At 67.0% G+C, this 101,711-nt stretch carries 87 protein-coding genes, 1 tRNA gene and 2 pseudogenes; 31 read left to right on the top strand and 59 right to left on the bottom strand.

From position 1 onward, the window contains the following. Window positions 1-286 precede the first annotated feature (286 nt). The 16 genes from VF167_00580 to VF167_00505 form a co-directional block, all read right to left on the bottom strand. Window positions 287-1,741 carry a PAS domain S-box protein gene (locus VF167_00580; protein HEX6923893.1) on the bottom strand — a complete coding sequence of 485 codons (1,455 nt, stop codon included), beginning with the start codon at window positions 1,739-1,741 and terminating at the stop codon, window positions 287-289. Between the two features lie 30 nt (window positions 1,742-1,771). Beyond that, a complete protein-coding gene (gene queA, locus VF167_00575; protein ID HEX6923892.1) occupies window positions 1,772-2,821 on the bottom strand; it encodes a tRNA preQ1(34) S-adenosylmethionine ribosyltransferase-isomerase QueA in 1,050 nt (349 codons plus the stop codon). Between the two features lie 20 nt (window positions 2,822-2,841). Next, entirely contained in the window at window positions 2,842-3,897 is a 1,056-nt protein-coding gene (gene ruvB, locus VF167_00570; GenBank protein HEX6923891.1) for a Holliday junction branch migration DNA helicase RuvB, read from the bottom strand. A gap of 76 nt (window positions 3,898-3,973) precedes the next feature. After that, on the bottom strand, window positions 3,974-4,555 hold the full coding sequence (gene ruvA, locus VF167_00565) for a Holliday junction branch migration protein RuvA (protein HEX6923890.1): 582 nt from the start codon (window positions 4,553-4,555) through the stop codon (window positions 3,974-3,976). Next, a complete protein-coding gene (gene ruvC, locus VF167_00560) occupies window positions 4,552-5,094 on the bottom strand; it encodes a crossover junction endodeoxyribonuclease RuvC (protein HEX6923889.1) in 543 nt (180 codons plus the stop codon). Before ruvC ends, ruvA begins: the two co-directional genes overlap by 4 nt. Window positions 5,095-5,151: 57 nt before the next feature. Next, complete coding sequence (locus VF167_00555) at window positions 5,152-5,889, bottom strand: YebC/PmpR family DNA-binding transcriptional regulator (protein ID HEX6923888.1); 738 nt, start codon at window positions 5,887-5,889, stop codon at window positions 5,152-5,154. 92 nt (window positions 5,890-5,981) lie between these two features. After that, window positions 5,982-6,194, bottom strand: coding sequence for a hypothetical protein (locus tag VF167_00550; GenBank protein HEX6923887.1), 213 nt, complete (start codon window positions 6,192-6,194; stop codon window positions 5,982-5,984). Between the two features lie 26 nt (window positions 6,195-6,220). Then, a complete protein-coding gene (locus VF167_00545) occupies window positions 6,221-6,997 on the bottom strand; it encodes a 3'(2'),5'-bisphosphate nucleotidase CysQ (protein ID HEX6923886.1) in 777 nt (258 codons plus the stop codon). A 162-nt stretch (window positions 6,998-7,159) separates the two neighbouring features. Further along, entirely contained in the window at window positions 7,160-7,801 is a 642-nt protein-coding gene (locus VF167_00540) for a tetratricopeptide repeat protein (GenBank protein ID HEX6923885.1), read from the bottom strand. After that, the gene (cutA, locus tag VF167_00535; GenBank protein HEX6923884.1) at window positions 7,798-8,139 is read right to left on the bottom strand and encodes a divalent-cation tolerance protein CutA; all 342 of its coding nucleotides are present in this window, start codon (window positions 8,137-8,139) and stop codon (window positions 7,798-7,800) included. The genes VF167_00540 and cutA overlap by 4 nt, the downstream gene beginning before the upstream one ends. Further along, on the bottom strand, window positions 8,132-8,593 hold the full coding sequence (locus VF167_00530) for a tetratricopeptide repeat protein (protein ID HEX6923883.1): 462 nt from the start codon (window positions 8,591-8,593) through the stop codon (window positions 8,132-8,134). Before VF167_00530 ends, cutA begins: the two co-directional genes overlap by 8 nt. A 105-nt stretch (window positions 8,594-8,698) precedes the next feature. Then, a complete protein-coding gene (locus tag VF167_00525; protein HEX6923882.1) occupies window positions 8,699-9,385 on the bottom strand; it encodes a hypothetical protein in 687 nt (228 codons plus the stop codon). 12 nt (window positions 9,386-9,397) lie between these two features. Continuing rightward, window positions 9,398-9,781 (bottom strand): 6-carboxytetrahydropterin synthase, encoded by a 384-nt coding sequence (locus tag VF167_00520; protein HEX6923881.1) that lies wholly within the window; start codon window positions 9,779-9,781, stop codon window positions 9,398-9,400. Between the two features lie 8 nt (window positions 9,782-9,789). Next, the gene (locus VF167_00515) at window positions 9,790-10,515 is read right to left on the bottom strand and encodes an SDR family oxidoreductase (protein ID HEX6923880.1); all 726 of its coding nucleotides are present in this window, start codon (window positions 10,513-10,515) and stop codon (window positions 9,790-9,792) included. 2 nt (window positions 10,516-10,517) lie between these two features. After that, window positions 10,518-11,159, bottom strand: coding sequence for a GTP cyclohydrolase I FolE (folE, locus tag VF167_00510; protein ID HEX6923879.1), 642 nt, complete (start codon window positions 11,157-11,159; stop codon window positions 10,518-10,520). 1 nt (window position 11,160) lies between these two features. After that, complete coding sequence (locus VF167_00505) at window positions 11,161-11,574, bottom strand: 6-carboxytetrahydropterin synthase (protein ID HEX6923878.1); 414 nt, start codon at window positions 11,572-11,574, stop codon at window positions 11,161-11,163. A 334-nt stretch (window positions 11,575-11,908) separates the two neighbouring features. On the opposite strand from VF167_00505, the gene VF167_00500 reads away from it, so the two are divergent. Both VF167_00500 and VF167_00495 read left to right on the top strand, forming a co-directional pair. Then, entirely contained in the window at window positions 11,909-12,250 is a 342-nt protein-coding gene (locus VF167_00500) for a hypothetical protein (GenBank protein ID HEX6923877.1), read from the top strand. 99 nt (window positions 12,251-12,349) lie between these two features. Then, window positions 12,350-14,653 carry a TonB-dependent receptor gene (locus VF167_00495; protein HEX6923876.1) on the top strand — a complete coding sequence of 768 codons (2,304 nt, stop codon included), beginning with the start codon at window positions 12,350-12,352 and terminating at the stop codon, window positions 14,651-14,653. Window positions 14,654-14,890: 237 nt separating this feature from the next. On the opposite strand, the gene VF167_00490 is transcribed toward VF167_00495, so the two are convergent. After that, the gene (locus tag VF167_00490) at window positions 14,891-15,736 is read right to left on the bottom strand and encodes a deoxyribonuclease IV (GenBank protein ID HEX6923875.1); all 846 of its coding nucleotides are present in this window, start codon (window positions 15,734-15,736) and stop codon (window positions 14,891-14,893) included. Window positions 15,737-15,912: 176 nt separating this feature from the next. Here VF167_00490 and VF167_00485 point away from each other — a divergent pair, with 176 nt between their 5' ends. Then, entirely contained in the window at window positions 15,913-16,500 is a 588-nt protein-coding gene (locus VF167_00485) for an inorganic diphosphatase (GenBank protein ID HEX6923874.1), read from the top strand. A 185-nt stretch (window positions 16,501-16,685) separates the two neighbouring features. Here VF167_00485 and VF167_00480 read toward each other — a convergent pair whose 3' ends face one another. Then, window positions 16,686-18,182, bottom strand: coding sequence for a trypsin-like peptidase domain-containing protein (locus VF167_00480; GenBank protein ID HEX6923873.1), 1,497 nt, complete (start codon window positions 18,180-18,182; stop codon window positions 16,686-16,688). 149 nt (window positions 18,183-18,331) lie between these two features. Between VF167_00480 and VF167_00475 the strand changes: the two genes are divergently transcribed. Further along, window positions 18,332-19,006 carry a response regulator transcription factor gene (locus VF167_00475; protein HEX6923872.1) on the top strand — a complete coding sequence of 225 codons (675 nt, stop codon included), beginning with the start codon at window positions 18,332-18,334 and terminating at the stop codon, window positions 19,004-19,006. After that, the gene (locus VF167_00470; GenBank protein HEX6923871.1) at window positions 19,003-20,367 is read left to right on the top strand and encodes an ATP-binding protein; all 1,365 of its coding nucleotides are present in this window, start codon (window positions 19,003-19,005) and stop codon (window positions 20,365-20,367) included. Before VF167_00475 ends, VF167_00470 begins: the two co-directional genes overlap by 4 nt. A 13-nt stretch (window positions 20,368-20,380) precedes the next feature. On the opposite strand, the gene VF167_00465 is transcribed toward VF167_00470, so the two are convergent. After that, window positions 20,381-20,875 (bottom strand): NUDIX domain-containing protein, encoded by a 495-nt coding sequence (locus VF167_00465; GenBank protein HEX6923870.1) that lies wholly within the window; start codon window positions 20,873-20,875, stop codon window positions 20,381-20,383. Between the two features lie 130 nt (window positions 20,876-21,005). Here VF167_00465 and VF167_00460 point away from each other — a divergent pair, with 130 nt between their 5' ends. Continuing rightward, window positions 21,006-22,505, top strand: a complete 1,500-nt coding sequence (locus VF167_00460) for a YhjD/YihY/BrkB family envelope integrity protein (protein HEX6923869.1) — start codon at window positions 21,006-21,008, stop codon at window positions 22,503-22,505. Continuing rightward, complete coding sequence (locus VF167_00455; GenBank protein ID HEX6923868.1) at window positions 22,502-23,056, top strand: hypothetical protein; 555 nt, start codon at window positions 22,502-22,504, stop codon at window positions 23,054-23,056. Before VF167_00460 ends, VF167_00455 begins: the two co-directional genes overlap by 4 nt. A gap of 193 nt (window positions 23,057-23,249) precedes the next feature. On the opposite strand, the gene VF167_00450 is transcribed toward VF167_00455, so the two are convergent. Genes VF167_00450 through VF167_00440 form a run of 3 tightly spaced genes read right to left on the bottom strand, consistent with a single transcriptional unit; the run spans window position 23,250 to window position 27,941 of the window. Continuing rightward, the gene (locus tag VF167_00450) at window positions 23,250-24,308 is read right to left on the bottom strand and encodes a 2-oxoacid:ferredoxin oxidoreductase subunit beta (protein ID HEX6923867.1); all 1,059 of its coding nucleotides are present in this window, start codon (window positions 24,306-24,308) and stop codon (window positions 23,250-23,252) included. Then, window positions 24,280-26,172, bottom strand: coding sequence for a 2-oxoacid:acceptor oxidoreductase subunit alpha (locus VF167_00445; GenBank protein HEX6923866.1), 1,893 nt, complete (start codon window positions 26,170-26,172; stop codon window positions 24,280-24,282). Before VF167_00445 ends, VF167_00450 begins: the two co-directional genes overlap by 29 nt. Continuing rightward, window positions 26,133-27,941, bottom strand: a complete 1,809-nt coding sequence (locus VF167_00440) for an FAD-dependent oxidoreductase (protein ID HEX6923865.1) — start codon at window positions 27,939-27,941, stop codon at window positions 26,133-26,135. The genes VF167_00445 and VF167_00440 overlap by 40 nt, the downstream gene beginning before the upstream one ends. Window positions 27,942-28,314: 373 nt before the next feature. Between VF167_00440 and asnB the strand changes: the two genes are divergently transcribed. Beyond that, window positions 28,315-29,979: an asparagine synthase B gene (gene asnB / locus VF167_00435; GenBank protein ID HEX6923864.1), complete on the top strand. Its 1,665-nt coding sequence runs from the start codon at window positions 28,315-28,317 to the stop codon at window positions 29,977-29,979. A 157-nt stretch (window positions 29,980-30,136) separates the two neighbouring features. Here asnB and VF167_00430 read toward each other — a convergent pair whose 3' ends face one another. The 3 genes from VF167_00430 to VF167_00420 all read right to left on the bottom strand — a co-directional run bounded on the left by VF167_00430 (window position 30,137) and on the right by VF167_00420 (window position 34,396). Further along, window positions 30,137-31,504, bottom strand: a complete 1,368-nt coding sequence (locus tag VF167_00430) for a sialidase family protein (GenBank protein ID HEX6923863.1) — start codon at window positions 31,502-31,504, stop codon at window positions 30,137-30,139. After that, window positions 31,501-33,867 (bottom strand): TonB-dependent receptor, encoded by a 2,367-nt coding sequence (locus VF167_00425; GenBank protein ID HEX6923862.1) that lies wholly within the window; start codon window positions 33,865-33,867, stop codon window positions 31,501-31,503. Before VF167_00425 ends, VF167_00430 begins: the two co-directional genes overlap by 4 nt. A gap of 79 nt (window positions 33,868-33,946) precedes the next feature. Next, complete coding sequence (locus tag VF167_00420; protein ID HEX6923861.1) at window positions 33,947-34,396, bottom strand: hypothetical protein; 450 nt, start codon at window positions 34,394-34,396, stop codon at window positions 33,947-33,949. A 484-nt stretch (window positions 34,397-34,880) separates the two neighbouring features. Here VF167_00420 and VF167_00415 point away from each other — a divergent pair, with 484 nt between their 5' ends. Further along, complete coding sequence (locus VF167_00415) at window positions 34,881-35,948, top strand: beta-N-acetylglucosaminidase domain-containing protein (GenBank protein HEX6923860.1); 1,068 nt, start codon at window positions 34,881-34,883, stop codon at window positions 35,946-35,948. Here the strand turns inward: VF167_00415 and VF167_00410 are convergent. Continuing rightward, a complete protein-coding gene (locus VF167_00410; protein HEX6923859.1) occupies window positions 35,935-36,540 on the bottom strand; it encodes an NAD(P)H-dependent oxidoreductase in 606 nt (201 codons plus the stop codon). The two genes, VF167_00415 and VF167_00410, sit on opposite strands and share 14 nt — an antisense overlap. 458 nt (window positions 36,541-36,998) lie before the next feature. Between VF167_00410 and VF167_00405 the strand changes: the two genes are divergently transcribed. Beyond that, window positions 36,999-37,229 (top strand): hypothetical protein, encoded by a 231-nt coding sequence (locus VF167_00405; GenBank protein ID HEX6923858.1) that lies wholly within the window; start codon window positions 36,999-37,001, stop codon window positions 37,227-37,229. Further along, on the top strand, window positions 37,226-37,939 hold the full coding sequence (locus tag VF167_00400) for a TIGR04290 family methyltransferase (protein ID HEX6923857.1): 714 nt from the start codon (window positions 37,226-37,228) through the stop codon (window positions 37,937-37,939). Before VF167_00405 ends, VF167_00400 begins: the two co-directional genes overlap by 4 nt. Here the strand turns inward: VF167_00400 and VF167_00395 are convergent. Further along, window positions 37,912-38,814 carry a hypothetical protein gene (locus VF167_00395; GenBank protein ID HEX6923856.1) on the bottom strand — a complete coding sequence of 301 codons (903 nt, stop codon included), beginning with the start codon at window positions 38,812-38,814 and terminating at the stop codon, window positions 37,912-37,914. The genes VF167_00400 and VF167_00395 overlap by 28 nt on opposite strands. Window positions 38,815-38,835: 21 nt before the next feature. Here VF167_00395 and VF167_00390 point away from each other — a divergent pair, with 21 nt between their 5' ends. The 7 genes from VF167_00390 to VF167_00360 are packed head-to-tail and all read left to right on the top strand — an operon-like array spanning window position 38,836 to window position 46,688. Further along, window positions 38,836-39,963, top strand: coding sequence for an NAD-dependent epimerase/dehydratase family protein (locus VF167_00390; GenBank protein ID HEX6923855.1), 1,128 nt, complete (start codon window positions 38,836-38,838; stop codon window positions 39,961-39,963). 11 nt (window positions 39,964-39,974) lie between these two features. Next, window positions 39,975-41,090 (top strand): GDP-mannose 4,6-dehydratase, encoded by a 1,116-nt coding sequence (locus tag VF167_00385; GenBank protein ID HEX6923854.1) that lies wholly within the window; start codon window positions 39,975-39,977, stop codon window positions 41,088-41,090. 5 nt (window positions 41,091-41,095) lie between these two features. After that, a complete protein-coding gene (locus VF167_00380; protein ID HEX6923853.1) occupies window positions 41,096-42,097 on the top strand; it encodes a zinc-binding dehydrogenase in 1,002 nt (333 codons plus the stop codon). Then, on the top strand, window positions 42,094-43,278 hold the full coding sequence (locus tag VF167_00375; protein HEX6923852.1) for a Gfo/Idh/MocA family oxidoreductase: 1,185 nt from the start codon (window positions 42,094-42,096) through the stop codon (window positions 43,276-43,278). The genes VF167_00380 and VF167_00375 overlap by 4 nt, the downstream gene beginning before the upstream one ends. Next, window positions 43,275-44,387, top strand: a complete 1,113-nt coding sequence (locus tag VF167_00370) for a glycosyltransferase family 4 protein (protein ID HEX6923851.1) — start codon at window positions 43,275-43,277, stop codon at window positions 44,385-44,387. The genes VF167_00375 and VF167_00370 overlap by 4 nt, the downstream gene beginning before the upstream one ends. A gap of 7 nt (window positions 44,388-44,394) precedes the next feature. Further along, on the top strand, window positions 44,395-45,510 hold the full coding sequence (locus VF167_00365) for a glycosyltransferase (GenBank protein ID HEX6923850.1): 1,116 nt from the start codon (window positions 44,395-44,397) through the stop codon (window positions 45,508-45,510). Beyond that, complete coding sequence (locus VF167_00360; protein ID HEX6923849.1) at window positions 45,507-46,688, top strand: glycosyltransferase; 1,182 nt, start codon at window positions 45,507-45,509, stop codon at window positions 46,686-46,688. Before VF167_00365 ends, VF167_00360 begins: the two co-directional genes overlap by 4 nt. 80 nt (window positions 46,689-46,768) lie before the next feature. Here VF167_00360 and VF167_00355 read toward each other — a convergent pair whose 3' ends face one another. The 7 genes from VF167_00355 to VF167_00325 form a co-directional block, all read right to left on the bottom strand. Next, complete coding sequence (locus VF167_00355) at window positions 46,769-48,478, bottom strand: ATP-binding protein (GenBank protein ID HEX6923848.1); 1,710 nt, start codon at window positions 48,476-48,478, stop codon at window positions 46,769-46,771. Then, a complete protein-coding gene (locus VF167_00350) occupies window positions 48,478-52,275 on the bottom strand; it encodes a PAS domain S-box protein (GenBank protein ID HEX6923847.1) in 3,798 nt (1,265 codons plus the stop codon). The genes VF167_00355 and VF167_00350 overlap by 1 nt, the downstream gene beginning before the upstream one ends. A 201-nt stretch (window positions 52,276-52,476) precedes the next feature. Then, window positions 52,477-52,617 (bottom strand): hypothetical protein, encoded by a 141-nt coding sequence (locus VF167_00345; GenBank protein HEX6923846.1) that lies wholly within the window; start codon window positions 52,615-52,617, stop codon window positions 52,477-52,479. Beyond that, window positions 52,617-53,087 carry a hypothetical protein gene (locus VF167_00340; protein ID HEX6923845.1) on the bottom strand — a complete coding sequence of 157 codons (471 nt, stop codon included), beginning with the start codon at window positions 53,085-53,087 and terminating at the stop codon, window positions 52,617-52,619. The genes VF167_00345 and VF167_00340 overlap by 1 nt, the downstream gene beginning before the upstream one ends. A gap of 15 nt (window positions 53,088-53,102) precedes the next feature. Then, window positions 53,103-53,987 (bottom strand): sugar phosphate isomerase/epimerase family protein, encoded by an 885-nt coding sequence (locus VF167_00335; GenBank protein ID HEX6923844.1) that lies wholly within the window; start codon window positions 53,985-53,987, stop codon window positions 53,103-53,105. 10 nt (window positions 53,988-53,997) lie between these two features. Further along, window positions 53,998-55,101 carry a Gfo/Idh/MocA family oxidoreductase gene (locus VF167_00330; protein ID HEX6923843.1) on the bottom strand — a complete coding sequence of 368 codons (1,104 nt, stop codon included), beginning with the start codon at window positions 55,099-55,101 and terminating at the stop codon, window positions 53,998-54,000. A 166-nt stretch (window positions 55,102-55,267) separates the two neighbouring features. Beyond that, the gene (locus VF167_00325) at window positions 55,268-58,447 is read right to left on the bottom strand and encodes a PVC-type heme-binding CxxCH protein (GenBank protein HEX6923842.1); all 3,180 of its coding nucleotides are present in this window, start codon (window positions 58,445-58,447) and stop codon (window positions 55,268-55,270) included. Between the two features lie 492 nt (window positions 58,448-58,939). On the opposite strand from VF167_00325, the gene VF167_00320 reads away from it, so the two are divergent. Both VF167_00320 and VF167_00315 read left to right on the top strand, forming a co-directional pair. Then, window positions 58,940-59,356, top strand: coding sequence for a hypothetical protein (locus VF167_00320; GenBank protein ID HEX6923841.1), 417 nt, complete (start codon window positions 58,940-58,942; stop codon window positions 59,354-59,356). Window positions 59,357-59,477: 121 nt separating this feature from the next. Continuing rightward, complete coding sequence (locus VF167_00315; GenBank protein ID HEX6923840.1) at window positions 59,478-61,424, top strand: ATP-binding protein; 1,947 nt, start codon at window positions 59,478-59,480, stop codon at window positions 61,422-61,424. A gap of 162 nt (window positions 61,425-61,586) precedes the next feature. Here the strand turns inward: VF167_00315 and VF167_00310 are convergent, their stop codons facing one another. From VF167_00310 to VF167_00290, 5 genes are all read right to left on the bottom strand, one after another. Beyond that, on the bottom strand, window positions 61,587-62,780 hold the full coding sequence (locus VF167_00310) for a pyridoxal phosphate-dependent aminotransferase (protein ID HEX6923839.1): 1,194 nt from the start codon (window positions 62,778-62,780) through the stop codon (window positions 61,587-61,589). A gap of 76 nt (window positions 62,781-62,856) precedes the next feature. Further along, entirely contained in the window at window positions 62,857-63,435 is a 579-nt protein-coding gene (locus tag VF167_00305; protein HEX6923838.1) for a DJ-1/PfpI family protein, read from the bottom strand. Between the two features lie 104 nt (window positions 63,436-63,539). After that, on the bottom strand, window positions 63,540-64,214 hold the full coding sequence (locus VF167_00300; GenBank protein ID HEX6923837.1) for an alpha/beta hydrolase family protein: 675 nt from the start codon (window positions 64,212-64,214) through the stop codon (window positions 63,540-63,542). Between the two features lie 246 nt (window positions 64,215-64,460). Further along, window positions 64,461-65,501 carry a hypothetical protein gene (locus VF167_00295; protein HEX6923836.1) on the bottom strand — a complete coding sequence of 347 codons (1,041 nt, stop codon included), beginning with the start codon at window positions 65,499-65,501 and terminating at the stop codon, window positions 64,461-64,463. Next, the gene (locus tag VF167_00290) at window positions 65,498-67,363 is read right to left on the bottom strand and encodes a tyrosine/phenylalanine carboxypeptidase domain-containing protein (protein ID HEX6923835.1); all 1,866 of its coding nucleotides are present in this window, start codon (window positions 67,361-67,363) and stop codon (window positions 65,498-65,500) included. The genes VF167_00295 and VF167_00290 overlap by 4 nt, the downstream gene beginning before the upstream one ends. A 124-nt stretch (window positions 67,364-67,487) precedes the next feature. Between VF167_00290 and VF167_00285 the strand changes: the two genes are divergently transcribed. Then, window positions 67,488-69,356: a heparinase II/III family protein gene (locus VF167_00285; GenBank protein HEX6923834.1), complete on the top strand. Its 1,869-nt coding sequence runs from the start codon at window positions 67,488-67,490 to the stop codon at window positions 69,354-69,356. A gap of 167 nt (window positions 69,357-69,523) precedes the next feature. Here VF167_00285 and VF167_00280 read toward each other — a convergent pair whose 3' ends face one another. Beyond that, complete coding sequence (locus tag VF167_00280) at window positions 69,524-71,293, bottom strand: RagB/SusD family nutrient uptake outer membrane protein (GenBank protein ID HEX6923833.1); 1,770 nt, start codon at window positions 71,291-71,293, stop codon at window positions 69,524-69,526. 66 nt (window positions 71,294-71,359) lie between these two features. Then, on the bottom strand, window positions 71,360-74,557 hold the full coding sequence (locus VF167_00275) for a TonB-dependent receptor (protein ID HEX6923832.1): 3,198 nt from the start codon (window positions 74,555-74,557) through the stop codon (window positions 71,360-71,362). 591 nt (window positions 74,558-75,148) lie between these two features. On the opposite strand from VF167_00275, the gene VF167_00270 reads away from it, so the two are divergent. Beyond that, window positions 75,149-76,264 (top strand): multiheme c-type cytochrome, encoded by a 1,116-nt coding sequence (locus tag VF167_00270; protein HEX6923831.1) that lies wholly within the window; start codon window positions 75,149-75,151, stop codon window positions 76,262-76,264. Window positions 76,265-76,331: 67 nt separating this feature from the next. Here VF167_00270 and VF167_00265 read toward each other — a convergent pair whose 3' ends face one another. The 4 genes from VF167_00265 to VF167_00250 form a co-directional block, all read right to left on the bottom strand. After that, entirely contained in the window at window positions 76,332-77,771 is a 1,440-nt protein-coding gene (locus VF167_00265) for an arylsulfatase (GenBank protein HEX6923830.1), read from the bottom strand. A gap of 181 nt (window positions 77,772-77,952) precedes the next feature. Beyond that, window positions 77,953-78,960, bottom strand: coding sequence for a hypothetical protein (locus VF167_00260; GenBank protein ID HEX6923829.1), 1,008 nt, complete (start codon window positions 78,958-78,960; stop codon window positions 77,953-77,955). Further along, window positions 78,957-79,709, bottom strand: coding sequence for a glucosamine-6-phosphate deaminase (locus VF167_00255; GenBank protein HEX6923828.1), 753 nt, complete (start codon window positions 79,707-79,709; stop codon window positions 78,957-78,959). The genes VF167_00260 and VF167_00255 overlap by 4 nt, the downstream gene beginning before the upstream one ends. Continuing rightward, window positions 79,706-81,493 (bottom strand): sodium/solute symporter, encoded by a 1,788-nt coding sequence (locus VF167_00250; protein ID HEX6923827.1) that lies wholly within the window; start codon window positions 81,491-81,493, stop codon window positions 79,706-79,708. The genes VF167_00255 and VF167_00250 overlap by 4 nt, the downstream gene beginning before the upstream one ends. A gap of 67 nt (window positions 81,494-81,560) precedes the next feature. Here VF167_00250 and VF167_00245 point away from each other — a divergent pair. Beyond that, window positions 81,561-81,633, top strand: a tRNA-Ala gene (locus tag VF167_00245). Window positions 81,634-81,716: 83 nt separating this feature from the next. On the opposite strand, the gene VF167_00240 is transcribed toward VF167_00245, so the two are convergent. From VF167_00240 to VF167_00230, 3 genes are read right to left on the bottom strand one after another with little or no spacing between them, the layout of a single operon-like run. Continuing rightward, window positions 81,717-82,070: a histidine triad nucleotide-binding protein gene (locus tag VF167_00240; GenBank protein ID HEX6923826.1), complete on the bottom strand. Its 354-nt coding sequence runs from the start codon at window positions 82,068-82,070 to the stop codon at window positions 81,717-81,719. 12 nt (window positions 82,071-82,082) lie between these two features. Continuing rightward, window positions 82,083-82,961, bottom strand: coding sequence for a 50S ribosomal protein L11 methyltransferase (locus tag VF167_00235; GenBank protein HEX6923825.1), 879 nt, complete (start codon window positions 82,959-82,961; stop codon window positions 82,083-82,085). After that, a complete protein-coding gene (locus VF167_00230; GenBank protein HEX6923824.1) occupies window positions 82,958-84,142 on the bottom strand; it encodes a YbdK family carboxylate-amine ligase in 1,185 nt (394 codons plus the stop codon). Before VF167_00230 ends, VF167_00235 begins: the two co-directional genes overlap by 4 nt. A 404-nt stretch (window positions 84,143-84,546) precedes the next feature. Between VF167_00230 and VF167_00225 the strand changes: the two genes are divergently transcribed. Beyond that, window positions 84,547-85,005, top strand: coding sequence for a response regulator (locus tag VF167_00225; GenBank protein ID HEX6923823.1), 459 nt, complete (start codon window positions 84,547-84,549; stop codon window positions 85,003-85,005). 77 nt (window positions 85,006-85,082) lie between these two features. Here the strand turns inward: VF167_00225 and VF167_00220 are convergent, their stop codons facing one another. The 8 genes from VF167_00220 to VF167_00185 all read right to left on the bottom strand — a co-directional run bounded on the left by VF167_00220 (window position 85,083) and on the right by VF167_00185 (window position 92,055). Then, window positions 85,083-86,135: an HD domain-containing phosphohydrolase gene (locus VF167_00220; protein ID HEX6923822.1), complete on the bottom strand. Its 1,053-nt coding sequence runs from the start codon at window positions 86,133-86,135 to the stop codon at window positions 85,083-85,085. A gap of 202 nt (window positions 86,136-86,337) precedes the next feature. Beyond that, the gene (locus VF167_00215) at window positions 86,338-86,637 is read right to left on the bottom strand and encodes a hypothetical protein (GenBank protein ID HEX6923821.1); all 300 of its coding nucleotides are present in this window, start codon (window positions 86,635-86,637) and stop codon (window positions 86,338-86,340) included. 12 nt (window positions 86,638-86,649) lie between these two features. Continuing rightward, window positions 86,650-87,372, bottom strand: a complete 723-nt coding sequence (gene queC, locus VF167_00210) for a 7-cyano-7-deazaguanine synthase QueC (GenBank protein ID HEX6923820.1) — start codon at window positions 87,370-87,372, stop codon at window positions 86,650-86,652. A 217-nt stretch (window positions 87,373-87,589) separates the two neighbouring features. Then, a complete protein-coding gene (locus VF167_00205; GenBank protein HEX6923819.1) occupies window positions 87,590-88,582 on the bottom strand; it encodes a DUF4382 domain-containing protein in 993 nt (330 codons plus the stop codon). 202 nt (window positions 88,583-88,784) lie between these two features. Continuing rightward, window positions 88,785-89,597 carry a hypothetical protein gene (locus VF167_00200; GenBank protein HEX6923818.1) on the bottom strand — a complete coding sequence of 271 codons (813 nt, stop codon included), beginning with the start codon at window positions 89,595-89,597 and terminating at the stop codon, window positions 88,785-88,787. Window positions 89,598-89,694: 97 nt separating this feature from the next. Next, window positions 89,695-90,312 (bottom strand): RNA polymerase sigma factor, encoded by a 618-nt coding sequence (locus tag VF167_00195; protein HEX6923817.1) that lies wholly within the window; start codon window positions 90,310-90,312, stop codon window positions 89,695-89,697. Then, window positions 90,266-91,396: a glycogen-binding domain-containing protein gene (locus VF167_00190; protein HEX6923816.1), complete on the bottom strand. Its 1,131-nt coding sequence runs from the start codon at window positions 91,394-91,396 to the stop codon at window positions 90,266-90,268. Before VF167_00190 ends, VF167_00195 begins: the two co-directional genes overlap by 47 nt. Further along, window positions 91,393-92,055 carry a hypothetical protein gene (locus VF167_00185; protein ID HEX6923815.1) on the bottom strand — a complete coding sequence of 221 codons (663 nt, stop codon included), beginning with the start codon at window positions 92,053-92,055 and terminating at the stop codon, window positions 91,393-91,395. The genes VF167_00190 and VF167_00185 overlap by 4 nt, the downstream gene beginning before the upstream one ends. Before the next feature lie 223 nt (window positions 92,056-92,278). On the opposite strand from VF167_00185, the gene VF167_00180 reads away from it, so the two are divergent. Further along, window positions 92,279-94,504, top strand: coding sequence for an NADP-dependent isocitrate dehydrogenase (locus VF167_00180; GenBank protein ID HEX6923814.1), 2,226 nt, complete (start codon window positions 92,279-92,281; stop codon window positions 94,502-94,504). Window positions 94,505-94,720: 216 nt separating this feature from the next. Here the strand turns inward: VF167_00180 and VF167_00175 are convergent, their stop codons facing one another. Continuing rightward, on the bottom strand, window positions 94,721-95,146 hold the full coding sequence (locus VF167_00175) for a YciI family protein (protein ID HEX6923813.1): 426 nt from the start codon (window positions 95,144-95,146) through the stop codon (window positions 94,721-94,723). A gap of 184 nt (window positions 95,147-95,330) precedes the next feature. Between VF167_00175 and VF167_00170 the strand changes: the two genes are divergently transcribed. The 3 genes and pseudogenes from VF167_00170 (at window position 95,331) to VF167_00160 (ending at window position 97,104) form a co-directional block, all read left to right on the top strand. Further along, a complete protein-coding gene (locus tag VF167_00170) occupies window positions 95,331-96,542 on the top strand; it encodes an MFS transporter (protein HEX6923812.1) in 1,212 nt (403 codons plus the stop codon). Window positions 96,543-96,606: 64 nt separating this feature from the next. Next, window positions 96,607-96,762: pseudogene (locus tag VF167_00165) on the top strand (maltose acetyltransferase domain-containing protein). Between the two features lie 237 nt (window positions 96,763-96,999). Beyond that, a pseudogene (locus VF167_00160) lies at window positions 97,000-97,104 on the top strand (DapH/DapD/GlmU-related protein). Window positions 97,105-97,332: 228 nt separating this feature from the next. Here VF167_00160 and VF167_00155 read toward each other — a convergent pair. After that, the gene (locus tag VF167_00155) at window positions 97,333-97,902 is read right to left on the bottom strand and encodes a dihydrofolate reductase family protein (protein ID HEX6923811.1); all 570 of its coding nucleotides are present in this window, start codon (window positions 97,900-97,902) and stop codon (window positions 97,333-97,335) included. A gap of 370 nt (window positions 97,903-98,272) precedes the next feature. Here VF167_00155 and VF167_00150 point away from each other — a divergent pair, with 370 nt between their 5' ends. From VF167_00150 to VF167_00140, 3 genes are all read left to right on the top strand, one after another. Further along, complete coding sequence (locus VF167_00150; protein ID HEX6923810.1) at window positions 98,273-98,674, top strand: DUF1801 domain-containing protein; 402 nt, start codon at window positions 98,273-98,275, stop codon at window positions 98,672-98,674. A 327-nt stretch (window positions 98,675-99,001) separates the two neighbouring features. Then, window positions 99,002-100,219 (top strand): alpha/beta fold hydrolase, encoded by a 1,218-nt coding sequence (locus VF167_00145; protein ID HEX6923809.1) that lies wholly within the window; start codon window positions 99,002-99,004, stop codon window positions 100,217-100,219. A 188-nt stretch (window positions 100,220-100,407) separates the two neighbouring features. Then, complete coding sequence (locus VF167_00140; protein HEX6923808.1) at window positions 100,408-100,827, top strand: Dabb family protein; 420 nt, start codon at window positions 100,408-100,410, stop codon at window positions 100,825-100,827. A 41-nt stretch (window positions 100,828-100,868) separates the two neighbouring features. Here VF167_00140 and VF167_00135 read toward each other — a convergent pair whose 3' ends face one another. After that, on the bottom strand, window positions 100,869-101,072 hold the full coding sequence (locus VF167_00135; GenBank protein ID HEX6923807.1) for a hypothetical protein: 204 nt from the start codon (window positions 101,070-101,072) through the stop codon (window positions 100,869-100,871). Window positions 101,073-101,711 lie beyond the last annotated feature (639 nt).

The raw sequence follows: 101,711 nt of genomic DNA, 5'->3' as shown, positions 1-101,711 counted from the left end.
GGAACACACGAGCGAAGGCGTGTTCAATCTCTACTTTGGACCGGTCTACGTCGGGCAACTTAGCGAGCAAGAAAAGGTTATCCGCCGGCTGCACGACCGGAGAAGCGCACACCCTCACAGGTGTGGACTGTTACCTATGTGGCCGGTCTAAAGTGTTAACCATGTGGCCGGTCGTTCAGCAGGCCCGGTGGGGTGGAGTTGACCGGCGTTGAGGGCCGCCGACATCTGGAAAGGAGGAAGGAAGAATTCCCCCGTTCGAGCCGTCACCTGTCACCTTGTCACCTTGTCACTCCTCGTCTCCCTGTCCCCTTGTCTCCTTGTCTTCCGGCTTGTCCGCCGGCTCCGGCGGCGCAATCGTCAGCCGCCGCACGGCATCCCGGATGCGGCGGGCGTGGGCGCCGACGGAGGCGATCATCTCGCGCTCCTCCTCCGGCGTGTTGCCGCCCATCTCGAGGAGCTGTACGCCCGCGAGCAGCGCCGACAGCGGATTGTTGATCTCGTGCCGGAAAGCCTGCACCGTGCTGCTGACGGCGGCACCCCACTCGGTCCGGCGGATCGCCGCCTCGGTGCGGACACGGTCGGAGACGTCGCGGAAGGTCACCACGGCGCCCACCACGCGGCCATGCTGCCGGGCAGGGCTGCAGGTAAACTCCACGGCCACCGCATCACCCCCAGAGCGCCGGAACTCGGCCCACGGGACGGTGCGTGACCGACCATCGCGCAGGGTGAGGCCGATCTGGTCTTCGGGACCACTCCCCTCCTCCCCCACCGGCCCTGTCCGCCCCGCGAACAGGCGATAGCTGTTGCCGATCATGTCCTCGACGTGCCGCCCGAGGATCGAAGCCGCGGCGGGATTGGCGAAGGTCACCGTTCCCAGCGTGTCGACGCCGAAGATCCCCTCCGCCGCAGTGTCGAGGATGAGCTTCGTCTGCCGGCTCAGCCAGCGCAGGGCGTCCTCAGCCCGCTTGCGCTGGGTGACGTCCCGCAGGGCGGCGTGCACCAGCTCCCCCTCGACCGCGTGTTCGACCCGCTGCGCGGTAACCTCCAGCCAGGAATACTCCCCATTGGCGCGGCGCGCCCGGGCGATCGCCTGCACGACCGGTGGGCGCCCCTCCTGGGGCCTGAGCCGGGCGAAGAAGGCTTCCCGGTCGTCAGGATGGATCAGTTCGCACGCGGTCAGGGCCATCCACTCACGCCGCTCGTAGCCGAGCACACGCGCGGCGGCCGCACCGAGATAGACGCAGCGGCCGGTGGTGTCGTAGAGCACCACGATGTCGGACCCGTGCTCGGCCGCCAGCACCCGCAGGGAATCGGATCCCTCCTCCGGCGCCTCCCGCGGAGGGATCTCTCTACGAAAGGCGAGGATCAGGCACTGCAACTGGTTAGCGCCCGTCCGCAGCGGCCGGACGTTGACCCGGTACCCTGCGCCGAACGGCCCCTGCCCCGGCAGCTCGAGCAGGTGATCCTCTACCAGGTCGCGGGTGGGCACCACCTTCTCCAGGAGCTCTCGAACCTCGGCGGTACCCCACGCTCCGTTCGCGATCGAGTACACCGAGTTACCCGTCAGCGAATCGGAGGAGAGACCGAATTCGAGGAGAAAAGCCGGGTTGGCGACGCGCACGCGGAGCGCCGCATCCAGCACGAGCACCGGTTCGTGCAGCGTCAGGATCAGCTCGTCACCCGGGATGTCCACCGGCTGGAGCGGGTGCTCCACCGCCGAGCCTTCGGATGTGGTTGTCACACTGGGTGGATCAGAGGAGGACTTCGGAGCTTAGAGGATCGCCATCGCGTCCCCATAAGAATAGAAACGGTATCGCTGACGCACCGCTTCACTATAGGCGCGGAGCACGAGCTCGTGACCGCCGAACGCGCTCACCAGCATCAGAAGGGTGGAGCGCGGGAGGTGGAAGTTGGTCACCAGCCGATCGACCGCACGGAATCGGTACGGAGGTCGGATGAAGATGTCCGTCCACCCCTCACCTGCCCGCACTACCCCCGCTTTATCGGCCACGGTCTCGAGGGTGCGCACGGAGGTGGTACCCACGGCCCAGACGGCGCCGCCGGCGGCGCGTGCGGCGTTTATCGTACGGGCCGCCTCTTCCGTCACCCGATACCACTCGCTGTGCAGCCGGTGCTGCTCCGGCCGTTCCGCCTCCACCGGCCGGAAGGTGCCCGGTCCCACGTGCAGTACGAGCCGTGCGATCTCTACCCCGCGGGCGACGATTCGATCTAGCAGCTCGGGAGTGAAATGAAGCCCTGCCGTGGGGGCCGCCACCGACCCGCGCTCGCGGGCGTAAACCGTCTGGTACCTCTCGCGATCCTCCTCGGTTGCGCGGCGGCGAACGTAGGGAGGGAGTGGCACCTCGCCGTAACGCTGCAGCGCCTCCTCCAGCGGGAGATCGGTGAGGAAGCGCACCAGACGCTCGCCGCTCTCGAGCTGCGTCACGATCTCCACCGCCAGCTCGTCAGAGACGAACACCGTGCGGCCCGCCCGCAGCTTGGCGCCCGGACGCACCATCGCAAGCCAGAGGTCCGGATCGTCGGCGGCAGGGTGAAGCAGCAGGGCCTCCGCCTCCCCTCCCCCACTCCGCCGACCCTTCAACCGGGCCGGAAAGACGCGCGTCTCGTTGAGAACCAGGACATCACCGGGCGCGATGAGATCGACCAGGTCCGCGAAGACGCGGTGCTGAAAGGTCCCGGACTTCCGATCGACTACCAGCAGCCGGCTCTGGTCGCGCCGCTCTGCCGGCGACTGCGCGATGAGCTCTTCCGGCAGCTCATAGTCGAAATCGTCGGTCTTCCAGTCTCGCTCCTCTTCCACGTGTGCTCCGCCCCGGCCGCTTACGCTTCGAAGAACGACGCCTGCCCGCCGTCTCCCGACCGCGCGTCGACCGGCGGGGTGTAACCGAAGCGGCGATAGGCGCGCGCAGTGGCCATCCGCCCGCGGGGCGTTCGCATCAGCAGTCCGTTCTGGATGAGGAACGGCTCGTAAACCTCTTCCAGCGTACCGGCGTCCTCACCGATCGCCACGGCGAGTGTACCCAGCCCAACCGGCCCCCCGTTGAAGCTCTCGATCAAGGCTTTGAGCACGCGCGTGTCCATCTCGTCCAGCCCGTACTCGTCCACGTTCAACATCTGCAGCGCCGCATCGGCCGCCTCCCGGTCGATCACGCCGTCAGCGCGGACCTGCGCGTAGTCCCGCACGCGCCTCAGCAGCCGGTTGGCCACACGGGGCGTGCCGCGCGAGCGTCGGGCGATCTCCTCCGCTCCCTCCGCGGTCGCCTCCACCCCCAGGATCTCGCTCGAGCGCCGCACGATGAATGCGAGATGCTCCACGGGATAGTAGTCGAGCCGCTGCACGATCCCGAAGCGGGCGCGCATGGGCGGGGTGAGAAGCCCGAAGCGGGTGGTGGCGCCGATCAGGGTAAAGGGCTCGACCGGCATGGAGATCATCTGCGCATTGGGCCCATCCGACAGGCGCACGTCGATGCGGTAGTCCTCCATCGCCGGGTAGAGAAACTCCTCGATGATCGGCCGTAAGCGATGGATCTCGTCGATAAAGAGGATGTCTCCCGCGCGCAGGCTGGTGAGCTCCCGGACGAGGTCCCCCGGCTTCTCCAGCACGGGCCCGGAGGTGACCTTGATGTTCACCCCCATCTCACGCGCCAGCAGCATCGCCAGGGTCGTTTTTCCCAGACCCGGCGGACCGTACAGCAGCATGTGGTCGAGAGGCTCACGTCGCTGCAGCGCCGCTTCGATGGCAATGCGCAGCGCCTCCTTCACCTTCGGCTGGCCAATGAACTCCTGCAGCCGCTGGGGCCTCAGGCTCAGCTCGCTCCCCTGATCGTCGGAGAGTGCCTCGGGAGTGGTGATCTCTGGCCGGGTCGATTTCGACATGCGGAGCGTGCCGGAGTTACGGCATTTGTTCGGACGACCGGCTGTACACCGCGCACGGCAGCGGGTTCGTCAGCCCTCAGCGCAGGCGCAGCAGCGCCGCCCGGATGAGGTCCTGCGTGTCACCCGGTTCGCCCTCCTCGAGCGCCTCGCGCAGGGCGCGATCGGCATCTCCCGGGGCGAATCCGAGCACGGTCAGCGCCCGGAGCGCCTCCTCCACGGCCGGCCCGCGCGCGGCGGGGGCGGCCACGGCGATGTCATCCAGGCGACTCGCGAGGTCGAGCGAGAGCCGTTCCGCCGTCTTCTTCCCGACTCCCGGCACGGTGGTAAGTGCGTTGATGTCTCGCTCGCGGATCGCCCGCACGAGCCGCGGCGCGGACAGCGCCGACAGCATCGCCAACGCGAGCCGTGGGCCGACTCCCGAGGCGGTGAGCAGGCGGGTGAACACCACCCGGTCCGACTCGTCGGTGAACCCGAAGAGCAGCACCGCATCCTCCCGGACCACCTGCACCGTGCGCAGCTCGATCTCGCCGCCCACCGAGGGAAGCTTCTCGTATGCACTCCGGGGAATGGCGATCTCGTAGGCGACCCCACCAGGGGTCATCACCTCCACGCGATCGAATTCCCGGACGAGCAGGGTCCCCCGAATGCGGGCGATCATGGCGCCCGACGGCGGGCTTGGAGGCTGCCCGGCGAGAGATACAGGGGCGACCTGTCCGCCCCCGGGGCGCTACCCCGGAAATGGTGACAGAGCGCCACCGCGACGCCGTCCGCGGCGTCGTCCGGCCGGGGCGGCTCCCGCAACCGCAGGAGCCGCTGCACCATGAAGCTCACCTGATCCTTGGTGGCCCGACCCGCCCCCACCACCGCGTTCTTCACCTCCGACGGAGGATATTCCGCCACCCGTACGTCGTGCATCGATGCCGCGACCAGGACGGCGCCCCGAGCGTGCCCCAGCACCACCGCCGTCCGCACGTTCTTGCCATAGAACACCCCCTCGACCGCGACCGTATCCGGGGAATGACGGTCGAGGAGCTCGGACACCCCCTCGAAGATCTCCCGCAGGCGCTCGGGGAGAGGCGCACGGCCGGAGGTGCGGATCACTCCGCACTCCCGCAGTGACAGAAGGCCGTCGCCGGCACGGGTGACCACCCCGTATCCGGTGACGGCCGTTCCGGGATCGATGCCGAGGACGATCAAGCCTTCATGCCGTTTCGGGCGGAACGAAGCCGCGAGGTCTCGCGGCCAGCGGTCGGATCACGCCTCGACCAGCGACTCGTCGATGTCAGCGTTCGTCCACACCTTCTGGACGTCATCGAGATCCTCGAGGGCTTCGAGGAGACGGAGGAGCTTGGAGGCCTCATCCCCTTCCACCGCAACCAGCGTCTTGGGGACCATCGCGAGTTCGGCGCTCTCCCACTCGATTCCCGCGGCGCGGAGCCCCTCCTGCACCGCGTTGAAATGGCTCGGGTCGGTGTAAACGGTATACCCGTCCTCGTCCGTCTCCATGTCCTCCGCGCCGGCCTCGAGCGCCGCCTCGAGCAGCTGAGCCTCGTCGTAGCGACTGCCGATCTCGATCTGCCCCTTGAGGTCGAACATCCAGGCCACCGATCCGCTCTGCCCGAGGTTCCCGCCGTTCTTGGAGAGAACGTGGCGGATGTCGGCAACGGTGCGGTTCAGGTTGTCGGTCAGGGCCTCGATGTAGATGGCGATGCCGCCCGGACCGTAAGCCTCGTAGGAGACCTCCTGGTACTCCACCCCCTCGAGCTCGCCGGTGCCCTTCTTGATCGCCCGATCGATGTTATCGTTCGGCATGTTGGCCGATCTGGCGTTCTCGATCGCCAGCCGGAGCCGCGGATTGCCGTCGGGATCGCCCCCGCCGAGCTTGGCCGCCACTGTGATCTCGCGGATGATCTTCGTCCACTGGGACGCCCGCTTCTGATCAGTGACTGCCTTTTTCCGCTTGATCTGCTTCCATTTACTGTGCCCTGCCATCGGGCGCCTCCGGTCTCTCGGCGGTGGTTCGGATCGGCTCCGGTCGTGCGCAAATATAGCCGTGGCGAGGAAGACCGGCAACGCGGCATCGCTCAGCGCGGGCGGCGCCTTCCTTCGTCGAAGTGGCGAGGGGAAAGGCGCTCCCGCCCCGTGATCCGTCCCCGGGCGAGAGGGTTCAGCGCGCGCTTCTCGAGCCGACGCGGACGTGCCTCCGGCGGCACCGGCCAGCCCGGCGCGCCGAGGCCGATGTAGATACCGAGCCCGAAGGCCAGGACGCCTCCAGCAATGATCAGGACTCCCCACATGGTTGCTCGTCCGCGGGCGCGAGTCGTCAGGGCGGCCCCAGCTCCACCAGGGGATTCCAGACCCTGATCCCTGCGAACCGTGGGTTGGGGAGGTTATAGCGCAACGAGCTCCCGTCCCCGCGGGTCACGCATCCGCCAGCCTCCTCCACCACCAGGGCGGCGCCACACACGTCCCATTCGTGTTTGTACGCCGGGCTCACGAAGGCGTGCGCCGATCCGTCGGCCACCTTCAACATGCGGTAGGCGGTGCTTCCCATCTCCTTCAGTTGCCAGCCCTCCGCATATTCGGCCAGGCGCCCGGCCCGGACCTCCCAGCGGGAAGCGAGCAGTACGGGCTTCTCGCCATCGTCTGGCGGCGGCGCCACGTGGATGGGCACGCCCGACCGGCGCGCTCCCTCCCCCCTTCGGGCCTCGTAGAGCTCGTCCGTAACCGGGTTGTACACCGCCGCCACGATGGCGACCCCGTCCTCCACCAGGCCGACACTCACCACGAATTCGGGAATGCCCGCCACGAACGAGTTCGTCCCGTCGATCGGGTCCACCACCCACACCCGCCTGCGCTGCAGCCGATCGACCGAATCCGCGGTTTCCTCGGAGAGCCACCCGTAGTCGGGCCGCGCAGCCAGCAGGCGCGTGCGCAGCACCTCGTTCGCCACCAGGTCGGCCTCGGTGACCGGCTGGTCGGCGCTCTTGAAGCGAACCTCTCCGCGGATGCCGAACCGCGCGCGCACTTCCGCCCCCGCCGTCCGCACGGCGTCGACTGCCAGCGCGAGATCTTCCCTGGGATCGGGCAGTGCGGCCATCGCTGCAGATGTTCAAAAAAGAAGAGGAGATGTCCGACGAGCTTACCGGGCGCTACCAGCATCCAGAAGGAGATGCTACCGGCTCCGCCCCACAAATGAGCCGCCCCCGGACCTCACCGGCACGGGGGCGGGCAATGGAAGCCACGCAACGGGTGCTGTGAATCAGCGGCCTCCGACCTCGCGCGAGCGTCGGTACATCTCGGCCGCGCGCTCCGGCTGACCCTTCCGGTCGTATGCGATCCCCAGGGCGTAGAATGCCTTGCCGCTCTCAGGCTGAAGCCGGATCGCGGTCTCCAGGGCCTCGATCGCGGCCTCCCCGTCGCCGGTGTGGTTGAGCGCCTCGCCCAGGAAGATGTGTGCCGAGGCATGGTCCGGGTCGAGCTCCACCACCCGCCGGAGCTGCCCGGCGGCGGCCGCGTAGTTGCCGCGGCGGAAGAGGGTGAGGCCGAGCTGATAGTGGACGTCCACCCGGTTCGGGGCGACTCGCAGCGCACGGCGAAGCTCCCGCTCAGCGGGATCGTACTGCCCCTGTGCCAGATAAGCGGTGCCCAGCCCGAGCAGCGCCTCCACGTCCTCAGGGTTGGAGCCCAGGACCGCGTTGTATTGCTCGATGGCGCCGACATAGTCACCGCGCGCCAGCAGCTCCTCCGCCCGGGAGGTGGCACGGGGCGGCGCTGCCTCGGCGGCCGGAACGGCGGATGTGACACCTGCCGCCGGCGCGGGTGTCGTCTCCAGCCCGGCCTCCACGCTCTCCCCCTCCTTCCCGTGCTGCGGCTTCGAACCACGCTTACTGCGATCCATCATCCTTTCACCTCGATAGTCTCGTGCCGAACCCAGCGCGCATAGGCCGGGGCCACGTCGCTCGCCTCGAGGGCCACGACTTCCGGCACTTCGTACGGGTGAAGCTCGTTCACCCGGTCACGAAGCCGTTCCACCAGCTCCGCTCTCGTCTTCATGACGAGCAGCACCTCACCCGCCTGCTCGAGCCGCCCCTCCCAGCGATAGAGGGAGGTAACACCCGGGACGATGTTTCCGCAGGCGATCAGCCGCTCGGCGAGAAGTCGCAGGGAAAGGTCTCTGGCCTGCTCCTCGTTGGCCAGAGTAGTCAGGACCAGCGCTATCGGCTGCGAGCTTTCATCCATTCTCGGGTGGGACTTCGGGAACGATCTCGTCCTCCGCCTCCCCGGTCAGCTCCGCGAGCTTGGCGCGCGCGTGCGCGATGTGTCGCGCGGCTTCCGGAATTCTGGGCGGATGGGCGAGGAACGCCCGGAGGTGCGCCACCGCGTCATCGACGTTCCCTCGCTGCAGCAGCAGGAAGGCGAGCCCGTAGTGGGCTCCGGAGGCGTGCGGCTTCAACTCCAGCACCCGGCGGTAGGTCCGCATCGCCTCATCGGTCATGCCGATGTGTGTGTACGTTACGGCGATTTGCTGGAGTACGTCCGTATCGCTGGGGGCCTCGCGCAACGCGAGGCGGAAGGATGTCAGAGCTTCGTGGTACTTCTCCTGGCGGAGTAGATCCGTCCCTTCAGTGTAGTAGTCCGTTTCCTCAGAACCGCTATCCGAGTCGCCGGAGATCAGCTTTCGCCACCAGGACATAGGGCCTTCGCGGCAGTGCATGGAAGGTGCGGGGGCCCACGGCCCGAAGACGCGCCGCCCGCCTGGCCGCCTGGCCCCATCGCGTGGCGCGATGTGGGACAGAAGTTACCCGGCCCGGGGGTCCGACGCAACCGCCACCCGGTCCTGCTCGAGCAGGAGTCGAGCCCCCTCGCGGCGGATCATCTCGGCCGCCCCGCCAGGCGCCGGTTCGATCACCAGACGGGCTTCGCGAACGAGGCAGCGCAGGGCTTCCGAGACCCGCTCAGAGGTGGCCCCGGCGGTGAGGACCACGCCCGCGAGGGAGCGGCTGCGGAACGGCAGTCGGGCCCCCGCCAGGAGCCAGCCCGTCCGAACCGCCTCCACGTTGTCGGGGACCTCGCGGCTCACGCCGACCACTGCTGAGTCGGGTAGAAGCTCCTGGATCTCCTTCACCAGCGCCGGGTCATCCGAGACCACCGCGACCGGCGGCGACGGAGCCGTCAGCCCGAGAAGCGCCGCCATCCGCAGCGGTTTCTCCGGATCCCGCCCCTCCGCGAAATCCCCCCCCTCAGCAATGCCGCCCGCAACCTGCTCTTCGGCCTCTTCGACGCATGAGGAATCGGTACCCTCGGGCTCGAAGCCCCACCGCAGATCCGCGACCCCACCGCGCACGGGGTACTGCTCCCGGCAGTTCGCGCACCCGAGCCAGCCCTCGATCACCCGGCGATCCTCGATCCGATCGGCGAGAATGACCAGGCCGAACTCGGGCCCGCACCGCGGGCAGGCGAGGACGTCGGTCAGGACGATGTGCATGCGGCCGCGGCCCTAGATGAAGAGGGTCCGCTCGGAGTACAGCGCCCACTGGTTCGGCGTCTCCCACACCCGCACGTACAGCACGTTCTCGCCGGCGTCCACCAGTCGCTCGCGCAGCTGCTCGTAGATGTAGCGAGCCTGGTTCTCGGCGCTCGTCTCGCGGTCACGGAAGGGAGGTAGCTCGTTGAGATTCTGATGATCCAGCTCGCCGGTGATCTCGCGCAGCACCTGCTTCGCCGCCGAGAAATCGTAGGCCATACCGCCCGCGCCGACGTCGTCAAAGGCCAGTGCCGCCTCCACCTCGTAGCGGTGCCCGTGCAGCCGCTCGCACTTGCCGTGGTAATCGCGCAGGAAATGCGCGGAATCGTAATGCGATCTGACGTTGATTATGTACATGCGCCTCGTCAGCGAGCGCTCCGGATCGCCACCAGGGTGACCTCCACCTCCTCCGGCTGCGTCACCGCATACAGCACCGCCCTGGCGACGTCGTCGGATTCCAGCATCATCGAGCGGGAGGGAAGGTCGTCGCGACGGTCGGGATCGATCGGATCCCAGAGCGGAGTGTCCGTCGCGCCGGGCTCCACCAGCGTCGCGCGGACGCCGGTCCCGCGGACCTCCTCGGCGAGCACCTCATGCAGGCCGCGGAGGCCGAACTTGGAGGCCCCGTAGGCGCCATTGCCGGGCAGTGCTACCCGCCCCGCCACCGAGCCGATGTTCACCACGTGCCCCGATCGCCGCTCGAGAAAGCTGGGAAGCAGCGCGCGGATCAGGTAGAAGGGAGCCGCCAGGTTCACCTCCAACTGGCGTAGGAACGCCTCGGGGTCGGTCTCGGCGATGGGGGCGAGCAGGAAGCTGCCGGCGGAGTTCACCAGAATGTCGGGTACGCCGCCCAGCATCACCTCCGCGCGGCGGCGGACGTCCTGGGCACCCGCCGCGGTGGAAACGTCGCCCGGCACCGGCAACCCGCCGAGGTCGGCCGCCATCCTCGTCACCTCGCCTTCCGTTCGCGCCACCATCACCACCCGCGCCCCCGCCTCGACCAGGCGCCGGCTCACGGCCAGGCCGATTCCCCGGGTCGCCCCGGTCACCAGGGCCGAGCGCCCCTGCAGGCTTTCCCCGCCGGCGGCCATGCTCAGCCCAGCACCGCGTGGGTCATGGAGAGCCGCAGGAACTCTTCGCGGGTCTTCAGGTCCTCGAGGAAGATGCCCTTCATCGCGGAGGTGATCGTCTTCGAGTTCTGCTTCTCCACCCCGCGCATCATCATGCACAGGTGCGCCGCTTCAACGACGACTCCGACCCCCTGCGGCTGCAGCACGTCCATGAGCGCGCCGGCGATCTGCTCCGTCATACGCTCCTGCACCTGCAGCCGCCGCGCGAACACCTCCACCACCCGCGGCAGCTTGGAGAGACCCACGATGCGACCGTTGGGGATGTACCCGATGTGCACCTTGCCGAAGAACGGCAGCATGTGGTGCTCGCACAGCGAATACATCTCGATGTCTTTCACCAGGACCATGTTGTGATGGTCCTCGTCGAAGATCGCATCGCCGATCGCCTCCTCCACGGACATCCGGTGCCCGCGGGTGAGCCAGCGCAGGCTCTTCGCCACCCGCGCGGGGGTACGCAGAAGGCCCTCCCGATCGGGATCCTCCCCCAGCAACTCGAGCTGACGGCGGACGATCCGGACCAGCTCGCGCCCTTCTTCGCTCAGCAGGTCTTCCTCTGGAATGGTACCGTCGGCTTCCGCGCCTCGATCCGCCCGCACTACGACCATGTCATTCTCCCGTGTATTCCACGCGATTCCGCGGCGTTTCCCAGAGCACCAGGCGCACCAGCCGACCCTCGCGGATCTCTGGCTCGAGCTTTCGCCAGATCGCCACCACCAGGTTCTCGGTGGTGGGATTAACCCCCTGCATCCACGGCACATCCAGGTTCAGGTTGCGATGGTCGACGTCCTCCAGCACGACTCGTTCGACCAGGTCGCGCAGCCGCTTCAGGTCGATCACGTATCCGGTCTCAGGGTCGATCTCTCCCTCGACCGTGATCTCGAGCTCGTAGTTGTGGCCGTGCCAGTTGGGGTTGTTGCACAGGCCGAAGATCTCGCGGTTCCGTTCTTCGCTGAACTCGGGGTTGTGCAGCCGGTGCGCCGCCGAGAAGTGGACGCGGCGCGTCACGCGGACCCTGGGCATCGTGCGCTCTCCATGCAAGCAAGAAAGGGCCAGCCTCGCTTGCGAGGCCGGCCCGGCCGGAACGCATCGGGAAGATCACTGCGGGAGCCGTCGACTCATCACTCGTCGGTGCCCCCTCTGCGGCATCCGCCTTCCTCAACGAGAGCGAGGCATGACGTCCGCTGCAAAAGGTCGGCCCGGCTCCAACCTTGTTGGCTCGACAAGCGAGCTTCCCGGTGCGCCCGACCAGCGCCAAAGGTAGCCGCGCTCACCGGGGGCGTCAAGCACCTCGCGGTAGCTCGCCGGTGCGACGGGGAATTGCCTCTTTGCTCGCGTTCTGCCTAAGTTCCCGGCCATGAGTGTCCGCCTTCCGCTGCTGCGCAGCCTGCGTCTGCTCGTGCTTCTACTCCAGCTCGCCTTGCCGAGCGTGGGAGTGCTTTACGACGCGCACCTCGAGGTCGAGGCGGCCACCTCTGGCTGGCACGTGGAATCGCAGGATCACGACTGCCAGACACGGGCGCACCCTGACCACTGCGCGCTCTGCCAGTTCCTGCGCGCCCCGCTGCTGCTTTCGGCAGACGTTCAACCTGCCGTCGCGCCAGACCCCACGCCGCCTGTTCCTCCCGCCCCCTCCGCCAGCTCGCATTCACGCGATCTGGTCCCCACGCTTCCGCGAGGCCCACCGCTCCTCTCCTGATGCACCGGCCGCACAGGCCGGGTGAGCTAGCGATTGCTTCGCCGGTGCGCTGCCATGCGCGGCCGGCCGCGTGCTCGTACGGAAACGCACAGGAGATCGATGTACCGGTTCATGACCATCCTGGTGAGCACGGTGCTGCTTACCGGATACGCGGGCGTCGGCAACGCCGCCAGCGATCTTTCGACGGGGCCCATCCGCGGCATCGTCACGGACTCCGCGGGCGCACCACTGGCGAATGCGCGGGTGACCCTCACGCCTGGTGGTCGCGCTGCCACGACTGACGCGGACGGAACCTTCGTCATCCGCGCCGTCCCGGCCGGCCGCTATCACCTCGACGTTTCGCTTCTCGGCTACGCTCCCGGCCACGCGGAGGTAAGCGTCCCGGCCACGGGGGAGGAGATCTTGGTGGAGATCCGCCTCGTCCCCTCTCCGCTCACATTGGAGGGAGTCGTCGTGACCGCCACACCCGGCGCCTCCGATCCGTTGACGGTCACGCAGTCGACCACCCAACTCGGTGGTCGGGAGTTCGATCGTCAGGCTGCCTCGACCGTGGCGGGAATGCTCGACCGGGAGCCGGGGCTCGCCTCGCGCTACGCCGGACCGGCCACTTCCACCCCGGTGATCCGTGGCCTTACCGACGAGCGGGTGGTGATGCTGGAGAACGGCCAGAGGACGGGCGATCTCTCCGGGAGCGCCCCCGACCATGCACTCTCGATTGATCCTCTGTCCGCGTCCCGCATCGAAGTGGTGCGTGGTCCGGCCTCGCTCCTCTACGGCAGCGGTGCGATCGGAGGGGTGGTGAACGTCATCAGCAACGACATTCCCACCAATGTTCCGACGCGCGCAGAGGGCTTCCTCGCGACCCAGGCCGTCTCCGTCACCCCCGGTGGCGCCGCCAGCGGCCAGGCGGTCCTCCCGCTCTCCGACGTCCTGGCGCTTTCCGCACGCGGCGCCTACCGGCGCATGGGTGATGTGCGGGTTGGCGGCGGAGAGGTGCTCGACGGCACCTCGCTCGAGAACGCCGGGGGCGGCCTGGGTCTGGGCTACGCGAGCGGCCGAATCAGCGCCGGGGCTACACTCGACCTACACACCTTCGCCTATGGGGTCCCGTTCGGGCATGCCCATGATGAACATGCGCATGGAGACGAGGAGGAGGGCGGCGAAGAGAACGGCGAAGAGCACCTGGGCGTGGAGCTGGATGGCCAGCGCTACAGCGTGGAGCTGCGCGGGAACTGGGATCCTCCCGGCACCACCCTACGCGACCTGAGCGCGGCCGCGAGCGGACAGTGGTACGAGCATGACGAGCTGGAGCCGGATGGGTCCGTGGGCACGACCTTCCGCCTGCGCACCCAGACGGTGGATCTGCGGGCGGGCACCGACTTCGGCCGGGCGCGCGGCACGGTGGGGATCTCGGGTCTGTGGAAGCAGTACGAGCCGACCGGGGAGGAGGCGCTCACGCCGTTCGCGCGCAGCACCAGCTTCGGCCTCTTCGTCTACCAGGAGACGCCTCTCGTCCCGGGCGAGCACGACACGGAGCACGTACCGCACCTGCAGCTCGGTGGCCGCTTCGACCAGTACGACATCGCCACCGAGGCTTCCCAGGACCGGTTCGGCCCGACACGAGAGCGTCGCTTTCGCGCCCTCTCCGGGTCCATCGGCGTGAACCTCCCGCTCCCCGAAGGCCTTTCGGTGGCGGCCAGTGTGTCGCGAGCCTTCCGCGCGCCCTCCGTGGAGGAGCTCTTCTCCAATGCACTGCACGCCGCGACCGGCAGCTACGACGTCGGCAACCCGGATCTGGAGCCGGAGGTCAGCCTGGGGTTCGAGACCGTGCTGCGAGCTCAGACCGCGCGCGTGACCGCGCTCGCGTCCGTTTACTACAACCACATCGACGACTACATCGCCCCGCGGATTGTCGGGGACACCGTCCTGACCGACGCCGCTGGCAGCTTCGTCGTGCCGCTCAACCGCTTCATGCAGTCCGACGCGACACTGATCGGTGCGGAGGGCAAGGTCGAGGTGCTGCTGGGGAGGAGGTTCGTGGTGGGTGCGCGCGGCGACCGCGTGCGCGGGCGGTTCGCAGGAGGCGAGCCCCTGCCTTACATGCCGACGACCCGCCTGGGGGGCGATCTTCGCTGGGACGACGGAACCTTCAGCATCTCCACCGGCGTGCTGCACGCCTTCCCGCAGTCGTCGGTGCCCGAGCACGAGCTCGCCACCGAGGCCTACACCCTCGTCGACCTGAGCCTCGGCTACACCCGCACCTCCGGCGGCCTCATTCATAGCCTCGTCCTGCGCGCCGAAAACCTCACCGACGAGCTCTACCGCGAAGCCACCAGCCGCATCAAGGAGCTGGCGCCCAACCCGGGGAGGAATATCAGCCTCCTTTACAGGTTGCTATTCTAGTCAGGAAAGTTACGAATTACGAATTACGAGTTACGAATTCTTACGAATACGAATTACATCGGATGCCACTTGGGACATGTCCAGTCCGTCGTTCTGAGTTTGACGGAGCGCCAACGAGGAATTGCTCGGAAGCACCGTCGCTGTAGTCCTCCGCTGGCGTTTGGGATCACAAGGCAGCACGCCGTGCGCCGTCGGAATTCAAAATTCGCCCTGTAATTCGTAATTCGTAATTCGTATTCATCTAGCATACGATCGCAGCCTCTGGAGATTCCTCCGGTCCGCTGCGGTGTGGTCGTCGCCTTTGGGGGTCTCGAGCACTTTGGGGAGGTGGGCGAAGCGAGGATCGTTCATGAGGCGGCGGAAGGGCTCGTCGCCCAGGGTGCCCTCGCCGATGTCGGTGTGACGGTCGCGGCGACTGCCGAGCGGCTTCTGCGAGTCGTTCAGATGGAAGAGGCCCAGGTGGGCGAGTCCGATCACGCGGTCGAACTCCTCCATCACCGCGTCGTAGTGGAGCGCCAGGTCGTACCCGGCGGCGTAGACGTGGCAGCTGTCCATGCAAACGCCGACCCGACCGCGCACCGCCTCCGGGATCCGAGCGCGCAGCTCGGCGATCTCCTCGAACCTCGAGCCGAGCGCCTGGCCAGTGCCCGCGGTCGTCTCGATCAGTACCTGCGTCTTGCCGTCGACCTCCGCGAGAGCTCGCGCGATCAGCTCCGCGTTCTGCGCGATGCCGCGCTCGCGGTCGCCGTCGGTGGCGTTCCCCGGGTGGGTGACCACCGCGTCCAGCCCCAGCTCGCGACAGCGCTCGAGCTCCGCCCGGAAGGAGGCGTACGACCGCTCGCGCAGGACGGGATCGGGAGTCGCCAGGTTGATCAGGTAGGAATCGTGCGCACAGACGAAGCGGATCCCGACCTCATCGATCCCGGCGCGGAAGGCGCGCACCTCCTCGGGGTCGAGTACAGGATCCGCCCAGCGGTTCGCCTGTTTGGTGAAGATCTGGATGGCGGTCGCGCCGATCTCCGCCGCCCGCACCGGGGCGTTGCGAAGCCCCCCGGCAATCGAAACGTGAGCACCCAGCAGCACGGCTCTCCTCGTGTAGTGATTCACTGGCTTCGGGGAGGCGCGAAGTTAGAGACGGTGACCTAACGCTGTCAACGAGAGTCTCCGACCTTTAGATTTGCGGGGTCGGCGCGGCGCGAAGATCGCGTCGAGCGCCCCGTACGTGCTGTCGTTTAGCCGATACACAAGTCAATTCGAATATGATGATTCATCCCTGGCACGACCTGGAACCCGGCACCAACGTCCCCGACGAGATGACGGTGGTGGTGGAGATTCCCAGGGGTAGCCGCAACAAATACGAGCTCAACAAGAAGACGGGCCTGTTCCAGCTAGACCGCGTGCTGTACAGCGCCGTTCACTATCCCGGCGACTACGGCTTCTTCCCGCGGACCTATGCGCTGGACGACGACCCGCTGGACGCGCTGGTGATGGTCACCGTACCCACCTTTCCAGGGTGCCTGATCGACGTGCGTCCGATCGGGCTCTTCCGCATGCGGGACAAGGACGAGATGGACGAGAAGGTGCTGTGCGTCCCCACCAGCGACCCGCTCTACGACGGCTACGACGACATCGCCGACGTGCCGGGGCATTTCCTGCGCGAGGTGGAGCATTTCTTCTCCATCTACAAGGACCTCGAGGGGGGTCGGGTTCACCCACTGGGGTGGGAAGACGCGAAAGGCGCTCGCGCCGCCATCAACGACGCCGTTGCCCGCTACACCCTCCGGCAGCGTCGCGACGAGATCGAGCAGTACGCCTTCGAGAGCCCGAGAAAAGGGCTGGAGCTGTAATCCGAGTACCCGCCTACTCCGCGCAGCAGAGCGCGACTCGCGGGGGCACTCAGTACCAAACGTCGGGCGCCATGGGGCGCCCGACGTGCTTTTGTTTCGTGCCGGCTCCAGACCGTGTGCCGGCCTTCTTCCATGCTTGTACGGTGCCGGCTTTCGCCGGCGTTCCGGGCTGGATCGCTGCCGGCCTACCGGGTCTGGTAGTTCATGATAATCGCCTCGCCATCGGGGGACTCGGCGATCACCGAGACCGCGTCACCCGGCTCGATCTTGTTGGCCACAGCGCGCAGATCCTCGATCGTGCGGATCTCCTCGCCGTTGATCTGCTTGATGCGCATTCCGACGAGAGCGGGGGGCACCGAGCTACCCGGCTCCACACCGGTGATGATCAGGCCGCCGGGGGAATCGAAGCCCTCTCGCTGAGCCAGCCCGGGCGTGAGCTCGGTGACCGCGAATCCGAGTCGACCCACGGAATCACCGTCCGACGAGCGGGAGCTCGTCCGTCGCACTGGCGTCGACTCGAAGGCTCCCAGCTTCACCTTCACCCGCTCACGATCGCCATAGCGAATGATGTCGAGGGTCACCTCGTCGCCGGGTTGACGTCGCGCGATCTGCGCCATGAGATCGCTGGCGTCGGACACCGGCACGCCGTCCACCGCCACGATCACGTCCCCCATCCGCACGCCCGCCTCACGCGCCGGGCTCTCGGGCTCACTCGCCACCTTCACGCCCGCGGCGCTGGGCAGCTTGAAGACCTTCACGTCGGCCGCGTTCAGGTCCGAGATGCGAACCCCGAGCTTGGGCCGATGAACCACGCCGTACTCGATCAGGTCGTCCGCCACCCGCTTGGCGAGCTGGATCGGAACGGCAAACCCGTAACCAGCATAGACGCCGGTCGGCGAAGCGATTGCGCTGTTGATGCCCACCACCTCACCGTTGAGGTTGATGAGCGGTCCTCCGGAGTTACCGGGGTTGATCGCGGCGTCCGTCTGGATGAAGTGTTCAAGCGGCGAAGGCGCATTCGGGTTCTGATTCCGCCCGTCCTGATTCCGCGCCATGATGCCGATGCTCCGACCGGTCGCGCTGACGATCCCGGCCGTCACCGTCTCGCCCAGCGACAACGGATAACCGAGCGCAAGCACCCAGTCCCCCACCTCGAGCGCGTCGGAGTTGCCGAGCTTCACGGTGGGGAGGTCCTCCGCTTCGATCTTCAGCACGGCGACGTCCGTGCTGGGATCTCGCCCCACCACCTCCGCGTCGAACACGCGGTTGTCGGTGAGCGTCACCGTCACGCGGTCGGCATCCTCGACCACGTGATTGTTGGTGAGGACGTAGCCGTCGCTGCTGATGATGAATCCCGAGCCGCTACCCCGCTGCGGAACCGGAGGTACATCGGGGAAACGGAAGAAGAAGTCAAAGGGGAAATCCCGGAACTCCTCCGGCACCCGGCTGACGTTACGTGGGGCCGATTCCACCTGCACGTGCACAACCGCCGGAATGACCGACCGCGCCGCGCTCCGGAAGGCTTGCGACAGCGCGTCCGGAGCCGCGTCAGGCGTCGTTGCTGCCGCCTGCGCGTCAAGCGCGGGAATCGGATCCTCGAAGGCGTCGATCGCCGTCGCCGCCCCGCCGATTCCCAGTACCAGCACCGTCGGCAGTACTGCCTTGCGTAGCATTTTGTACATATGGTATCTCCTCTACTGACGGAACACCGACGGAACGCGTTCTTCCTGCGATAAAGCTAAAAGCTTAGTTTGGCCAGTGAAGTGCGAACGGTTAGACGACGGTTAGGATAGGATTAAGCCTTCTTAATAAACGCCTTTCTCTACTTTACGTGCGCATACTCATCGTCGAGGACAACCCCAGGATTTTGGGATTTTTGAAGAAGGGCCTATCCGAGGAGGGTTACATCGTGGAGACGGCCACCGACGGAGACGAGGGCTTCGAGCGGGCGCGGACGGAGCGCTTCGACGCCGCCGTGGTGGACGTGATGCTGCCGGGCCGCAGCGGGATCGATCTCGTGCGTGGGCTGCGGGCGGAGGGAAGCGCGTTGCCGATCCTGCTGCTCACCGCACTGGGACGCCCCGAGGAGAAGGTCCATGGCCTCGACGCCGGTGCCGACGACTACCTGACCAAGCCGTTCGACTTCAGCGAGCTCTCCGCGCGCCTGCGAGCGCTCCTCCGCCGGGCCAGTGGAGCGCCCGCCCCGACGCTGCGCGTGGGCGAGCTCGAGCTCGACCCGGCTCGGCGCCAGGTTACCCTGCAGGGAGAGCCGGTCCAGCTCACCCCCAAGGAATATTCCCTGCTGGAGTACCTGCTCAGAAATCCCAACCGCCCTCTTTCGCGGTCGATGATCATGGAACACGTCTGGGGAATCCGCTTCGATCCCGGGACCAACGTGGTCGACGTGTTCATCAACTCCCTGCGTAACAAGCTCGACCCCGAACACGAGCTGATTCAGACGGTGCGCGGGGTCGGCTACATGCTGAGCTCGCCCGAGGAGGAATGAGGCTCTTCACCGAGGCCGGCCCTCCGTCGCTGCGGAGGGAGATCGTCCTCTGGTATTCGCTGGTGCTGCTCGCCGCCCTGGGCGCGTTCACCGTCGTCACCTACGTGCTTCTGCAGCGGACGCTCGAGCGGACCGGGGCCGCCTCGTTGCGTGAAGCCGCCGAGTACACGGAGCGCGTCAACATTCCCTTCGGCATGCCGCGCGTGCTCCTTTCCGAGGAGCAGGGCCGCGTACAGATGGAGAGCGGCGAGCAGATCGACGTGCTGCAGCGCCGACTGCGCCTCGCCGACGGGCGAGAGGTGGTGATCACCGCCTCTCGCGGAACGGAGATCGAGCGATTGGCGCTGGGATCCTTCCGGTTCATCGCGCTGCTGGTCATCCCCCTTACCGCCCTGCTGGCCGCCCTCGGCGGCTGGGCACTGCTGGAACGACTCCTCGACCCCCTCGCCCGCCTCGTCGACACCACGCGCAGCATCGAGATCGGAGACCTATCTCGACGGGTCGCGGAGCCCGAACGCCCCGCCGAGCTGAACGAGCTCGCCCGCTCCTTCAACGGCATGCTCACGCGGCTCGAGCGCGCGGTGCAGGCGCTGCGACGCTTCACCTCCGACGCCAGTCACGAGCTGCGAACCCCCCTCACGTCGATCAAGGGCACGATCCAGGTCGCGCTCGTGCGCGAGCGCAGCGCCGACGAGCTGGCCCGTACGCTGGAGGAGGTGCTCGAGGAGACGGAGTGGATGCTACAGCTCGTGGATGGCCTGCTGACCCTCGCCCAGGGCGAGGAGGGCGGTCTGCAGATCGAGGCGACCGAGGTCGATCTCTCCGCGCTGCTCGAGGACGTGGCCGAGGTTGGGATGGCGCTTGCGCGGGAGAAGCCGATCGCCGTGGAAACCCGCGTGCCGCCCCGCCTCGTGGTGGAGGGATCCGCCGGCAGCCTGCGGCAGGTGTTCCTCAACCTGGTGTCGAACGCGGTGAAGTTCACCGAGCGCGGCTCGGTCACCATCACCGCCGCCGAGATCGAGGGGGGCCCGATCCCCGGCGAGAGCGAGGGAGAGAGGAACGGCGCGGCCGAGGCGAGGAATTGGGTGGAGGTGCGGGTTCGCGACACCGGCATCGGCATCGCCCCAGAAGAGCTGCCGCGCGTCTTCGACCGCTTCTACCGGGCGGATGCGGCGCGCTCACGCCCCGGCGGGACAGGCCTGGGCCTGGCCATCGCCAACCTGCTGGTGGAGTTGCACGGGGGAAAGCTGGACGTCTGGAGCCGCCCGGGTGAGGGCAGCGAGTTCCGCGTGCAGCTTCCTAAGAGGGCACTACGACGGATAGGCAGCGGGGACGCCCGCAATCACGAAGACGCCCGGTGAGGCTTTCAGCTGCTCAGCCGCCCAGGAGCGGGGGCTCGACCAGCGGCGCGGTGGGGGCCGGGTGATGCTCCTCGAGCCAGCGGATCGCGTTGGCGAGCACGCGCCGCTTCTCCGGGAAACGCAGGCGGCGCTCGGCCGTCGCCGCCGTTGCCCACTGGAAGCGCGTGGCCTCCGGGGAGAGGCGAATCTCTCCGTGTTTCCAGCGCGCCACGAAATAGGTGACCTGCTTGCGAATCAGAATCTGGTCGGCGCCGGTGCCGCGGGTGAAGTAGTAGCGCTCCACGTCAACGAAGCCGTCCAGTACCTGGTAGTCGCCGTCGGTCAGCCCCGCTTCCTCTTGGAGCTCGCGCTCCGCTGCCTGCTGCACCGTCTCGCCGGGTTCGATGGCGCCTTTGGGGAACTCCCAGACCGGCCGGCGGGTGAGGGCGGAGCGAAGCAGCAGGAAGGTCCGTTCCGGGGTGTCCCGGAAGAGGATGATTCCAGCCGAATGGTGAGACTCTCTCCGCATCGCTCCAGGGGCGCCGGGGGGCGGGGTCTGTTATCCCAAAGTACGATGCTTCAACGACTCAGGCAATCGGCAGGCTTTTTGCTTCGGCGGCGACGATTCACTTCCGCCAGACAATTTTCCGAACAGCTTCATGCCCTCGGGTAGACGTCCGGCCTCTTCCGGCGGAGATCGGCCGCCGGTCCGATCCCTCTCTGAACTCCTGCGCTCGTTTGCGGCAGACGCCGCAGAGCTGGTCCGCCGCGAGATCGCCCTCGCCCGCGCCGAGGTACGCGCCGCGGTGCGCTCCGCCGCCAGAGGATTCGCCCGGATCTCCGTGGGAATCGGCGTCGGCGGCCTGGGTCTGCTGACGATCCTCGCCGGGATCGTCGTGCTCCTGGGAGAACTAATCGGCTCTTACTGGCTGGCCGCACTGCTGGTCGGCGCCATCCTGCTGGTCATCGGCGCGCTGAGCACCCTCGGCGGAATGCGAAGGATCCGCTCCGCCGACCCGACCCCGCGGCAAGCCATCGCGGCCGCCCGGGACACCGTCGGCTGGGCGAAAGAGGAGGCCGCGGCGCTACGCACGGGCCTTCTCGGCCGCAGAGGGCATGGCGAACCGGGCAAGGACGCACCGGGGCTCGCCGGAGCCCGCATCACAGCCGAGGCGAGGCCTCGCCGCTTTGCGGTAGCATCGTCGGACCACGGAACGGCTCTGCCGACGGGGCGCGGCTATCTCGATCGTGCGCCGGTGAGCGAGGGGGCGGGCCTGCGGGAGCCTGGAGGGGCGGTGGCCTTGGCCAGTCGGACCGATCCGCGTCCGCCCCCGCCGCGAGAGGCCGGGTGGAAGGCCTTCGTGAAGCATCTCTGGGGAGAGATCCAGAGCGACGAGATCACCGGGCACGCCGCCAAGCTCGCCTTCTACGCCTTCCTGGCGCTCCCCCCTGCCCTGATGGCTCTCTTCGGGCTAGCGGGATTGATCGGCAGTGAGGCGGTCGCCACCTGGCTGAGGGCGCAGGCGTCCATCGCGCTCCCGCCGGCGGTGTCGGAGGGGATCATCGACCCCTTCATCGAGCAGGTGGTGCTACAAGAAGCCCCGGGCCCGTTCTCCATAGGCTTGTTGCTGGCGTTGTGGGGCGGATCGTCGGTCTTCGCCGGTCTGATCGATACCCTCAACCACGCCTACGACCTCCAGGACACCCGATCGTACCTGCGCAAGCGGCTGCTGGCGCTGGCGGTGATGTTCGCGAGCGTCGTCCTCTTTCTCGCCGCCGCGGGCACCCTGCTGCTCGCCCCCGCCCTGGTCGAGGCGGTAGGTCTGGGGCGGGTGGGAACGATCATCTGGAACCTGGTGCAGTGGCCGTTGGCTTTCGCCTTCATGGTCGCTGCCTTCTGGGGAGCCTACTACTTCCTCCCGGACCGCGATCAGCGAGGCTCCAACTGGGTGCTGATCCGTGCGGCAGCGTTAGCGGCCGCCCTGTGGGTTCTCGCCACCGCGGGCTTCCGTATCTACATCGCCAACTTCAGCTCCTACAGCGAGACCTACGGCTTCCTCGGGGCGTTCATTATCCTGCTATTGTGGCTGTACGTCACCGGGCTCGTGGTGCTGGTCGGGGGCGAGCTCGCGTCCGAGCTGGAAAAGAGGGCAGCATGAGCGAGCGAGAAGCCGAGCTGGGCGCGCTGGAGATCGTCCTGCAGGAGGATCCGCCGACGCTGCTGCACGCGGAGTGGCTGCGAGACGGGCGGGTGGCGATGGGCACGCGCCGTCAGCGCCGCGACGGGACGTGGGACGCGGGGGAGCTGTACGTCCTGGAGCCGTCGGCCTGCCTGGACCTCGCGGCCTGGCTCACCCCGATCGTGGTGGCCGGATGGATCGATTCCGTGCGGGAACGCCAGGCGGAACCGCTGAGAACGGCGCAGGAGCTATACGGCGAAGGAGAGCCGGCGGCGATGCGGCTCGCGATGGAGATGCTCCGCGAGCTGCCTCCCGACCTGCTCGCGCGCGGACTGATTCTGCTCGCCAACTCCATCGGCCCCGAGAACCGCGAGCGGCTGATCCAGCGCCTCAACCGCACCGACGACCGCAGCGAAGACTCCGCTTTGCGACGACGCCTCGCGGACGAACACGAGGCACTGGCGTATGTCGTCGCAGCCGCGGGCGTGCTGGATGCGGTGGCGCGTGGAGAGGAGGGGGACGAGCGGTAATTTTGGATTTTGAATTGGAGGCGTGGGCGGAATTACGAATTACGAATTACTGGTGACGTACCACCCTTTCACTCGGCGCCCATGCTTCCGTCGTCAATTCAAAGTTCAAATTCAAAATCAAGAAATCAAAAACTAATAAATTACGAACGAGTAATTCGTAATTCGCAATTCGTAATTCGCATTTTCCCGCGTCTTAGACGAGCTCCGCCTGCCATTGCTCCAGCGCTTCCGCCCCCGGGCACAGCTCCTCGTATGGCAGGCTGGTGAGTGCCTCCTCCACGGTGCCGAGCTCGGCGTGCATGTCGTCGGCGGCGGGGTCGACGTAGAGCAGGCCGGTGACCACTTCGCCCGCCTCCTGCATCCGGCGCACGTAGGCGTAGGCGGCATCGCGGTCGGTGGGGTCGTAGCCCTCGTGGACCTTGCGGAAGTGCACCACGCTGCCGTCGTGCATGGTGACCGCCCGCGCCGCGCTGCCGTTGCCGATGGAGGCCGTGATCTCGCTGCGGATAGGCACGAAGTCCACCTGGGTCAGGTCGACGTGGTGCTCCCGGGTGTAGCGATAGCTCTTGGTGGAGCCCTCGTGGTCGTTGAAGGTCACGCAGGGGGAGATCACGTCCACCAGGGCAAAGCCGCGGTGACGAATTCCCGCCTTGAGGAGCGGCACCAGCTGATCCTTGTCACCTGAGAAGCCCCGCGCCACGAAGGTGGCACCCAGGCTGAGCGCCAGCAGCACGGGGTCGATCGGCTTCTGGGCGTTGGGCACGCCCCGCTTGGAGCGGCTCCCCACGTCGGCCGACGCCGAGAACTGCCCTTTGGTGAGGCCATAGACGCCGTTGTTCTCCAGCACGTAGAGCAGGTTCACGTTGCGGCGAATGGCGTGGCAGAGCTGGCCCACACCGATGGAGAGCGAGTCGCCATCCCCGGAGACGCCGATGTACACCAGCTCCCGATTTGCCGCGTTGGCCCCTGTCGCCAGCGAGGGCATGCGGCCGTGCACGGCATTGAACCCGTGCGCGTCGCGGAGGAAGTAGGTGGGCGTCTTCGACGAACAGCCGATCCCACTGAGCTTGGCCACCCGGTGCGGCGGAACCTCCAGCTCCCAGAACGCCTGCACGATCGCGGCGGTCACCGAATCGTGGCCGCACCCCGCGCAGAGGGTGGACATCGCCCCCTCGTAGTCGCGGCGCGTCAGCCCCAGCGAGTTACGGGGGAGGCCGGGATGACTAATCGGCGGCTTGGAGATCGACGGCATGTGCGTGCTCGGCGAGATGTTTCTGAACCCCGGCCTCTACGTCGCTGGCGCTGAGCGGCATCCCCCCGTAGTACCGCAGCGGGACCAGGCGGTCCATGGGGAACTCGGTCTCCAGGGCAAGGAGGCTGCGGAGCTGGCCGTCGCGGTTCTGCTCGACCACGTAGCTCCAGTCGTGCGCGTGCAGGAACTCGGTGACGGACTGGGCAAACGGGAATCCCCGGACCCGCAGATAGTCCACCGGCACACCCTGTTGTGCGAGCCGGTCGATCGCTTCCTTCACCGCCGCGTCGCACCCACCGATCGAGATCAACCCGACGCGGGCCCCTTCGCGCAGACGAATCTCCGGGGCAGGCACGAACTCGCCGGCCCTGTCGATCTTGCGCGCGAGACGGTCCATGACCTCGGTGTACTCCTCCGGGTCCTCGGTGTAGCCCCCGAACTTGTTGTGGCCCGACCCTCGGGTGAAGTAGGAGCCTTTGGGGTGGACGCCCGGCAGAGTGCGGGCGGGGATGCCGTCCCCATCGCGGTCGAGGTAACGGTAGAAGCGATCGAGCGATTCGATCTCCTCGGCGCTCAGCACCTTGCCGCGATCCGGACGGTAGCTGTCGTCCCAGCAGAGCTTGGGCACCATCCAGTCGTTCATCCCGATGTCGAGGTCACTCACCACGAACACCGGGGTCTGGAAGCGTTCCGCCAGGTCGAACGCCTGCACCGCCATGTAGAAGCACTCCTCCGGGTTCCCCGGGAAGAGGGCGATGTGCTTGGTGTCCCCATGCGAGGCGTAGGCGATCTGCAGCAGGTCGCCCTGCTGCGTGCGCGTCGGCATCCCGGTCGACGGCCCGGTTCGCTGTATGTCGAAGAAGACACCAGGCACCTCGGCGTAGTACGCCAGCCCCAGGAACTCGCTCATCAGGGAGATTCCGGGACCAGCCGTCGAGGTGAAGGCCCGCGCACCCATCCAACCCGCGCCGATCACCATCCCCGCGGCCGCGAGCTCGTCCTCTGCCTGGATGATGGCGTACCGCTTCCGACCGGTCTCCGGATCGGTTCGGAACCGGCGACAGAGCGCGCCGAACGCATCCATCAGCGAGGTCGCGGGTGTGATGGGGTACCACGCGGCCACGGTTGCACCCGCGTAGATGCACCCGAGTGCGCAGGCGGTATTGCCGTCCAGGAGGATGTGATCGCGGGTGGCGTCCATCCGCTCCAGCCGGATCGGCAACGGGCACTCGAGGTGCTCGCGCGCGTAGTCGTAGCCGAGGTGGAGGGCGCGGAAGTTCGAATCCATCAGCGACTGCTTGCGGGAGAATTGCTCGCGCAGGATCTCCGCCACCACCTGCAGATCGATATCCAGCAGCGCCGACAGCGCCCCCACGTACGCGATGTTCTTCATCAGCACCCGCTCGCGGCTGCCGCGGAAGGCCTCCACGCACATCTGGCCGAGCGGGACCCCGAGGTACTGCACGTCCTCCCTGAGCAGGTCGGCCGGAAGGGGCCAGGACGAGTCGTACAGCACATAGCCACCCGCGCGCACCTCCGCGATGTCGCGCGCGTAGGTAGCGGGATTCATCACCACGAACAGATCGAAGATCGAGGTGCGCGCAGCGTAGCCCTCGCCGCTCACCCGGATCTCGTACCAGGTAGGTAGCCCCTGGATGTTCGAGGGGAAGACGTTCTTCCCGGTGACGGGGATGCCCATCCGGAAGATCGCCTGCATGAGCAGGCTATTCGCGCTGGCCGAGCCGGTGCCGTTGACCGTCGCGATCTTGAAGGCGAAGTCATTGACCCGGACGGCGCGCGCGGGGCCGGACGGAGCCTCCGCCGTCAGCGGGCCGTCAGGGAGGTCAGCGGTTCGGTCGAGCATGCCGATCGTCCGGCGTAGGGGATGAGAAGTTGGAACTGTTTCATGTCCCACGCGGTGGTGGGGCAGCGGTCAGCGCAGAGCCCGCAGTGCAGGCAGATGTCCTCGTCCTTCACCATCAGGCGCGCGGTCTGCGGCAGCGGCGCCGAAGCGTAGAGCGGCTGATCGGGATTCACGGCCGGAGCGGAGAGCCTGGAGCGCACCACCTCCTCCGGGCCGTCCGGTGTGATGGTCAGACAGTTGACCGGGCAGATGTCGATACAGGCGTCACACTCGATGCAGAGCTCCGGCGTGAAATCCGTCTGTACGTCGCAGTTGAGGCACCGTTCCACCTCGCGGGCGGTCTGCTCGGGCGTGAAGCCCAGCTCGACCTCCACGCCCAGCGCCTGGAAGCGCTGGGTCAGCTCCACGTGCTGCATCTTCGCACGGGTCGCCGGCTCGTAGTCGTTGCTGTAACGCCAGGCGTGCATCCCCAGCTTGGTGCTGACCAGGTTCATCCCGTAGGGCGGGCGCTCCGTCAGCGGAATTCCCTGGCAGTAGTTGTGGATGCTGATGGCGGCCTGGTGCCCGTGCTCCACCGCCCAGATGATGTTCTCGGGGCCCCATGCGGCGTCACCGCCGAAGAACACCCCGGGACGCGTCGACTGGAAGGTGAGCCGGTCCACCACCGGCATATCCCATTCGTTGAATTCGATGCCGATGTCCCGCTCGACCCACGGGAACGCGGCGTCCTGCCCGATCGCGAGGATGACCTCGTCGCACGGGATCACCACCGTCTCCAGGGTGCGGCTCTTCTGCCGTCCCTCCGGCGTGTCGTACCACTCGACCCGGTCGAACTCCATCCCCACCAGCCGGCCATCCTCCACGATGAAGCGCCGGGGGGAGTGGTTCTCCACGATCGTGACCCCTTCCTCCTCGGCGTCCTCCAGCTCCCACGGCGAAGCCTTGAAGTACGGGCGCGAGCGGCGCGCCATCACCTTCACGTCGTCGCCGCCGAGGCGCTTCGCGGTGCGGCAGCAGTCCATGGCGGTGTTGCCGACGCCGATCACCAGCACCCGCGAGCCGATCGAGTTGATGTGGCCGAAGTGGACCGAGGCGAGCCAATCGATGCCTATGTGGATCCTGTCCGTCTCCCACCTGCCTGGCAGGTCCAGTTCCTTCCCGCGCGGGGCCCCGCTCCCCACGAACACGGCGTCATAACCCTGCTGGAGCAGGGTGGCCATGCTCTCCACCGGGGTGTTGTAGTGGATCTTCACCCCCATGCGCAGGATGTAGTCGATCTCCTCGTCGAGCACCTGCGCCGGAAGCCGGAAGGCGGGGATGTTGATCCGCATGAGGCCGCCGGGTCGGTCGAGCTTCTCGAAGATCTCGCACTCATAGCCGAGCGGCATCAGGTCGTTACAGACCGTGAGCGACGCCGGGCCGGCTCCTACCAGGGCGATCCGCTTGCCGTTCTTCTGCTCGGGAGCGCGAGGGAGGTACGGTTCGATGTCGCCTCGATGGTCGGCGGCGACCCGCTTGAGGCGGCAGATCGCGACCGGCTTCCCATCCACCCTACCTCGACGACACGCCGGCTCGCAGGGTCGGTCGCAGGTTCGCCCTAGAATTCCCGGGAAGACGTTGCTCTCGCGATTGAGCAGGTACGCCTCGCTGTAGCGCCCCTGAGCGATGAGCCGGATGTATTCGGGAACGTTAGTGTGGGCCGGACAGGCCCACTGGCAGTCCACGACCCTGTGGTAGTACTGCGGATTGGTTACTTCGGTGGGATCCATCGTACGATGGAGGGAGCAAGGAAGAAGTGCGGACTCCCGCGGTTTGCATAATCAATAGCCACACCGCTCAGGCACAGCAAGCCCACCCCGGACCCTTTGCCCATTGACAGAACGGCCTTAGGGAGGTTCTATTTGTGCCCGCGGGTGAAAGGTTATGCACCCGCGCATTCCCAAGCCACGCCGAATTCATGTCGATTCGCATCCGCAACCGGAACTTCAATCCCAATCCGCTCTCTCACGGGAGCCGCGGACGGGGGTTGCTGGTGCCTTAGCGGGCGCAGACGACCGGCCACCGGCGCGGCTCCTCGAATCGGGGAGCCGCTTTTTCGTGCCGGCGTCCCGGTTCGCCACCTCCGATCGGAGACCATCATCCATGTGCTCGATCCTCGCCATTCTGGACCTCAAGAGCGATCCGGCGCCGCTGCGGGCGCGCGCCCTTCGGCTCTCGAAGCTCCAGCGCCACCGCGGACCTGACTGGTCCGGCATCTTTGCCGACGAACGGGCGATCCTGGCCCACGAGCGGCTCGCCATTGTCGACGTTCTCCACGGGGCCCAGCCTCTGCTGAACCCCGCGGGCACCCACGCTCTGGCGGTGAACGGCGAAATCTACAACCACCGCGAGCTGCGGAGCACGCTCTCCCGTCCCTACCAGTTCAAGACGGAATCCGACTGCGAGGTCATCCTGCCGCTGTACGCGGAGCACGGCACGGACTTCCTCGACATGCTCAACGGCATCTTCGCCTTTGTGTTGTACGATGCCGAACGCAACCGGTACCTGGTGGCGCGAGACCACATGGGGATCGTGCCCCTCTATACCGGCTATGACGAGGAGGGGAACCTCCACGTTGCCTCGGAGATGAAGGCGCTGGTGCCGGTCTGCCGCACGGTCACGGAGTTCCCTCCGGGGCACTTCCTCGACAGCGAGATCGGCGAGCCGCGTCCCTACTATCATCGCGCCTGGCGGGACTACGAAGCGGTGAAGGACGGGCCCCGCGATCCGCGGCTCATCCGCGAGGCGCTGGAGGCCGCCGTGAAGCGGCAGCTCATGTCCGACGTGCCGTACGGCGTGCTGCTCTCCGGCGGCCTGGACTCCTCCATCATCGCCGCCGCGGCGAAAAAGTTCGCCGGCCGCCGGGTGGAAGATCAGGACCGGAGCGAGGCCTGGTGGCCGCAGCTTCACTCCTTCGCCATCGGCCTGGAGGGCGCACCGGACCTGAAAGCTGCGCGAGAGGTGGCCGACTTCATCGGCTCGGTGCACCACGAGTTCCACTTCACCGTGCAGGAGGGGATCGACGCCCTGTCGGACGTCATCCATCACCTCGAGACGTACGACGTGACCACCATCCGCGCGGCGACGCCCATGTACCTGATGGCGCGCCGCATCCGCGCGATGGGGATCAAGATGGTGCTCTCCGGGGAGGGATCGGACGAGATCTTCGGCGGCTACCTGTACTTCCACCGGGCGCCGGACCCGCGATCCTTCCATGAGGAGACCGTCCGCAAGCTCGACCGGCTGCACTGGTACGACTGCCTGCGGGCGAACAAGGCGATGGCCGCGTGGGGGGTCGAGGCGCGCGTGCCCTTCCTGGACAAGGAGTTCATGGACGTGGCGATGTCGCTCGATCCGGCGGTGAAGATGGCGGGGCCGGGTCGCATGGAGAAGCAGATCCTTCGGGAGGCCTTCGAGGACCTGCTGCCGCCGTCGGTGGCGTGGCGCCAGAAAGAGCAGTTCTCGGACGGGGTCGGCTACAGCTGGATCGACTCGCTGAAGGCCTACGCTGAGGAACAGGTCAGTGACCGCGAGCTGGAAAACGCCGTCTACCGCTTCCCCCACAACACGCCGGACACGAAGGAAGCCTATTTCTACCGGGCGATCTTCGACGAGCACTTCCCGCTGCCGTCCTGCGCGGAGACCGTACCGGGCGGGAAGTCGGTCGCCTGCAGCACCCCGGAGGCGCTGGCCTGGGACGCTTCGCTCAGCGCCATCACCGATCCCTCCGGTCGGGCTGTGAGGGGGGTGCACCTGAGCGCGTACTGAAGGGGGTTGCGCCGGCCACGCCCTCAGCGTGCGGGCAATTCGAGCCATTTGCCTTGAGGGGCGCTCAGACGGGCATCTTGCAGGGAATCCGCCCGTCGGGGCGGCCTTTTTGGCCGCCTGGTGGGAGCCCGCGCGCGTTCCCCCTCAGGGGGCGCCGCTAAAGGCCGGTCACGAGCCGCACCGGCACTGCCAGCGCCGATGCCCCCCTCAGCCACGAGACCACTGCCCCACCGTCCGTGACGGCCACGGCGGGGTCGGAGCCCTCGACCTGCCACCGCTCCATAGGGACGAGCTCGCCGCCGACCGGCCCGGAGGCGACCCGCACCCGCGGTGAACCATCGGTTCGGTCGTCCCAGGCGGCCCAGACGCTGCCCTCACCCACCGCCAGCCGGAGCAGCGATGGAGGCACCCATTCCTCCGTGAGGATCGGCGTGGCCGGGGCGAAGCTGCGGCCGCCATCGCTGGAGTGGGTGTACCACAGCCCCTGCCGCCCTTCCCTCCCCGTATACCAGCCTACCAGCAGCCTTCCCTCCGCGTCGACCGCGAGGCTCGGCCCTGCATGAGGGCATCCCGGGAAGACCCAACCATCCTCGTGGACGCGCACCGGCTCGGAGAAGCCGTCCAGCTCCGGCGCGGCCCGCGCCACCACGATGTCGCGCACGTTGCCGGGGAAGATCTTCCGCCAGGCAACGTACACGCTTCCATCCGGGCCCAGGGCGAGCGACGTGCGGCAGCAGGGGCAGGCCGCCGAATCGACCACCACGCTCGCGCTGAAGGTGCGTCCTCCATCGGTCGAGCGAGCGACCCGGATCTCCGGACCGGAGGGGTCACCGCCCACCCCATGGTCGTGCGACGCGGGGATGTCGTGCCCCTCCCCCGCCCCAACACCGTGCATCGCATGAGCGGCCACGTCGCCCGACGTCGGGGGGAGGCGCTGATGAGCCGCGGCCTCCTGGTCCCTGGAATCGATCCAGGAGACGTATACGGTGCCGTCCGCCGCCACCGCGATGTCGTGGAAGGTGTGCGAGGTGGGCGGACCTCCGGCGTCGTCGTTCACGGTGATGGCCGGTCGGAAGCTGCGGCCGCCGTCAGTGGACATCGCGAGCCGCAGGTCGCTCGCCGGGAACCTGCGCCCCTCCACGGGCGTGTTGTTCTGCCAGACGACGTAGACCTCTCCGCCGGGTCCCACCGCCACTTGAGCAGGGGCTTGGAGGTGCGGCGCTGCATCTCCCGGAATGTCGTTCACCCGCACCGGGCCGTTGGCGACGCCCGTCGAATCGAGCGCGAGCAGGAAGACGGCGTTCTCCCCGGCCTCCACCCCAACCCAGGCCAGGTACGTGCGGCCGCTCACCCGGTCATACGCCACCGTCGGGTTGCTCGCGGAATCCTCGTCCAGCGTGATCGGGGCAGAGGCCTCCAACCCGCCCGAAGCGTCGGAGCCGGCGCAGGCACCGAGCAACGCGAGGGGCAAGGCCGCGATCATCGCCGCGGCGAGCCTTCCCCAAAGGGCAGGTCGAGAGCTCATCGGCGATTACCTCCCCAGCCGTACTGCAGGCCGATGTACACCGTGCACGGCAGACCCGGCGCGTACTCCTCCCCGCGTGCCTGCGTGTAGAGGGCGCTCTCCGCGAACCGCTCGTCGGTGAGGTTCACGATGCGCCCGATCAGCTCCAGCTGCCTTCCGAGCGGGACGTTCGCCGAGAGCGTGAAGAGGTCGTGGCCGGGGTAGCGATGGGTGTTCTCGGCGTCCATCCAGTACGATCCGACCCGGCTCCACTCGAGCGCCACGCTCCCGTCGCGCAGCAGGTCCGGCGAGTAAGTCAGTCTGCCGCTGGCGAGCACGTTGGGCGCGGCTTCCTGCTCGTTCCCAGCGTAATCCACCCCCTCGGCCGGGGACCACGCCTCATAGGTGTGCTCGGCGAGCGAATAGCTCAGATCCGCACGGAGGGCTCGGGTGAGCTCGAGGCTCAGACCCGCTTCCACACCGCGGTGCAGCGTTGCCCCCGCGTTCTGGGTCTCACGGATGCCGTCGGGACGGATGTACGTGAGGATGTCGTTCTCCACCTCCATCCGGTACGCCGCGAGCGTGTAGCCGACACGCCCCGCGAGCTGCCCCCGGGCACCCACCTCGAAGCTGTTCGCCACGACCGGCGACAGGCCTACCGTGTTGACCGCCGAGCCCTGACGGAAGAGCTGCCCCTCGGAAGGCGCTCGGAAGCCGTGCACGTAGTTGACATAGGCCGACAGGGCGGGCCCGAACTCATAAGCCAGACCCAGCTTCGGGCTCAGGTGATCGAAGCGTACCGTAGTGTCTTCAGGACGGCGCCAGCGGCCGGTGTCGCTGGGGTCGAGGGCCGTATCGTAATCGTACGCCATACGGTCGTAACGCAGCCCCGCAGTGAGATGCAGGCGCTCGACCGGGTTCGCCTCGAGTTGGACGTACGGCGAGAGGGCGCGGTAAGTGACGTCGTAGTCGTACAGCGCTTCCATCCGCCGGTAGTCGGTGAAGATCCTGCCCTCGAGCAGCGGCTCGATGCGGAACTCCTCCCGATCGCCGGGGCTGTAGTCGGCATCGATCCCGGTGATGACCCGAGAGCGCAGCGCGGGCAGGTCGCGGCTGCCACGGAGGATGACCCCGGCCGAGCTGTGGCCGGTCTCGTAGATGGTCGGGTCGTAGGTGAGCGACCAGTTGGGAAGTACCTCCATGCGGTTCCACCGGAGGTACGGTGTCACGCTCAGCTCGCCCCCGTCGATCGGCAGATCGAGGGCGGTCGACAGGCGCACCGCGCGCACGTCGCGAAGCGAGATGGGGGTGTAGTTGATGGTCCGGTCGCGCAGGTAATCCTCGCGCAGCAGCGCCGACGATCCCGCGGTCTGTTGATCGATGCGGGATGCGCTCAACACCGTCTTCATCCTCCCCCCGCCGTTGAGGGCGTGGTCCCAGCGCACGGTCGCGCTCTGCCGGTCGTACCCGGTCGCGTCGCGCCAGCCGTCGGTCCGTGTGAGGTTGAGGTCGGCGCGAATGCCGTTGTGACCCCAGGTGCCGCTGCCGGACAGCAGCGCGCGGCTCCATCCGTTGTCCCCGCCTTCCGCGTAGATCTGAGCCGACGGATAGCGGGAGGGGGCGCGCGTCTCCACGTCGATCACTCCGCCGATCGCGTCGCTCCCGTAGAGCGCGGTCGCCGGGCCCTTCAGGACTTCGATTCTCCCTGCTTGCGGCAGGTTCACCTCGTAGAGCGCGTTGTGGTTGAAGAAGCCGGTGGAGCGGGTCGGCACGCCGTCCTCGAGATAGAGGTAGACCGGCTCAGTCGACTTCGGCATGCGGATCGCCATGGTATGACCTTCCCCGGCGGTTACCCCGGCCCAGACACCCGGGATGCGCTGCATCACCTCGGAGGGGTGTGTCGGGCGGGCGTCGTCGAGCTCGTCCGGCCCGACCACGCCCACACTGGCGGTGGTCTCGGCAAGACGTCGCGCGGCGCGCGTGGTGCTCACCACCACGCCGGGGATCAACAACGCTTCCGCCCGGAGCGAGAGCTCCACCCGCACCGGGGAGCCGGGGGTCACCGTCACCGTCCTGGCGGCGGTTGCCAGGCCGAACCGCTGCGCGAGAAGCACGCGCTCTCCGGCGGGCACTCCGGTCAGACGGAAGGTTCCGTCCGGACCGGAGAGGGTACCGATCCGCAGGCCAACGATCGACACGGTGACCCCCGCCAGCGGGGATCCGCTGTCCTGGTCGACGACGCGACCGACGATGACACCGCTCTGCTGGGCAGCGACCCTCGCGGGGTGCACCACGGCCAGGAGCAGCGCAAGGAACACCAACAAACGCGCAGTGCGCGGGTGCGCGGCGGTGGAGCCGCGACACCGGACGAACACGCTGGGCATGATCCAGGCTCGCTGAGTGTTTCTGAATGCGATTGGCTCGCGGCTTTAGGCGCTCACCGATCACGCGACGCGAAACAGCTCAGACGGGCGGTGCCTGCGCGAATGGAAGGAAGTGCGACGGGCGAGGAAGGAGAGAGACACCGTGCTCGAGGATCGTCGCCGAAAGATCGGCGATCACCTCGACGCCGGGTTGTGTGGCGCTGGCTCCGGGTAGGGCCACCGCGCCGCTGGCCTGACAGGCGGACCCGCACGTGCAGGGACCCGCATGCTCCGGGGCCTGCGTATGGCGGCCCGAGTCGCCCGCCTCCGCGTGGGAGTGTACCGGCGACCCGTGGTGACCCTGGTGTGAGCTCGGCGCCTCTGACGCCACCACCCCGCCCCACCTCCCCCCATGATGCGGGCAGGGGTGCAGCGCCAACGCCTCCCTTCCCGTTCCGAACAGGAAGAGAAGCGCCCAGACCAGGGCGAGGGCGCGTCGATGAAGCGGTCGCTTCAGCGCCCGGGGCGAAAGAACGGCGTCTCGAGTCACAATTCGAAGCTAATGGCCGGCGCCACGGTCTACAAGCACCGTGCCGACCAGGAAGCCGCACTCACAAAGGCTTCCTGACTGCGTTGTAGGGGAACACCTTACAGGTGATCCGACAACATGGACTGCGGGAAGGGGTTTTGAATTATGAATTTTGAATTGGGGTATGTTCTCGATACACAGCGCACTGCGACGATACACCGAGTGATCTACCGCAGAGGAACGCAGAGGGCGCGGAGGGGAAATCGGAATTACCAATTACGAATTGCGAATTACGATTCCGAACCCGGACGCTGGCGCGCTGAGCCAAAACCTATCATCCTGAATTACACCTGTCATCCTCAGAGCGAAGCGAAGGATCGCAAGCCAACACCCTGCCTGCCCGCGATCCTTCGTCGCTCAGGATGACCCGACAATCCAAAATTCAGAATTCAAAATTCAAATTTCGACCGTAATTCGTAATTCGCAATTACAGCTAAGAGGATCGATGACTGTGGAGCTGGGGCTGATCGAAGGGTTTTACGGGCGGCCGTGGAGCTGGGAGCAGCGTGCGGACGCGGTGTGCTTCCTCGCGCCGCACGGCTACGGCTTCTACCTGTACGCCCCGAAAGCCGACCCGTATCTCCGGCGCCGCTGGCAGGAGCCGCACCCCGATCCGATGGCGGATGCGCTGCACTCTTTCGCCCGCTTGTGCGAGGCGGAAGGGGTGCGGTTCGGCGTCGGCCTGAGTCCGTATGAGCTGTATCTCGACTTCAACGAGGAGGCCCGCGCGGCGCTCCGCGACAAGCTCGTATCCCTGCGCGAGTTGGGCACCGTCGACCTGGCGGTCCTGTTCGACGACATGCGCGGAGACACGCCGGATCTGGCTCGACGGCAGCTCGAGATCGTCGACTGGATCGCCGCCCACGCCGGCGTGGAGAGGCTGCTGGTCTGCCCCAGCTACTACACGGACGACCCGGTGCTGGACCGGGTCTTCGGGAGGAGGCCGGACGGCTACCTGGAGGAGCTCGCGGCGGGGCTCGACCGGACGATCGAGATCCTGTGGACCGGAGAGGAAGTCTGCGCCCGCGAGATCTCGCCGGCACACCTCGACCGCGTCGCGCAGCGGATCGGGCGGCTTCCCTTCCTCTGGGACAACTACCCGGTCAACGACGGCCGGCGCATGTCACAGTACCTGCACCTGCGCGGCTTCACCGGACGACCGGCGGCCAATGCGACTCGCATCTCAGGCCACGGCATCAACGTCGCGCTGCAGCCCACACTCACTCGCATCCCGGCGCTGACCCTCGCGGAGCGCTACCGGGTCGGGGACGAGCGTTACCAATACGGCGAAGCCTTCGCCCGCGCGGCCCGGATGGTCCTGGGCGAGGAGCTGGGCGAGTGGCTGCGCGAGGACCTGCTGATCCTACAGGACGTCGGGCTCGACCGTCTGGGTGAGAAGGAGGCGCCTCTGAGGGAACGGTACGGCCATGCAGACCACCCGGGGGCGCGTGAGATCATCGCCTGGCTGAACGGAGAGTACCGCATCACCGACGAGATCGTCAGGACGCAGTAGGACTGTCGACCGCGAATCGGCGGATCCAGGCCTCGAGCTCGGTCAGGTAGTCCGTGACGAACTCGCGCGTGGTCGCATCGACGAGGGTTCCCTCCGCATCAAAGCGCGTCGCGGCCTGGGTCACCGCCACGCCCGGGTGAGGCATCACATACGCGAGCATCGACATCAGCACCAGCTTGAGCTGCTGCTGGCCGCGCGCGGTGCCGAACAGCCCTCCTGACGCTCCCATGATTCCGACCGGCTTCCCGCGAAAGGGCGACTTCATGCTGGGCCGCGATGCCCAGTCGAGAGCATTCTGCATGACGCCGGGGACTGAATGATTGTATTCGGGTGAGACCAGCAGGACGCCGTCCGCCCGCGAGACGGCCTCCTTCCACTCCCGGACCGCTGCCGGGCGGTGCTCATCCGTGTCCAGGTCGGCATTGTAGAGCGGCAGGTCGCCGATCTCGAAGACCCGGATCCGCATCGACAGCGGCGCTAGCTCGACCGCTGCACGGAGCAGTGCCCGGTTGAACGACGCCCGCCGCAGACTCCCCGCCACCCCGAGTACCTCCAGCTCCCTCACTGCTCCGTCCACCCTACCGTCACTCATCTCTCAACTTCCTCGGTTGATCTTCCTTCACCTGATCTGCCCACTCCGGTTCCGTGGTGCACCACGACCGTAGATCCTAAGCATTGGTCGGGCCGGCCGCACGCCCGACCTGCCCTCCCTCCTCGCGCTTTTCACCCTGCTCGCGAGAAGCCGTTCCGACCAGCCGCAAATCTCAGGAGAATGGCTCCAGCTTCACCTTCTGCGTGCCGCCTCCATCACGGCTTCCCAACTACCCGTCCGACGACTGCAAAACAATAAAATCGGAAAAATACGAATCAGTCGCATTCTTACGGAAAATATTTAATGGCATGCGCTTTGCGCACGCCAAGAAGCTCACTGACTGCCTGAAAAAATTGAATTTTTGGTCCTGTCGTTCAACCCATGGTCAACCCAAAACATGCACGGACTGGGCGATGCTGAGTGCTCCGCCGCCTCACGAGAGTGAGGAAAGGAAAGCTTTGCGAGGGAGCATCTTCACCGATCTCGACCGCCTCGCTTTCGCGCTGGAGATGGAAGCGGCGGCGTTGGTGAAGCAGGGCAGGCAGGCGGACGCGGAGCGCCGGACTGCGGAGCGCCTGGGGGTGCGTTTGGCGCAGCGGCTGGTGACCGGAATCTGGGCGGATGAGGTGAACGCCCGGTTGAATGCCTGGTCGGAGGCGTACTACCAGAGAATGGGAGCGAAGGCGTGAGCAGCACGATCGAGCAGGAAGCTGTCCGCGGGCGAATCGAGGAGCTGGGCCCCTGGTTTCACGACCTCGAGTTGCAGGGTATCCGGACCGCACCCGATCACCCATTGGGCAACTTCCTGCAGGATCTCTGGTCGCAGGTGGAGCCCGCATTTCCCCAGGACATGACGGGGAAGACGGTCCTCGACATCGGCTGCAATGCCGGCTTCTACAGCCTTCAACTCCACGCCCTCGGCGCGCGGGTGACCGGCATCGAGCACGATCGCCGCTACCTCGCGCAGGCGCGTTTCGCGGCAGAGGTCCTCCGGGCCGACATCGATTACCGCCTGATGAATGTCTACGACGTGGACCGCCTGGGTCAGCAATACGACTACGTGCTCTTTATGGGCGTCCTCTACCACCTCCGCTATCCCCTGTACGCGCTGGACAAGGTGGCTCGCCTCCCGCGAGAGAAGCTGATCTTCCAGAGCATGTTGCGCGGCAGCACCGAGATCTTCCCGGTCGAACACGATTACGACATTTCGGAGCGCAGGATCTTCGAGGATCCCGGCTTTCCGTCGATGTACTTCCTGGAGCACAGCTACGCGGGGGACCCTACCAACTGGTGGGTGCCGAACCGGGCGGCGATGGAGGCGATGCTGCGCTCGGCGGGGCTACGGATCGAAGCTCATCCGAGCGGCGAGGTCTACTTCTGCACGCCGGAGAGGGCGTGAGGAGCCGCGTACCGATGAACCATTTCCGCGGCAAACGATGCGAACTGCGATACGTCCCGCGGCGGGCTGGTGTGGTCGGGACGGATGCCGTGGCTCGGTGGGGTGAAACAGAGGGTCAAGCACACCTCGAACGGCTCGAGCGCCGACATGAGGGTGTCGAACCATTGCCGGGCGTTCGGCAGGTAGCTCTCGCCCCAACTGATGCCGGTGCGCACTACCCGTACACCCAGTCGCTCGAGCCAAGCGGCGGCAACTGCCAGGGTGCGCTCGTCCTGGAAATGGAACCACTGGCAGATGCCAAACGTGGGATCGAAGTCACGGACCGCCAGCTTGGGCGTACCGTCGTGCCGCAGGAGCCCGAAGTGGAAATGACGGAAGTAGGCGCTGCCTTCGGCCGCTTTGTGACGGGTTGTCGCTTCACGCTCCGGGGCCAGATCGAGAAGGCTGTACCAGTAGACCTTCTCCCCGCGCAGCAGCTCCAGAGACCGGCGCAGACCCCAGGCGGCGACCTCCTCGCTGGCAAACGAAGAAACGCCCGTCTCGGTGATCCAGACGGGCTTTTGAAACTCGGTACGGATCGACTCCAGGCGTTCCGGCCATTCCTCGAGCGACCAGAGGTTCCAGTCCATGGGGAAGCCGTGCACCGCCAGGATGTCCACGCAGTTGAGGGCGCCGTGCTCCTGCAGACGATGCAGGAAGCCGCGGTCGATCGGGGACATACCGCCCAGGACAATGGGGAGGCGACAGCCCACCGCCCGCAGGGCGTCCCGGGTCTGCTTCACCATCTCGGCGAAGATCGCCCAGTCCGGGTCGAGCTGGAAGTCCCAGTGTGAAAGGTTGTTGGGCTCGTTCCAGATCTTGATCGAAGTAATCAACGCGAACCCCGGGGGTGCGGTTTGACGCAACGCAGAGTGCTCGTAACCGGCGGAGCGGGTTTCGTCGGATCGCACCTGGTCGACGCACTCGTGGAGCGAGGCGACCGCGTGACGGTGTTCGACAACCTCGATCCCCAGGTTCACGGACCGGCACGCCGAATTCCCCCGTGGCTTTCCCCTGACGCCGAGCTGGTCATCGGTGACATGCGCGACCGGGATGCCGTGGCGCGCGTTGTCCGGGGGGCGGACGTCGTCTACCACCTCGCGGCGGCGGTCGGCGTGGGGCAGTCAATGTACCAGATCGCCGATTATACGGCAACGAACACACTGGGAACGGCTTACCTCCTTCAGGAGATCGTCGATCGGAAGCTCGAGCTCGAAAGGCTCGTGGTGGCGAGCTCGATGTCCATCTACGGAGAAGGGCGGTACGTGTCCCCCGAGGGAGAGGATGCGGGAGTGGTGCGTCGCACGGAGGCCCAGCTACGCGCTCACCAGTGGGAGCCGCAGGACGCCCTTGGAAGATCCCTCTCACCCCGCCCCACCGACGAGGACAAGGAGCTCGACCCTACCTCGGTCTATGCGCTGAACAAAGCGGACCAGGAGCGGTTGGTGCTCCAGATCGGCGCCGCCTACGGAATCCCCGCCGCGGCGCTTCGCTTCTTCAACATCTACGGACCCAGGCAGTCGCTCTCGAACCCGTATACGGGCGTAGCGGCCATCTTCAGCTCGCGCCTGCTGAACGGTAATTCCGCATTGGTCTACGAGGACGGGCTGCAGAGCCGGGATTTCGTCTCGGTTGGCGACGTGGTGCAGGGGCTTTTGCTCGCCGGCGACCACCCGCAGGCGGTCGGTCGGGTGTTCAACATCGGCTCTGGACGCTCCATCACCGTGCGGGAGATCGCGGAAACGCTTGCCGCCGTGCTCGAGGTCGACCTGCCTCCGCAGGTGACCGGCCGGTACCGCGTGGGAGACATCCGGCATTGCTTCGCCGACATCGAGAGGGCGCGCAGGCTCCTCGGCTACGAGCCCCGCGTCGGCCTCGAGGAAGGGATGCAAGAGCTGGTGCAGTGGCTGGATGAGCAGGAGAAGCCGGAGGACACCGTCGGCGAGCACGTCGCCGACCTGGCCGCACGTGGCCTTACACTGTGAGGGAGAGGGAGATGACGAAAGGCGAATACACGCTGATCACGGGAGGCGCCGGCTTCGTCGGCTCCAACCTGGCCAACGGCCTGGCGGCGCGCGGCGAACCCGTGGTCATCGCGGACAACCTGAGCCGGGACGGAGTGCGCGCAAACGCGGAGTGGCTACTGTCCCGCTACCCTCGCCTGGTGCGGCTGGAGGTGGTGGACATCCGCGACGCGGAAGCGATCGGGCAACTGGTGTCGATGGCGCGGCAGGTCTTCCACCTGGCTGCGCAGGTGGCGGTGACTACCTCGCTCGAGGATCCCGCGCTGGACTTGAACACCAACCTGCTCGGCACCTTCAACATCCTGGAGGCGATCCGCAGGCGTGCGACGCCCCCTCCGCTGCTCTTCACGTCCACCAACAAGGTATACGGCGCGCTGAAGGGCGTTGAGGTAACCCGACGCGGCGACGCCTACTGCTACGCCGACGGACGTCTGGGGATCAACGAGGAAACACCGCTCGACTTCTACTCCCCTTACGGCTGCTCCAAGGGCTCCGCAGACCAGTACGTCCACGACTACGCCCGGATCTTCGGCATTCCGACCGTGGTCTTCCGCATGAGCTGCATCTACGGGACGCGGCAGTTCGGCACGGAGGATCAGGGTTGGGTGGCCCACTTTGCCCGCTCACTGCTCGCGGACGCTCCGATCACGGTCTACGGCAGCGGCCACCAGGTCCGCGACATCCTCTGGGCCGATGACCTGGTGCGGGCGATGCTGGCCGCCATGGACCGCATCGACGAGACCGCCGGTGAGATCTTCAACATCGGAGGCGGGCCGACCAACGCGGTCTCCGTCCAGCGGGTGCTCGACCGGCTGCTGCAGGTCAGTGGTCGGAGGGTGCCCATTCACCGGGCGACGAGCCGGCCGGGCGACCAGAAGGTCTACATCAGCGACACCGGCAAGGCGCGGCGTGTCCTGGATTGGCATCCGCTGACCCCGTGGCAGCGCGGCCTGGAGCTGCTTTTCGAGTGGCTCGAGTCGTCGATGCCTCCGACCCGCGCTCCAGTGGCCACCTCGAGCGCACGTGTTGCCGGCGTGACGGCCGTCGACGACGAACTGCTCCGCGAGCTCGCGAGGGAGGCCCCTTGATCGAGGTGAGGCAGGAGGCGACCAGCACGGCCACGCGCCTCGAGACTCACGCCCGCAGCGCGGTCCTGGCGGCTCCAGGAAGGATCCAGCTGAAAACGGCTGGGCTGCCGGAGCCAGGTCCCGGCCAGGTACGCGTCAGACTGGAGGGGTGCGGCGTCTGCGCCTCGAACCTCGCGCCCTGGGCGGGGGCCCCCTGGTTTGAGTACCCCTTTCCCGACGGGGCGCCGGGTCACGAAGGCTGGGGGCTGGTGGACCGGATCGGCAGTGGAGTGACGGGTATCGAAGAGGGCGACCGGGTGGCCACGATCGCCAACGGTGCGTTCGCCACGCACCTGGTCCTCGACGCCGTCGATGTGGTCCCGATCCCGACCGTGCTGCGCGACATCCCGCTGCCGGGTGAGCCGCTCGGCTGCGTGATGAACATCCTCCGCCGCAGCGCGGTGGAGCCGGGCCAGACCGTAGCCATCGTCGGGACGGGCTTCCTCGGGCTCCTGCTGACGCAGCTCGCCGCCCGGACGGGAGCAAAGGTCATCGCCATCTCCCGACGCCCATCCGCCCTCGCGCTGGCCGAAAGAATGGGTGCCGCGCGCACCATCCCGATGGACGATCACACGGGCATCATCGAGGAGGTGAAGGAGTGCACGCGTGGCGCAATGTGCGACCGCGTCATCGAGGCGGTGGGGAAGCAGTGGCCGCTCGACCTTGCCGGTGAGCTGACCCGGGAGGGGGGACGGCTGATCGTCGCGGGCTACCACCAGGACGGGCCGCGGCAGGTGAACATGCAGCTCTGGAACTGGCGCGGAATCGACGTCATCAACGCGCACGAGCGGGACGTGGAGGTGGTCCGGCGGGGCGTGAGGGAAGCGGTGCAGGCTATGGCCGAAGGACGACTGGATCCCTCGCCGCTCTATACCCACTGGTTTCTGCTCGAGCGGCTCGGAGAAGCGCTGGATGCGGCGCGGGACCGGCCCGAAGGATTCATCAAGGCGCTCATCACCATCGCATGAGTCCGGCAAACTGGCAGGATGCGAGCGCCACGAGCAAGGCGGACCCCGCCGAGGTCGGGGCGAGGCAGAGTGCGCGCTCGAGCGAGGCGGACCCCGCAGGAGTCGGGGCGAAACCGCGTGTCGATTCGACCGAGGCGGAGGCCGAAGGGGTCGACGCGAAACTGCACGTGCGCTCGAGCGAGCACAGGCGGGCGGAGGCAGCGCCCCGGCTCGGCTTTCTGGGGACCGGCTGGATCGGACGGCACCGGATGGAAGCGATCCATCGGAGCGGGTTCGGCCACGTGGCGATGATCTGCGACCCCGCCCCGGAGATGGCTTCGGCGGCCGTCGAGAGCGTTCCGGGGGCGAAGGTGGTGGGCCCGTTCGAAGAGATGCTCTCTGCCGGCCTGGACGGGATCGTGATTGCCACGCCGAGCGCGCTGCATGCGGAACAGGCAATCGCTGCCCTCGAGAGCGGGGCGGCCGTGTTCTGTCAGAAGCCCCTGGGCCGCACGGCCGACGAGGTGGCACGGGTGGTGGAGACGGCCCGCAAGGCCGATCTGCTGCTCGAGGTGGATCTCTCCTACCGGTTCACCACCGGCATGCAGCGCATCCGCGAGCTGGTCTCTGCGGAAGCAATCGGCCGCGTGTATGCGGCGGATCTCGTCTTCCACAATGCGTACGGCCCCGACAAGGACTGGTTCTACGACGCACACCTATCCGGCGGCGGGTGCGTCATGGACCTGGGCATCCACCTCGTCGATCTGGCGCTGTGGACGCTCGGCTTTCCGGCGGTGGAGGAGGTACGCGCCCGGCTGTACCAACGTGGCGAGCTGCTCGCGCCTGATCCGCCCGTGGTGGAGGATTACGGGATTGCCAACCTCCTCCTGCAACGGGGAGTGTCCGTGCGAATAGCCACCTCATGGCGGCTTCACACCGGCTGCGACGCACACATCGAAGCGAGCTTCCACGGCGCCGAGGGCGGGCTCCGGCTTCGCAACGTGGGTGGCTCCTTCTACAACTTCGTCGCGGAGCGCTTCACCGGTACCTCGGCGGAGACGCTGACCTCCCCTCCGGATGAGTGGGGAGGTCGCGCCGCCACTGCCTGGGCGCAGCGCCTCGCCGCGGGCGAACGGTTCGACCCCGCCGCTGAACGTTTGATCGAGGTGGCCGGGATTATCGACCGGATCTACGGGCGATGAGAATTCTGCTGACGACCGACACGGTGGGCGGGGTCTGGGACTACACCCGCATTCTGGCGGAATCGTTGTGCGCCGCCGGGCACAAGGTGCTGCTCGCCGTGCTGGGGGATGCGGCCGCAGACCGACGCGGGCCGTTGCCGAGTTGCGTCGAGGTGGCAGCGCGCCCCTATCGCCTCGAGTGGATGCCCGACTCGGCGGCGGACGTGGAGGCGTCCACCGCCTGGATCGAGGAGCTCGCGCTGGAATGGCGGCCCGTCGTGGTGCACCTGAACCAGTACTCGCCCGCGCTCGGCAACTTCGCTGCGCCTACGCTGCTCGTCTCCCACAGCGACGTCTTCTCCTGGTTCTCGGAGACGCTGGCGTCACCCGCGCCGGCGGAGTGGAGCGAATACCACGACCGTGTCCGGTCGGCGTTGCGGCGAGCAACGCTGGTGATCGCCCCTTCGCAATATCAATCGAGGCTTCTCGCCCGCCATTACGGCTTTGCGGCGGACCAGGTGATTGCCAATGGCATCGCTCCCCCCGACCCCGACCACCAGGAGCGTAGGAGCCCGCTTGTGGTCAGCGTTGGTCGCGCCTGGGATTCGGCGAAGGGAATCCGCACGCTGGACAAGGCAGCGGACGAGCTCGGAGAGGACGCGCCGCCGATCCATCTGCTGGGCCCCTGTACGTCGCCGCAGGGCGAGCACCTCGAAACGAAACACATCGTCTGCCACGGAACCGCCGACCGAGCGAGCGTCGACGCGTGGCTCGGCCGTGCCACCATCTACGTCGGCCCGTCGCTGTATGAGCCTTTCGGGCTCGCTCCGCTGGAGGCGGCATTGCACGGCTGCGCCCTGGTGCTCTCCGACATCGGCTCGTTCCGGGAGCTCTGGGACGGGTGCGCCGAGTTCTTCCCTCCCGGAGACTCGGGCCGCCTGGCCGCGATTCTGTCTTCTCTGAGGCGGGACGAGACGCGCGTGCGCCGCCTGGCGGAGGCGGCCCGGCGGCGCGCACTCGAGCGCTACACCGCGGATCGAATGGCGCGGGAATATCAGGGTATCTACGCGGCCCTCGCCCCCGATCGTCCGCTGCCCGGCTCCACGCGATCCGTCCATCAACCCGTATGAGCCCTCTATGCGCCTGACCTTCTTCGGCTCGTCACTGGTCTCTTCTTACTGGAACGGCGCGGCCACCTATTATCGCGGGCTGCTGCGGGCGCTGCATCGCCTCGGTCACCACATCGTCTTCTGCGAGCCGGACGCTTTCGGGCGTCAGCAGCGACGCGACCTCCAGGGCGAACCCGGATACGCGCGGGTGGTCGTCTACCGTGACGAAGCCGAACGTGACCGGCTGGTAGATGCTGCCTTCGCTGCCAGCGATTGGGTGATCAAGTGCAGCGGCGTGGGCGTGTGGGATCGCGAGCTGGAAGATGCGATTGCCGATCGGTCGGGTGGCAATGCCGCCACTGCTTTCTGGGACGTGGACGCCCCCGCTACCCTCGGCCGACTCGAAGCCGATCCGACCGACGCCTTCACCGAGTGCATCCCGAGGTATGACTGGATCTTCACCTACGGCGGCGGGCCTCCAGTGGTCGAGGCTTACCGGCGTTACGGAGCGCAGGGCTGTACGCCCGTCTACAACGGCCTCGATGCCGACGAGCACCGACCGCTGCCGGAGGTCGTCCCTCCCGGATGGGATGTTCTCTTCATGGGGAATCGGCTCCCCGACCGCGAAGAGCGGGTACACGAGTTTTTCTTTTGCGCCGCGGAGCACTTCCCCGAGGGCCGCTTTGCTCTCGGGGGCGAGGGGTGGGGCGACGTGAATTTCCCGGCCAACGTCGAATACCTGGGCCACGTCCCCACCTCGCGACACAACGAGCTGAACAGCGCCGCGCGGATCGTGCTCAACATCCACCGGGAGTCGATGGCCACGAACGGCTGGTCTCCGGCCACGCGGATGTTCGAGGCGGCCGGCGCGGCAGCCTGCCAGGTCACCGATCCCTGGCGTGGGATCGAGGAATTCTTCGAGCCGGGAGAAGAAATCCTGGTTGCCACGTCCGGGGAGGAGGTGGCGCGAATCGCCCGCGCCACCGATCCCGCCACGGCGCGGCGAATCGGGGAGGCGGCACGCCGCCGCGCCCTTCGATGTCACACTTACGATCAGCGGGCCACACTCGTGGACGCGATTCTCCGCACGCGGCCCGCGGCCGCCGTGGAGATCACGGGGGGCGCCGAGGAGGAGGTGGGATGAAGCTGGTCGTGTTCGGACTCTCCCTCTCGTCCAGTTGGGGCAACGGTCACGCGACGACCTATCGGGCGCTGCTTCGCGCCTTCGCCGCACGCGGACACGAGGTGGTGTTCTACGAGTGGGATGCTCCCTGGTATGGAGGCGCCCACCGCGACCTCGCGAATCCCGAGTTCTGCCGGCTCGAGCTCTACCCGAGCTGGGAGCAGGTGATCCCGCGCGCGATCACCGAGGCCCGCGAGGCGGACGCTACCCTCGTCGGCTCGTACGTGCGACAGGGTGCAGCGGTCATCGATGCCCTCGCCGAGGCCGGCGTCGATCCGCTCTTCTTCTACGACATCGACACCCCGGTGACGGTGGCGCAGCTCCGCGGCCCCGGGGCAGACTACCTGCGGGTAGACCAGGTCCCGCTCTTCACCCGCTACCTATCTTTTACCGGTGGACCCTGGCTGGAGCACGTGCTGGAGGGGGAGCTCGGGGCTCGGGATGCGCGGGCCCTCTACTGCTCGGTCGACCCGGAAGCGCACGGCCCCGTCGACAAGGACCCCGAGTTCGAGGTCGACCTCGCCTACATGGGGACCTACGCTCCCGATCGTCAGCCAGTAATCGAGCGGCTGCTGAACGACGTGGCGTGGGCGCTGCCGAAGCGGTCTTTCCTGGTGGCGGGGCCGCAGTACCCCGACGAGATCCGCTGGCCCGCCAACGTGCGGCGCGTGAGCCACCTGCCGCCCTCGCGTCACGCCGCCTTCTACTCGAGCGCGGCGTGGCAGCTCAACGCGACGCGCGCCGACATGGTGGCCGCGGGCTGGTCGCCCTCGGTGCGCCTCTTCGAGGCGGGCGCATGCGGAGCGGCGATCCTCTCGGATTTCTGGCCGGGCATCGACCAGCTCTTCGTGCCCGGGCAGGAGCTCGCCCTACCGGAGACCACCGAGGCAGCCTGCGCCCTGCTGGAGGACACACATCCCGACGATCGCCGGGCCATGGGAGCCGCGCTCCGGTCAACGATCGTTGCAGAGCACAGTGCACAGCGGCGCGCCGACGAGCTCGAGTCGTACCTGCAGACTCCCTCGGTTCTTCTGACGGCGCGACGGACGGGATCGCAGAGCGTACGGAGGATTTCGCGGAGGGCACAGAGGCCGGAAAATTACGAATTACGAATTTCGAATTACAATTTTGAATCCTGAAGCTTTGATCGCAGACAGCAGGGCCTTCTCTGTGCCCGCCGTGCAATCCTTCGCGCCGTCTCTGTGGTTTCCCCTCGTCGTTATCCCTGGGACGGCACCAGGGTCCGCTCCGAGACGACGCTGCTCTCCGCCAATGGGAGGGTGAAGTAGAAGCGGCTGCCGGCGCCGAACTGGCTCTCGACCCAGATGCGCCCGCGGTGGCTCTCGATGATCCCCTTGGCGATGGCCAGCCCCAGCCCGATCCCCCGTCGGTCGCGGTCGCTCCCCTGCCAGTGCCTGGCGAAGAGATGCGGGAGCTGCTCCGCGGCAATCCCGGTTCCGGTGTCCGCCACTACCAGGCGCACCTCGCTCTCCAGCTCCTCCGCTTCGATCGTCACCTTTCCTCCCGCCGGCGTGAATTTGATCGCGTTCCCCACCAGGTTGGAAATCACCTGCAGGATCCTCGATCCATCCGCCAGCACCGGCCGGATCCCCCGATCCACGCAGGTGACGACCTCCAGCCCCTGCGACTCGGCAAGCGGGCGCATCATCGCCACCGCTTCGTCGACGATCATCGCGATTCGCTCAGGGTGCGGCTCAATGCGCAGCTTCCCGCTCTCGATCCGCGCGACCTCCAGCAGATCGTGGATGAGCCGGTCCATCCGCCGCGCCGATACCCGCACGGTCTGCAGCGTTTGGTACTCCACGGGGAGCTGCGCCTTGGGCAGATCCTCCAGCACCCCCTCCACCCCGAGGATGATGGCGTTCAGCGGGTTGCGTAGGTCGTGGGCGACCACCGACAGCATCTCGTCACGCGCATGCAGGGCGCGCTGCGCGGCGTGGTAGAGGCGTGCCCCCTCGACCGCCATCGCGGCCCGGCTGGCAAGCTCCTGGGCCAGGCGGAAATCGCCGGCGTCAAAACGGCGGCCCGACTCGGCCGCCGCCAGCACCAGGGAGCCGATCACCTGCCCGGGCACCTGCAACGGCACCGCGATCAAGGACTTCGGGGAGAGCTCCGCGATGATGCGACGGTGCTCGTCGTCCGCCGCCATCTCCTCGATGATCTCCTCGGTGATGTCGGTGACCAGGGTCTCCCTGCCTTCGGTCAGCGCGCCGACCTCGGGGTGGGTGGGCGGCAGACGCCCCGCCGCCAGATGGGCGGTCTCGCGCAGCAGCGGCTCTTTCGCCGGATCCACGTGCGCGACCCCGACCCGGGCGATCGAGCCATCCTCCTGCAGGACGTCGACGACCGCATAGTCCGCCACCGCGGGCACAGCCAGGCGGGCGAGGGAGCTGAGCGTGGTCTGGTAGTCGAAGGAGGTAGCGAGGATGCGCCCCGCCTCCGCGAGGATGCGGGCGCGCGCCTCGGCGGCTTCGGCAGCGCGCCGCGCCTCCTGCTCTTCGCGGTGCAGGAGGCGGGTCTCGAGCAGATTGGCGATGCGCTGCACCACCTCGCCCAGGTCGAAGGGCTTGCTCAGGAAGTCCTTCGCCCCGCCGGAGAGCGCCCGCCGCTTTGCCTCCGCGGTGATGTCGGCGGTGAGAACCAGGATCGGCAGGTAATCTCCCGCAGGGATGTGCTGGAGTAGCTGCTCCATGACCGCAAATCCGTCGAGATGCGGCATGTGCAGGTCGAGGAGCACGATGTCCGGGTGATACCGCTCAAAGGCGTCCACCACCTCGCGCGGATCCTGGACCGAGTGCAGGTGCTTGTAGCCGTCGTCCTCCAGGCACGCCTCCAGGAGGTCCAGGTTGGCTCGCTCATCGTCGACGATGAGGATCACCGAGTCACGCACATCACGGCCTCGCATCATCAATCCTCCTTCTCCCGCAGCAGTCGGTCGATCGTACCCAGGAACTCGTCGACAACGAGCGGCTTGGTGAGATAGGCGCTGGCACCGGATCGGATCAGCCCCTCGCTGCGGCGCGGGGTGGCATCGGCGCTGATGATTACAACCGGCACGTCGCGCGTGCGGGGGTGACTCTTCAAGCGGCTCAGCACCTCATCCCCGGGCATGTCGGGGAGGTGCAGGTCGAGGAGGATGAGGTCGGGCCTGTGCTCGGCGGCGAGCTCGATGCCGATCATCCCCTGAAGTGCCGGCAGAAGGGTGATCTGGGGTCGATCGAGAAGGATCGTCTCGATCAACGCCAGATTGGCGAGGTTGTCCTCGATGTATACGATGGTGGCGCCGCGCGAGGAGTCTCCCGCCTCCGGACCCGGGCCGTTCGCCGCGACTCCCCGCACCGTCACTTCGGTAGGATCGCTGACGCGGATCAGCTCCACCCAGAAAGTGCTCCCTTCGCCGGGCCGGGTGTCTACCGAAAGCACCCCCTCCATCGCCTCTACCAGGCGCCTCGAGAGGGCAAGTCCGAGACCGGTGCCCTCGACCCCGGTATGCTCGGCACCGAGCCGCTCGAAGGGAACGAACAGCTGGTCCATCCGCTCCGGTGGGATGCCGGGGCCGGTGTCCCGGATGCCGAGGCGGACCCGCTCGTCGGTCGCCTCGCAGATGATCCTCACCTCGCCACCTTCGCGATTGTACTTGACCGCGTTGGAGAGGAGGTTGAGCACCACCTGAGCGAGCCGCTGCCGGTCGGCGTGCACGTAGAGGTCGGGATCAATGGAGCAATCGTCGATCGTCACCGCCCGCTGCGCCGCCAGCGGCTGGATCAGGGTCAGCCCTTCGCAGACGACGTTCGACAGCCGCACCGGCTCGAGCGAGAGCTGGTGGCGGTTCGCCTCGATCCGCGAGATGTCGAGGATCTCATTGATCAGGTTGAGCAGGTGCTGGCCGGCCTTGATGATGTGGTCGACCGACTTCCGCTGGTCGGGAGCGAGCTCCTTCCGCCCGAGGAGCTGGGCAAAGCCGAGGATGCTGTTCATCGGCGTGCGCAGCTCGTGGCTCATGCGCGAGAGGAACTCGCTCTTCGCGCGGTTCGCCCGCTCCGCGGCCTGCCGGGCGCGCTCGAGCACCACCTGTGCTTCCTTCCGCTCGGTAACGTCGCGAGAGTTGATCACGATGCCCGCGGCAGCACTGTCCGGCAGGAGCGTGCGCCCCCGAGCCTCGAGCACCCGCCATCCCCCGTTCTTGTGGCGATAGCGGAACTCCGCGCCGCGCGTCACCCCGGGGTGATCCACCATCCAGCGGAGGATCTCGCGGCAGGCGGGGACGTCCTCGGGGTGGATCCGTTCCAGCGCGCTCGTCCCCACGATCTCCTCGGGGTCGTAACCGAGGATGTGTTTGATCGACGGGCTCTGGTAGCGGTTGATCCCGTTGAGGTCGACGATGGTGGCGATATCCGAGGAGTTCTCGATGAGCCGACGGAAGTGCTCCTCGCTGCGCTGCAGCGCGCGCTCGGCGTTCTTCTGATCGGTAACGTCGCGCACCACGGTGATGATCTGCCCGTCGAGGAAGGGAACCAGGCGGGCCTCCACGTCCCGCTCTCCGTCCTCGAGCGGCAGCACGAACTCCACGCAGACCAGCGCTCCAGTGCGGGCAACCTCCCGGATGCCCTCCTGCACCTTCTCGACGACCTCCTCCGGCACGACCTGATCGATGTGACGGCCCACGATGTCCTGCGGCGCGCGAATGAAGGGCGAGCTCTGCCCCGCCGCAAAGTCGAGGATCACCCCCGTCGGGTCCAGCCGGAAGTAGAGGTCGGGTAGCGCGCGGAAGACCCCCTCCAACTCCGAAGTCTTCTGGCGAAGCTCTTCCTCGGCCCGTTCCCGCTCGGCGATCTCCTCCTCGAGCGCCATGTTCGTCTCCGCCAGCTCGGCAGTTCGCTCTTCCACGCGCTCCTCCAACTCCTGATGTGACCGCCGCAACACCTCCTCCGCTTCCTTCTGGGCCGTAACGTCCTGGTGGATGATGAAGACTTCGCGAACGTCGCCCTTTTCGTCCTTCACCGGGCAGATGAACGCCTGGATCCAGCGAGGGGCGTCCCAGGCCTCCTCGTTGGGCGGGGCCACCCCCGATTTCGCCGGATCGAAGAGGCTCGGCGGGAGCTGGAGCCGCTCCCCGGCAAACCCTCGCCGCATCACCTCCGCGAGGTCGGCGAGCTGCGGATCGGTCAGCGGGTTGAAGTCGCCCAGGTCCTCCGGGCGGATCCGGAAGAGGCGCCGCCAGGCCTCGTTTACTTCGATCGTCTCCCCGTTGGGCGAGAAGATCTGCAGGCTCAGCGGGAACTGCTCGAACATCGTGCGGAAGCGCGACTCCGAACGCCGGAGGGCGTCTTCCACGGCGCGTCGCTCCTCCGCCAGCCGGATATTCTCCAGCGCAGTCGCGGCGAGCGAAGCGATGGTCTCGAGAACGGTGACGTCTTCCTGCGAGTAGGCTTCCGGTGTGTAGCTCTGTACCGAGAGCACCCCGAGCACACGGTCGGTCCCCAGGATCGGGCTGCGGATGACCGACTCCGAGCGCCGTCCCGTGCCCATGATCTTCGTCCCTGCCGCGGCGGGGTCGTCCGCGTGGAGGGTGACCAGCGAGCGGCGCTCGCGGATGACCCGCTCCATCGGCACCCCCTTGGCCGACATCGTATTGCCCGGCACCCAGATGTCGGTGTCGTAAGCGGAGAGGATCGTGAGGGTGTGATCTTCCGGGTGGTAGAGGGCGAAGGTGAAGGCGTCGAAGGGAATGACCGTGCGGCAGGCGTTGCGCAGCACCTCCTGCAGCTTCTCGACGGAATCGGCCCCGAGCACACCGGCCGCCGCGGAGGCGACAGCGTGCATCCGCTCGGCCATGACCTGCGAACGCTCCTGCGAGATCTTGAGCGCCTCGACAGTGGCCGCGAGCTGCCGTTCGCGCTCCACCAATGCTCGCTCCGCCGTTCGCTGCTCGGTGACGTCGCGGAAGCTCCAGACTCTCCCGACGATCTGGTCCCCGATGCGTTGCGGCTGCGAGTACCGCTCGTACATCCGGCCGTCCTTGAACTCCAGCAGATCCTTGCTGTGCGCCGTCGGATCGGCGTAGAGCTCCTGGACCCGCTGGATGAATCCCTCCGGGTTCGCGAGCTGGTCCCTCACAGCCTCCAGCAGTCGCTGATCGAGGCCGGTATCCAGGTCATCCCCCTCCAATCGCCACATCTCCGCAAACTTGCGGTTGTAGCTGACGACCCGTAGGGACGAATCGACCACGAGGATCCCGTCCGCGGTCGATTCGAGGGTGGCCCGCAGGAGCGAGAGGCTCCGCTCCCGCTCCTCCTCCGCGCGGACCCGCTCGGAGATGTCCACGGCAACTCCGATCGTGCCGACCACCCGTCCTTCGTCGTCGCGCAGCGCGGTGTAGCGGGTCTCGAAGGTGGTGCGGCCGAGTCGGGCGGTGGTCGTGAACTCCTCCCCGGCGAGCGCGCGCCGGACATCGGCCAGGATCTCGGGATAGTCGGCGTACAGGTCGGTGACAGAGCGGCCGATTACCTCGCCCGGGCGTAGACCGAGCAGCCCCAGTACCTTCCCGTCGGAGAAGGTGAAGACTCCGTTACGGTCGAGGGCCCAGAGAACGATGGGGGCGCTACTCACTACCGTGTGCAGACGCTCTTCGCTGGCGCGCAGCGCGCGGAGCATCGACTCGCGCTCGGCGAGCGGCGGTCCCGGCTCGGAGGGACGCAGAGACATCGGATGCGCACCTGCGGGTGCGGGTACGGAGTGAACCTCGCGGCGTGGGAGCGTCGGGAGGGTGCGACTCGGATGGTCGCCAGAATCAAATGGTGGGCCTTTTCGCTGTGCGACGCAACGGTCGCCAGAATCAAATGGTGGGGTTCCGGGCCGCGCGGCGCAATGTGGACGAATGCAGCGGCGCTGCGACGGCCCCCCGCCTCAGAAGTGGAAGGTAAGCGCCAGAGTCAGGGCCAGATAGGATAGGCGGTCGCCGATCTGAACCTCGGGCTCCTGCGCGAACTCGGGATCGTAGCTGCGGTAGCGGAGCTCCGGCACGATCGAGAGCCGGTGAACGAGCATCACCCTCGTGCCCACCCCGACCTCCATCCCCGTGCTTCGATCCGACTTAACACCAAGGGTGTTGGTGCCGTCTCCCCGAACGCGCACCTGCGCGCGGTTGAAGATGGCACCGACCTGCAGATAAGGCGAAACGCCGGATAGGAGCCCTGCCAGGGCACCGACAACTCCCCGCCGGCGCGAAAGCCGGAATCGCGCACCTTGGTGTCCAGCCCCGCGATGGCAGACTCGCTGTCGACCCCGAACTCGGCGAAGCTCCATCCTCCGTACAGCGTCGCGAAGGGCAGAGGCGACGCCTTCAGCAGAACTTCGGTGACGTAACCGGTCTCGGCGTGGGCCGCGAAGTCGTCCACCGGGATCGCCAGCCCCATCCGGCCGCCCAGGGTGAACGGAAGAATCCCCTGCGCCGCGACCGGGGTCGCGGCCAGGGGTAGCGCCGCCACGATCAGCAGAGCGGCGATGCGTTGTCTCATCCTCATGCAGGTGGCTCAGGAACCGACAGTCCGACCCTGGTCGCTCGCGCGTGCGGGTTCTGAAAACAGCTCGCGCAGAAAAGCGAGGCCCTCACGCGCGAGCGAATCGGAGTCGGGGGCCAGCGGGCGCCAGATGGCGGCGGCGCGCGCGATTGCCTCAACCCGATCGGAGAAGGTCTCGATCACAACTCTCCCGTCGTATCCGATCTCGTGCAAGGCGTTGGCCACCTCGTCCCAGGCCAGCTGTCCGGTCCCGGGGGTTCCCCGGTCGTTCTCTGCCACCTGCACGTGCTTCAGCCTGCCCTCCGCGCGGCGAATCGCGTCTCCCAGGCTCTTCTCCTCGATCCCCAGGTGGAAGGTGTCGAGGGCGAGTCCCACCGCCGGGTGATCGATCCGCTCCACCAGCTCGAGCGTCTGCTCGGTGGTGTTCATGAAGCTGGTCTCAAACCGGTTGAGCGGCTCGATACCCAGCTCCACGCCTCGCTGCGCCGCATACTCGCCGAGGTCGCGCAGACGCTCGGCGAGGCGGCCGATCTCCCGATCGCGCTCGGCGGGCGTGAGCCGCCAGCATCGGCCGACCGCGGAGTAGAACGGTCCCGCGACCGCCGGCGAAGCCAGCGCCTGTGCCGCGTCGATGCAGCCTCTCAGGTACTCGAGCCCCGCCTCGACCTCGGAGTCGAGCAGGAGGTCACGGCCCGCGCCGATCACGGCGCAGACCGAGACCGCCAGACCATGCTCATCCGCCAGCGACTTGGCCCGGGCGACGTCGAACTGCCCGGGTGTCTCCACCGGGATCTCGACCACGTCGAAGCCGATCTCCGCGATGTGCGGGATCAGCCGCTGCAGGACCTGATCTTCCGCCGGCGAGGTCCAGACCCAGGTGCTGATGCCGATCTGCATCTCCCCTCCCTCAGGTTTGCGGGATCTGCACGCGTTCCCCGCCCCGCATAGCCGACTGATGGGCGCAGATGCCGGTCATGGTCCAGTTGGCCGCTGTCGGCGCGTCCACGTGCGCCGGCCGATCCTCCTTGATCGCGGAGACGAACTCGTGGACGAGGTGCGGATGCGACCCACCGTGGCCGCCGCCCTGAATGAAGGAGGTGTGTTCGTGCTCCTCGTCGTACACCCCCGCCCGGGTGAAGCCCGCGATCTCCGGCGGAAGTAGATGGCCGGTGTCCGGCACCTCGACCCGCTCCGCGTCCTCGAAGCCGGAGTAAACCACGGGATTGTCGCCGATGGTCTGCTCCCACTCGAAGGACTTCTTGGTGCCGTAGACGTCGAAGCTCTCGCGATACTGCCGGATGGTGTCGAAAAGCGAGCGCGTCACCTCACAGGCGAGATCGGAATCCTTCAGCTTGACCAGGGCGGTCTCGATCGCGAAGGGCGACCCGTAGCGCTGCACGTACTCGTCGCGAATGCGCCCCGATCCGAAGCACACCACCGACTCGGCGCGCGCCCCGGCGAGATCGAGCAGCGGGCTCACGGCGTGGGTGGCATAGTGCATCGGCGGGAAGCCGTACCAGTAGTCGGGCCACCCCGGGAGGGACATGTTCTGCTGGTGAGAGCCGCGCAGGAACTGGATCTTGCCGATCTCTCCACGGTTGTGGAGGTCCTTCACATAGAGGAATTCGCGGGTGTACACCGCGGTCTCCATCATCATGTACCGCTTACCGCTCTTCCGCTCCGCCTCGACGATGGCCAGGCACTCCTCGATCGTGGTGGCCATCGGCACCGTGCTGGCGGCGTGCTTCCCCGCATCCAGGGCCGCCTTCGACATCCAGGCGTGATCCGCGATGGGGGTGTTGATGTGCACCGCATCCACCTCGGGATCCTTCAGCAGATCTTCGTAGCGGGTGTAACGGCGCTCCACCCCGAACTGGTCGCCGATCTCGTTCAGCTTCTGCTCGTTGCGCTGACAGATCGCGTACATCTCGGTGTCCGGGTGGCGCTGGTAGATGGGAATGAACTCCGCGCCGAATCCAAGCCCCACGACTGCGACTTTGATCTTGGCCATAGCGGAACGGTTAGAATTGAGAAGGTTGAGAAAGTTAGAAGAAGAAGCGAGAAGCTAGGAGCTAGAAGCTAGAATTCCTCTTCGGGCTTCCTTGCGGCGGGGCGACCCTACGCGCCCGCGGCGATCGCACCGGAAAGAATTCTAGCTTCTAGCTTCTAGCTTCTCGCTACTCTTCTTCAGTCACGTGCATCACGCCCTGCATCACCCGCCAGTGGCCCGGGAAGGTGCACACGTAGGGGTAATCGTTTTCCTCGCGCGGTGCGACGAACTCCAGTACCGTCGACTCCCCCGTGCTGACGAGCGGCGTGTACCACATCACGTCGGGCGTGGCGGGAACGTAATTCAGCTCGGCGGCGTCCGGCGTGGAAGCCAGAGCGTCCGCCAGAGCGCCCACCGCCTCCAGGGTACCCGGGCGCAGGATCAGCAGGTTGTGCTGCATGTCGTCCGGGTTAGTCAGGGTGATGCGGACCCGCTGTCCCGGACGCACGGTGAACTCCGGCACCTCGAACTTGAGCTGCCCGGGGATCACGGAGATGGCGAGCTCGAAGACGGGCAGGTCCTCACGCGCTCCACCCCGGAAGTTGCCGGCGTTCTGCGGACGCTGGATCGGCCCGACCACGTCCTCCACGTACGCCATCAGGAGGCGCTCGGCGACCGGCCGCTGATTCTCCGTGTTCTCCTCACGCGGGGGCCAGGTCTGCTCCTGCTGCCGACGCGGCCCCGCGGCCACCTCCGCGGCCAGACGATCGGCGAGCGCGCGGTACTCGGCCTGTCCCAGAGCGGCCTCGTATGCGGCCAGGAACCCGGGCCGGTGCTTCGCCGCCGCGACATAGACCGCATCGGACAGCCACCGATCGTTGGCAATCGTCGAGTCGAGGCTCATACGGTAGAGCTCGGCTCCGAGCTGCTGCGACTCGGGAACCTCCGCCAGCCGGAGAATGGCGGCCAGGCGGGTGTATGGATCCGGGTCGGCGAGAACTCCGGAGCTCTGCAGCCGCTCCAGCAACTGCGCGTCCGCTGGCAGGACCTGCAGTGCCGCCTTCCGAACACTCGCCACCGGATGGCGTAGCGCACGTACGGCCGCCTCGGTGGCCCGCGGGTTGGAGCCGTCGAGCTGCCCCAGGCCGTGCAGGGTCCAGAGTGCGTGCAGGGGGCCCGGCGCCAGCCCGAGCTCGTCGGTGCGCCGGCTGCCCACCAGCTCGATGAGCTGCGGGACGACGTCCGTGTTGCCGCGCTCGACCAGCAGTCGCTGCGCGGTCATCCGCCAGAACATGTTGTCGTCCTCCAGAGCCCGCACCAGCTCCTGCGGACGATCGGCGCTCAGCGACCGGGGCTGGTCGTCGCCGTTGGACCCCCGGTAGACGATCCGATAGATACGTCCGTGGGTCTTGTCGCGCAGCGGGTTGACATAGGCGTTCCCCTCGCCGGTCTCGAATCCCGGAGGGGTCGGGTTGTGCTGGATGATGAAGTTGTACCAGTCGGCTACCCAGACCTGCCCATCAGGGCCGACCTGCGCGTCGACCGGTCCCACCCACTCGTCCACCGCCGCCAGGAGGTTCTTGCCGTCCTTCTCCTGGAAGCCGGCTCCCACCTTCTCCAGGATCGCCCGGTGCAGCACGCCGCCGGTGGGCTCGCTCACCAGACCGACCCGGTTCCAGTACTCACGCGGATACTCACGGGCGGTGTAGAGGTTGAAGCCGGCCGCCGCGGTAAAGCCACCGTGCACGTCCACCTGCCGCACGTTCGGCGTGATCGGCATCATGGCGTAGTGGCCATCAATCTTCTGGCTCCCCGCGCGGCTCGGTAGCCCGCGCACGTCCTCAACGTACCGGCGCGGGATGCCCACGTACACCGCGTGGGTATTGTTCGCGGTGGAGCCGAAGATGTCGTTGGTCTCGGAGAACCCGAGCCCCCAGGTGTTGTTGCTGAAGCTGGCCTCGTGGCGAATGTCGGAGCCGTCGGGGTTCATGCTCCAGATCGCCTGACCGAAGTCCAGCTCACCCTGCTCGAAGCCGCTGTAACCCACTGCACCCCAGATACGGTTGTCGAACCCGTAGCGCAGGTTGCTCGGCCCCGCGTGGGTGTCGCGGACACCGAAGCCACTGACCAGCACCTGCTTCACGTCGGCCCGGTCGTCTCCGTCGGTGTCCTTGAAGAAGAGGATGTCCGGCGCCTGCGACACGATCAGGCCCCCGTTCGCGAAGACGAGCCCGGTGGGGATGTTCAGGCTGTCCGCGAAGACGGTGAACTTGTCAGCGCGGCCGTCTCCGTCCGTATCCTCCAGGATCTTGATCCGGTCACGCCCCGGCACTCCGGGATGGATCTCGTTCGGGTAGTCGATCGTCTCGGCGATCCAGAGCCGGCCTCGCTCGTCCCAGGCCATCGCGATCGGCTTCACGATGTCCGGCTCGGAGGCGAAGAGCTGCAGCTCGAAGCCCGCCGGCACCTGGATGTGCTGCATCGACTCCTCGGGGGAGAGCGGCTGCTGCAGCTTCAGCGGCGGGTTGCGGCGCTCGTAATTGGGAATGCGGCTGCTCTCGGTGTACTCCAGCTCCGGCAGGTCGAGCTTCTCCCACTGAGCACGGACCTCGTCTCCCACGGCCCACAGGATGGCGTTGAAGATCAGCTTCTGGAACTCCGGCTGGTTCCACGTGCGGCCGTCGTGTCCGTAGGCAGTGTAGAAGACCCGTCCCTTCCCCTGCTCACGTACCCACGTCCACGGCTCGCGGTGGCCAGCCTCCACCCGCTCCATCAGGACCGTCCGGCCTTCCGGATTGTGGTTCTTGTGGATGTACGTCTCGTCCCAGGTCTCGAAGGGCTGGATCCCCTGCATCACCGGGTGGTCGGGCGCCACGATCTGCGCCGTGAAGGTGCCCACGCCGTGGCGGTCGAACTGCCCGCCGATGAGCGCGATCACCTCCGCCGAGTTCCGGAAGCAGTGCGAGGCGGAGTGGATGGGGAGGAATCCCTTGCCGCCTTCCACGAAGTCGAGCAGCGCGCGCTCCTGCGAGGGCGTGATCGAATCGTGGTTGGCATAGAGGATCAGGGCGTCGTACCTGGCCAGGTTCTCCGGGTTGAGATCGTCCGGATCGGTCGTGTACGAGAAGTTGATCCCTTCCTTGGAGAGTGCCTGAGAGAGGATCGCCACGGCCGAATCCGAGGGATGGTGCATGGACTCGTGGCCCAGGAACAGCACCTCTATCCGGCGAGGTTCGTCCTGCCGTGCCTGCGCCTGACCGCTGGTCGGCTGCGTCTGCGGCTGCACACCGCCACACGCGCCGACGAGCGCCAGCACGAAGGCAAGCAGAACCCTTTGACGGCCTGCGCCTCGTAGGAAAGATCTCATCTCTGCTTGACCTGACTGGAGGGTGAAAGGAAGCCTACGACAAGCCCAATAACGCCGGCAGCACCGGTCTCGGCTGAAACCGGTTGAACGTGGCTCTGACCACGTACTTCTGGAAGAGCCGGAAGAGCCCGAAGGCCCGAGAAAACGCGTGGGTGGTACGGACGATCGCCTAAGAATTGCACGCGAACTACCACTCCGCAAGCCGCAAGTCACCCCTCGAGGCGCGTGCCGCCCGGCTCAGCCGCGCTCAGTTCGTGTACAGCTTGAACCGGTTCAAGAGTTGGTTCAGATGATCTGAACTCTACGGCGCGGGCGCGGAGTTGTCGATAGTTCTGTGCGAGGGGCGCGCGACCGGCTCCAATTACGAATTACGAATTACGAATTCCCATGTGTACACAAGCCCTCGGCCCTACGTCCAAAGCCGGCAGAGGTCCACCGCCGGTGAACCACCAGTCATCCGTAATTCGTAATTCCCTGCAACCTCCCCGAACCATGGTGCCGCTCGCTTCGTCGCCGTTGCTGAGGCGCTGGATCGCGCTCCTCCGCGAATGGCGGGAGGAGGCGTTGCAGCAGAGGGCGTGGCGGCAATCGCTACGCGCGGAGTCGGACACGAACTGGGAACTGCTCGCGGGGCGGCAGCACTTTGCCATCTTTCCGCGCGCGGACGTGGATGCCTGCCGAGGAGACCTCGCCCTGCAGGCCGCCAACGACGCGGCGGCCGCGCGGCTGAAGTACGCGGCGGTCTCGCGCTCGTGTTTCGGCTGTGGACGCGCCGCCGAGGAGCTCGAGTGGATCTTCTTCCAGAGCCCGCTGTGGACCTGGACGCAGCAATGTGGCCGGGCAGGGTGGATCGTGTATTGTGCGAGCTGTGACAACCAGGTCTGCTTCCACCGACTGCGAATGAGCTGAGCCGGCGGGTCATTGGCAGATTCCGGCGCGTGCCGTACCTTCCAGGCTGGGGCTACCGCCCCTACTACCGATCCTACGCGCCCCTCTGCCCGCGCAATCTTCTTCTGCAGCAGCTGCGAGGATGATCGCAGACCTCTTCCGTCGACCGGCGTCCGGCCTCTCCCTCGAGCGTAAGCTCCCCCTCCTGATCACCTCCCTACTGGTGGTGACGCTCGCGATCGGCGGTCTGTGGGCGTACCTCGAGGTCCGCACCGCGGCGCTGGAGAGCGGGCGGGAGCGACTGATGCTGGTGGCCGTGCGCTTCTCGGACTACACCGCCCCGCTGCTCAGCGAGCGACTGCAGCAGCTGAGGAGGACCGCGCGGAGCAAGGCAATCGTTGACTTCCTCTCGGGTGCCGAAGGTGGCAGCGAGGCGTCGGCACGAGCCGCGGTCGACGGAGTCAATGGCTACCTGACGACGGCGGTGGTCCTGCTGGACGCCGCGCGGAGCCCCCGTATCACCAGCGTGCGCTCGGAGGAGCCACGTCTGATGCGCGCGGCTGCGTCGCCCGCTCCCGACCTTCTCCCGGATTCAGGTGCCTTCGGACCGCTGTTCAGCTTGGCCGGCGAGGGGTTCTACTGGCTCGCGGAGCCGGTCAGAGGAAGCGGAGGCGAGGTTCTGGGATACCTTTCGGAGCTGCGGCGGGTGGGCTCGCCCGAGACCGAGGCCGAGCTCGCGAGCTGGTTGGGAGCCGATCTGACGTTCCGCTTCGCCGAGCCGCAGAGCGATCTGTGGATCGGCCTGGACGGCCTGGAGCGGCGGGCGCCCGGCGGCTGGCCCTTCCGCGGTGCCGTCCATTACCGCGAGCCCGGCGGCGCGGAACAGATCGCCTACGTGGCCGACCTCGCGGGAACGCCGCTGCGCGTGATCGTGCAGCAGCCCCTCGCGTCGGTCATGGCGCGACCGAACACCTTTCTGCGCCGCGGCCTCATCTCCATCGCCCTGCTGAGTCTCCTCGGCGCCGTCTCCGCCTGGTTCCTGAGCCGTGGGATCACGGGACCGGTCAGCAGGCTGCGACTGGCCTCGGAAGCGATCGCCCGGGGGGACTACAGCTCCCGCATCGATCTGGACCGAGCCGACGAGTTGGGGACGCTCGCGCGCAGCTTCAACTCGATGGCGGAACAGGTTGAGTCGTCGCACCAGCAGCTCCGCGAGCAGTACGAGACGGCGCAGCGACTTGCCCGCGAGGTGGAGTCCACCAACCGGCGCCTGGAGTCGGCCGTGGCCGAGGCGGAGCGCGCCCGCGCCGAGGCGGAGGCGGCGAACCAGGCCAAATCGGAGTTCCTGGCCACGATGTCTCACGAGATCCGGACACCCATCAACGCCATCATCGGGTACACCGACCTCCTCCAGATCGGACTCGCCGGCCCCGTCACCGAGGAACAGCAGGCGCACCTGGAGCGGATCCGGGTGAGCGGACGTCACCTCGCCGCGCTGGTCGACCAGGTGCTCGACCTCGCTCGCGTGGAGGCGGGGGCCTTCACACCCGAGAGGGTGGTCGCTTCCGCCGTGGACGCCGTCGACACCGCCGTGACGGTCGTGCAGCCACAGGCGGCCGACAAGGGGATCGCCATCGACGTGGCGTGCGCGAAAAATGAGGATCTACGTTACGTGGGTGATCCGCACGCGGTACAGCAGATCATCGTCAACCTGCTCGCCAACGCGATCAAGTTCACACCGAAGGGAGGCCGCTGCACGGTTCGCTGCGGCTCCGAAGAGAATGCGGAAGGTGAGGCCGGGAGGATCTGCATCGTGGTCGAAGATACCGGGGTGGGGATCGCGCCGGATCAGCGGGAGCGGATCTTCGAGCCCTTTGTGCAGGTGGAGAGCGGCTATACGCGACGACACGGCGGCGCCGGCCTTGGCCTCGCGATCAGCATGCGGCTCGCCACCTCCATGGGTGGGGGCCTCACCGTGGAGAGCGAGGCGGGCAGGGGATCCAGCTTCACCCTGTGGCTTCCCGCCGCCGAATCGGCGGACGTCGTGGAGCCGGGTCAGGCGAAGGGAAAGCCGCAGACGGAATCCTGAAGCTGGGCCGTCGAGCACGAATTCAGAATTGCAGGCCGGCGTTATCCGTTATCCGCTATCCGTTATCCGTTGTCCGTTATCCGTTGTCCGTAATCCGTAATCCGTAATCCGTAATCCGTAATTCGTAATTCGTAATTCATAATTCGTAATCCCTCCCTCCGCTCACCGCTCCGCCGCAATCGCGCTCAGGCCGCGAACGAATCGCCCGACCCCCTCCTCCACCTCCGCGACCCGCAGGGCTCCGTACGACAGACGCAGGTAACAGCCGTCTTCCAGCCCGAAGGTGGTGCCCGGGATGACCGCGACCCGATGCTCCTTTATGAGGCGCTCGACCAGCGCCACGGGGTCTTGGCTCAGATCAACCCGGAGCAGCAGGTAGAAGGCACCCTCCGTCGGAATCACTGTGCAGAACGACTCGACTGCCCGGAGCTGGTCCAGCACCGCCCGTCGCGCTCGCGCGATCTCGCGTAGCTGCTCCCGCGGGTAGGCTGCGCCGACCCGCAGCGCCGCGGCGGCAACGTGCTGCGACACCAGCGGTGGGCAGATGAGGACGGTGTCCTGCACCTTGCGAATCGCCATCCAGAGGTGCTCCGGCACCACCATGTAGCCGATACGCCAGCTGGCGAAGCCGTACGCTTTCGAGAGCGAGAAGAGCGAGATGGTATACTCTTCGCTCCCCTCAATCGAGCCGGGCGAGAAATGTGAGGCGCCGTCGTAGACGAAGTATTCGTAGGCTTCGTCGCTGATGTGATAGACGCCGCGCTCGCGGCAGAGACGGTTGATTGCCCGCAGAACTTCTTCGCGGTAGACCGCCCCCGTGGGGTTGTTCGGGGACACCGTCACCACTGCGCGCGTCCGTTCGGTAATGGCTCGCGCCACGACCTCCGGGTCCAGCTGGTAGTCCTCCCCGGTGGGGACAGTGACCACTCTCCCCCCGACCATGGTCACCGCCATCTCATGGTTGAAGTAGTACGGCAGCGGCAGGATGACCTCGTCGCCGGGATCCACGATGGCGCTGATGGCGTTCATGAACGCCATGTTTCCGCCCGCCGTGACCACCACTCGCTGGCCGTCGGCGAGGCGGATCCCGTTGTCGGCCGCGAGCTTCTTGCGGATCTCCTCCTGCAGCTCGGGCGATCCGTCGACCGGGCCATAGAGGTGGTTCCCCGCCACCGGGACGAAGCTGGCGAGGCTCTCCAACGCTTGCGGAGGCGGCCCGTAGAAGACCACCCCCTGGCCGAGCGAAATCGTCCCGGGGGTGCTACGGGCAAGCCCCCCGACGATCGGGATGATCGGCGACTGCATGGCACGCGTCCGCGCCGCTTCTCCGCCAGTGATCGGTGTGCTGAGAGTCATCGTTCGGGTCACGAAATGCCCCGCCCGCGACCCGTCTGAGGGGCCGCGGCGCGGGGCGTTCCGACAATGGAGCGGGTCAGTCGGCGGCGATTGCCTCGGGCACCGACTGCTCGAGGCAGGCGAAGATCTCGCGATAGAACTCGGGATGAGACTGCCAGGTCTGGCCAGTCACCATCTTGCCGTCGCGGACCGCCTGCTGCGGGTGCCAGGTGCCCCCGGCCGCTTCTACTTCGTAGCGCACGTGCTCGTAGCACGTCATCTGGGCTCCCGGTGCGAAGCCAGCGCTCACCAGCACCTGGATGCCGTGGCAGATGGCGAAAACCCAGCGATCCTGGTCCCGGAACTCGCGCACGATGCGGAGTACCCGCTGGTCGTTGCGCAGGTATTCGGGGGCGCGCCCGCCGATCACCAACACCGCCTCGTATTCGTCGACCTTCACCTCGTCGAAGGTGACGTCCGACTCGACCAGGTATCCGGGGCGCTCCACGTAGGTGTCCCAGCCTGGCTCGAAGTCATGGATGACCAGGTGCAGTCGCCGCTTGCTCGGAGCCGCGACGACCGGCTGGTAGCCCGCTTCGCGGAAACGGTGGATCGCGTAGAGCGTCTCGTAGGTCTCGCCGGCGTCGCCGGTGATGATGAGGATCTTCCGTGCCATGCGAAGCTCCTGGCAGGGTTGGGGGTGCAAGGGGATCCGTGGGGTCGGAATTCGTAAGATCAGTATGCTGGCGGGGGGACGCAAGAGGACGCCACGGGGCCGTCTCAATCCGCAAGCTCGTGCAACAGCTCCGCCAATGCGATCGGCTCGGTTTCCGGCGCCGTGTGGTCCCAGGGCCGATCCATTACCTCCCAGCCACCCTCACGGGCGCGCTCGGCCATGCGGGCCATTACCGGAGCGTGAGGAAAGCTGTTCCCGGAGAAGAGGACGTAGCTGCGCGGAATCGCGTTCGCCGCAGGATTGCGAAGGCGGACGGGATCGCGAAAGGGGCCCAGCGGCTGCGGAGTCTTGCGAGGTTGCGGCGGCTCGCGGGGGATGCGCCAGCCATCGCCCTTCTCCTTGGCCAGCGCCTCCATGCGGGCCGCCAGCTCCGGGATGATGTCCTGCAGCGCCTCCCCATCGCGCGGGACGAACGCGTCCAGATAGACGATCCTGCGGATACGTTCGGGGACGCGGTCGGCGACCACCGTCACAATCATCCCGCCGTAGCTGTACCCGACCAGCACCACGTCACGCAGGTCCTCGAATTCGAGAACGTTGACGATGTCCTGGACATGGGTTTCGAGGGTGATCTCGGGGGAGGCGAGATGCACCCGCTCCCCTACTCCGGTGACCGTCGGGGTGTACACCTCATGCCCCGATGCCCGGAGCTTTCGGGCCGTGGTCTGGAAGTACCAGCCGCCAGACCACCACCCGTGAACGATCACGATCGTCGCCACTTTTCCTCCGCCTCTGGTTCCTGGGTCGACAGCGGAGGCAATCTCGGTTGGCTCGGACGGGGCAGCAAGTCGCTGCGCGTGAGCGGGCGATCGCCGGGCGGGGCTCGTCCGCGTCGCCGGTCCAGGGCCGTGGGCCGTGCCGCGTTGACTGCGCCGACAGTCCACCTCCCTTTAGGCACGGGCGCTTTCGATGAGCCGAGCCCCGCCGCGGACAAGGCGTCAGCCCCCTGTAAGGGCCCGGCGCAGCTAGTCCATCGTGGCCAGCTCGCGGTTCGTGAGTCGCGGGCCATAGGCGCGGCGATACTCCACCTTGCGCTCGATGGCCCGGATCACCTCGATGCCGAAGTTCGTGCCCGCGAGCTTGCTCGCGGCGTTGAGTCCGCCGGTGCTGATCGTGTTGATCTCGACCAGGCGATCGCCCACGATGTCCAGACCCACGAAGAAGAGGCCGTCGGCGATGATGCGCGGCGCAACCGCCCGGGCGATCTCCAGCATGCGCTCGGTGACGCGCACGGCTCTCGGCTTCCCGCCCGCCGACATGTTGCTGCGGAAGTCACCACTCGCGCCCACCCGCCGCAGAGCGGCGTACTTCCCATCCACCAGGAGCGGGCGGCCATTGACGAGGAAGAATCGTACGTCGCCCTTCTTGGCTTCGGGTAGGTACTCCTGAGCGATCACATAGCTGGACCGGGTGATCGTCTCCACGATCTGCTTGAGGTTGCTGGTGTCCTCCCGCAGCAGATAGACGTCCTTGCCCCCGTAGCCGTGCATCGGCTTCAGCACGATGCTCTTCTTCTCCTTGCGGTAGAAGTCCAGGATCTCGCCCACGTTACGGGTGATGATCGTGCGCGGCCGCACCCACTCCGGGAAGTGCTGGAGGTAACTCTTGTTGACTGCGAAGGAGAGTGTGTAGGGATGGTTGAGGACGATCACACCGTGATGCATGGCGAGCTGGCCGAAGGCCATGCCCGCGTCCCGCTCCCACAGGGCATCCCCTTCCCCTTCCGCCGGGTTGTAGCGCAGCCAGAGAACGTCCAGGTCGGTGCAGACCAGGCGCTCGCGGGGCGCGTCCCGTCCCTGCACCGCCTCGATGAAGCGCTTCTGATCCGTGGCCTCCGGAGCGGGGCGGGCTTCGGCGGCAATCGTTCCATCGGTGCGGTAGGTGAGGTCTCCCACGCCGATGAGGAAGACCTCGTGGCCCAGGGTCGCGGCCGACCACGCCATCAGCACGGTCGCTGCGGTCGGCACCTCGGTGTCCACGTCGTTGACGACGAACCCGATTCTCATGGCTGGTCTTCTGTGACGAGTGCGATCAGCGGGATCCCTGCCCTGACCGCCTCGAGCCGGCGCAACGCGGCGGGGTCGTCGAGGAAGCGCGGAACGAGAGGCGGAGCGCGCAGGATGCGCCGATGCCGCAGCTCCTCCACGACCGGGATGTGCCTCTGCGCGATCTTGCCGATGTAGAGCGGATGCAGGTCTCCACCCGAGCGGAGATACGCGAGCAGACTGATGAGGCCGCGAAGGTAGATCAGGTCGCGAGTGAAGCCCCCGCAGGTGAATACCCGGGCCACGATGTGCCACGCGCCCCGAGGCGTGAATCCGTACCCACCTGTCAGCAGAGCGAATGTCTCGACGAAGGTGGCGCCCTGCTCGACCGCGTGGGCGGCCAGCACCCGCGCGGCGAGCAGGCGCATCCTGCTCCGATCAAGGGCGCCGACCAGGTACTCGGCGAGCACGGCGAGTCCTTCCTGCAACTCGTCGTAGCCCGCCAGGCCGAGGGACAGCTGCTCGAACGGCTGCGCGGCGCCGTTCACGAAGGTGAGCACGTGGGTGCCGACCTCGTGATGGAGCAGGGCCCCGACCCGACTCGGCGCGATGCGCAGGTGCGAGCCGATCAGCAGGTTTCCTTCGGACACCATCAGCCCGACCAGGTCGGGCCGGATCTCGATCTTCCGATCCAGGATGGCGGGATGCCGCTGCGCATAGTGGGCAAACTCCGCTTCGGCCGCGCGCAGGAACTCACGCGAGTCCACCCACCTCTCGCGGGTGGCGGGCCTGCCCCGGGGCGGCGGGATGGTCCGCAGCAGCTCGGTCGCCACCTCGAGGAGCTCGTCATCCACCGCTCCGTAGAGGCGCATGCTGCCGAAGCGGAAGTCGGGCGATCCGCGTTCGCCGAGCATCGATAGCTGTCGGTCCAGCTCCTCGCGCTTATCCTGCATCAGGTAGGCTAGGGCCGGATCCTCGATCAGCTCCAGGGGCACGTTGTAGAGTTGCCGCTTGAGCAGATCCGGATCCATCGGCAGCAGCCGGTAGTGGAAGACCGGGTCTCGCTGATATTGATCTGCGCGGAAGCGATCCCAGGCCTCGGCAATGTTCACCGGCGAGGTGAGGATCAGCAGCGAAAAGGAGCGCTCGATTGCAGCCAGCGCGCGATCCGCCTCCCGGACGAAGTCGGCGACGGTCTGCGTTCCCAGCGCGTGATAGTTTTCCAGCTCGAAGGTGGTCTGGACCCGGATGAACTCGTACGCCGTCTGTCGCAGCGCCCGTGAAAGGGCGCGTTGCAGGCGCCGGAGAAAGCGGGGGTACACTGGACCGTCCGGTCCGTCGCGATAGATCGGGGGGATCTCCAGCCCCAGATACAGGATGCCGCGCTCCCAGCTCTCGCGGATGGAGAGGATAGGGGTGGCGCCAGGGGGACCGCGTTCATCACTTTCCTGAAACGCGACGTCGAGCCCCGGATAGAGCTGAGCGACCTCTTCGAGCTCCCGCGTGAGCGCTTCGACCGTTTCGGGCGCCGGGCCAGCCGGACCGCGCACCGCGAAGGTGGTGCTCCCTGGAGGCCCGGCCCACAGCTCGAGGACGAGAAAAGCGCCATAGGTATTGGATCCTGCTTCGGCGACGCGCCGCACCAGCGCGTCGACGCCCTTTGCCCCCGTCGTGGCCGCGAGGACGGCCGCTTCTCCGCCGAGCAGGCGCACCGTTCCTTCGTCCCTGCCCTCTTCCGACGCGCGATGAACGAAGAGGTAGGGCAGTCCGCGCTCGAGGCTGAGCCGACCGCCGTCCGGGAGCTGAAGCTTCACCGCCTCGCGTCGCTCGATCCGCGCGGCGATCTCGTTCAGCTGGGATGGCTTCAGTGCAGTCGTGGTCACGGCCCTCCTCTGCGGCTCGAACGGAGCGGAGGCAGAGCAAGGAGCTCGCCAGCGTGACCCCTCTCACCAGCCCGGTCCCTCCTCTCGCGGACCGTTGGCACCCTCATCCACCTCTTCGCGAGCCATGATTCGAGCTACCGTCGTCGCCCTGGCAATCGCACTCCCTGGTGTCGTCGCTGCGCAGGAACCCACAGATGCGAGCGTCGAGGGGGTTCGCGCCCACGAGGTGAGCCTCGAGGAGATTCGCACCCGCGTGGTGGCTGCGGGTAGCGAGCACCCTCGGCTCTTCGCGAGCGATTCGACTTTCTCCCAGATCCGGCAGAAGATCGAGCGGAATGCACGCGCGCGGGAGCTCTACCAGACCCTGCGCCTGCAGGCCGAGGCGATGCTGTCCGTCGCCCCGGTAGAGCACGTGGTCACAGGACGGCGACTACTGAGCGAATCTCGCAAGGCCCTGCGTCGTATCCTGACCCTCTCCATGGTGTATCGCATCAGTGGCGACCAGCGCTTCCTGGAGCGAGCCCGTGAGGAGCTCCTGGCCGTCTCCGCTTTCCCTGACTGGAACCCCAGCCATTTCCTGGACACCGCGGAGATGTCGCTGGCGGTGGCGGTCGGCTACGACTGGCTCTTCGACGAGCTCTCACCGGACGATCGTCAGATCATCCGGACGGCGTTGCTGGAGAAGGGGATCGAAGCCTGGAGGACCCACGGGGAGTGCTTCACGGCGACGAACAACTGGGGACAGGTCTGTACAGCGGGAATCAGCGCGGCGGCGCTGGCGTTGCTGGAAGTGGATCGCGAAATGGCTACCGAGGTCGTGCACAGCGCGGTGGCCAGCGTACCGCGGTCTATGCAGGCCTCTTTCTCCCCCGACGGGACCTATCCGGAGGGTCCCGGTTACTGGGACTACGGCACCTCCTTCAACGTAATCCTGATCGCCGAGCTCGAGTCCGTGCTCGGCTCTGATTTCGAGCTGACACGCGAGCCTGGCTTCGACCGCACCGCCGAATACATCAACCACGCTACGGGCCCCACGGGCCTCTTCTTCAACTACGCCGACGGCGGGCCCACGCGCGGACCTCTCCCCGCCCTGTACTGGTTCGCCGAACGATTTCAGCGGCCCGACTGGCTCCTGCTGGAGAACGAGCTGCTCCCGCGGTACCTCCGCTCGGAAGAGGCGATGGAAGTGAAGGGTGCGGGAGCCCGTCTCCTCCCCTTTGCCCTGCTCTGGATGCCGGAGCAGGAGACCCCGGCCGAGAACCGCATGCCGCTGCACTGGGTGGGGCGCGGCGAGATCGGGGTGGCGATGCACCGGACCTCCTGGGACCCCGATGCGACCTTCGTGGGGGTGAAGGCAGGCTTTGCGGCCGGTCCGCACGGGCAGATGGACGCAGGCTCGTTCGTGCTCGACGCGGCCGGGGAACGGTGGGCGCACGACCTGGGGGCGGAGGACTACAACCGTATCGAGTCGCTCGGCATGGACCTGTGGAACCGCGAGCAGGAGAGCGACCGCTGGCGCGTCTTCCGCAACAACAACTTATCGCACAATACCCTGGTGATCGGCGGCGCGCCGCACGACGTCGAGGGTCACGCGCGGATCATCGAGCACACTCCCAACCGGACGGTGGTTGACCTAACGCCCGTCTACCGTGGGCAGGCCGAGAGGGTCGTTCGGGAGGTGGAGATCGTGCGAGTGGGAGAGGTGGTGGTGCGCGACCGGCTGGAGGACGTCTTCGGCGGCCCGGTGCGCTGGGGGATGGTCACCCGCGCGGAGGTGGAGATCCGCTCCCCGCACGAAGCCGTCCTGCGGCAGAACGGCAAGGCGCTTCGCCTGCAAGTGGTGGCGCCCGAGGCCGCGGAGTTGAGGCTTTACGAAACGGAGCGGCCCCCTGCGGCGCACGATTCCCCGAATCCCGGAACCCGCATGATCGGCTTTGAGATGGGCCCCGCAGAGGCGATGGAGCTGGAGGTGCGGATGGAGGTCGGCCAGTAGAGGCGGCCCTACGGGCCGATTCCCTGCAAGATGCCTCTCTGGTCCGCAACGTTGGTGTGCAGGCGCCCTCGGGCCCGGTCAGATGCCTCGGGCAGCAATCAAAAGGAACCCCGCGGGGCGCCTAAGCCGCGCGGGGTTCTTCGTCGACCCTCGGACTTACGGAAGCCTCAGTAGCCGGGGTTCTGCTGCAGGTTCGGGTTCAGGTCCATCTCCCCGAGCGGAATGGGCCGCAGTAGGTGGACCTCCGGGTTGAAGCGCGAGTTGGCCGTGTCGTCACCGAAATCGATGTCCGAGCGGTCGATGAGGCCCGCCCGCAGCCAGCGCACGAGGTCGGCGAAGCGCGAGAACTCCAGCGACAGCTCCGCCCTGCGCTCGTACATCAGCGCCTCGAACATCTGCTCCTGCGACACCGGGACGACGTCGGGGAGCAGGTTCGCCGGCTTGGTGAAACTCGCATACAGATCCGCGTCGGCCGAGGCGGCTCCGTACGCCGAGTCCCATGCGTCCCGCGCACGAGCGCGCACCTGATTGATCAGAGCCGCGGCACCGGCCAGGTCGCCGCTGCCGAGGATCTTCGCCTCTGCCAGCAGGAGCAGCACGTCGGCATAGCGGATTAGCCGTTCGTTGTTCTGGCTCACCGACTGATTCAGCATCTGTCCACCCGCGTAGTTCTCGTACGGGCGGATGTACTTGGCCGGTGTGTGGCCCGTCACCGACCAGCTCGCCGCCTCCGTCGCGTTCACATTGGCGCCCTGACAGCCCCAGACGAAGTTGTAGGGAACCGGCTGCTGGCCGTCGCACGCGCGTCCGTACTGCTCGCCCGTGGAGTAGAACGTCCAGTACGCGCGCGGATCACGCACCACCACCTTGACCTGCTGCCCGGTGCCGGGAACGGTGACGGTGGCGGAGTCGTAGCGCTCGAAGAAGTCGACGAAGGTCCGGGTCATGATGATCCCACCGTCACCCCAGTCGAACCCGCCCGGCGCGTTCACACCGTTGAAACCGCCCGCGCCCGTTGCCAGCGGACGGCCCGTTCCCGCGGAGGCGCCGCCGCCATTCTCGTCGGTCGCCGCCCAGCCGTTGATGTCGGTGCCAAACGAGGCCTGCAGCTCGAACAACGACTCCGCGTTGTTCTCGGTGCGGTAGTCGAAGTTGTCCTTGTAGGGGACCAGCGAGAACTGCCCGCTGTTCACCACTTCCTGCAGGTGCTGTTCGGCCTCGGCATACTTCTCCGGCTGATTGAACCACTGGGCCCGGTACAGCTCGACCTTCCCGAGGAGGGCACGCGCCGCCCACTCGCTGGCGCGCCCATCTTCCAGGTCGAGCCCCGCCAGACCGGTAATCGCATCCTCGAGATCGGCCTCGATCAGGTCCCAGATCTCTCCGGGTTGCGAATTAGCCAGCCGGGTCTCCTCGATCGATGACGCGACCTGCGTCACCACCGGAGGGGTCCCGAACATCCGGGCGAGAATGAAGTTGAAGTAGGCACGCACGAACTTCGCTTCGCCCGAAAACCGAGCGATCTCCTCCGGGGTAAGCTGGTCGGTCAGCTCCAGCTGCTGCAGGATCAGGTTGGCCCGGAGGATCCCGCGATAGCTGACGTCCCAGATGTAGCCGATGCTGTTGTTCGTCGGCGTCCAGGAGAAATCGCTGTCCTCGTCCGAGCCGGGGGCGCGGGTGTCGTCGTCCGGCAGGAGCATCTGCTCGAAGATCGACTGGTCGCGCCCGCTATAGGTAAGGTTCTGGAGGGTCGAGTAGGCCCCGATGGTAGCCGCCTCGAAATCTCCCGCCGTCTTATAGAAAGTGCCGGTATTGAGCGAGCCGAACGGTTGGGTATCGAGCAATCCGTCGCAGCGCGCGAGCACCAGCGCGCAGGCGACGGGCACCACCACCCCTAGGGCGACTCGCTTGCGGGTAGTGAACATGAGAGTTGGCATCGATAGAAGAATCTCCGATCCCTCCCCGACCCGACCGGATTCAGTCGGGCCAGGGCGGGATGCGCCTCAGAAGGTGGTGCTGACTCCGATCTGGAAGATGCGCGGCTGCGGCACGTTGCCGTCGTCCGTACCGGCCCCGAGCTGCGACTGGTTTCTCGCCTCGTTGAAGGCGTTGCCGCGCGAGGTGAACTCCGGATCCAGCCCGCTGTAGTCCGTGAGCGTCCACAGGTTGGTAGCGGACAGGTAGATCCGGGTGTTGCGCACCGCGCTGCCGAAGATATCGTCGGGCAACGTATATCCGATCTGCAGCGTCTTCAGCCGGAAGTAGTCGGCGTCCTCGATCCAGCGATCCGAGAGGCGGGCGTTGCCGGCGGGGTCGCCGCCGATCGCGCGCGGCATGGTCCTGCTCGGGTTCTCCGGCGTCCACCGATTCTGAGTGGTAGCGAGCTGGTTGCCCCCGCCACCCGCCATCGTCTCCAGACTGCGCCGCACCTGGTTGTACGCCTGGACGCCCGTTACGCCGGTGAAGAAGGCGGTCAGGTCGAAGTTGCGGTAGGCGGCGTTGAAGTTGATGCCGTAGTAGGCATCAGGAATCGTCTTGCCGAGATACGTCCGATCCGCCGGGGTGATCATCCCGTCCGGAGGCGTCTCAATGAGCTCACCCGTTTCGGGATCCCTTTCGTACTCCCCGCGAATGTCCTGGAAGCACATGTCGCCGGCTTCGGCGTGGTTTCCGCCGATGGTATTGTCGACGACTTGCGAGGCCTCCTCGTTGGTCTGGTACACCCCACAGGTCTTGTATGCGAAGAAGTGGCCGATGGGGAATCCGACCTGGGTCCGGTAGATGCCATCCTGCTGGTACTCCTCGACTCCCGAGGTGAGCGAGCGCAACTCGTTCTTTACCGTGGTCAGGTTGGCGCTGATGCCCAGTAGGAGATCGTTGGCGAGAACCGTGTTGTAGCCCGCCTGGAACTCCCATCCGCTGTTCCGCACCGAGCCCACGTTCACGGGCGCCTCGCGGAAGCCCGAGAGCACCGGCACCGGAATCGCCAGGAGGAAGTCCTTCGTGTCGCGCCGGTAATAGGTCGCGGCGAAATCGAAGGCGTTGTCGAAGAGGCTGGTCTCGAAGCCGATGTCGGTGGTCTCGTTGGTTTCCCAGCTCAGCTCCGGATTGGCCAGTCGTGGCTGCGGAGTCGGCGCGAGCTGCACCTGCCCGCCGATCTCGTAGTCGGCCCAGAGCAGCACGGACACGTACTGCGGGTACTGCCCACCCGTGATCTCGGAGTTGCCAAGCTGACCCCAGCTGCCACGGAGCTTCAGCTCGTTGATCCAGGGTACGTTGAACCAGGGCTCCTCGGTGACGCGCCAGCCCGCCGAGATCGCCGGGAAGGTCCCCCACTGGTGCCCCGGTGCGAAGGTCGACACTCCGTCGCGACGGATGCTGGCGGTGAGCAGGTACTTGTCGGCGTAGTTGTAGTTCAGGCGTCCGATGTATCCCACGCGGTTCTGCTCTCCGGCACCGCCGCCCTTCTTCAGCATCTGGTCGCCAAGCGCCACGATCCGCCGCAGCTCGTAGATCGTGTTGACGAAGCCGGTCGTCTGCAGGCTCAGGCTGTTGCCGCGGAAGATGTTGGTCTCCAGCCCGCCGAGGAGCTCGAGATTGTGGTCACCGAAAGACGCGACGTAGTTGGCCGTGTTGGTGGAGACCAGGGTGTAGTTGTCGCTGCGAATGTCCTCGGCGATCTCCGCCCGAGCGAAGCCCGTCATCTCGTTGGTGAGCTCCGGCTGCCAGAAGTAGATGCTATTGATCCCCCAGTCGACGGAGTTCTGCGAGCGGACGGTGAGGCCCGGAAGCAGGTCGACCTCGCCGTAGACGCTGCCGATCACACGGGTAGTGCGATCGTTCACGTCCACCAGCTGGTTGGTGGAGTTGAGGTTCGGTCGGGTGAATCCCGCGGTCTGATAGTTCCCGGTCAGCCCCTTGGGGTTGGTTGGACTGACGAGGGCGGGGTCATAGGCCAGGAAGATCGGCGGCTGCTGCAGCACATTGTTCAGGATCGTGCCGTCGCCGTAGTTGGCCGAGCCCCGCAGAGTCGTCTGGTTGGAGACCGAGAAGTTCTCTCCCACGCGGAACCAGTTCGTGATGTTGAAATCACTGTTCGCGCGGAAGCTGTACCGCCGCAGATCCCACTTGTCGACGATGGCGTCCTGCTGGTAGAACCCGCCCGAGACGTAGTAGTTGACGTCCTCCGAGGCGCCGGAGATCGAAATGTTGTGGTTGGTGATCGGCGCGTCGTTGTGAATCCCCACTCTTGTCCAGTCGGTGTTGCGCGCCAGCAACTGCGGCAGCACCGGAGAGCCGTCCCGCAGATCGGGGTGCTGCAACTCGTACTCGGGAGTCCCCGGCACCCGGCCGAAGTACCTGTTCTCGTTGTCGATCGCTTCCCGCTCCAGCGCCAACCACGCCTGCGCGTCGTTGAGGTCGAAGTACTTCGGGAAGCGCTGTATCCCGTAGTAGGCGTCGTACTGGATCGTCGGCTTGCCGAGTCGGCCCTGCTTGGTCTGAATCAGCACTACCCCGTTGGCCGCCTGCATGCCGTAGACGGATGCCGCCGACGCGTCCTTCAGAACAGAGATACTTTCGATATCGCTCGGGTTGATGGTGGCTAGCGGGCTCGCAGTCCCGGCGGTTCCCTTGCCGATCGGAACGCCGTCGATCACGAAGAGTGGCTGGGTGTTGCCCACCGTGCCCACCCCGCGGATTCGCATCGCCACCGGCGCGCCGGGGATTCCGGACTCGGTCGTCACCTGAACGCCGGAGACGCGTCCCTGAATCGCCTGGTCGGGGCTGGCAATGGTGGCCTTCTGAATCTCTTCGGCTTCGACGACCCCCACGCTTTCCGTCAGGGTGGCGCGTCGCGCCTCCCCGTACCCGATCGCCACGACCCCCTCCAACTCCACCGCGCTCGAGGTCAACTGGGCGTTGATCTCGGTGCGGTTGTCGATCGCAACCTCGACGGTCGTGTAGCCGAGCCTCGAGAATACGATCACGTCGTTGGGGGACGGAGCCGTCAGCTGGAACCGGCCGTCCGTATCGGTCAGCGTGGAGATCCCGGTTCCCTGGACGTTCACCTGCGTGCCTGGCAGCGGCTGTCCCGTTGTTGCGTCCGTAACGCGGCCCGAGATGGCGTGCTGGGCCACGGCCGGCACCGCGGAGAAGAGCAGGAGTGCCAGGACGAGAAAACCCCGCCGTCCGGACCGCATCCACCCTCTATCGGGGGCGGGATCCTGACTCGCGAGGCTCCGCGGAATCCTACATTGATTCGTTCCCATTGGTGGTTCGCACATCGCTGCTGGAGTGGACCGAAATCGTCGCGATTGAGAGCGGAACGAACTACCGGACTGGTTACGTGGGGGCGGGCAATCCTTTCGTTGGAGGTGAAAGCGGAGGTGAAGGCAACGGACCGGACGCGGCCGCATCGGCCGCACGAACAGACGCAAGCGCGAGCTGGATGAACGCGAGGAGGGTTCGCATGGCAAGGCGTGGCGTACGAAGGCCTCAGGCTCCCGATGGGAAAGCAGGGAAGCTCACGACCGCAGGAGGAGCACGGTCGCACGTCGGCTTCGTGGCGTGTATAGTCCTGATCATCTTATGACTTGACGTCCTGTGGGGCAAGCAAACCGGGTCCGGCGCCTCCATCCGCGTGCCCACCGCCATCTTTCCAGGGATGACGCTCCAGGCTATGCTCTGGAGACCCATCCCTGCGACCACGCCCGCGTGGAGTCCATCCCCCACACACCCCTCCGCACGATATGCTCGCCGTCCGCTTCAGGTCCTCCCGTGCTGTGTGGTCGTTGCCGCTGCTGTCGATCGTTCTCGGCTGCCATGAGCCGGAGGCGCTACGTCTGGCATCCCAAACGCTGGTGGGCGACTCGACCTGCGTCGCCTGTCATCAGGAGCAAGCCGAGTTCCTCGGCACCGCGCACGCTGGCACCTCGGCGCCGGCCAGCGCGGAGACGATTCACGGGAGCTTTGCGGAAGGGGAGAACGTCCTCAGAACTTCGAACCCGCGGCTCTTCTTCCGGATGGTCCAGGCGGGAGGAGACTTCTTCCAGGAGGCCGTGGAGAGTAGCGGAAGCGACACGACACGCACGATCGAACGCTTCGACATCGTCGTCGGATCGGGGCGAAAGGGCCAGTCATACCTCTACTGGCGGAGCGACCTCCTTTTCCAGCTCCCCATCTCCCACTGGACCGGGATCGGCTGGGCGAACAGCCCGGGGTATCGCGACGGCGTCGCGAACTTCAATCGTCCGGTTCCGCCGCGCTGTCTGGAGTGCCATTCCACCTACGCCGCCTCGCTGCCCTCCCTGGGCGGCGGCAATCGGTACGATACGGCGTCGCTCGTCCCGGGGATTTCCTGCCAGACCTGTCACGGGGCGGGGGGCGAGCACGTTCGCTGGGCTCAGACCGGTAGCGTGTGGCGATGGCTCCGGAGCGCGGCGATCGTGAACCCCGCTGATCTTCCGCGGGAGCGGCGAGTAGACGGATGCGCACTCTGCCATGGGGGCATCGGCGAGTCGATCCAGCCGCCCTTCTCCTACCGACCGGGGGAGCCGCTGTCGGCCTACCTTCACCAGCCGGAGCCCTCGCCAGACGAGCCGGTGGACGTGCACGGCAACCAGGTTGCCCTGCTGGCCCGCAGCGCCTGCTTCCAGCAGAGCGACATGACCTGCTCTACCTGCCACGACGTGCACCGGCCGCAGCGCGACATCAGCGAGTTCACCGCCGTCTGCACCTCCTGCCACGTACCCGGCGAGTCCCTCGACGCCGACCACGGTGCCGCCATGCCCGGCAACTGCGTCGACTGCCACATGCCCAATGTGGAGACCAACGTGATCGTCGGCGACCAGCTCGGCAGGGTGCTGAAGCCGCGGGTGAGGAGTCACCGCATCGCGGTCTACCAGTGACCTCGAGGCGCGCGCGCCAGGCTCGCCGGCGGAGCCGGGTGCGCGGCCTCCCGTGAGCGACAAGCGGCTAGCTGGGCACCTCCCACATGGGGGACGGCGTGTGCGCCTCCTCCATGATCTCCAGGAAGCGCTGCACCAGATCCGGGTGAGAGGCCGCCAGGTCCTGGGACTCGCGGGGATCGGTCGCCAGGTTGTACAGCTCGATCTCCCCGCTGAGCATCGGCTGGCGCACCGCCTTCCAGTCCCCCATGCGTGCCGCCTGGGCGCTCCCGCGCTCGTAGAACTCCCAATAAAGGTAGTCGTGCTCCGGAGCCTCCCCTTCACCGGTCAGCGCGGCCACCATGGAGAGACCGTCGACCTCGTCCGGTACCGAGGCACCGGCGAGCTCCGCCACCGTCGGGAAGATGTCCCACATGGCCCAGACCTGGTCGCTCTCCGCGCCCGCCGGGATGCGCCCCGGACCCCAGGCGATCATCGGCACGCGAATCCCCCCCTCGTAGAGGTCCCGCTTGCGCCCGCGGAAGGGGCCAGAGCTCGCGAAGAAGTCCGGGTCGGAACCGCCCTCCACGCTGGGACCGTTGTCGCTGGTGAAGAGCACGATGGTGTTCTCGGCCAGTCCGTATTCCCGCAGACGGTCGAGGATGCGGCCGACATCGCGGTCCATGCGTGATATCATCGCCGCGTAGGCCGCGTGCGGCATGGGCTGCGGGCCGTAGTGTTCCCCGGGGAAAGGTGTCTCGGGGAAGATGCTGTTGCCGTCTGCGTCCAGGTACGGCGCGAACGCGTCCTCCGGCGCGGCCAGCTCAGCGTGCGGGATGGTGAATGGAACGTAGAGGAAGAAGGGACCGTCGCGATGCTCGTCGATGAACTCGAGCGCCTCGGTGGCGATGCGGTCGTGGCTATACTCCCCTTTCTCCAACGCCCGACCGGCACCCACCGTGTTGGGGGCGGGCTCGGTCCGGTTCGGCAGGGGCACGCGAGTCTCATTGTGCCAGAGGAACTCCGGGTAGTAGAAGTGCGCCCGCCGCTGATCGAGGTAGCCGAAGAACTCGTCGAAGCCCTGGCGAGTGGGAATCCCCTCGGACTCCGGCGCACCCAGCCCCCATTTGCCGAACACTCCCGTCGCATAGCCGCGGTCTTTGAGGACCTCAGCAAGCGTGACCGCCTCGGCGGGCAGCGGCGCCTGCCCGATCGGCAAGACCTCGCGATTCCCCCGGATCGGCGTGTGGCCGGTATGCTGCCCGGTCAGCAGCACGCTCCGCGACGGCGCGCAGACCGTGCTTCCGGCATAGAACGCCGTGAAACGCGTTCCCTCAGCCGCCATGCGGGCGAGATTCGGTGTCTGGATCTTCTCCTGGCCGTAAGGCTGGATATCGCCCCAACCCATATCGTCCGCCATGATGATGACGATATTGGGCGGCCCCGGTTGCGAGGAGGTTGCTGGGGCCGAAGGCCCGCACGCTGTCAGGGCGGAGATCGCCAGAACGGTGGTCGCGAGAGGTCTCATCGGGCTGACACTGGAAATGGAAGGTGAGGGGACGCCGCACGCCCCCTGCAGGAGATCGGGTCATTCGCCCGGCCGGGCGGCCGGACGTTAGCGCCGGGGTACGTGAACGCACGTAGCCCGTCCGCGCAAGGTTTGGCCGAAAAAGGCCTGTCCCCGTTCGATTTTGTGACAGCGACCGGGGCTAGGAGACCACCCTACACCCCTCCGCCGACACCTCCACCTCGACCTCCCGTGGTGGCGTCAGTCCGAGCAGGGCCGCGGGGGTCGTGGAGGCCATCGCCCACGCCTCCTCGAACCCGAAGCCGCAATGGGTTGCCACGTTCACCACGGCGCGGTCGAGGGTGAGTGACGAGCCCGCGAGGTTTGGCTGCCCGGGCACCTGGACCCGTCCGCTCGGCGTCGCCTCCACGACGGCGTCGCCGATCGAATAGCGGCCCGGCGGTGCATCGGCGGCGGCGACGGAGTCACTCACCAGGATCGACCGAGCCGCCGTCTTCGCCCGGAGGAAGTTCTTCAATGTGTACCAGGGCACGTGGTGCCCGTCCGCGATGAAGCTGGCCGCCAGGCGGTCGTCTCCGAGCTGCGCCTGCACGTAGTTGTCGAGCCGCGGCAGCATCTGGTGCGACCCGTTCCCCAGATGCGTCGACAGGCGAGCGCCCGCCCGTACCGCCGCGTCGAGGCATTCGGCGGAGGCGGCGGTATGTCCGATCGCCACCACGATACCCGCCTCGCTCAGGCGCTCGACCAGCTCCAGCGCGCCGGGCAGCTCCGGCGCCAGGGTCACCAACCCCACCCTTCCCCCGCTCTCCTCCATCACCCGCCACACCAGATCGGGCTGCTCGACCGGCAAAGCGCAGGATTCCCGCGGATGCGCCCCGCGCGGGCCGTCTTCGGGCGAGATGAAGGGGCCTTCGAGGTGCAGGCGCGGAAAGTTCGGCTCCAGTTCGGGATCCTCCCGCAGGATCTCCCGGTAGCGCCGGGCCGCGGCAACGAGCCGGTCGGTCGGAGCGGTGATCAGGGTCGGCAGGACGACGGCCACCCCGCGCCCTGCCAGGCCGTCGCGCACCCGGCGGAAATCCGCGGCCGCCCAGGTAGCCGGATCGGAGTTGAAATCGAAGCCCCCGTAGCCGTTGACCTGCAGGTCGAGCAGCGCCGGCCCGGAGAAGCGGTGCGGCAGGAGGTCGCTCACGACGCCGCGCCTGACGAGAGGAGCGATGCCGAGGCGCGGTCGAGGAAGAGATGACAGCGGGGATGTCGCTGCAGTACCGACGCCGGAACCTCCGCCGTTACCGGCCCGGCCACGGCGGCGCGCACCGCCTCGGCCTTCCGCTGGTCGGGCACGGTGCAGACGATGGTGTCGGCCGAGAGGATCTGGCGGATGGACATGGAGATCGCCTCCCGGGGCACGCTCTCGATCGAGGGGAACCACCCCTCCCCTAGTTGCTGGCGACGCGAGGCGTCGTCCAGCGTTACCAGCAGGTAAGGCTCCTCAGTCTCGAAGTCCGCCGGGGGATCGTTGAACGCCAGGTGGCCATTCTCACCAATGCCGACGAAGCCTACCGCCAGCGGAGTACGCCTCACCAGGTCGGAGAGACGTGCGATCTCCGCTGCCGGATCCGCCTCTCCGTCGATGTAATGGAAGGCGCCGATCGGCGTCGGCAGCCGCTCCACGAACCGCTCGCGCATGTAGCGGCGAAACGAGGCCGGATGGGTTGCCGGAAGTCCGACGTACTCGTCGAGGTGGAAGGCGGTGACGCGTCCCCAGTCGACTTCGGGTTCCGTCACCAGCGCCGCGAGCATCTCGAACTGCGAGGCACCGGTGGCGAGGACGATGGCGGCCTTACCGTCTCGCCGCAGCGCCTCCCGCAGACGCTCCGCACCCAGCGCCGCCGCCCGCTCACCCATGATCTGCTTGGTCTCCGCGATGTCGATCTTCACGATCTCCGCTCCGCACCGGTGAGGGTTTCCCGCCGTTGTTCATCCATCACCCCGACCGAGGCCCTCGGTTCGGAGGTAGACCGGCGGTACATCCAGAGCCCGCCGACCGTGAGCGCGATACCCGCCGCCACGTCGATCATCATGCCCTGTCGTGTCGCGGTGAAGAAGGCAGCGCCCAGGAGGAGCACCCCGATACCGGCCGTACCGAGCCCGGTCGCACGGAAGGGGGACGGCGTCGACTCCGCCGCAGGCTCGACCGCCGGCTCCCGATCCGCCTCGAGTGGAGTGTCCATGCGCGCGAAGAAGCGACGGCTGCGCTCCACCTCCTCCGCGTCGCGGCGCTCGAAGACGGTGTAGGCAATCATCGCCAGCACGGTCACCCCCACGTTGATGAAGATCGCGTAGGCGCCGAACTCGAAGGTGATCCACTCCGGATCGAAGCGCCCCAGCCCCGGCAGGTAGAGCCGCTGCAGGGCAAGGGTGGCGAAGCCGGTGATCAGCCCGACCAGGAAGCCGAACATCGCCCCGCGCTTCGAGAGGCGACGGAAGAACAGGCCCCCGAGCAGCGGCAGCATCATCGGCGCGACCGCGACCCCGAACACGGTGACCATGATGCTGAAGAGCGGCGTATCGGGATAGAGCGCCACCAGCAGCCCGATCCCCAGGATCACCAGGCCGATGACGACGGTGAACACGCGGCCCGCTCGCAGCAGGTGCTCCTCGGAGGCGTTCGGTCGGAAGAGCCGCTGGTAGATGTCCCGCGTGGCCACGCTGGCGAGCACGTTGTACTCGGAGCTCAAGGTGGACATCGATGCCGCGAACATCGCCGTGATCATGACCCCCATCAGCCCGACTGGTAGCAACTCGAGCGACATGGCGGCGTAGGCGTCGCGGGTGTTCTCGAGTCCCGCCAGCAGGTCGCGCGACAGCATCACCGGCAGGTAGAAGAGCGGCGGTCCGATCACGTGCAGGGCCGCGGCCAGGAGCCCGACCTTCCTCGCCTCCCCCTCGTCCTCGACGCTGTAGAAGCGCTGCACCAGCGCCCAACCCGCGTTGTAGTTGAGCAGGATCAGGATGAAGAAGCCCAGCACGTAGACGGCGGAGTACGGCGGGTTGAAGGCGCTCAGGTACCCGGCGGACGGGGCGGATTCCAGCAACCCGTCGAACCCGCCTCCGCGCACCAGCGCCAGCGGGAAGATGATCAGGAGGGCGAGGAAGAGGACGATGCCCTGCACGAAATCGGTCACCGCCACCGCCCACAGCCCTCCCAGGAAGGTGTAGACCAGGAGTACGACCGCCGAGACGGTGATGGCCCAGAAGATGTCCATCCCCATCGCCACGGATACGAAGACCCCGAGGGAATAGAGACGGAGTCCATCGTCCGCGATGCGTAGGGGAAAGCCGCTCCAGGCGAAGAGCTGGCGGAAGAAGGGACTGTAGCGGGCCTCCAGCAGCTCGACCGGCGTGTCCACCCGCGCCCGTCGCCAGCGGCTCGCCGTCCAACGCGCGGCTACCAGGCAGGCTGGCACCGAGACCCACCCGAGTGTCACCGCGACCCAGCCGTAGAGGTACGCGACCTCGCCGTAGGCCACGAAGGCGAAGGCCGAGAAGGTCGTCATGTAGTACGACACCCCGGCCAGCCACCAGGGCATGCGTCGGCCGCCGGTGAAGTAGTCGCCCGCCTGGCGCATGAAGCGCTTCAGGTACACGCCGATGGCGAGGAGCACGACGAAGTAGCCGGCGACGACGATGTAGTCCGGGGTCTGGAGCTGAGACTCGATCACGGCAAACGCGCGTGCTGGGAGCTGAAGTTGACCGGATCGCGCAAATTGGCTATTTTTCGTGGATTGAGGGGCGTTAGCTCAGCTGGGAGAGCACCGGCTTTGCAAGCCGGGGGTCGGGGGTTCGAGCCCCCCACGCTCCACTGGAACGGAACGAAGGCCCTGTCGTGAAATGTGGCAGGGCCTTCGCGCGTTCAGGAGATGGATCCCCGCCGACCGGGCGCCCTCAGTCGCGCACCATCCCCTCGGAAAACCGCCTCCCGCCCAGGAGATGCAGGTGCAGATGCGGGACGGTCTGGCCGCCCGCCTCGCCGCAGTTGATGATCACCCGATAGCCCTCCTCCAGCCCGCCCACGGCCCGCGCCACCTTTTCCACCGCGAGAATCGTCTTTCCCGCCATCTCCGCGTGGGAGTCGTCGAGGTGGGCGATCGAATCGACGTGTTCCCGCGGCACCACCAGCACGTGTACCGGGGCCTGGGGACGGATGTCCTTGAAGGCGACCACCGTCTCGTCCTCGTAGACCATGGAGGCGGGCAGCTCGCCCGCGACGATCCTGCAGAAGATGCAGTTCTCGGCCATTTCTCTCGTCGATCAGGGTTCCTGGACAGGCACGAGCAGGGCGGACCACCAATCCTCTTCCCGGTCCTCCCTCGCCACGCGCAGCCCCGCGGCCTCGGCGCTGGCCACCACCTCGTCGCGCTCCCGCTGGAGGATGCCGCTCACGATCACCCGTCCTCTCGGACAGAGCGCCACGCGAAAGACGGGCAGCAACGGTTGGATCACGCTGCTCAGGATGTTGGCCATGACGAGGTCGAAGGGGCCTTCGGCGGCGATCAAGGCCGGATTGGCCATCGTCTCGATGAGCCGAACGCGGTCGTCGACCTCGTTCCGGGCAAGGTTCTCCCGGGCGTTCACGTTCGCGTCCGCGTCGTATTCGATCGCGACGACCTCGCGTGCGCCCAGCCGTACGGCTGCGATGGAGAGGATGCCCGACCCTGAGCCGACGTCCAGCACGCGATCGCCAGCCTGCACCTGGCCGTCCAGCAGACGCAGGCATCCCCGCGTGGTGGCGTGCTCGCCGGTGCCGAACGCCATCTGGGGATCGATGTCGATGACGATCTGGCCCGGCGCGGCGTCGTAGGCCACCCACGACGGCTTGGTCACGATTCGGTCGGTCACCTGGCGCGGCCCCAGACCCCTCTTCCATTCCCGGGACCAGTCCTCGTCCTCCTGCCACCACCAGGCGAGCTCCGGAGGCTCGTCGTCTAGGATCCATTCCATCAGGAAGGACCGGGCGTGCTCGAGGAAAGCCTCGGGATCGTCGGGCGGTGGAAGATAGGTGACGAGCAGCTCTCCCTCTTCCGCCACCGAAAGGCCGCCGAGAGCAAGAAGCCCCTCCCCGAGCAGCTCGCGGAGCGGGTCATACAGGGGGAGCCGCGCCGAGAGCACGAACCAGCGCTCCGGGCTCACGACTCCATCTGCGCCGAAGCGGCCTCGTCCTTCCAACCCTCGCGCTGCGAGTCCCGCCGATCCATCCCCGTGCCCAACGTCGATTCGCCCACCAGCCATGCAACCAGATCAGTGAGGTCCCGACCGTGTGTCATCCGTTCGCGCATTCGATCGGAGGCGTTGCCGCGCTCCAGGATCTCCCCGATGCCTGCCAGCACTTCGCCGTCGCCGAGCTGTCGGGAGATCGGTGCGAGTTCGTCGACCAGCCGGCGGATCGCATCGCGAATCGAGACGGTTCCGGAGGTGGAGCTGGGATCGATGATCCGTGCGTCCAATCCGTATCGCGCCACCGTCCACTCGTTCGCCGAGATGACCGACACGTCCGCCGCGTCGACCAGGCCGGTGGTCGGATGGGCGAGGCTGCCCGCGGCGGCAGCGGCGGTGAGCGCCCGGGTCAGCGCCGCGATCGCCACGGCATCCTCCAGTCGCGGGCAGACATCGGAGATGCGGTATTCCACCGTCGGGTACTCCGGGTGCGGACGGATGCTCCAGTAGATGGTGCCCTCGTCCATCGCGGCTCCCGAGCCGACCAGCAGCGCTACGAACCGCGCGTACTCCTCCTCCGAGTGGACGCCCGGGAAGGGGCCGGTCAGCGGGAGTCGCCGCCAGAGGATGTTCCGGTAACTGGCGAATCCCGTGTCGCGCCCTTCGTAGATTGGCGAGCTGGAGGAAAGGGCGAGAAGGTGCGGGGTGAACCAGCGTGTGGCAACGAGGAGCCGTACGCGATCTTCACTCGAAGGGATGGCCACGTGTATGTGCATCCCGAAAACCTGCTCGGTTCGCACCACGCGCGCGAAGTGCTCGCGGATGCGATCGTAGCGCGCTCCGCGGGTCATCAACTGCCCCTCCCAGGAGCTGAACGGGTGCACACCCGCGGCGACCACTTCAAGGTCCTGGCTCGCCGCCGTGGAGGCGACCTGGAGGCGCAGCCGACTCAGCTCGGAGGCCAGCTCAGCGGCATTGCTGCAGACGTGAGTGCCAACCTCGACCATCGACTCGTGCACCTCCGCCTGGAGCTCACCCGCCCAGTCCGCCGCCAGTACGTGCCGCGCACGACTCACCAGCTCCCGGCTCGTGGTGGAGACGAGCTGATATTCTTCCTCCACCCCGACGGTGAACTCACCGCGGACTTCACTCGCCATTGGTGTGACTCCCGGCGCTCGGCGCCCGGTTAAGGGGTCGGCCCGTCACCACACGGTTTCCGACAGACAATGCTAATGCTTCAGGGCAAGCCCGTCGATACTCGATCTTACGCTACAATATGCCAAGCCGCCATTGCGGCGATCGTGAGACCACCTGTTTGGACATGCCGCTCTACTACCGTTGCAAGAGTTGTGGCGAGGAGCACCTGTCGCCGATCGTTTTCCCCGACCGTCGGTCGTACGACCGCTCCCACCTTACCCGCAACCTTTTCGTCTGCCCTGGGAATCGGGGAGCGGCCCGGTACAGCAAGGCGGACTTATACTGGCGTACGGATCTTCCCATCCAGCCCACGCAGTCCGCTCCGGCGCCCGTGCTCTGCGCCGACTCCGGTGGCGGACGTATCATGATCGTCGACGACGAGGACAGCCTCGTCTGGTCGCTGGAGAAGCTGCTCCAGCAGGCGGGTTACCGCGAGTTGGCGACGTTGACCGACTCGCGGGAAGCCGTCACTCTGTTCGACTCCTTCCGTCCTGACATCCTCCTCCTCGACCTTCAGATGCCGTATCTGGACGGATACGATGTCCTGCGCGCGCTGAAACCGCTGCTGGCGGGCGACCGGAACTTCCCGATCCTGGTGATGACGGGAGAGGTGCAGCCGGAGGCGAAGGTTCGCGCCCTCGCCGAGGGGGCGCGCGATTTCATCACCAAGCCTTTCGAGCAGATCGAGGTACTTCTGCGGGTCAAGTCGCTCCTCGAGATGCGGAAGCTCCGGCGAACCGTGCGCGCACAGGCCCGCATGCTGGAGCGTCGGGAGTGGGAGGAGGGCCTGGAGCGCGAGCTGCAGGAGGCAGCCCAGGGCTGATCCGGCGGCCTCGACCCGGCAATGGGTTAGCCGCCGGCGCAGCAGCAAGCGTCGGGTCCGCCATAGAGGCGCGGTCCTCAGAGGGTGAAGAAGGCTTCCACCACCTGAGGATCGAAATGAGCGCCCGACTGCCGCCTGACCTCTTTCCGGATCCTCTCTCGCGGCCAGGCTTTGCGGTATGGGCGATCGTGCGCCAGGGCGTCGCAGTAGTCCGCCAACGCGACGATGCGCGCCGGTAGCGGGATCTCCTCGCCCCGCAGTCCGTGAGGGTACCCCGTGCCGTCCCAGCGCTCGTGGTGCGAGAGCGCGATGTCGCGCGCCACGCGCATCAGCTCCGAGGCGCCGCCCTCGAGCATCCGCGCGCCGATGGTGGTGTGCGTCTTCACCAGCCCGAACTCCTCCTCGGTGAGGGGGCCGGGCTTTTTCAGCAGCGTGTCCGGAATCCCCACCTTGCCCACGTCGTGCAGCGGAGCGGCACGGCGAATCAGGTCGACCTTCTGCGCATCCAGGCCGAGCACGCTGGCCATGCTCGCCGCTACCTCACCCACCCGGCGGGTGTGATGGCCAGTGATGTCATCGTGCATCTCCACGGCCGTGGTGAGCCGGTCGAGGATCTCGATCTGAGCCGCCTGCAGCTCGCGCGTGCGCTCCTCGACCTCCCGCTCCAGCTCGGCACGGCGATCCGCCAGCCGGCGGTGCAGGAACCGCGTTTCCAGCAGGTTCTCGATGCGCAGGAGCACCTCGATCTGGTCGAAGGGCTTGCGGAGGAAATCCTTGGCGCCGCTGGTGAGCGCCTTCTCCCGCGCCTCAGCCGAGATGTCGCCGGTGAGCACCAGCACGGGCAGATACTCGTCTTCGGACAGCTCGGCGCGGATCTCCTCGAGAAGGGAGAGGCCACTGCGGTAGGGTAGGTGCAGGTCGAGCAGCACCAGGTCCGGATGGAAGGTCCGGAACAGGGTCACCACCTGCCGCGCATCGCTGGTGGTGGCGAGGTTCCGGTAGCCCTCTTGCCGCAGCATCCACTGCAGGAGCATCACGATCGAGGGGTCGTCCTCTACGATCAGGATGCGGGCGGTCTCCATCTGCTCGCGGCGCGTTACCGCGCGCGCGACGTTTGGCTGCACAGTCATTTCAGCACCCGGCGCGAGGGCACAGGATCGTGGCTCACACAATTTTGACGTAAGATATGTGCCTGGCAAGGCACATGATGTTGTGCCAGGCGTTGAGCGCGCTATTCGACTCTACGCGCCGTTGCCCGTGGGACCTGGTGAAGCTGGATAACGGCTGGGGCAAGGGGCTTCGCCGATGCGATGCCGTCCCGGGGAAGGGGCTTCAATCGGTGGACGAGAGCGCCGACTCCAGCGCCTGGACCAGTTCCTCGGTGATGGCCAGCGCCCGGCCAGAACGGGAGGGCAGCCACCACCGTGGCGCATCCAGTCGCGCTTCCGCCCGGGAACGCTCCGGTCCGACCGCCGTGACCCAGATCGCGGTGTCGTTGCAGCCGAGGTCGAGCGTCCAGCCGCGCTCGAGCAAAGGCTGGATGCGCGGATGGCGTCCAAGGATCGCGTCGACCTGCGTCATCATGTCGCTCTGCGCCCGGGTGAGCGGGGCGGAGCCCGGTGAGTTGCTCATCGTGCCGATCTTTCAGGGGCTACTTGTCCGATACCGCGTCGGGTCCACCAGCCCGGCCTCGGCGAAGCCGCGCAGGCGGAGGCGGCAGGCCGCACATTCACCGCAGGCAACGCCGTCGTCGGTGGGATCGTAGCAGGAGATCGTCATCCCGTAATCCACCCCCAACTCCACCCCGCGCCGGATGATCTCCGCCTTGGAGAGGTACAGCAGCGGAGCGTGGATGCGAATGGCGCCTGGCCGCTCCACGCCCACCCGCGTCGCCAGGTCCGCCATCCGCTGGTAGGCGGCCAGATACTCCGGACGGCAGTCGGGATAGCCACTGTAGTCGACTGCGTTCACCCCGATGAACAGGGCCTCTGCCTCCAGAGTTTCGGCCCAAGCGAGCCCGAGCGACAGAAGAATCGTGTTTCGCGCGGGCACGTAGGTGATGGGAATCTCCCCTTCCCCGCCCTCCGCATCCGCCCCCTTCGGCACCGCGAGGTCGCTGGTGAGCGCCGAGCCGCCGAACCCGCGCAGGTCCACGTCGACGATGGCATGCCGGGCCACTCCGATCGCCTCGGCCACACGGCGGGCCGCTGCCAGCTCGACGCCGTGACGCTGGCCATAGCGCACGCTCAGCGCGTACGGCTGATATCCGTCTGCTCGGGCAATCGCCAGGGCGGTGGCCGAGTCCAGGCCGCCGCTGAGAAGCACCACCGCTCGGGGTGCAGCACCTCCTTCCTGCACGGATGTCATGCGATCGAAGCCACGGTTGCCGTTGGGCGATCACCCTGAACGCCGTTTTTCCCTTCCCCGCAGAATAACCGCGGGCACCGGCGCGCGTCCATGTCGCAGGCTTCGCGGCTGGGGCCATGGGAGACACGCCCCCCATCAGGGAAACACGAACGAGCGGGAGGCGGCCCCCTGGCCCGCCTCCCGCTCCTCTACCAACGCAACCAGCGGTGGGGACGTTCTATTCCCCCAGGGTGATCTCGGTGAGCCGCAGGTCCACGGTGGCTTCACCACCCTCGGAAACCTCTACCGCAACCGGCAGCGTGGCGTTGGTGAGGAAGGCGATTCCCTCCGGCCCGACCAGGCCGACGGAGTACTCGCCGGGGAACAGATAGCCGAACCGCGCCTCGTACACGCCATCCCCATCCGCGTCGGTGAGCTCGGCCGTCCGGGGATCGCCGCCGCCAGCCGGCGTGAGCGTCGCCGTGAAACTTGTCAGACCCAGCGGCGCGCCCTCGAGCTCGGGAAGCGGCAGCTCCGGATCATCCAGGCCCAGGTTCACGACTACCTCGGCCGCCGTGACCAACCGCGTGGCCTTGAGCGTCGGCCTCATCACCCACTTGCCGGAATTGCCCGCCTCGTGCCCGAAGCTCCGCGAGACGTCGAAGTCGACGAGCAGCGTCTCTTCGCCCTCCAGGACCACCTCGACGTCGTCTACCTCCTCCGCATCTCCCCCGGTATGGTCGCCGTTGACCGGACCGAGCAGAACCTTGAACCCGCTCTGCGCGCAGCTTGGACACTGCAGCTCCCCGTCCACCTCGACGCCCGCCGGCAGGCCCTCATAGTCGGGAGAGGTCGCGTAGACCGTCGTTCCCCCGTCAGAGTCTTCCAGCTCGATGTACGCCCCGCTGATCACGAAGCGCAGCTGCGAATACCGCCCCGCCGGAATCTCGTGGTCGTCGACCAGCTCGACCACGTCGTTCGCGAGCGACAGCAGGTCGGTGGTGACCGGGTCGTCTTGGCGCAGGTAGATGCGGCCGGTGGCGTCTCCCCCCTGCAGGTAGATGTCGCTGATCGTCACCACGGCGGCTCGCAGGTCGCCAGGTGCGTCGGTGAGGAGTAGCGAGAGTCGCGCATCCCCTTCCGCAACCGGCCCGGTGCTCTGGCTGTTGCAGGCCGCCAGCAGGAGCGGCAGGGCCACGAGCGAAAGACTTCTGAGGAAAATTTGCTTCACGGTAGTGGTGGGATTCTGATTGCTTCCTGCCGGGAAGCACGGTCCTTCCTTCCATCTAAGTGACGCCTGGAGAGCAGTATCGGTCACACGGCGGTAAAACCATACAGAGTATTTGCGCCCGTGAGCAAGCCGTCCCGACGGCAGCAAAAAAGGCCGATTCGGGATCGAATCGACCTCACCGCCACGGGAGTCCCTATGCGGATCAATTCAAGCTCGGGCCCCCCGAAGTGGATCCCCCACCTGCCTGTCCGGATGAGCCGCCCTGTCCGTTTGAGCCGCCCTGCCCGGGAGGCGTGCCGTCCTGTCCGGGAGGCGTCCCGCCCTTGCCCGGAGGCGTTCCGGAATGACCAGGGCCGGGGGAATTCCCACCGGAAATCCCTCGGCCCGATCGTTCCGGCCTCCCATGCCCGGGCCGCTCTCCGGGTGCCGGCACGGCCGCCGGCGGTGCGCCCGCCTTCCCGGCTGCCTCCCCTCCGACGCCCGGACCGGCCCACGGTGGCGGTCCGCCGCGCGCGGCGGCTGCAGCCGCGCGTCCCGGGAGGGTTCGCAAGGCGTCCGGCCCCTCCCCCATAGCCGTGCGGACACGTTGTAGAGCCAGGCCGACGGGGAGTCCTCCTTCGCGGTGCAGATAGGTGAGGACCGCAATCGCCACTGGCCGATCTTGCGCCCGCGCTCCCTGGATCACCGCCCGCAGCGAGCCGCGGTCGATCCCCGCCTCGAGGGCATCCGCTCCGGCGGCGAGATCCGCGGCAGTGAGCCCCGGGACACCCGCCATCGCCTCCTGCGCGCTGGCGAGTAACTGGGCACGCCGCTCGACCACCGCGGCGATCCGCTCCATCGGAATTCCTTTGGCTTTGCCCTCCGCCACCCGCGTGTCGATGAGGGTGGTGGGGATACCCGCTTCCGCAACGGCGCGGCGAGCGGCTTCGATGCGCGCCTCAGGGTCCTGGGAGAAAGCGACGCGCGGGGAGGTCGCGGGCGCCAGCATCGCAAAAAGAATGATAATTCGGATCATCCCACGCGACGCTCGATATGAGCGGAAGCGAGTTGACATCTGCGGTTCTGCGGCGGAGAGCCGCTACGACTTTATGACGATTTTGTCGCGGCTCGGGTCACAAATCGGACTTGAGCTCGCTGGCGAGGAGTACCTGCAGGGCTTCGCGGGCTCGCTTGACCCGCATCTTCAGGGCACTGATGGAGGCACCCAACCGCTCCGCCATCTCTTCGTAGGAAGCTTCCTCCACGTGCTTCATGAGGAAGGCTTCGCGCTGCGCCGGAGGAATCGCTTCCAGGGCTCGGAAGACGGCGCCGCGGATCTCGGCCTGCTCGAGTGAGAGCATCGGATCCTCCTCGGAGATGCCGACGACGAGCTCGTCTTCTATAGGAACGGCATTCCGACGGCGATCCTTTAGATAGTCGAGGCAGCCGTTTCGCAGGATGCGAAAGGCCCAGGCTCCAAAGCGGGCGGGATCGGCACAGGTCGAGAGCCGTGTGTAGGCGCGGATCAGACAGTCCTGCGTGAGATCCGCTGCGGCGTCGGCGGTGCCGAGCATTCCCAGCGCGTGCCGGAAAAACCTGTCCTGGTAGCGGCGGACGAGCTCGGCGTAGCACTCACGTTCACCCGCAAGAACGCGAGCTACGAGTTCTGCGTCCGTGTCTTCAGGCCCCGATTCCGGTGGCACTTCAGGACTGGACGACGACCAGAACTCCGTTGACACCGCCAAAGCCATCGTCGACCCGATTCCGGATCGACTCGGGGAGGAACCAGCTCCCGTCGGGGAGCTGGAAAGCATAGTGATAGATGCCAGGCGGAAGGTGGACGCTGAGCTCCCACGCTCCGTCCCGGAAGGTCATCGGAACCGGCTTCCAACTGGTGAAGTCGCCGGCAACTGCCAGGGCCCCGCCGTCCTTGTCGAGATCGACCTCGTCCGCTTCCACCCGCAGGACGACACTCCCTTCCGTCGTCTGGAAGTCTTCGGGAGGAGGCAGCGCGCTCGGGGCGAGGTTCCGGCTACCCAGCCGGCGGCTCATCCCGATCCGCCAGATCGTGCGCGGCCCGTTCCAATATAGCGGATCGTCAGCCTCGCGGGCGAAGGAGGCGTGTGCGGCCACCCGCGGCGACAGATTCACCTGCCCGCCGATCGACCAGCCCCCCTGATCCAGGTTCTCGGCCATCCACCGCCCGGCGCTCAGCCATGCCCTACCCCGCTCGCCGTTGAACTGCACGCCGGCGCTCGCATAGGGATACACTCCCTCGGCCGCGGAAACCAGCCTCCCTTCCGCAACGAGACCCAGAGAGGGGTTGACCGACAAGGCACCTCGCAGCGAGCTGTCGTAGAGCGTGCGCGAGGCGCTGCTGTCGTCGAACGCCCAGGTGTAGTGGGACACGCCCGACCGCGCCTCCACCCGGGCGGGTCCGAGCGAGTACGCCACGAACGGCAACCCCGATAGGGTAGCGCCCACCCCGGTCGAGCCGAGCTCGGAGACGCGGTAGCCGAAGCCCAACACCGAGGCTTCCACACCCATCTCCCAGTTGCCCAGCCAGCGGGATAATTTGCTTCCCACCGCTCCCGCCGCCCAGGGAATGGCGGTCGAATCGAGCGGGACACCTCCCGCCACCGACATCCACACCGGTCCATCCCGCTGCACGCCTACGATGGCGTTGACGCTACCGACCTCCTCGGGCAGCGCATCGTACTCGGCGGCTCCCGCCGAGGCGTCCACGATCCACCCCTGCCCCTCCGCCTCCCCAGCCGCGAACGACCTCAGAACCAGGAGGATCCATCCGCCCGCCAGGAATGGCAACCGCTTCACGCCCTACCGTCGGGAGCGGGGAGGAACAATCGACTATTGCTGCCGCCAAAGCTGTCGGCGACACGCGGGGCGTACGGATCCGTCACCATCCGCGTTCCGTCGATCACGAAAGTGTAATCATGCACGCCCGGCCGCAGAGGAACCAGCGCTGACCAGACCCCGGGCGAAACCTCCTGGAGCTCGTACTGGGGCTGCCATCCGGTGAAGCTTCCGGCCACCGCGACGCGCGTGGCCCCCGGCACCTCCAGCCTGAACTGCACGTACAGCCGCGGCCCCTCCTCGTTTGCCGCGACCCGAGGCGACGAAGGAGTGGTCGGGCCGATTGCCTCCCGGACGGGCACCGCCAGCAGGGCGAGCATTACGGCGCCCAGCGCGTACGCCGGTCGGATGGGGATCGAGACCGGAGCCCATAACCAGCGCACCAGCCGGGCGAGGAGCCCGGGCCGCGCCGGCTCTGGCGCCACAGCCCCCTCCGCATCCGGGAGCGCCGCCATGACCCGAGCGGTCAGGTCCGGCGACGGGACGGAGCGAACGGCGTTCGTGATCTCCTTCAAGCGAGCCGAGAGCAGTTGCAGCTGCTCCCGTTCCTCTATAGTCAGTGCCTCCGGCGGCAGGTCGCCGTCCAGGGCGTCGTGCAGTCGGTCGTCGAGTGTGTTCATCGTTGCCAATTTCCGTAGCCACAATGGCTTGGCCGATTTCGGACCACGGGGTTCGAGAATAACGGCTAGCACACCGCTGACCTTTAGACGACCACGGCGGGTTGCGGGTCACATTTTTGCTTCCCGGACCCCCCGCCGGTTTCTCAAGCGGCCTTCTTGTAGTACCCTTACCGCCGACAGCTAGCGTTATGCGTTCACTTCTGCCCGACGAGAGCGAGTCTCAATGACGAAGTCGCCCCCGATCATCTATACCTGGACGGACGAGGCACCGGCCCTTGCCACCCACGCCTTCCTCCCCACAGTGCGCGCCTTCGCCGGTGCAACCGGCGTGCCCGTGGAGACCCGGGACATCTCCCTGGCCGGCCGAGTGCTCGCCGCCTTTTCCGACCTCCTTCCCGAGCATCAGCGTGTCTCCGACGACCTGGCGGAGCTCGGGCGCCTGGTGAAGACGCCGGAAGCGAACATCATCAAGCTTCCCAACATCAGCGCCTCGATTCCGCAGCTTCGTGCCTGCATCGAGGAGCTGCGCGGGAAGGGCTACGACCTGCCCGACTATCCGGACGAGCCCTCCACGGACCAGGAGAAGGAGATACGGGCGCGCTACGACCGGGTCAAGGGAAGCGCCGTGAACCCGGTCCTGCGCGAGGGGAACTCCGACCGCCGCGCGCCGCGCTCGGTAAAGGAATTCGCGCGCAGCAATCCCCCGCGCATGAAGCCGTGGTCTCCCGAGTCGAAGACCCACGTCGCCACCATGGATGCGGGAGACTTCCGCCACAACGAACGGTCGATCACCCTCCGCGAGCCGACCACGGTGCGGATCGAGCACGTGTCCCGGGACGGAACAGTCACCGTGCTGCGCGAATCGCTCCCCCTGGAGGCGGGCGAGGTCCTGGACACCACCTTCATGAGCCGCAGGCGGCTCGTCGAGTTCCTCGAGCGTCAGGTGGAAGAGGCTCGCGCACAGGGGATCCTCTTCTCCCTGCACCTGAAGGCCACGATGATGAAGGTTTCCGACCCCATCATCTTCGGTCACGCAGTGCGCGTGTACTTCCGAGACGTGTTCGAAAAACACGCGGAGCGCTTCCGCCGCCTCGGGGTGAACCCGAACGACGGCTTCGGAGACGTCGTCCGCAAGATCGCCGCTCTCCCGGAGAACGAGCGCGCGGAGGTGGAGGCGGACATCCGCGCGGTGTACGAACGCGGACCGGCGCTCGCCATGGTGAACTCCGACAAGGGGATCACCAACCTGCACGTCCCCAGCGACATCATCATCGACGCCTCCATGCCGCCGATGATCCGCGACGGCGGGAAGATGTGGAACGCGGCGGGAGAGCTGCAGGACACCAAGGCGGTGATCCCCGATTCGAGCTACGCCCCCATCTACCAGGCGATGATCGAGGATTGCAAGGCGAACGGGCAGTTCGATCCCGCCACCATGGGGAGCGTGTCGAACGTGGGGCTGATGGCGCAGAAGGCGGAGGAGTACGGCTCGCACGATAAGACCTTCGAGATCCCGAGCGACGGCGTGGTGCGCGTGGTCGACGCCGCCGGGAACGTCCTGTCCGAGACGGAGGTCGAAGCGGGGGACATCTGGCGCGCCTGCCAGACCAAGGACGTGGCGGTGCGCGACTGGGTGAAGCTGGCCGTCAACCGCGCCCGGGCCACCGGCGTCCCGGCGGTCTTCTGGCTCGACCGCGACCGCGCCCACGATGCCGAGCTGATCCGCAAGGTGGAGGAGTACCTGAAGGAGCACGATCTGGAGGGGCTACAGATCGAGATCATGGCGCCGGCGGAGGCGATGAAGTTCTCGCTGGAGCGGATCCGTCGCGGCGAAGACACGATCTCGGTGACGGGCAACGTGCTCCGCGATTACCTGACCGATCTCTTCCCCATTCTCGAGATCGGGACCAGCGCGCGCATGCTCTCGATCGTTCCGCTGCTCGCCGGCGGCGGCCTCTTCGAGACCGGCGCGGGTGGCTCCGCGCCGAAGCACGTGCAGCAGTTCCTCGAGGAGGGGTACCTGCGCTGGGATTCGCTCGGCGAGTACATGGCGCTGGCCGCCTCGTTGCAGCACCTGAGCGAGCGCTTCGACAACGCGGGCGCCCACGTGCTGGCCGAGACCCTCGACGACGCGACCGCGCGCTATCTGAAGGAAGGCAAGGAGCCCGCGCGCAAGCTCGGCCAGATCGACAACCGCGGCAGCACCTTCTACCTGACCATGTACTGGGCGCAGGCGCTGGCCGCCCAGACCGACGATCCGGCGCTGGCGGAGAAGTTCCGGCCCGTGGCGGAAGCTCTGGCGGAGAACGAGCGGAAGATCGTGGCCGACCTGATCGGGGCGCAGGGCTCCCCGCAGAACATCGGGGGCTATTACCTGCCCGATCCGCAGCTGACCGCCGCGGCGATGCGGCCGAGCGCGACGCTGAACGGGATTATCGACGGGATTTGAAGGAAGGTTATCCGTTATCCGTTATCCGTTAACAGTAAGGAACGGATGTCTGCAGTGGTGCCTCCTTCGGTAACTAGCGATGGAGGCACCCCGCGATCGACCTCGGCGGTCCCGACAGGCTGAGTCCGGGCCGCCCGGGCCACACAAGAACAACGGACAACGGATAACGGATAGCGGATAACCAATAGCGGACAACGGCTGATCGCCAGCCCCCGCCTATCGCCCCTCCATCTCCGCCCGCAGGCGCTGCTCCTGGGCCCGCACCTCCCCGGTCGGATCGACCTCCGCGAAATCCTCGGTCTCGAACACCGGACGGATCTCTACGATCGACTCTTCCCCGGTCGGGTTGGGAATCCGCTTCACCCACTCCACGGCCTCTTCGATCGAGCTGACCTGCCACAGCCAGAAGCCGGCGATCAGCTCCTTGGTCTCGGCGAAGGGCCCGTCGATCACCGTCCGCTTATCGCCGGAGAAGTGAACCCGCTTGCCCTCGGAGCTGGGCTTGAGCCCCTCGCCCGCAAGCATGATCCCCGCCCTCACCAGCTGCTCGTTGAAGTCTCCCATCTCGCGGAGCAGGCGCTCCTCCGGCATCACGCCCGCCTCGGACTCCGCCGTCGCCTTGATCAGTACCATGACGCGCATTGCTGTCTCCCCGTGAAGGTGTGAGGTTTCACCGCTGTCGCGGCGTGCTTAGCGCCGCATCCTGTGCGACTCCAGCAGGGCGTCGGATGAGGGTAGACGATTTCGACAGCCATCGCAGATCGTCGCAGACGAAGGCCGTGAGAGCGGGGGCGAGAGCAGAGACCCGGGCCTCTGGCGGCGACCGATGACAGGGGCAGACACCCGGGTGCGGGAACGACGCGCGGGCTATCGCCGGCCCCTGCTCACGGCCGGTATCCTCTTCATTGCCTTCAACCTCCGCCCGACCCTGGCGAGCGTGGGGCCTCTGGTGGACCAGATCCAGGCGGAGACCGGGGTCTCGCACGCCGCGCTCGGCCTGCTGACCACGCTGCCGCTGCTCGCCTTCGCGTTCGTGTCCAATCTCGCACCCGCAGTCACCGCCCAACTCGGGTTCGGCGGCGCGCTCGCGGTTTCCCTGGGGCTGATCGCCACCGGCGGCCTGGCGCGCGCCTTCGGATCGCCGGCCCTTCTCTTCGGCGGCACCGCACTGCTGGGGATCGGCATCGCCCTCGGCAACGTCCTCCTCCCTGCTCTGGTCAAGCGGGATTTCGCCCACCGGTCAGGCTTCATGACCAGCATGTACTCCAGCGTCATGGCGGTGGGCGCCACCATCGCCGCGGCGATCAGCTTCCCGCTGAGCGTGCGCATCGGTTGGCGGGGCGTGCTGGCCGCTTGGGCGCTGCCCGCCGTACTCGCCCTGAGCGTGTGGCTCCCCCAACTCAAGGCAAGCCCAGAGCCGAAGGAGGCGGGTCGTACCATCTCGGGCGGGAGGGATTCGATCTGGCGGTCGCGCCTGGCGTGGGAGGTCGCGGCCTTCATGGGGCTGCAGTCGATGACCTTCTACGTGCTGCTCGCCTGGCTCCCCGACCTGCTGCAGGACGGCGGGATGACGCCGGCGACCGCGGGCTTCATGCTCGCTCTCTCGCAGGCCACCGGCATAGCGGGCTCGGCGCTGGTCCCGGTCGCCGCCGGCCGGCTGCGTGACCAGCGCGGCATGGTCTGGCTGCTCGGCGTTTTGGAGGGCGTCGCGCTGACAGGGCTGATCTACGATGCGGTATCCCCGCTCACTGTGGTGTGGGTGGCCATCATCGGCGTGGCTCTGGGCGGCACCTTCGGGCTGGCGCTGCTCTTCCTGGTGCTCCGCTCACCCGACACGGAGACCACCACGCGGCTCTCCGGCATGGCCCAATCGATCGGCTACGCCATCGCGGCGGTCGGACCGGTGATCGCCGGCTTCCTCTTCGACCTGACCGCCAGGTGGCTGATCCCGATGCTGTTCCTGGTATTGGTCTGGGTGGCCAAGGTGAGCGCCGGGCTACGAGCGGGGAGCGCCCGGACGATCGGGAGGGAGGGGTGAGCGGTTTCGAACTTGCGCGTCCCGGGCGTTCCGCCCCTGAAATCATGAACCGGATGACCAGCCGATGCCGACTGAACGCGAGAAGATGCTGGCGGGAGAGCTGTACGATCCTATGGATCCGGAGCTGGTTGCGGCGCGGATGCGGGCGCGGGATCTCTGCCAGGCGCTGAACAACACGCGCGAGAGCGAGGAGGAAGAGCGTCGCCGTCTGCTCCGTGAGCTCTTCGGGGCCGGCGGCGACACGGTGTGGATGCAGCCGCCCTTCTACTGCGACTACGGATCGAACATCGAGCTGGGAGAGCGGGTCTTCTTCAACTTCAACTGCATCGTGCTCGACGTGTGTCCGGTGCGGATCGGCAGCTACACCCTCTTCGGCCCCGGTGTGCAGATCCTCACCCCCATGCACCCCCTCGATCCACAGGCCCGCCGCGGAAAGGAGTTCGGCAAGCCGATCGAGATCGGCGAGGACGTATGGGTCGGGGGCGGCGCCATCATCCTGCCGGGCATCCGCATCGGCTCGCGCGCGGTGATCGGCGCCGGCAGCGTAGTGACCCGGGACGTGCCCGAAGGCGTGTTCGCCGCGGGGAATCCCTGCCGGGTCATCAGGGAGATCGAGGAGGCTGGCACAGCCGCGATACGCGGCCGGTCGGGTTGACTCGATTTCGCTGCGCGCAGCCGCATGGCGACGTGCCCGGGCCCCATGGTGGTACGTTCAGCCAAAAGGTGGCCGAGCACGGGAGATTCCCGGAGGCTGCCTGCCCGACCGGCCAGGCGACGTAAGTTGGTCCGCTCAGCCGTCGGAGGAAGTCTCCGCAAGCGGCTGGTATCGCAGCAGGAGGCAGCGCCCGCCGAGGGGTCGCTGCTCCAGGAGCTGGAGCCTCAGCGGGTTGGAGCCCGTCTTGAAGAGAGGATTTCCCTCTCCCAGCGTGACAGGCACGAGGCCGATGCGGTACTCGTCAAAGAGGCCGTGGCGGATCAGCGTGTCGCAGAGGTCCGCGCTGCCGAAGACGAACAGGTCCTTGCCGGACTGCTCTTTCAGCCGCGCCACGGCGGGCCCGGCGTCCTCCTTGATCAGTATGGTGTTGTTCCAGTCGGCCCGCTCGAGCGTCCGAGAGAAGACGAACTTCGGGACCGAGTTCATGAAGTCCGCGATCTCGTCCGTGGCCTGGGTCCAGTGGGCCGCCATCCCCTCGTACGTGCGGCGCCCGAAGACGAGGGCCCCTACCTGCTCTGCTTGCTCGAGAGAGAACTGACGGAGCTCCTCGCTCCAGGCATATTCCAGGAACGAGATGTCCCAAGGGGTCGGACCCTCGAACATTCCGTCCAGCGTGATCAGGTTCCACATGATTAGCCTGCTCATGACCGCTCCTTCATGTTCTGGTTGGACTTGAGCTGCTCAAAGGCACTGCAACCCTACGTCGACCATCGCGGGCCCGGATCGACAAAGGGGTGGTGACAGAACGAGGATAGGGCCGCGAATCTGCCGAAAGGCTCCCTGCCCGAGGGTTGCCCAGAGTCCGCCCGCAGCGCCTCGGGGAACCGCGGTGGAGGGTTCAGCTGGCGCTGACGCCGGACTGGCAGGTGGCTATGGTGGATTGTCTACGGCGGGACCTGCGGCCGGTCGAGCGGCCCGCGGCGGCCCGGTCAGTGCTTCCTTGCGCTGTCGAATCGCCTGACCGGCCGGCAACTACGAGATCAAGAACATCCCCAAGCTCGAACGAGGACGACTCATGGCGAAAGCACGGAACCCGGGGACAACGCGGAAGCCACCTCTCCCTTCCGATGACCACGCCCAGATCGAAGACTGGATGCGCCGGGTGATGCCCGACCTGCAGCCCATCGTCCGCCGTGTGGACGAGCTGATCCGGGAGACGATCCCCGATCTGCAATACGCGATCAAGTGGAAGAAGGCGTACTACGGCGTGCCCGACCAGGGGTGGATCGTCGAGGTGGTGGCGTACGACGTCTCGGTGAACGTGGTCTTCCTGGGTGGGGCCGACTTCGACTCCCCGCCCCCGCTCGGCGAGGGCGACCGGAGCCGTTACATCAAGGTGACTTCGGTGGAGGAGGTGGAGAAGCCGGAGATGCGGAAGTGGATCGCGGCGGCGAGGGGGGTGCCTGGGTGGAAGTGAGAGACCGGCCAGGTTCGTCCCCGTCCGGTGTAGTACGGATCTCGGGATCGTGGATGGCAGCGACTTCCGGTTTCAGACGCGCGTCGCGATGATGACTTTCTTCGCGCTCACCGGGCTGATCGCTCCATAATCCGCCTCGACCGGATAGCGGAGGCGGCCGAGATGTTCGGCAACGTCATCGTCGGCCCGCCACGCTGAGGGCGCCGAGCCGGAAGAGATTACCGACCGGGGCGACGTTGCACAGGTGACCGGCACCCGGTACCGCCAGCCGGCGGTCTTCCGGGTGAACGCGCTGCGGGCGCTCGCCCCACGAAAGGAGGTGGCGTGATGAAACTCAGCCCCGACCCGACGTTCAACTTCAATCTGCTGCGTTGGATCGGCACCGCACCCTATAGTGGCGCCGACATCGCCGAAGTACTGGACCTGGCCGGCCGGCTCACGCCCGGCGACTTCGAGAGCTGGCACACGGAGTTCCACACTCTCGCCAAGCGTGTGACCACCGAGGGATGGGACGACGACTCCACTTCTTCGGTGACCCGGCGGGACCGGGCTTTCCGTGCCGCGTCCTACTATCGCGCCGCCGACTTCTTCTTGCACGGCAACCCCGTCGATCCCCGCATCGAACAGACCTGGGCGGCCGCCACCGAACAGTTCGACCGCGCAATCACCGAACTCGACCCGGCGGGCGAGCGGGTCACCATCCAGGCCGACAGGTTCGCCATACCGGCGATCTTCTACCGGGCCGGCCGCGACCGCACGCCCCGTCCGACCATCCTCATGTTCAACGGGTTCGACGGCAGCCAGGAGGAGATGCTGCATCTTTGCGGGTTCGCCGCGCTGGAGCGCGGCTTCAACGTCCTGACCTTCGAGGGGCCTGGGCAGCCGAGCGTGGTCCGCGGGCAAGGGCTCGGGTTCCGCCACGACTGGGAGGCCGTGGTCACCCCCGTCGTCGACTACTGCCAGACAGCCCCGGAAATCGACACATCCCTCCTCGGCCTGCTGGGCGTGTCCTTCGGTGGCTACCTGGCTCCCCGCGCCGCCGCGTTCGAGCCGCGCATCCGGGCCGTGGTCACCATCGATGGCCTCTACGACGGCTACCAGTCGGTGCTGGGCCTGCTGACACCCGAGCTGCGGACCGTGCTGGACGCCGGGGACGCCGACGGCTTCAACGCCGCGGTCCGGCGCGCCATGTCCGACAACAATGGCCTGCGCTGGTACATCGAGCAAGGTCTGTGGAGCTTCCGGGCCGCCAGCCCGTACGAGTTCTTCGAACAGGCCCGTCCGTACACGCTGGAGGGGGTCACGGACAGGATCACCTGCCCGGTGCTGGTGTGCTCGGCCACCACCGACCACTTCAACCCCGGCCAGGCAGAGAAGCTGGCCGAGGCGTTGGGCGAGTGGGCCACCCTGCGGCCGTTCACCCCCGCGGAGTCGGCCGCGACCCACTCCCACCCCGGCGCCTCGGTCCTCCTCAACGGCGTCGTCCTCGACTGGCTTACCAAGACGTTCCGTGCCCCGGCCGTCGTTTTGGGTAAGGCACGGTGAGCGGCCGCGCCACCAGGACCCCGGACTTCGACTCCGCCCCGCCGACTCGCGCAGACCGTCAACTCCGCGGTCCGGAAACCGCTGGCCCCGTTACATTCCTATGTTCCAACCACTGGAAGCGAGTGGTTAGCCAGTCGAACTTGCTGGTTCGGTGACTGCCGTACCGGACGAGAGAAAGGAAAAGATCGATGATCTACCACAGCACGCGGATGACCTTCAAGCCGGGTGTACCGCCGGAGAAGCGGGAGGAGGTGCTGGAGAGCCTGCGTAACCAGGGACGGGTGATCCCGTCAGTGAAGTCGTTCATCGTCGGCCACGACATCGGCGGTGAGTACGAGTTCGCCGCGACCTATGTGATCGAAGACCTGGACGGGTACTGGGAGTACCTGATCCACCCGGCTCACCACCACACCGACATGATCGGGCTGCCGGTGGGCAACACGTTCGTGTCATACGACGTCGTCGACAACGACGACCCGGACATGGCCGCGAAGATCGCCGCACTGCACCAACGCCGCTACGACAACGACCCTGAACTCACCAAGCTGGTGTCGGACCTTGCCAGTTACGAGGGCAGCGCCGCCCCTGGCCCACACGGTGACCGCTGACCCATAGGCGTAGCCGGGCAGGCCGCCCCGTCCTCGCAAGATCACGCATCCTTGGCCTTGGACGGCGAGGTGGTCCGCCCGGCCGAGCGCCACCGGACCGGTCGGGCGCCGGCCCGGCGATACCCGGCCGCCGCCGGCCCAGCGCAGCCACCCGGTCCGCGGAGCTGGTCCTGCCACACCCGGGCGACCAGGCCCACGTTGTGTTCGGGGTGCCCGGAGTCGGCTTCCTGGACCCCAGCCGGCACGCGGTCACCGTCCTCGGCACCGCGTTCGGCGGCGCCCGCACGTCACGGCTCTACCAGGAGATCAGGGAACGGCCCGGTTGCCGTACGCGGTCGCCAGCCAGCTCATGTCGTACGCCGCCGGCGGCCCGAAATGGAGTAAGCCCCGGCACACTTGGCACACAAGTGGCACGCAAATGCCGAGCGGGCCCGCCTCAACCGAGACGGACCCGCCCACCGTAACCACATGTCTAAAAAACACTTACATCCAGCGGAGGGCCAGGGATTCGAACCCTGATGGGCTTGCGCCCGCCGGTTTTCAAGTTCCATCGGCACTTTTGCGACCTGCTGCGCCTCGCTGTGAATTCCTAGCATTCGGGCGGCTTTCTCCCATCTCCCATCTTCCCGCCGGTCCTGCTCCCTTGCTTCCATTTGCATCAGTTCCTTGCCCGAATCCTTGCCAAACTCCTTGCCACGGACGAAGACGCGCGGTGCCGCTCACCTGGAGGGAGCAGACGCCGCGGAGGTGGAGAGCTTTCAGTGAGGGGAGGGGGATCGGCCGGTGCCACCCGGCCGGGAGGGAGATAGAAGCGGGCCGCTCCTAGCCGGCTGGAGCCGCCCCCTTCGTCCAAGCCTGCCTCACACGAACACGCACCACACGAG

Source organism: Longimicrobiaceae bacterium, from assembly GCA_036375715.1.
In the GTDB taxonomy this organism is placed as follows: Bacteria; Gemmatimonadota; Gemmatimonadetes; order Longimicrobiales; family Longimicrobiaceae; genus DASVBS01.
This window is presented reverse-complemented; position numbering and strand designations above follow the sequence as displayed.

What these genes read in the sequence shown, in the direction of transcription:
- VF167_00485 (HEX6923874.1), top strand. Translation starts at nt 15,913, where the DNA reads ATGATGATTCATCCCTGGCACGACCTGGAACCCGGCACCAACGTCCCC.
- VF167_00195 (HEX6923817.1), bottom strand. Translation starts at nt 90,312, where the DNA reads ATGGCTTTGGCGGTGTCAACGGAGTTCTGGTCGTCGTCCAGTCCTGAA.
- VF167_00415 (HEX6923860.1), top strand. Translation starts at nt 34,881, where the DNA reads ATGACTGTGGAGCTGGGGCTGATCGAAGGGTTTTACGGGCGGCCGTGG.
- VF167_00285 (HEX6923834.1), top strand. Translation starts at nt 67,488, where the DNA reads ATGATTCGAGCTACCGTCGTCGCCCTGGCAATCGCACTCCCTGGTGTC.
- VF167_00370 (HEX6923851.1), top strand. Translation starts at nt 43,275, where the DNA reads ATGAGAATTCTGCTGACGACCGACACGGTGGGCGGGGTCTGGGACTAC.
- VF167_00385 (HEX6923854.1), top strand. Translation starts at nt 39,975, where the DNA reads ATGACGAAAGGCGAATACACGCTGATCACGGGAGGCGCCGGCTTCGTC.
- VF167_00295 (HEX6923836.1), bottom strand. Translation starts at nt 65,501, where the DNA reads ATGAGAATCGGGTTCGTCGTCAACGACGTGGACACCGAGGTGCCGACC.
- VF167_00540 (HEX6923885.1), bottom strand. Translation starts at nt 7,801, where the DNA reads ATGATGGATCGCAGTAAGCGTGGTTCGAAGCCGCAGCACGGGAAGGAG.
- VF167_00430 (HEX6923863.1), bottom strand. Translation starts at nt 31,504, where the DNA reads ATGAGCTCTCGACCTGCCCTTTGGGGAAGGCTCGCCGCGGCGATGATC.
- VF167_00425 (HEX6923862.1), bottom strand. Translation starts at nt 33,867, where the DNA reads ATGCCCAGCGTGTTCGTCCGGTGTCGCGGCTCCACCGCCGCGCACCCG.
- VF167_00330 (HEX6923843.1), bottom strand. Translation starts at nt 55,101, where the DNA reads ATGGCCAAGATCAAAGTCGCAGTCGTGGGGCTTGGATTCGGCGCGGAG.
- VF167_00480 (HEX6923873.1), bottom strand. Translation starts at nt 18,182, where the DNA reads ATGTACAAAATGCTACGCAAGGCAGTACTGCCGACGGTGCTGGTACTG.
- VF167_00455 (HEX6923868.1), top strand. Translation starts at nt 22,502, where the DNA reads ATGAGCGAGCGAGAAGCCGAGCTGGGCGCGCTGGAGATCGTCCTGCAG.
- VF167_00350 (HEX6923847.1), bottom strand. Translation starts at nt 52,275, where the DNA reads ATGTCTCTGCGTCCCTCCGAGCCGGGACCGCCGCTCGCCGAGCGCGAG.
- ruvA (HEX6923890.1), bottom strand. Translation starts at nt 4,555, where the DNA reads ATGATCGCCCGCATTCGGGGGACCCTGCTCGTCCGGGAATTCGATCGC.
- VF167_00145 (HEX6923809.1), top strand. Translation starts at nt 99,002, where the DNA reads ATGAAACTCAGCCCCGACCCGACGTTCAACTTCAATCTGCTGCGTTGG.
- VF167_00445 (HEX6923866.1), bottom strand. Translation starts at nt 26,172, where the DNA reads ATGCTCGACCGAACCGCTGACCTCCCTGACGGCCCGCTGACGGCGGAG.
- VF167_00325 (HEX6923842.1), bottom strand. Translation starts at nt 58,447, where the DNA reads ATGAGATCTTTCCTACGAGGCGCAGGCCGTCAAAGGGTTCTGCTTGCC.
- VF167_00440 (HEX6923865.1), bottom strand. Translation starts at nt 27,941, where the DNA reads ATGGATCCCACCGAAGTAACCAATCCGCAGTACTACCACAGGGTCGTG.
- VF167_00320 (HEX6923841.1), top strand. Translation starts at nt 58,940, where the DNA reads ATGGTGCCGCTCGCTTCGTCGCCGTTGCTGAGGCGCTGGATCGCGCTC.
- VF167_00550 (HEX6923887.1), bottom strand. Translation starts at nt 6,194, where the DNA reads ATGTGGGGAGTCCTGATCATTGCTGGAGGCGTCCTGGCCTTCGGGCTC.
- VF167_00215 (HEX6923821.1), bottom strand. Translation starts at nt 86,637, where the DNA reads ATGAGCAACTCACCGGGCTCCGCCCCGCTCACCCGGGCGCAGAGCGAC.
- VF167_00530 (HEX6923883.1), bottom strand. Translation starts at nt 8,593, where the DNA reads ATGTCCTGGTGGCGAAAGCTGATCTCCGGCGACTCGGATAGCGGTTCT.
- VF167_00355 (HEX6923848.1), bottom strand. Translation starts at nt 48,478, where the DNA reads ATGATGCGAGGCCGTGATGTGCGTGACTCGGTGATCCTCATCGTCGAC.
- VF167_00410 (HEX6923859.1), bottom strand. Translation starts at nt 36,540, where the DNA reads ATGAGTGACGGTAGGGTGGACGGAGCAGTGAGGGAGCTGGAGGTACTC.
- VF167_00185 (HEX6923815.1), bottom strand. Translation starts at nt 92,055, where the DNA reads ATGAACACACTCGACGACCGACTGCACGACGCCCTGGACGGCGACCTG.
- VF167_00280 (HEX6923833.1), bottom strand. Translation starts at nt 71,293, where the DNA reads ATGCCAACTCTCATGTTCACTACCCGCAAGCGAGTCGCCCTAGGGGTG.
- VF167_00555 (HEX6923888.1), bottom strand. Translation starts at nt 5,889, where the DNA reads ATGGCAGGGCACAGTAAATGGAAGCAGATCAAGCGGAAAAAGGCAGTC.
- folE (HEX6923879.1), bottom strand. Translation starts at nt 11,159, where the DNA reads ATGGTCGTAGTGCGGGCGGATCGAGGCGCGGAAGCCGACGGTACCATT.
- VF167_00495 (HEX6923876.1), top strand. Translation starts at nt 12,350, where the DNA reads ATGTACCGGTTCATGACCATCCTGGTGAGCACGGTGCTGCTTACCGGA.
- VF167_00140 (HEX6923808.1), top strand. Translation starts at nt 100,408, where the DNA reads ATGATCTACCACAGCACGCGGATGACCTTCAAGCCGGGTGTACCGCCG.
- VF167_00315 (HEX6923840.1), top strand. Translation starts at nt 59,478, where the DNA reads ATGATCGCAGACCTCTTCCGTCGACCGGCGTCCGGCCTCTCCCTCGAG.
- VF167_00335 (HEX6923844.1), bottom strand. Translation starts at nt 53,987, where the DNA reads ATGCAGATCGGCATCAGCACCTGGGTCTGGACCTCGCCGGCGGAAGAT.
- VF167_00180 (HEX6923814.1), top strand. Translation starts at nt 92,279, where the DNA reads ATGACGAAGTCGCCCCCGATCATCTATACCTGGACGGACGAGGCACCG.
- VF167_00365 (HEX6923850.1), top strand. Translation starts at nt 44,395, where the DNA reads ATGCGCCTGACCTTCTTCGGCTCGTCACTGGTCTCTTCTTACTGGAAC.
- VF167_00230 (HEX6923824.1), bottom strand. Translation starts at nt 84,142, where the DNA reads ATGGCGAGTGAAGTCCGCGGTGAGTTCACCGTCGGGGTGGAGGAAGAA.
- VF167_00525 (HEX6923882.1), bottom strand. Translation starts at nt 9,385, where the DNA reads ATGCACATCGTCCTGACCGACGTCCTCGCCTGCCCGCGGTGCGGGCCC.
- VF167_00520 (HEX6923881.1), bottom strand. Translation starts at nt 9,781, where the DNA reads ATGTACATAATCAACGTCAGATCGCATTACGATTCCGCGCATTTCCTG.
- VF167_00465 (HEX6923870.1), bottom strand. Translation starts at nt 20,875, where the DNA reads ATGCGGAGAGAGTCTCACCATTCGGCTGGAATCATCCTCTTCCGGGAC.
- VF167_00515 (HEX6923880.1), bottom strand. Translation starts at nt 10,515, where the DNA reads ATGGCCGCCGGCGGGGAAAGCCTGCAGGGGCGCTCGGCCCTGGTGACC.
- VF167_00200 (HEX6923818.1), bottom strand. Translation starts at nt 89,597, where the DNA reads ATGATCCGAATTATCATTCTTTTTGCGATGCTGGCGCCCGCGACCTCC.
- cutA (HEX6923884.1), bottom strand. Translation starts at nt 8,139, where the DNA reads ATGGATGAAAGCTCGCAGCCGATAGCGCTGGTCCTGACTACTCTGGCC.
- VF167_00345 (HEX6923846.1), bottom strand. Translation starts at nt 52,617, where the DNA reads ATGCTCGTTCACCGGCTCTCGATCGTGCCGGAGCTCCGCTACCGCAGC.
- VF167_00460 (HEX6923869.1), top strand. Translation starts at nt 21,006, where the DNA reads ATGCCCTCGGGTAGACGTCCGGCCTCTTCCGGCGGAGATCGGCCGCCG.
- VF167_00175 (HEX6923813.1), bottom strand. Translation starts at nt 95,146, where the DNA reads ATGCGCGTCATGGTACTGATCAAGGCGACGGCGGAGTCCGAGGCGGGC.
- VF167_00470 (HEX6923871.1), top strand. Translation starts at nt 19,003, where the DNA reads ATGAGGCTCTTCACCGAGGCCGGCCCTCCGTCGCTGCGGAGGGAGATC.
- asnB (HEX6923864.1), top strand. Translation starts at nt 28,315, where the DNA reads ATGTGCTCGATCCTCGCCATTCTGGACCTCAAGAGCGATCCGGCGCCG.
- VF167_00545 (HEX6923886.1), bottom strand. Translation starts at nt 6,997, where the DNA reads ATGGCCGCACTGCCCGATCCCAGGGAAGATCTCGCGCTGGCAGTCGAC.
- VF167_00265 (HEX6923830.1), bottom strand. Translation starts at nt 77,771, where the DNA reads ATGAGACCTCTCGCGACCACCGTTCTGGCGATCTCCGCCCTGACAGCG.
- VF167_00305 (HEX6923838.1), bottom strand. Translation starts at nt 63,435, where the DNA reads ATGGCACGGAAGATCCTCATCATCACCGGCGACGCCGGCGAGACCTAC.
- VF167_00170 (HEX6923812.1), top strand. Translation starts at nt 95,331, where the DNA reads ATGACAGGGGCAGACACCCGGGTGCGGGAACGACGCGCGGGCTATCGC.
- VF167_00225 (HEX6923823.1), top strand. Translation starts at nt 84,547, where the DNA reads ATGATCGTCGACGACGAGGACAGCCTCGTCTGGTCGCTGGAGAAGCTG.
- VF167_00340 (HEX6923845.1), bottom strand. Translation starts at nt 53,087, where the DNA reads ATGAGACAACGCATCGCCGCTCTGCTGATCGTGGCGGCGCTACCCCTG.
- VF167_00505 (HEX6923878.1), bottom strand. Translation starts at nt 11,574, where the DNA reads ATGCCCAGGGTCCGCGTGACGCGCCGCGTCCACTTCTCGGCGGCGCAC.
- VF167_00150 (HEX6923810.1), top strand. Translation starts at nt 98,273, where the DNA reads ATGGCGAAAGCACGGAACCCGGGGACAACGCGGAAGCCACCTCTCCCT.
- VF167_00240 (HEX6923826.1), bottom strand. Translation starts at nt 82,070, where the DNA reads ATGGCCGAGAACTGCATCTTCTGCAGGATCGTCGCGGGCGAGCTGCCC.
- VF167_00275 (HEX6923832.1), bottom strand. Translation starts at nt 74,557, where the DNA reads ATGCGGTCCGGACGGCGGGGTTTTCTCGTCCTGGCACTCCTGCTCTTC.
- VF167_00360 (HEX6923849.1), top strand. Translation starts at nt 45,507, where the DNA reads ATGAAGCTGGTCGTGTTCGGACTCTCCCTCTCGTCCAGTTGGGGCAAC.
- queC (HEX6923820.1), bottom strand. Translation starts at nt 87,372, where the DNA reads ATGACATCCGTGCAGGAAGGAGGTGCTGCACCCCGAGCGGTGGTGCTT.
- VF167_00220 (HEX6923822.1), bottom strand. Translation starts at nt 86,135, where the DNA reads ATGACTGTGCAGCCAAACGTCGCGCGCGCGGTAACGCGCCGCGAGCAG.
- VF167_00450 (HEX6923867.1), bottom strand. Translation starts at nt 24,308, where the DNA reads ATGCCGTCGATCTCCAAGCCGCCGATTAGTCATCCCGGCCTCCCCCGT.
- VF167_00310 (HEX6923839.1), bottom strand. Translation starts at nt 62,780, where the DNA reads ATGACTCTCAGCACACCGATCACTGGCGGAGAAGCGGCGCGGACGCGT.
- VF167_00500 (HEX6923877.1), top strand. Translation starts at nt 11,909, where the DNA reads ATGAGTGTCCGCCTTCCGCTGCTGCGCAGCCTGCGTCTGCTCGTGCTT.
- ruvB (HEX6923891.1), bottom strand. Translation starts at nt 3,897, where the DNA reads ATGTCGAAATCGACCCGGCCAGAGATCACCACTCCCGAGGCACTCTCC.
- VF167_00375 (HEX6923852.1), top strand. Translation starts at nt 42,094, where the DNA reads ATGAGTCCGGCAAACTGGCAGGATGCGAGCGCCACGAGCAAGGCGGAC.
- VF167_00155 (HEX6923811.1), bottom strand. Translation starts at nt 97,902, where the DNA reads ATGAGCAGGCTAATCATGTGGAACCTGATCACGCTGGACGGAATGTTC.